The organism is Cellulosimicrobium sp. EB106-03-01-XG111, assembly GCF_058792115.1.
Genome location: NZ_JBYTEQ010000016.1, coordinates 1 through 111,052 on the forward strand (window position 1 = coordinate 1; position 111,052 = coordinate 111,052).

Genomic DNA, 111,052 nt, shown 5'->3' on the forward strand with positions numbered 1-111,052 from the left:
CGGGCTCATCGTCCCCTGACGACCCCCGCCGCACGACACCGGTCGGCGAGCACGACACCGCTCCCCCACCAGAACGACGTTGGTCCCGCTGTCCGGTGGACAGCGGGACCAACCTCGTTCTCAGCGGCCGCCCAGGGCCACAAGCCCGTCAGTCCGCGGTCACGAACAGGTGCCGCGCGACGTCGTCGGGCAGGTCGAGGACGGTCAGGGCGCCCTCGCCCGAGACGGTGACGACGCCGTCGTCCACCGTGACCACGAGGGTCCGGTGCGGCAAGACGCCCGCCTCGGCGAACCGGGCGAGCAGCTCGACGTCGACCTGGATCGGCTCGGCGATGCGCTGGAGCACGACGCGCACCTCCGTGCCGGGCACCGCGCCGCGCGCGACGAGGTGGGCCCGCAGGGACACGACGCCCTGGAGGTAGCCGACCTCGGGCAGGTCCTCGCCCAGCTCGCGCAGGCCCGGGATGGGGTTGCCGTAGGGGTCGTGCGCCGGGTGGTCGAGGAGCCCGACGAGGCGCCGCTCGACGAGGTCGCTCATCACGTGCTCCCAGCGGCAGGCCTCGGTGTGGACGTGCTCCCAGTCGAGCTTGATGACGTCGGTGAGCAGGCGCTCGGCGAGGCGGTGCTTGCGCATGACGCGCACCGCCGTCTGCTGGCCGAGGGCCGTGAGCTCGAGCTGGCGGTCCCCCCCGACGACGACGAGGCCGTCGCGCTCCATGCGCGCCACGGTCTGCGAGACCGTCGGCCCCGAGTGCCCGAGGCGCTCGGCGATCCGCGCGCGCAGCGGGGGGATCCCCTCCTCCTGCAGCTCGTAGATCGACTTCAGGTACATCTCGGTGGTGTCGATCAGGTCGGTCACTCGGCCTCCCGCGGCAGGTACGCACTCTTCTCTGGAACCATTCCAGTCTAGCGCTCTCTCGTCGACACGATGATGTGTCTATTGCTCATACTGTGCGCCACACACTATGGTGTGAGGCATGACCGATCCCGAGATCTACGCCGGGCACAGCCAGGAGGTGCGCCGCGGCTCCGTCGTCGTCGCGAGCCTGCTGCTGCTGCGCACGCCCGGCTACGGCTACGGGCTCCTCGAGGCGCTCGCCGCAGCGGGCGTCCCCGTCGACGCCAACACGCTCTACCCGCTCCTGCGCCGGCTCGAGAAGCAGGGCCTCCTCGTGAGCGAGTGGAACACCGACGAGGCGCGGCCGCGCAAGTTCTACCGCACCTCCCCCGCGGGCGAGCGCTTCGCCCGCGACCTGCTCGACGAGTGGCTCGCGATCGCACGGAGCCTCCAGACCATCGACTCCCAGGAAGGCACGTCATGACGCTCACCGACCGCTACGTCGCCGCCACGCTGCGCCGCGTCCCCGCGAACCAGCACGCCGACCTCGAGCAGGAGCTCCGCACGTCCGTCGCCGACGCGGTCGAGGCCAAGGTCGAGGCCGGCACCGACCCGGCCCGAGCCGAGACCGACGTCCTCAACGACCTCGGCGACCCCGACCGCCTCGCGGCCGACCTCGCCGGTCGCCCGCTGTACCTCATCGGGCCGACGCTCTACCTCGACTGGCTGCGCCTCCTCAAGGTGCTGCTCTGGGTCGCCCTCATCCCCGGGGCGATCGTGCTCACGACGGACCTCGTCGACGGCGGCCCCGTCGGGTCGGCCATCTGGAGCGGCATCTGGACGACCGCCTCGGTCGCCCTCCAGATCGCGTTCTGGACGACCCTCGTCTTCGTCCTGCTGGAGCGCTACGGCGCCCCGCGGAGCCAAGACGAGCTCACCGGCCCCTGGACGGTCGACCGCCTCCCGACCGAGCGCGCGCCCCGCGAGGTCACGCTCGTCGACACGGTCGTGTCGGTCGGCCTGCTCGTCCTGGTCGCCGCCGTGCTGCTCCTCCAGAACGTCGCGACCTACCGGGGCCCCGACGGCACCGCGGTCCCCGTGCTGCACCCCGACCTGTGGCCCGTCTGGACCGGCGTGCTCGTCGCGCTCGTCGCGGCCGAGATCGTCCTCACGATCCTCGTGTACGCGCGCGGCCGGTGGACCCTCGGGCTCGCCGCCGTCAACACGGTCATCGGGGCCCTGTTCGCCGGGGTGGTCGTGTGGCTCGCGAGCGCCGACCGCCTCGTGAACCCCGCGTTCCTCGAGGTCACGGGCGGCGACTCGCTCACGTGGCTCTCGAACGGGATCATCGCGGCGACCGTCGTCATCGCGGCCTGGGACGTCATCGACGTCTGGGTCAAGACCCTGCGTGGTCGCCGCGCCTAGGCTGACCCGGTGACCAGCCGCCGCCTCGACCGCGTCCGACGCGCGGTCGAGGCGGCCGCCGCGCGTGAGGGGTTCGCGCTCGACGCGGACCAGTCCGCGCTCCTCGACCGGCTCGTGCGGCTCGGCGACGAGCTCGCCGGGGCCCGACGGCGGCCCGTCCGCGGGCTGTACGTGTGGGGCCCCGCGGGACGCGGGAAGTCGTGGCTGGCGGGGGCGTTCTACGCGGCCGTCGCGGCCGGGCTCCCCGCCGGCGCGGCCACGCGGGTCCACGTGTACGACCTGTTCCGCGCGCTGCACGCGGCGATCCACGCCCAGCGGGTGAGCGCCCTCGCCGGGCCGCGGCCCGCCGTCGGGCAGGGTGGCCCGACGCGCGGGTGGCGCACCCGGGCGACCGCGCCGGTCGCGGAGCCGACGCCGCCCGGGCCGTCGGAGAGCTCGCCGGAGCCACGCCCCGGCGCCGTCGACTCCGCGATCGACGGCCTCCTGCGCGGGACGACGCTGCTCTACCTCGACGAGCTCCACCTCCACGACACCGGCGACGCGACCCTGCTCACCCGGCTCCTGCGCCGGGCGTTCGCGACGGGCGTCGTCGTGCTCGCGACGTCGAACTACGAGCCCGGCACGCTGCTGCCGAACCCGCTGTGGCACCACGTCGCCGAGCCGGGGATCGCGCTCCTGCGGGCGCACCTCGACGTCGTCGAGCTCGCCGGGCCCACGGACTACCGGACGCTGGGCGGGCGCGGTCGCGCCGGGTTCGCCGCGGGCGCGTGGCTCCGCCCCGGCACGACGGCGCAGCTCGACGCCCGCGGCCTGCGCCGCCCGGGCGCGGACGAGGCGACGGCGGTGCGCACCGGGTCGCGCACGTTCCCCGTGGCGGCGGCGCGCGCGGCCGAGCTGTGGGTGGCGTTCGACGACCTCGCAGGCCGGCCGACGTCGACCCTGGAGTACCTCGACTGGTCCGTGCGCTTCCCCCGGTGGGTCGTCACGGACGTCCCGCTGCTCACGGGCGTCGACCGCGAGGCCCAGCAGCGGTTCGTCGCGGTCGTCGACGTGCTGGTCGACGCGGACGTCGAGCTCGTCGTCACGTCGCCCCACGCGCTCACCACGTTCCGCACCGCGCTCCCCGACCGCCCGGACGCGTTCCGCACCGCGAGCCGGCTCCAGCTCCTCACCGAGGACGCGGACGACACCGTCCCGGCGGACGACGTCCCGCGCGTCTGACCGACGCGCCCGGGCGCGCGCGTGCGGGGGTGTCGTGGGCGACGGTTACGATCGGCCGCAACCGACTCGACTGGAGGCACCTGGTGGCACGCTCCGACGGCACCGACGACGGCGGCGCGCGCGGGCAGCGCGGGCCCCGCGCGGCGGACGCGCTCACGTGCTCGTTCTGCGGCAAGTCGCAGCGGCAGGTGAAGCGGCTCATCGCGGGCCCCGCGGGCGTCTTCATCTGCGACGAGTGCGTGGCCCTCTGCCTCGAGATGGTCGAGGAGGACCGTGAGACGGAGTCCGCCGAGCAGGACATCGTCACCGGCAGCGGCCCGCTCCCCACGCCGCACGAGATCTTCGCGCACCTCAGCCGCTACGTCGTCGGTCAGGACGGCGCCAAGCGGGCGCTGGCCGTCGCGGTGCACAACCACTACAAGCGCGTCCGTGCCGCCGCTGCCGCCGAGGAGGCGGGCGAGGCCCTCGCGACCGACGACCCGGACTTCGTGGAGCTGGCGAAGTCGAACATCTTGTTGATCGGTCCGACGGGGACGGGCAAGACGTATCTGGCGCAGACGTTGGCGCGGATGTTGAACGTGCCTTTTGCGATCGCGGACGCGACGGCGCTCACCGAGGCGGGGTATGTCGGTGAGGACGTGGAGAACATCTTGTTGAAGCTGGTGCAGGCGGCGGACTTCGATGTGAAGAAGGCTGAGACGGGCATCATCTACATCGACGAGATCGACAAGGTGGCGCGCAAGGCGGAGAACCCCTCGATCACGCGGGACGTGTCGGGTGAGGGTGTGCAGCAGGCGTTGTTGAAGATCATCGAGGGTACGAGCGCGTCGGTGCCGCCGCAGGGTGGTCGTAAGCATCCGCACCAGGAGTTCATCCAGGTGGACACCTCGAACGTGCTGTTCATCGTGGCGGGGGCTTTTGCGGGGTTGGACGACATCGTGGCGGCGCGGGCGCGCAAGCGGGGTGTGGGTTTTGGTGCGCCGATCGAGACGGGTGCGGGGGAGGACCTGTTCGCGCAGGTGCGGCCCGAGGATCTGCACCGGTTCGGGTTGATCCCGGAGTTCATCGGGCGCCTGCCGGTGATCGCGTCGGTGGCGGCGTTGGACCGGGAGGCGTTGGTGCGGATCCTGACCCAGCCCAGGAATGCGTTGGTGAAGCAGTATCAGCGGATGTTCGCGATCGACGGGGTGGAGCTGGAGTTCACCGAGGGTGCGGTCGAGGCGGTCGCGGAGCAGGCGTTGTTGCGTGGGACGGGGGCGCGGGGGTTGCGCGCGATCATGGAGGAGGTGTTGCAGCAGGTGATGTTCGACGTGCCGTCGCGCGATGACGTGGAGCGGGTCGTGATCACGCGTGAGGTCGTGCTGGACAACGTCAATCCCACGATCGTGCCGCGCACCACGACCGCGCGCGCGCGCACCCCGCGCGAGAAGTCCGCCTGACCGCACCGACGACGCACCCCCCAGGCCGGCCCGACACAGGACGGGCTCCCCGCCGCACGAGGTAGAGCCCCCCGGTCCGCCGAGGTAGAGCCCGGGTCCTTCCAGGTCGAGCCCGGGTCCATCCCGGTGGAGCCGCGGCCCCGTGGGCGCACACCCCGGTCGCGCGCGACGACGTCACGCGGCGCGCAGGCAGTCGCGCGCCGCGGCGACGAGGAGCGCGACGCCCAGGTCGAGCGTCGGCTCGGGGACGGGCGCGAAGGACGGGGAGTGGTTCGGCGCGACGCCGTCGGGCAGGTTGCCCATGCCCGTCGCGGTGGAGAGGTCGAACGCGGCGAACAGCGCGGGGTCGAACCCGCCGAGGTTCCAGTAGACGAGCGGCACGCCGGCGGCGGTGGCGAGGTCGCCGACGTCCTCGGACCCGGGCAGCGGCGGCAGCGACACGACGGCGGCCCGCCCGCCCGCGGCCGCGATGCGGTCGTGCTGCTCGTCGAGCGCGCGGGCGAGGACGGCCCGGGTGCGCTCGGTGGCGGCGGGGTCGTTGACCATGAGGTCGAACGTCGAGACCTCCTCGTACTCCGGGGCCTGGGGCGCCCCGGACGCCGCGGCCTCGGCGTCGACGATGCGGTGGATCGCGTCGAGCACGCGGCGGCGCACCTGCGGCGTGAAGGACCGGACGTTGACGAGCAGCTCCGCCGACCCCGGGATGATGTTGGCCTGCGTGCCGGCCCGCAGGGCCCCAACGGTCACGACCGCGGACTCCCGGGCCCCGACCTCCCGCGACACCACGCCCTGGAGCCGCATGACCGTCGCGGCCGCCATGACGACCGGGTCGACGGTCGACTCGGGGCTGGAGCCGTGGCCGCCCTTGCCGTGCAGGGTGACGCGGAACGAGTCGGTCGCGGCCATCGCCGGCCCGGCCGTGAGGTTGACGACGCCCACGGGCAGGGGCATGACGTGCTGCCCCAGGACGACGTCGGGCCGCCCGCCGGTCCGGTCGAAGAGGCCGTCCGCGACCATCGCCCGCGCTCCCCCGCCGACCTCTTCGGCGGGCTGGAAGACGACGACGAGCGTGCCCGACCACGTGTCGCGGTGCGCGGCGAGCTCGGCCGCGGCGCCGAGCAGGCACGTCACGTGCACGTCGTGGCCGCACGCGTGCATGGTGCCGGACTCGTGCCCGTCGGGCGTGGTCGCGGTGTCCGTGGAGGCGTACGGGAGGCCGGTGCGCTCGGTGACGGGGAGCCCGTCCATGTCGGCGCGCAGCAGCACGCGCGGCCCGTCGCCGTTCGCGAGGACGCCCGCGACCCCCGTCCCGCCGATCCCTTCGTGCACGTCGTATCCCCAGCCCCGCAGCCGCTCGGCCACGATCCCGGCGGTCCGGTGCTCGGCGAACGCGAGCTCGGGGTGCCGGTGGAGGTCGGTGTAGACGTCGGTGAGCTCGGCGGTGGTGAGCGGGGTCGCGGTCATGCAGGCATGATCCCGTGCCCGGCGACGGACGGCGAGCGCGCGCGTCAGCCCACGAAGAGGCAGAACGGGTGGCCGGACGGGTCGGCGTAGACGCGCAACGGCTCGTCCGGGTCGTCGGACCGGTCGAGCAGCAGACGCGCCCCGAGCGCGAGGGCGCGGTCGTGCTGCCGGTCGAGCTCCGCGACGTCGGGCACGGTGCAGTCGAGGTGGAGCTGCTGCGGCACGCCGTCGTCGGGCCACGTCGAGGGTGGGAGCGTCTCGACCTGCTGGAACGCGAGCTGGACCCCGCCCGGGGCGGCGCGCAGCACGAGCCAGTCCGCGCCGTCGGGGTCGGGCTCGCCCACGGCGGGCGACTCGTCGCCCGCGCGGTACTCGAGCCCGAACAGGCCGCGGTAGAACTCCGCGAGCGCACGGGCGTCGGTCGTGTCGAGCACGACCTGGGCGATCCGGGGGAACACGTCGGCCACGGTGACCACCTCCGCTCGCCACCGTCGCCCGTCGCGCGACCGCTCGCACGGCGGGCCACGTCGTCGGGCCTCCTGCTCCCCGCCCTCGACGGAGAGCGGCACGGCGTCCGGGCTAGGCTCGCCCGCGACGGACCGGCGCGAGAGGAGAGGAACGTGACGGACCAGGAGGCACGTCTCGCGCAGCACGTCGCCGAGGCGGCGGACGCGTGGCTCCGCGACCCGCTCGACGCGGGCGTATACCGGCGCCTCGTCGACGCGACGCTCGCGTGGCGCTCAGGAGGAGGACGCGTGGTCCCGGGGTCGCCGGCACACCCTGCGGCCCCGGCCGATGCGCACCCGGCCTTCCCGGCACCCTCTACGGCGGACGACACGGACGACGACGCGCGCTACCTCCGCCCCGAGCGTGCGCCGCGCGCGGTGGGCAGCACGCTCGCGGACGTCGCGAGCATGCTGCGCGCCCGAGCGAGCGCCGCCGCCCCGGAGAGCAATCTTTCGACAGATATCCCGCAAGAACAGGACGACCAGGCCTGACGGGGCCGTAGGGTGTGGGCATGACGCGCGTCCTCGTCACCGGTGCCGACGGCGGCATCGGCCGTGCGACCGTGCACCACCTGCTCGGCCAGGGCTACGAGGTCACGGCGCTGTCGACCGCCTTCGAGCACCCGTGCCACGCTGACCGCGCGATCGTCGGGGACGCCCGCTCCCCCGAGGACGTGAGCCGCGGGCTCGAGGACGCGGACGCCGTCGTGCACCTCGCCGCGATCCCGCACCCGGACCTGGGCACGCCGCTCGAGGTGTACGCGACCAACACGACGGCAACGTGGGCCGTGCTCTCGCTCGCGGGCGAACGAGGTGTGCCGCGGGCGGTGGTCGCGAGCAGCATCAACGCGTTCGGGGTCCCGATGAACCCGCACGACGTGCGGCCCGCCTACTACCCGCTCGACGAGGACGTCCCGGCCGACGTCGCCGACGCGTACTCGCTCTCGAAGCAGGCGGACGAGGCTGCGGCCCGGGCCGCGTGGCGCCGGTGGGGGATCGACGTCGTGGCGCTGCGCTTCCCGCACGTGCGCGACGCCGCCGGGCTGCGCGAGACCGCGGCGGCCGTCGCCCGCGACCCCCGCGTCGTCGCGCGCGAGGGCTGGGCGTACCTGGACCTGCGCGACGCGGCGCGCGCGGTCGAGGCCGGGCTGAGGGCCGACCTGACGGGCGCCCACGTCGTCGGGCTCGCGGCGGACGACACGCTCCTCGACGTCCCGACGCCCGACCTCCTCGCCCGCTTCGCCCCGGACGTGCCCCTCACGCGCCCGATCGGTCCGCACGACGGCCTCGTCGACACGCGGCGCGCCCGCGAGCTGCTCGGCTTCCGGCCGCGGCACTCGGTCCACCGGCCGGACGACGCCTCGCCCGACCGGCCGGACGCCCACCCCGCCGCGCGGCCCCGCACCGTGCCCGACGCCCGACCTCCCTCGGAGAGCCCGTGACCGACGCCCCGCTCCGCACCGTCCACCCCGTCGACCCCGCGTTCGCGAACCCGTGGCCCGCGCGGGACGGCACGCGCATCACCGGCGTGCGCGCGATCGTCACGGCGCCGGACGGCATCCCGCTCGTCGTCGTGCGTGTCGACACGAACGTGCCCGGCCTCTACGGGCTCGGGTGCGCGACGTACACGCAGCGCTGGCACGCGGTGGCCGCGTACGTCGAGCGGCATCTCGAGCGGCTCGTGGTCGGGCGGTATCCCGGCGACATCGGCGACCTCGTCCGCCTCGCGCGGCTCGCGCCCTACTGGCGCGAGGGGCCCGTGGGGAACAACGCGATCTCGAGCCTCGACATGGCGCTGTGGGACATCGCCGGCAAGCGCGCGGGCATGCCCGTGCACGAGCTGCTGGGCGGCAAGGTGCGCGACGCCGCCGACACGTACCTCCACGCGAGCGGACGCACCGTCGCGGAGACGATCGACGACGCGGCGCGGATCGTCGACGCCGGGTGGCGCCACGTGCGGATCCAGACCGGCCAGCCGGGCGCCGGCCACTACGGCACCGCCGCGGACCCCGAGCCCGGCTACCCCGCCGCACCCCACCCGCACGGCTGGAGCGTCGAGGAGTACCTGCGCCGGACGCCGAGGCTCTTCGCGGCGGCGCGCGAGGCGCTCGGCGATCAGGTCGAGCTCCTGCACGACGTCCACTCGCGCCTCACGCCCAAGCAGGCGGTGATGCTCGCGCGCGCCCTGGAGCCCTACCGACCCTTCTTCCTCGAGGACGTCCTCGCGCCGGAGCACTGGGACCGCCTGCCCGAGGTACGCGCCGCCTCGCCCGTGCCGATCGCGGTGGGCGAGCTCGCGACGTCGTTCCCCGACGCCGCGCGGCTCGTCCTCGGAGGCGGCGTGGACCTGATCCGCTGCCACATCAGCGCGATCGGGGGTCTCAGCGCGGGCCGCGCCCTCGCGACGGCGGCCGAGCTGGTCGGGGTGCGCACGGCCTGGCACGCGCCGGGCGACACGTCGCCGGTCGGCGCCGCGGCGAACGTCGCGCTCGACGTCACCTCGACCGCGTTCGGCATCCAGGAGGGCCACGTCTACTCCGACGCCGTCCACGAGGTGTTCCCCGGGACGCTGCGGATCGTCGACGGCTGGCTGCGCCCGCACGACGCGCCCGGCTTCGGCGTCGACCTCGACGAGCGTGCCGCGGCGCGCTACCCGGCCGACCTCGCGGGGCACGACGCGTGGGCCGCGGGGGTCCGCGCGCCCGACGGCGGCCTGGTCGCCCCCTGAGGGCGCGTCATCCGCCGATGCACGTCGGGGTCGGCGGTTCGCCCGCGAGACGCGCCTCGGTCCATCGGACGAGGTCCGCCGCGGCGGGCGAGCCCGCCTGCACCAGCCCGACGTGGTCCCGCCCCTGGTAGGTGCGGTAGTCGACCGGCTGCCCGGCCGCGCACCGAGCGCCGACGTACGCCTCCTGCGCCGTGGGGAGGATCAACGTGTCCGACGCCCCCTGGGCGACGAGCAACGGGGCGGCGACCGGTCCGGTCGGCACGTTCTCGGCGAGGCGCTCGCCCAGCGGCCCCGTGGTCGGGTCCGTCGTCCACAGGGGCTGGTCCATCGACAGGGCCTCCGCCACCGAGACCAGCGTGCTGGGCTCGGACAGGCAGCGGGACGCCATCTCCCGCACGACGAACCGCGCTCCCGGGCGCACGTACCCCGCAGCGTCGCTGTCGGGATAGATCGCGTCGTAGGCCTCGACCACGAACGACGCGAAGACGCTCCCGCCCGCGACGCTCTCCAGGTGGGCCACGAGGCCCGTGAGGTCGCTCGCCGGCGCGAGGGCGGCGACACCGGCGAGGGGGACGTCGGGCGCGTACCCGGGGGCGACGGCCCCGGTCCACAGCGCGGCGTGGCCACCCTGGGAGTGGCCCCAGACGACGGTCTGCTCGCCGAGCGTCGCACCGTCGAGCTCGCGCGCGGCGCGGACCGCGTCGACCACGGACCGCGCCTCGCCCTGACCGACGAGGTACGGGTGGGGGCCGTCCGTGCCCAGGCCGACGTAGTCGGTGGCGACGAGCGCCCACCCCCGCGCCAGCACGTCGTCGAGCAGGTAGAACGCGCCGGACTCGAACGGCTCGTCGAGGACCGACGGCGCGCACCCCCGCGCGGAGCCCGTCGTGCCGTGCGCCCACGCGATCACCGGCGACGGGCTCGCCGCGGCGTCCGGCACCACGACGAGCCCGCTCGCCACCGCGGGCTGGTCCTCGTCGCGCGTCGTCGTGTAGAGGATGCGCCAGGCCGTCGCCCCGTCAGGGACCTCGCGGGTGAAGGGTTCGGCGCGCAGGAGCCGACCGGGCTCGTCCGGGACGGACGCCGGCGGGTCGTAGAACGCGTCGACCTGCGGCGCCGCGCGGTGCAGCCCGACGCTGACGACGGCGAGCCCGCCCGCCGCGACGACCGCCAGGACCGCGCCGACGAGCGCCGCCCGGCCGTGCGGTCGGGTCGTCGCCGTGCCGGGCGCCTCGACGAGCCCGGTATCGAGGTCCGCGCTCGGTCCCGGAGCGCGGGTGCGGCGGACCCCGGCGACGACCAGGCGGACACCGAGGACCACGAGCCGCACCCCGAGGACGACCGCGACGACGAGGACCGTGACGTCCGGCCACGAGAGGGCGACCAGGCCGAGCACGACCGAGGCCGCGCCGAGGCCGACACGGGTCCAGCGGTCGACCCCCGCGGAGCGCACGCCCTCGAGCGCGTCCAGCAGCCCGGCGACGACGAGACCCGCACCGACGAGGAGCGCGACGACGACGATCGACGGCGCGGGCCACAGGGCGACGGCGACCGCGAGGGCCAGGAACAGTCCTCCCCGCACGAGCCGCAGCCGGCGCGGACGTGCACGCGCTCCGCCGCTCAGGGCGGTGGTGCGCTCGTCGGCCGCGCCACCGACGAGCTCGGCGACGCCCAGGACGAGGGCCCCGGCCACGACCGCGACGACGAGCAGGGCGAGCGACGCGAACGGCCGCAGGACGACGGCCGCGCCGAGCAGGGCGCAGACCGTTCCCACGGTGATGACGGCCCACGGGGGCACCCGGTCCCTCGCGGTGACCGTGGCTCGCGTCCTGGCGACGAGGCGGCTCACGCGGCGACCGTACCGGGCGGGTCCGCGGAGCGCTCGTCGGCCGGGGGCGCGTCCTCGCGAACCCTCCGACGCGGCCGTCTCGACGGGGGCGAGCCGTCCATGCAAGAACCCGACGGCGACACGCAATATCGCTACAGACCCTTGCCACTGTGGAGACTGCGTCCTAGTGTTCAGCACGAACGGCGCTGCCCGGAGGTGCGACCGCGCAGCGGGCCGGAGGGTCAGCACGCCCCCGGCGAGCACGGAGGCCGCTCGCCTCCCGAGAGAAGACGGGTCGACGATGATTCGCAGCACGAACCACCCCGCCGCGCGCCGACGCAGCACCCGCACCGTGATCGTGACGGCGCTCGCCCTCACGCTCCTCGCGGGAGGCACGCCGTCGGCCCTGGCCCACGGGACGCCCCGACCACCCGCACCCGCCGTGGTGACACGGGCCGCCGTCGACCCGGCGCTCGTCGAGGGACGCGGCGCCGCCGTCCCGTTCCTCGAGCAGGAGGCGGAGAACGCCGTGACGACCGGGACCGTGATCGGGCCCGGTCGTGACGCCTACATGATCGAGGCCGAGGCGTCGGGCCGCTCGGCCGTCCGGCTCACGGCGGGGCAGGACGTGGAGTTCACGCTCCCCGCGGACGCGAACGCGATCACGGTCCGGTACTCGATCCCCGACTCCCCCACGGGCGGCGGGATCACGTCGCCGCTCGACGTGTCGGTCCTGCGCCAGGGCAAGAAGGTCGGGCTCGACCGGCGCATGACGCTCACGTCGGCGTACTCCTACCTGTACAACCAGTACCCGTTCACCAACGACCCGACGGCGGACGTCCTCCAGCCCGGCTGGTGGGTCGCCGAGTGCGCGTGCGTCCCCGCGGAGACGACGCCGACCCCGACGTTCGAGAAGCCGTTCCGCCCCATGAAGTTCTACGACGAGCAGCGGCTCCTGCTCGGCCAGACGTACAGGAAGGGCGACGTCGTCCGCCTCACGGTGCCCGCGCGCGGCGCGGCGGAGTGGACCGTGATCGACCTCCTCGACTCCGAGAAGGTCGCGCCGCCGAAGGTGCGCCTGCTCGCGGCGAACGCACTGCTCTTCGGGGCCGACCCCACCGGTCGGCGCGACTCCGCCGACGCGCTCGACAAGGCGATCGCGTTCGCGAGGAAGCACCGGCTCGAGGTGTACGTCCCGCCGGGCGTCTACCAGGTGAACCGGCACGTCGTCGTCGACGACGTGACCATCCAGGGCGCCGGGAGCTGGTACACGATCTTCCGGGGCACGCAGGTCGCGCTGGACGCGCCCGCGCCCGACGGGTCCGTGCACACCGGCGTCGGGTTCTACGGGAGGTACGCCGACGAGGGCGGCAGCCGAGACGTGCACCTGCGCGACTTCGCGATCGTCGGGGACGTCCGCGAGCGCGTCGACACCGACCAGGTCAACGGCGTCGGCGGCGCGCTGAGCGACTCGTCGATCTCCGGCCTGTACCTCCAGCACACCAAGGTCGGACTGTGGTTCGACGGGCCGATGGACAACCTGCGCGTGGAGAGCACCGTGATCGTCGACCAGGTCGCCGACGCGCTGAACTTCCACGGTGGCGTGACGAGCTCGGTCGTCCGGGACGTCTTCGTCCGGAACACCGGCGACGACGGCCTCGCGATGTGGTCGGAGAAGGTCGCCAACGCCGGCAACGTGTTCGAGAACAACACGATCCAGTCGAACACCCTGGCCAACGGCATCGCGGTCTACGGCGGCACGGACAACACGGTGCGTGCGAACCTCGTCGCGGACCCGGTGCGCGAGGGCAGCGGGCTGCACGTCGGGTCGCGGTTCGGCGCCGAGCCGTTCGCGGGCCGCCTCGACCTCACCGACAACACCGCCGTCCGTGCGGGCACGCTCGAGCTCAACTGGGACATCGGGCTCGGCGCGATCTGGTTCTACGCGCTCGACGGCGACATCGACGCCGACGTCCGGGTCACCGGCGACCACTACCTCGACAGCACGTACAACGCGATCATGCTGGTCTCCGACTGGGGCGTGAAGGACCGGGTGAAGACCGAGGGCGTCGCGTTCCGGGACGTGCGGGTCGACGGCACGGGCACGTCCGTGGTCAGCGCGCGGGTCCGCGGCGGCGCGTCGTTCGAGAACGTCGACGCCCGCAACGTCGGCTGGGCGGGGGTGAACAACTGCGGCGCGTTCACCTTCCCCGACGGCGGCACCGAGTTCACGCTCACCGACCTCGGGGGGAACGACGGTACGTCGCTCAGCCCGTGGGAGCCGGGCACCGTGAACTGGCTCGGCCGGTTCGTGCCCAGCGCGCCGAGCTGCACCGACCGGCCGCCGGTCGTCGCTCCCCCGGCCCCGTCGCCCTGGGTCCAGCCGGTCGGCTGAACCCGCTGCACGCGTGGATCGGTCGTGGTCGGATCGTGCCGGCCGCGACCGGTCCGTGCGCTCACGTGGTCCGTGCGCTCACGAGAGGGACGTCGGCGCGACGGTCGACCGCGACGTCAGACCGCCTCGGGCGCCACCTGGCGCGCGAGCTCCTCGACGATGCGCACGTCGGCGTCGAGCCACGGCACGTCGAGCCACCTCCCGGCGTCGAGCCAGGTCAGCTCGTCGTGCTCGACGAGCGGTCGGGGCTCCCCCGCCGTGATCCGCGCGAACCACAGGCGCATCACGTGGCGGTCGGTGATGATCCAGGTCCCGTGGTCGGGGCCCACGATCTCGTCACCGAGCTCCACGGCCACGCCGAGCTCCTCGCGGAGCTCGCGGTGCAGCGCCTCCGTCGGGGTCTCACCGGGGTCGACCTTGCCCCCGGGGAACTCCCAGCGGCCTGCGAGGTGCGACGGACGGGACCGGCGCGCGCTGAGCAGGAGCCGCGGAGCGACGAGATCGTCGACGATCGCCGCGGCCACCACCAGTCTGCGCAGAGTCATACGCGGAGTGTCGCACGGCGTCGTGACGCGCGGGTGACACGACCGCGACCGCAGCCTGGGAGGGCTGCGGGGCCGCTCGTCAGCGCAGGCCGGCCGCCCGCGCCCAGGCCACGGCCTCGGCACGAGTCGAGACGCCGAGCTTGCGGTAGAGGCTGCGGACCTGCGACTTGACCGTGTTGCGCGTGACGAAGAGCTTGGTGGCGATCTGCTCGAGCGTGACGTCCTCAGACAGGTTCGACAGGACGACCCGCTCCCGGCGGGTCAGCGGAGCGATCGGTGTGGCGATCCGCTCCGACGGGGCCGCCACGGGGCGGACCAGCTCGATGGTGCTCATGTTCTCCTCCAGATGCTCTCCGGTCACGTCATCCCCACGTGGCGAGTTCCGGTTGGTGCTACTTGAAGGGATGGGACAGGAGTCGTTTCATGACGCGACTTCTCGCGACGAGTTTCAGGACGTTCGTCCAGGCCCGGACGAAAGTGCCGCCGGAGCGGCGTCGGTGCAGGTCAGACGAGGTGCTGGTACGAGAGCAGCAGCAGCGCGACCGCGGTGTAGTCCTCGAGGGAACCCGTCGAACGGGTCACGACGCTCACGCTCATCTGCTCGACCGTCGGGAGCATTCCCTGGGCGAGGTCCTCCTGCAGCGTGCGCTCGACGGTGTCGCTCAGCGCTGCCATGGCGGCGTCGATGCTCGCCTGCGGGCCCGACGTGAGGTAGGTCGGCGTCGGGACGCGGGGTGCGTGGGTCTCGCCTCGGGTCGGGCGGTCGGGCGACGTCACGGTGTCGATCATGGGAGTACCCCCTGCCAGTCCGGGGGACGGTCCCCTCGGCACCCACCACACTGGTGGTCGGTCCTCGGGGGAATCCCACGTCCGCCGCAGGAGAACCTCAAGATTTGCTCAAGACTCCGGGTTCGAGCCGTCCCGGGCGCCGTCGGTCAGCGCGTGCAGGCTCCGCAGACGTGCCGGGACCGCGGCGAGGTCGCCCGCGCGGAGCGCCGTCTCCAGCGCGCGCGCCGCCGCGGTCGTCTCGTCGTCGCCGAACGTCCCGGCCGACCCGGCGACGGCGTGGCACAGCGCCGCGGCCTCGAGGACGGCCTCGGCCGAGGGAGCCCCCGCCCCCTCCGCCCCGAGGCCCAGAAGGCGGGCCGCCTCGTCGACCCGGGCCGAGTTCCGGGCGCGCGCCCGCCCCCGCAGCACGACGAGCGCGGCGTCGAGCCGGTCCTCGGCGCGACCGTCGGGTCCGGCCGTCACGGCTTCCACCCGAGGAGGGAGCCGAGCCGGGCCGCGAGGTCGAGGGCGTCGAACGGCTTCGTGATGACGCCGGCCGCACCCAGGCCGTCGAGACGCGAGATCTCCCCGGCACCCACCTTGGCGGTGAGGAAGACGACCGGCACGTCCCGCAGCGCGGGGCGGGTCCGCAGACGCGCGAGCACGGTCGGCCCGTCCACGACGGGCATCATCACGTCGAGGACGATCGCGTCGGGCCGCACCCGCTCGGCGAGCGCCGCGCCCTCGTCGCCGTCGGCCGCGACGTGCACCTCGTAGCCACCCACCACGTCGAGCGCGAGCTCGACGACCTCGCGGATCGACGGGTCGTCGTCGATGACGACCACGCGCCGCCTCTTCTGCCCTTCCGCGTCCATCGTCCCGACGCTAGCCGAGAAGCCCGCACCCGGCAGCGCGCACCGACGCGCGCTCCCCTAGGCTCGACGCATGGTGGGGCAGCGGGGACGGACGGAGCGGACGCACGACCCCTTCGTCCTCTGGTGCTGGGTGGTCGGCGCCCTCCTCGTGCTCCTCGTCCTCGTCCTCGCGAGCCCGCTCGACGCCGAGACGCGACGCACGGTCTCGCAAGCCTCGATCGTGAGCGCCGGGGCGATCGCCGCGGCGAGCTGCGGGTGGCGCGCGGCACGCTCGACGGGCCGACGGCGTCGGGCGTGGAGCCTGCTCGCGCTCGGCGGCGTGGTCGGTCTCGTCGGGAACGTCTGGGCGGGCCTGGTCGACAACCCCTCGACGGGCGACTACGCCTACATCGCCGCGCTGCTCCTCGGCATCGTCGGGCTCGCGTTCTTCCCCACCGTGCGCCCGCGCGGCAAGGAGATCGGGCGGATGCTGCTCGACAGCGTCGTCGTCGGCGGCTCGGTGCTGTACATCGCGCTCTACGCGGTGACGCTCCGCTCCGCCGAGGCCCCGCCGACCGGTACGACGGCCGTCACGGCGTACACGCTCCCGGTGGTGGACGCGCTGCTCGCGACCTTCGCCGTCCTCGTGATGACCCGCTCGACCGCCTCCGAGCGGGTGCCCCTCGTGCTCGTGGGCAGCGGGTTCGTGCTCTACGCCGTGGCCGACGTCGCGTTCGCCCTGCTCTCCGCCGACGGCACGTTCACGTTCGGCAGCCCGATCGACGTCGGGTGGGTCGGCGGGTACCTCATGATCGCGCTCGCCGCGCGGCACCGGGCGGCGAGCGGCAGCCCGGTGGCCGACGAGCGCGCGCAGGGGTCCGCGATCCTCGGCACGACCGTGACGTTCTGCCTGTTCCTCGCGGCCGCGCTCATCCGGGTCGTGCAGTCCTCGACGGGCTTCTCGTGGGCCCCGAACGCGCTCTGGGTCGTCGTGCTGCTCGCGGTCGTCGCGCGGCAGATCCTCGTCGTCGCCGACAACGAGTCGCTGCTGCACGGTCTCGAGCGGCGGGTCGAGGAACGCACGTCCCAGCTCCGCGCGCTCGCCGGGGAGCGCGCCCGGACGCTCGAGTCCGTGGCGGACGGCATCTACGGCGTCGACCCCGACGGCCGCGTCACCTTCGTCAACGCGGCGGCGTCCCGCACGCTCGGCGCGAGCCAGGACTCGCTCATCGGCCGGGACGCGCACGCGCTCTTCCACGCGCCGGACGCGGACGGCAACCCCTATCCCCCGGACTCCTGCTACATCCGGGAGGCCGTGCGCGACGGCGTCACCGCGGTCGCCGAGCAGGACGTCTACCTCCGCGAGGACGGCTCCGAGGTGGCCGTCGAGGTGACGGCCAGCCCGCTCAAGGACGACGGCCGCACGCTGGGCGCCGTCGTCGTGTTCCGCGACATCACGGACCGGCGGGAGGTCGAGCGGCTCAAGGACGAGTTCGTGTCCGTCGTGAGCCACGAGCTGCGCACGCCGCTCACCGCGATCCGCGGCGCGCTCGGCCTGCTCGACAGCGGCGCCCTGGGGACGCTCCCCGAGCGCTCGGCGCGCATGGTGCACGTCGCACGGTCGAGCAGCGACCGCCTCAACCGGATCGTGGACGACATCCTCGACATCGAGCGCATGGACTCGGGCACGACGCCGCTCGAGCGGGCCGACCACCGCGTGGCCGACCTCGTCTCGACGGCCGCGGAGCCGGTCGGCCTCCTCGCGCGCGATGCCGGTGTCGAGATCGTGCAGGAGGACACCGACGAGGTCGTCGCCGTCGACGGGGACCGGGTCGTGCAGATGCTGACGAACCTGCTGAGCAACGCCGTGAAGTTCTCCCCGCCCGGCGGGACGGTGCGCATCTCGGCGCGCTCCGCCGGGGAGATGGTCGAGCTCCGCGTCGAGGACGAGGGACGCGGCATCCCCCCGGACAAGCTCGAGGCGGTGTTCCGGCGCTTCGAGCAGGTCGACGCGTCCGACTCGCGCGAGCGCGGGGGCAGCGGGCTCGGGCTCGCGATCTCGCAGAGCATCGTGGAGCGCCACGGGGGCCGCATCTGGGCCGAGAGCCGCGGCGAGGGCACGGGCGCGACCTTCCGTGCGACGCTCCCCCGGCCCGAGCCGGTCCTCGGCACGGCCGACGAGGTGCCCGCGGCGGCGCCCGGCGACCCGCGCCCCCGGGTCGTGGTGGTCGACGACGACGCGTACGTCGTCGACGTGCTGCGCGCGGTCCTGGAGTCGCGCGGGTACGACGTCGTGGGGGTGACCGACGGCACGCTCGCCTTCGCGGCGATCGAGGCCGCCCGGCCCGCCGCCGTCGTGCTCGACCTCGCGATGCCGGGGCGCGACGGGCAGGACGTGCTCGACCGGGTGCGCCGGAGCGCCGCGACGGCGAACGTGCCCGTCGTCATCGTCTCGGGCTCGCAGCCCGCGAAGGCCGTGGCGACGGCGTCCCTCGCCGACCGCTGGCTCGTGAAGCCGGTCGCGCCCGCGGAGCTCGAGCGCACCGTCAGGGAGGCCGTCAGCCTGCGCCCGCACCACGAGCACGTGCTCGTCGTCGAGGACGACCCGGAGGTCGGGGAGGTGGTCCGGACCGTCCTGCAGGGGGCGGGCCTCGTCGTCACGCTGGCGCGCAGCGTCCACGAGGCGCTGGAGGTGCTCGCGGGCGGCGACGACCCGGCGCTCGTCGTGCTCGACCTCACGCTGCCCGACGGCGCGGGGCGCGAGGTCGTCGACGTGCTCCGCCAGGACGGCCGCCTGAGCCGGGTCCCGCTCGTCATCTACAGCGGGGCGCGCCTCGACGCGCACCAGCGTGCGGACCTCCGGCTGGGAGATACCGTCTACCTGCGCAAGGGGAGCACCGCCCCCGAGAAGCTGCTGGAACCCGTGCTCGACCTCCTGGACACGGCCGCGGGCCGCTGGGGCACGGCGCACGACGACGGGGCGAGAGCCTCGAGGACGGAGAACACATGACCGCGGGACCCATCATCTACGTGAGCCACGGGACGGGCACGGGGAGGACCGAGCTGTCCGCGTTCGACGCGGCGCTCACGGACGCCGGCGTCGGCGACTTCAACCTCGTCCGGCTGAGCTCCGTCGTGCCGCCCGGGTCCCGCGTGGTCGAGGTGGACCGTCTCGAGGAGGGGTACGGCGGGCACGGCGACCTCCTCTACTGCGTGTACGCCGAGGCGCACGCCGTGATGCCCGGCCACGAGGCGTGGGCCGGCGTGGCGTGGTCGCTGCGCGACGACGACAGCGGTGCCGGTCTCTTCGTGGAGCACGAGGCGCCGTCGCACGAGCAGCTCGAGCTGGACCTCACGCTCAGCCTGGAGGACCTGGCCGCGACGCGCGGCAACCGGTTCCACCCGGCCGGCCGCCGGGTCGCCGGGGTGCGCTGCGAGTCGCTGCCCGTGTGCTCCGTCGTCGTCGCCGCGTACCGCCGCGAGGGCTGGGACGGGGAGACCCGGTGACGGCGCCGGCGCGTGCGGGCGCGGGGCGCGCCGCGGTGACGTTCGAGCAGACCGTGGACGGCGAGCTCGCCGACCGGTTCTGGGAGCTCTACCTCGAGGCGTTCGAGCCGCTGCGCACGCGTGCGGCGGCCCGGCACGTGCTGCACCGCGAGGAGTTCGACGAGGAGATGAGCGACCCGCGGGTCCTCAAGCTCCTCGCGCACGACGACGACGGCGCGGCCGTCGGGCTGACGACGCTCGCGACCGACCTCGCGGCGGTCCCGTGGGTGAGCCCGGAGTTCTTCGCGGCGCGCTACCCCGAGCACGCCGCGCGCGGCGCCGTCTGGTACATCGGCTTCACGCTCGCCCACCCGGGCCGTCGCGCGAGCCGGACGTTCATGGACATGATCGACGCGCTCGTCGCGCACCTCGCGGAGAACCGCGTGGTGTGCGCCTACGACGTGTCGCGGTTCAACGACGACTCGCTGCGGTTCGCGGACAACCTGCGCCGCCACCTCGAGCGGACGCAGGACGTCGAGGTCGAGACCGTCGACCAGCAGACGTACTACGCGACGACGTTCCGCTGACCGTTCCGCCGACCCTGTGCCGGGGCGGTCCGCGCCGCCCCGGCCCGGTCGTCAGCTGCCGACGTGCGCCGCGTACTGGTCGGCGGTGAGCAGGTCGCCCGTGTCGACGACGTCGACCTTGAACAGCCAGCCGTCGGTGTACGGGTCCGAGTTCACGACGGCCGGGTCGTCGACCGCCGCCTGGTTCACCTCGACGATCGTGCCCGTGACGGGCGAGAAGAGCTCCGACACGGACTTGGTCGACTCGACCTCGCCGATGACGCTCCCGGCCGTCACCTCGGCGCCCACCTCGGGCAGCTCCAGGTAGACGATGTCGCCGAGCGCCTCGGCAGCCGTCGCGGTGATCCCGACGACGGCGGGGGTCGAGCCGTCGATCCACTCGTGCTCGGCCGTGTACTGCAGGTGCGCCGGGAACTGGGCCTCGGTCATGGGGTTCTCCTTCGGGACGACGGGTCGGTCAGGACTGCTGGGGACGACGGTAGAACGGGAGCGGCACGACGACCACGGGCTCGGCCCGTCCGCGCACGTCGACGGCGAGCTCGGTGCCCTCCGCCGACAGCTCGGGCGTGACGTACGCCAGGGCGATCGGGTGGCCGAGCGTCGGCGACGGGGCACCGGACGTCACCGTGCCCACGCGGCGCGCGGACTCCCCCACCGCTCCCCCGGCGTCGACGCCGTCGCCCGGCAGCACGACGGCGTAGCCCGCCCGCGCGGGCCGTCGCCCCAGCCCCTCGAGCCCGACGAGCACGCGCGCGGGCGGGGACTCCCGGCGCGCGGCGAGCGCGGCCCGGCCGACGAACTCGAGCGGGGCGCCGTCGGCGTCGACCTTGTCGAGCCTCACGACGCGCCCGAGCCCCGCCTCGTACGGCGTGGTCGTGGTGTCGAGCTCGTGCCCGTACAGCGGCATCCCCGCCTCCAGGCGCAGCGAGTCGCGCGCGGAGAGGCCCGCCGGGACGAGGCCGAGCGGCCCGCCCGCGGCGAGCACGGTGCGCCACAGGTCGGCGGCGCGGTCCGCGGGCACGAACAGCTCGAAGCCGTCCTCCCCCGTGTACCCGGTGCGGGCCACGAGGGCGTCCACCGCGCCGTCGTCGGTGCGCAGCACGAGCGGTGCCGCCGCGTAGTACCGGAGGTCGCGCACGGTCCCGGCGGCGACCGGGTCGGCCGGGTCCGTGAGGCCCGCGACGATCTCCTCCGCGCGCGGCCCCTGGACCGCGACGAGCGCCGTGGCCGACCCCTGGTCGGTGACGTTCGCGTCGAAGCCCGCGGCCCGCGCGACGAGCTCGCGCGCGACGAGGTCCGCGTTGCCCGCGTTCGCGACCACGAGGAACCGCTCGTCCGCGAGGCGGTACACGACGAGGTCGTCGAGGACCGCGCCGTCCTCCTGGCAGATCATCGTGTAGCGCGCCCGGCCGGGCGCGACCGCCGAGAGGTTCCCGACGAGCGCGTGGTCCAGCGCGGCCGCGGCCTGCGGTCCCGCGACCTCGATCTCGCCCATGTGGGAGAGGTCGAACAGGCCGGCCGCCTCGCGGACGGCGCGGTGCTCCGCGAGGTCGGACGTGTACCGCAGCGGCATCAGCCACCCGCCGAAGCTCGTGAGGTTCGCGCCGAGCGCGACGTGCTCGTCGTGCAGCGGGCTGCGACGCTCCGCGCTCTCGGTCGTCCCGGTCTGCTGCTCGGTCATGCGAGGTCTCCCGTCACGTAGGACTCCAGGGGCGGGCACGAGCACACCAGGTTGCGGTCGCCCCGCGCACCGTCGATGCGGCGCACCGGCGGCCAGTACTTCCCGGCGCGCAGGCTCGCGACCGGGTACGCCGCGAGCTCGCGCGAGTACGGCTTGTCCCAGTCCTCCGCCACGAGCGCCGCCGCGGTGTGCGGGGCGCCGCGCAGCGGCGACTCCTCGACGCTCCAGCGGCCGGAGGCGACGGCGTCGATCTCGCCGCGGATCGCGACGAGCGCGTCGACGAACCGGTCGAGCTCCGCGAGGTCCTCGCTCTCCGTCGGCTCCACCATGAGCGTGCCCGCCACGGGGAACGAGAGCGTCGGGGCGTGGAACCCGTAGTCCATGAGCCGCTTCGCCACGTCCTCCGCCGTCACGCCCGTCTGCGCGGTGATCGGGCGCAGGTCGAGGATGCACTCGTGCGCGACGAGGCCGTTCGGCCCGGTGTACAGCACCGGGTAGTGGTCGGCGAGCCGGTTCGCGACGTAGTTCGCCGTGAGCACGGCCGTCTTCGTCGCCTCCGTCAGACCGTCCGGGCCCATGAGCGCGACGTACGCGTACGAGATCGGCAGGATCCCGGCCGACCCGTACCGCGTCGCCGAGACCGGGGTACCGGTGGCGGGGTCCTGACCGGGAGCCAGCGGGTCGCCCGGGAGGAACGGCACGAGGTGCGCGGCGACCGCGACGGGGCCGACTCCCGGCCCTCCCCCGCCGTGCGGGATGCAGAACGTCTTGTGCAGGTTCAGGTGCGAGACGTCGCCCCCGAACTCCCCCGGGCGCGCGAGCCCGACGAGCGCGTTGAGGTTCGCCCCGTCGATGTACACCTGACCACCCGCCTCATGTACGAGGTCGCAGACCTCGCGGACGTGCTCCTCGAAGACGCCGTGCGTCGACGGGTACGTGATCATGATCGCCGCGACCCGCGGGCCGTGGTCGGCCAGCTTCGCGCGCAGGTCGGCCAGGTCCACCTCGCCGCTCTCCGCGGTGCGCACGACCTCGACCCTCAGCCCCGCCAGCGCCGCCGACGCCGCGTTCGTCCCGTGCGCCGACGCGGGGATCAGGCACACGTCACGCTCCACGTCGCCGCGCGACACGTGGTACTCGCGGATCGCCAGGAGGCCCGCGAGCTCGCCCTGCGACCCCGCGTTCGGCTGCACCGAGACGCCCGCGTAACCCGTGATCTCCGCGAGCGCCGACTCGAGGCCGCCGATCAGCTCCTCGTAGCCGCGCGCCTGGTCGGCCGGCACGAACGGGTGCAGGTCCGCGAACCCCGGCCAGGAGATCGCCTCCATCTCCGCCGTCGCGTTGAGCTTCATCGTGCACGAGCCCAGGGGGATCATCGTGCGGTCCAGCGCGAGGTCCTTGTCCGCGAGACGGCGCAGGTAGCGCAGCATCGACGTCTCGGACCGGTGCAGGCGGAAGATCGGGTGCCGGAGGTACGCCGTCGTCCGGGTCGCCCAGGTCGGGAGGTCGTGGCCGGACCCGGCCACGGGGGCGCCCTCGGCGCTCGGGCCTCCAGCGGCGTCCACGCCGAACGACCTCAGCACGGTGTCGACGGTCGCGGGGGTGGTGGTCTCGTCGCAGGCGATCTGTACATGATCTGCATCGGGGTTGTACAGGTTGATGCCGGCGGTGGCGGCGGCCTCGACGACGGCGGTGGCGCGGCCCGGGACGACGGCGCGGACGGTGTCGAAGAAGGTGTCGTGCTCGACGGCGACGCCCGCGGCCCGGAGGCGCTCCGCGAGGGTCACGGCGTGCGCGTGCGTGCGCTCGGCGATGGCGCGGAGGCCGTCGGGCCCGTGGTAGACCGCGTACATCGAGGCGACGATCGCGAGGAGGGCCTGCGCCGTGCAGATGTTGCTCGTCGCCTTCTCGCGCCGGATGTGCTGCTCGCGCGTCTGGAGCGCGAGGCGGTAGGCGGTGGCGCCGTCGGCGTCGATCGAGACGCCCACGAGACGGCCGGGGAGCGAGCGCTCCAGACCCTTGCGCACGGCCATGAACGCCGCGTGCGGGCCCCCGTAGAACAACGGGACGCCGAACCGCTGGGCCGAGCCCACCGCCACGTCGGCGCCGAGCTCGCCGGGGGAGACGAGCAGCGTCAGCGCGAGCAGGTCGCTCGCCACGGTGACGAGCGCGCCCGCGTCCTTGGCCTCCGCGACCACGGGCCGCCAGTCCACGACGCGGCCCGACGCGCCCGACTGCTGGACGACGACGCCCACGAGGTGCGCGTCGTCGTCCAGCCCGGTCGGGAACGCGCCCGCCGCGCGGGCGGCGGCGAGCCCGGCCTCCAGGCCGTCCGACAGGTCCGCGACGACGACGGGCAGGCCGACCGCCCGGGCCCGGCCCTGGGTGACGGCGAGCGTCTGCGGGAAGAGGTCGGCGTCGAGCACCACGTAGCCGCCCTTCGCGCGCGACGCCCGCCACATGAGGGCGACGGCCTCCGCGACCGCGGTCGCCTCGTCGAGCAGCGACGCGTTCGCGACGTCGAGACCCGTGAGGTCCTCGACGACCTGCTGGAAGTTGAGCAGCGCCTCCAGGCGGCCCTGCGAGATCTCGGGCTGGTACGGCGTGTACGCCGTGTACCAGGCGGGGGACTCGAGGACGTTGCGACGGATCACCGGGGGAGTGACGGTGCCGTAGTAGCCGAGCCCGATCATCTGCGTCTTCACGACGTTCTTCGCGGCGAGCGCGCGCAGGTGGTCGAGCACCTCCGTCTCGGTGCGCGCCGCAGGCAGGTCGAGCGGGCGCTCGGTGCGGATCGCCGCGGGCACGGCGGCGTCGACCAGCGCGTCGAGCGAGGCGTGGCCGAGCTGGTCGAGCATGACCTGCACCTCGCGGCCGCGCGGGCCGAGGTGGCGCGGCGCGAACGCGCCGGAGGCGGCGTCGAGCGGGGAGGTGCGGTCGAGGGACGGCTGGGTCACGGGGACCTCCGGGGGAGGGGACGACGGCGGGTCCCTCCCCGCTCTGTCATCGGACGCACGCGTCGACCTGAGAGTTTTGCCGGTCCGCCGTGCCACGAGGGCCGGGGCGCGCCGACTTGCACCGTCGGTGGGCCGCGCGCGACGCCTCGAGGGCGCCCCAGCACGGCCGCTTTCCAGAGTTGCCTCGCCTCGACGGTACGTGGGCCTGAGAGATTCCCGGGGAGGACTTGCTCCTTCGGCGCCGTCGCCGCGGTCCGGGGACCGGGGCGACGGACTCTCCCGTCGCGGTTCTGGCGGCCCGGCCGGCACCGCGCCCGAAGGACGGCACCGCCGGTCAAGCATGGAGTTGTGGCCTCATCGTAGCGGGCACACCGCCCTCGCTCCCGCGTACCCGGTGCCCCCGGCCCTGCGGACCCCAGGAGGCCGCCGTACATTCGGACGATGGGGGACACGCGCACGATCATCGTCACCGGGGCCGCAGGGCCGGCCGGGCGGGCGCTCGGGGCTCAGCTCGCGCGACGACCGGAGGTGCACGCCGTCGGGGTGGACCTGGCGCCACGTGCCGTCCCGGGGTTCGCGACCGTGGAGGCCGTCCCGGCGGCGGGAGACCCCGCCTACGACGGCGCGACCCTGGCGCTCGTGCGCCGGTACGGAGACGTCCTCGTCGTCCCGTCCGTCTCCGAGGAGCTGGCGCACCTCGCCGTCCTCGCCGGTGCCGCGGGCCTGACCCGCGACGTCGTGGTGTCGCCGCCCGGCCCGACGGCCGTCGCCGGCGACAAGCTCCTCACGATGCTCGCGCTCGACCGCCAGGGCGTCGGCGTCCCGCCGCACGCCGGGGCCGACGCCCTGCCCTCCGCGGCGGACGCGCTCGACTGGGCGGCGGGTCCGGTCGTCGTCAAGCCGCGTGTCGCGCGGGGCGGGCGTGGCGTCCACGTCGTGGAGACCGCGGACGACCCGGCATGGGCCGCTCTCGACGCGTCGTGGATCGTCCAGGGGTTCGCGCCGGGGCGGGAGTACTGCCCGCAGGTGTTCCGGTCGCCGTCGACCGGGGAGACGCAGGTCGTCGTCCTGGAGAAGACCGGCCGCAAGGAGGGACGCGTCGGCAACGCCACGACGGTGACGCGCCTCGAGGAGAGCGCGGCCGCGGACGTCGCCGCCGTGGCACGGGCCACGACCCTGGCGCTCGGGCTCGTCGGTCCTCTCGACATGGACGTCCGGCGGCTCGCGGACGGGACACCGGTCGTCCTGGAGGTCAACGCGCGCTTCGGGGCGGTGTCCGAGTCCGCACCGGAGCTGCTCGACGCCGTGCTCCGCGAGTGGCCGGTCTGAAGGCATGCCGGCCGCCCTGACCGGAGTCCTCACCGCGCTCGCGCTCGTGGTCGGATCGACGCTCCTCGTCGTGGGGCTCGTCCGCCTCGCCCTCGTGCCGTTCGCGCTCGCCTTCGAGCACCGCCACCGACGCGCGGCACCCGGCCCCGCCGGGCTCGGCCCGTCCTGGGCGGAGCCTCCTCTGGTCTCCGTCGTGGTCCCCGCCTTCGACGAGGCGGTCGTCATCGACAACTGCGTGCGGTCGCTCCTGCGCAGCGACTACCCGCGCTTCGAGATCCTGTGCGTCGACGACGGGTCCCGCGACGACACCTTCGACAGGATGCTCAGGCTGTCCGAGCGGCACGCGCGCGTGCACGCGGTGCGGCAGGAGAACGCCGGCAAGGGCGCCGCCCTCAACCGTGGCATCGCCCTCGCGCGGGGCGAGGTCGTCCTCCTGGTCGACGCCGACGGCGTCTTCCGGCACGACACGATCACCCGGCTGCTGCGCGGGTTCCGCGACGCCCGCGTCGGCGCGGTGTGCGGGAACGACCGCCCGGTGAACCTCGATCGGGTGCTGACGCGGTTCCTCGCCCTCGTCAGCCACGTCGGCACCGGGCTCATGCGCCGCGCGCTCGACGTGCTCGGCTGCCTCCCCGTCGTGTCGGGGAACGTGGGCGCGTTCCGGCGCGAGGTGCTCGAACGCACGGGGCCCCTCCGGACGGACACCCTGGCAGAGGACCTCGAGCTCACCTGGCGGGTGCACGCCGCCGGCTACGGGGTGACGTTCGCGCCGGACGCCGTGGTCTACGCCGAGTCGCCCTCGACGGTCCGCGGCCTCTGGCGACAGCGGGTGCGGTGGGCGCGCGGCCTGCTCCAGGTGTCGGCGCTGCACCGGCGGATGATCGGCAACCTCCGGTACGGGCGCTTCGGGGCGTACCTGCTCTACAACACCGTGTCGCAGGTGGCGGGACCGTTCCTCCAGGTGCTCGCGTTCCTCGCCCTCTCCGTCCTCGTCGCCGTCGAGGGCACGGGCTGGCTGCCTCCGTCGTGGTGGGAGTGGGCGCTGTTCCTCGGGCTGCCCCTGTCCCTGGGGCTGCTGCTCCTCGCGGTCGTGCTCGACCACGCACCCGGCGATCTTCGATATCTGTGGACGGTCCCGCTGTGGCCCGTCTACTCCTCGCTCATGACACTGGTCATGCTGGAGGCGGCACGCCGGGAGACGACGGACGCGGAGGGACGATGGGACAAGCTCGAGAGGACCGGCACGGTGTCGGTGCGCGGGCTCGGCGCGGTCGACGACCCTGGGTCGCGCTGATCGTCGTGCCCCTCGTCGCCGTCGTCGTCGCGGCGGTGCTCCTCGCAAGCCCGTGGAAGGAGTCCCTGCCGCCCATGCGGTCCACGCCCCCGCCCGACGACGTACGGTCCGTCAGCATCGACTTCGGTGTGGTGACCGACCCGGGCACCGACTGGGGAGCGGTCGACCAGCACCTCGACTCCGCCGGGGCGAACGCCGTGGAGCTCAACGCCGGACGGGTGGAGTTCACCGCGTTCGACTGGGCCGCCTACCCGGAGGCCGCCGCCGAGCCGGGTACCGACCACCTCTCGACGGCGGCGCGCGCCCTGGCCCGGACCTCCGACGGCGCGCAGCGCGAGTTCGGCCTGATCGTGGACGCGTTCGTCCCGCGGTGGCTCGAGCAGGACCCCTCCCTCGCCGGCCGGAGCACGAGCGGTGAGACGGCGACCTACCAGGCCTCCGCGAGCGCTCTCGCGACCGGGCCCGTCGGTGACCGCCTGGTCGCCTACGTCGTCGCGCTGGGCGAGCGGTACGAGCCCGCGTACATCTCCGTGACCGAGCTCTTCCTCGACGGCTACACGTTCGGCGAGGACGATCTCGCGCTCTACCGCGAGATGACCGGCGCGGAGGACTGGCCGCGCGACGAGTCCGGCGCGGTCCAGGAGGACGCGCCGGAGCTGGGGTCCTGGCGGTCCGACGTGCTCGCCGGGCTCCTCGCGCGGATGCGGGCCGGCCTCGACGAGGTCGGGGACGGCGACGGCGCGTCGATCGCCCTCTCCATGGAGGTACGCGTGGACTGGGACGACCTCGCGCAGGGCGTCCCGTCCAGCGGCCACGACTACGGCGTCCTGCTGTCCGCCGTCGACCGGCTGACCGTCTGGGCCTACTTCCAGAACTCGGGACACGAGGCCGACAGCGTCGAGGCGCTCACCGCAGCGCTCGCTGCGGCGGGATACGACACGTCGCGCATCACGATCTCCGTCGGCCTCTGGGCGGGGCGCGGCCGCAACATCGAGCCGGAGACGATGGCGGAGGGCGTCTCCTTCGCCGCGACGAACGGGGTGCGCTCGGTCAACGTGACCCCGTACTCCCTCATGGGCGACGCGTACTGGACCGCGCTCGCGTCCGTGTGGCGCCCCGACGCGAGCGAAGAACCGGCCTAGGGCTCGTCCTGGTCCGGTGAGAGGTCGGGCAGGAGCACGTCCACCTCGGTCCCGACCCCCGGTTCGCTGGCGATGGACAGGCTCCCCCCGTGCGCGTCGACGATCGTCTGCACGAGCGACAGGCCGAGACCGACGCCCCGGACCCGCCGACGGACGGTCTCCCGGGTCCGGTAGAAGCGCTCGGTCAGGCGCGCGAGCTCATCCGCCGGGATGCCGGTGCCGTGGTCAACGACCCGGACGCGGACGCACCGGGCGGCATCCTGCGCGGGCTCGGCGGTGACGCTCACCCGCACCTGGCCGCCCCGCGTGCTGTGCTTCACGGCGTTCGTGAGCAGGTTCTCGACCACCTGGCCCAGCCGCTGCGCGTCGGAGAGCAGGCGGACCTCGGCGTCCCCGTCCTCGACGATCGCGACCCCGGCACGGGCCGCGACCGGTGCGGTGGACGCCACGGCCTCCCGGACCACCTCCACCACGTCCAGCTCCATCGGTACCAGGGCGAACGTCCCGGAGACCACCTGGGCGCTGGTGAGCAGGTCCTCCACCAGGGCCTGGAGCTGGTGCGCGTTGCGCTCCACGACCTGGAGATAGCGCTGCTGCTCGTCGTCCAGGCTCTCGGGCCGCATCCGGAGCAGGTCGACGTACCCGAGGATCGAGGCGAGCGGCGTGCGCAGCTCGTGGCTGACGAGGCCGATGAACGCGTCCTGCTCCTGCTCGTCCTCGTGGCGGCGCGTCACGTCGGTCGCCACGAACAGGTAGCCCGGCGGGAGCTCCGGCGCCGGCCCCGAGAGGGCGGGCCTGCGGGTCACGACCACCTCGAGCCGACGACTCGTACCGTCCGGCAGGGTGTGGTCGCGCTCGTGCACCTCGGTGCCGCCGTGCGCGGCGGCCCCGACGATCTCCGCGAGCGCCGACGGCGTGCCCCCCTCCTGGTCGCCCGCCTCGCCCGCCGCGGCCGATCCTCCGCCGAGGAGGCGGACGACGTCCGTCCCCACGAGCGTGCTCGCCGCCGTCCCGAGGAGACGTTCGGCGCCGGTGTTGGCGGAGACCACCGTGCCCGCGTCGTCGGTGGCCAGGAAGGCCTGCTCGGTAGCGGCGGCGAGGATGCTCGCGAGCGTGTCCCGCGAGTCGCGCAGACGTCCTGACGACGCGTCGAGGGCGTCGCGGGCGGCGGCCAGCTGGACGGCCTGGCCGCGCGCGAGCGTCACCATGCCGTGGATGCCGAGCGCGAGCGTCGCGAGGATCGAGAAGGTGACGACCGCGTGCAGGACGGGCTGGATCCGGCCGGTGTCCACGACGACCGGCACGAGGAGGACCAGACCCGCGCCCGCGAGCCCGACCGCGGGACCGGCCGAGCCCGGACGGAGCGCCAGGCTCGCGAGGGGGAGGACGAGGAGGATGTCGAGGGTCACCGCCTGGAGGCCCGCCCCGACGTCGAGCAGGCCGATCGCGAGCATCTGCGCGAGCGAGCAGGCGAAGCGCCATGAGACGGGCCACGTGTCCCACCGGCCGAGCGCGGCGACCACGAGGACGCCGACGGAGAGCACGACCGCCGCGACCAGCAGACCCGGACGGGCGGGCTCCACCATCCACCACAGCGAGGCCGCGGCGACCACCACGGAGAGCGTGATGGGCACCTGGCGCAGCGCGACGGCGTCCTCGTCCGCCCAGCCCAGGCGGAGGACCGGGTACCTCTCACCGAGCTCGGTCGGTCTGCTCACCGCCCGCCGGAGCCGTGCCCGGCGTCCGCCCCCTGCCCGTCGACCGCGGGAGCCGCCTGGACGACCTCCCCGCGGACGAGGGTCTCGCTGGCCCGGACCGTCTCCAACGGCTCGGCGTCGCGGGCGGGGCTGAACCTGGCCCAGTACCGCGCGGTCGCACGCACCACGTCGGGCTGCATGTACTCCCGGTGGCTCTGGGACGCGAAGGCGGCGAGCATGCTCAGCTTGGTGTCGACGAACCCGTCGACGTCGACGAAGCGGTTCGGCGCGAACTCGACGGTCGAGGACGGGCTCTGGAAGCACCAGAGCCCCGGGACCTCCCGCGCAGCGACCTGGACCGCCTCGTGCACGGCGCGGTGGTCCTGGTGGCGGTCGTGGATCCCGTGGGTGTAGATCCGCGTCGGGCGGACCTCCCGGACGACCTCCTCGATCGCGGTGATCATCCCCGCGGCGGGGTCCAGCCGCGTGTCGGGGAAGTCGAGGTGCACGAGGCGCGCACCGACGACCGCGGCCGCGGCGGCCGCCTCCGAGCGGCGGGCCGAGGTCTCGCCGCCGACCGCACCGCCGGAGAGGACGAGCGTCACGATCTCGTCCCCGGCGGCGGCGTGCGCGGCGAGCGTGGCACCCACCCCGATCTCGACGTCGTCCGGGTGCGCTCCGACGGCGAGCACCCGCTGCCGGGAGGAGGTGCGGGCCGCCCGGGTCCGCTGCGCGAGCTCGGTGGCGCGGCGGACGACCTCGGCGGCTGTCACCGGCTTGACGAGGAAGTCGTCCGCCGACTCGCGCAGCGCACCGATCGCGTGGTCCACGGTCGGGTACGCGGTGACGATCATGACGCGCACCGCCGGGTCGATCGCCCGGAGCTCGGGCAGGACCTCGAGCCCGGAACGGCCGGGCAGCTGGATGTCGCTGACGAGGACGTCGTACGACTGCCGTCGCAGCGCCTCGACGGCTCCCTCGGCGGTCTCGACCGTGTCGACGTGCATGCCGCCGTGACGCTCGAGCGCGATCCTCAGGAACTCGGCGGCGTCGAGGTCGTCCTCGATCACGAGCACCTGGTACTGGGATTCGGGCACGGTCCCCCCTGACTGCGGACTCGGTCCCATCGACGGTACGCGCCCCGGGACGACACCGCTCGTCACGGTCCCGGCGTGCGCGGCACGGGCACCCCGGGGCGCGGTCAGGGACGCCCGGCGTCGCCTCCCGCGGGCTCGACGACGACGGAGCGCACCGTCGCGAGACGCCGGACCGCGCGCTCCAGGGCCCGCGTGCGGCGGGGCGTCGCGCGGAACGACACGACGATCCGCCCCGCCCGGCCGTCGCCGTCCACCGGCCCGGTGGCGAGCGAGTCGAAGCTCACGCCGCGCGTCGAGAACACCCCGGTGAGCGCGGTGAGCGTGCCCGGCTGGTCCAGACCGTGCACGGTCGCGACCCAGTCGCGCTCCGCACCGGCCGGGGTCGGCACGCGCTCCGCGACCGTCGTCCCGGTCGTGCCCGGGACGCCAGCCGTCCCGACCTGCGTGCCCGCCGCGCCCGACGAACCCTCCGCACCCGCCGCCGCGCTCGCCGTACCGCCCGCGGGCGACCCCGCGCTCGCCGACGCCGCGCTCGCCGACACCAGGCGATCGATCCCCCCGGCCGCCTGCACGAGCCGGCGCGCTTCGTCGTCGGGCAGCTCGTCGAGCAGGACGCGCGTCCACCCGCCCGGGCCGAGCACGACCGGGACGCCGAGGACGCCGCGCGACGGCACGCCGTCGTCCGAGGGAAGCCGTCCGTCGAGCTCGCCGTCGAGCGCGACCTGCCCCGCGACGACGATCTCGCGGCCGTCGAGGATCACCTCGAGGAGGTCGACGGTCGCGCTCGCGGTGCCCGCGGGGGTCTTCGCGCCGGACTGGTGGGTCATCCAGGGTCGCGTGACGAGCCGCAGGTCGGCGGGCCAGGTGTCGATGAGCTCGAACGCGGCGCCCATGTCCTGGCTCGCGACGCGCGCGAGCTCGTCCTTCGCCGCGGCGATCTCGCCGGGCAGGGCGCCGAGCGTGCGGCCGCGGCGTAGCGCGGCGACGGCGCGGGCCCGCTCGTCGGCGTCGAGCCCGCTCACCCGGACGGTCGACCACAGCGGGACGGCGTCCTCGCCGTGCTGGCCCCCCACGAACCCGCCGACCCGGTGCCGCCGCACGCCCAGCTCGACCGCGATCTCGCGCCGGAACCGCAGCGTGTCGAGCCAGGCCCCCATGCCGAGCACGCGGTGCCGCCCGAGCCGTTCCGCCATGACCGCGACCCCGAGCTCCACGGGGTTCGTCACGACGATCACGACCTCGTGGCCCGAGCCGTGCCGCGCGATCGCGTCCGCGTACTCGGCGAGCACCGCGCCGTTCGTCGCGGCGAGCACGCGCCGGTCGGGGTCGGCGCCCGTGCGGGCCGGGGGAGTGAGGCCGGCGGCGACGACGATGACGTCGGCGGTCACGTCGTCGGGCGAGTGCGCGACGTCGAGGAGCGGCGCGTGCTCGTCGTACGCGTCGACGAGGTCGGCGCGCAGCCCGTGCACGGCGCGCCCCGACGCGCCCCCGGCCCGGCCGACGAGCTGGAGCCGCGCCGTCGGCGGGAGCACCCGCCGCTCGACGATCTGCGTGCACACCTGCCGGCCGACGTCGCCCGTCGCCCCCACCACCGCTACGTCCACCCTCGCAGGCTACGACGCCCCGGAGTCAGGCGAACGCGATCCCGCCCGCGGCGGCGACCATCTCGTCGAGCACGGCGGAGACCACGGGGCGGGGCTCGTGCCGGGTCGCGCGGTGGCGCGCGACGAGGCGGCGCGAGCCGAGCCCGGGCAGCCCGACGACCGTGACGCCGTCGGGCACCTCGTCCGACGCGCCACCCTCCACGGCGAGCGCCGGGAGCATCGCGACGCCGAGCCCGGCCGCGACGAGCGAGAGCGCGACGTCGAAGTCGTAGTAGTTGTGCCGCGTGCGCAGGGTCCCGCCGAGCCCGCGCGACAGCCGCCGGAGCGCACGGGCCGCGGCGGTGCCGGGCTCGGGTCCCAGCCACACGGCGTCGCGCACGTCGTCGAGACGCGTGGGCGTCGGCATGCCGGCGGGGACGACGAGCCGCCACGGCTCGTCGAGCAGGACGATCTCGCGCGTGCCGCGCGGGGCGGGGGAGTCGGCCTCGTAGTCGCGCTCGAGGAGGACGACGTCGAGCTCGCCCGCGCGCAGGAGGCGCAGGGCCTCGGTGGGCTCGCGCTCCTGCACGTCGAGCTCGATCCCGGGGGCGGTCTCGGCGAGCCGCCCGGCGACGGGCGCGACGACGGCGCGGATCGCCGTCTGGAAGGAACCGACGGCGACGCGCCCGCTCACCTCGTCGCCGAGCGCGGCGAGCGCCTTGCGGGCCTCGACGAGCTCGGTCTCGATGCGCTCGGCGGTCTCGGCGAGCACGCGACCGGCGGGCGTGAGGGTCACGCCGCGCGGTCCGCGGTCGAGCACGACGACCCCCTCCTCGGCCTCGAGCCGCTGGATCTGCTGCGAGACCGCGGACGGGGTGACGTGCAGGAGATCCGCTGCCGCGAGGATGCCTCCACCACGGTGCACGGCAAGGAGGAAACCAAGTCTGCGTGGGTCCGTCGCCATGTAGAGATGCTAAACGCCCGGTGCAGAATCCTTCGATTGTGCTGAACCGCGGAAGGCCTCATACTTGTCGTGGCGCCGGTCGGTTACCTCCTCCTCCTTACGGGTCGGCGCCCGAGCTTCGCACCACCCGCGCCACCAGCCATCGGCCCGGAGCGCACAGCCACCGCAGCGTCGCGGTACCCCCCTCCACCCCTTCTTCGTCACCGGAGTACCGCTGTGCCTGTCACCCTCGACGCGATCGTCATGTTCCTCGGCTGGATCGGTGCCGCCGCCGGCGTCGTCGCCTACGCGATGGTCAGCCGTGGCCGCTGGGCGCCGTCGTCCGCCCCGTTCCAGCTCACCAACCTCACCGCCGCGGGCCTCATGGGCATGGTCGCCGCGGCCAACGGCGTGTGGCCGTCCGTCGCCGCGAACCTCGTGTGGGTGCTCATCGGCGCCCAGGCGATCGTCGTCATCGTGCGGGCGCGGCGTGCGCGCCGTCGCGCGCTCGACGAGGCCGCCGCCCTCACCGCGTCCGCCCCTGCGGCGGTCGCCGTGCGCGCCGACGGCGAGCCCGCGCCCCAGGAGGTCGGGCTCGCCGCCTGACGGCCGCCCGCCCCGCCCGGCACGGCTGCCCGACCCCGCTCGGCGCGGCCGCCCGACCCCGCTCAGCGCGGAGCGCCGGGCGCCGGCTCCAGGACGACGTCCACCACGACCGCACGGTGGTCGGACAGCCCTGTGTCGACGGCCGTCGCGGGCCCGAGGGCCCGGACGGTCGGGCCGCCGGGCAGGCCGTCGGCGAGCACGTGGTCGACCTGCCGCACGGGCCGGTCGACGGGGTGCGTGAGCACGTCGGCGAGCGACGTGAACCCGGTGATCTCCGCGGGCTCCGGCGCGCGCAGGTTGAGGTCGCCCAGCAGCACGAGCGGGCGCGGGAGCGGCGCGCAGGCTCCCGTGAAGGCCCGGAGCTGGTCCGCGGTGAACTCGGGGCGCGACGTCGTGTGCGCGGTCACGACGGTGAGCGGCCCCCACGGCGTGCGGACGGCCGCGGCGAGCGCAGCGCGCGGCTCGTCGGGCACCACCCGGAAGGGCAGCAGGCGCGCGGCCCCCGTCGCGGTCCCCGGCCGGCGCCGCCGCACGCGCGACCGCCACGGCATCCGGTCGAGCTCGAGGCGCGACCACCGCTCGACGGGGAACCTGCTGACGAGACCGATGCCGTAGGACGCGACGCCCGGGACGCGCCGCACGCCCGACCCCGGCCGCCCCGCGCGCACCCACGCACCGGAGACGCCACGGAGCGTGGGGGACAGGTGCCGGTGCTCGGCGCGCAGCGCCTCCGCCGCGACGGCGACGAGGTCGGCGCGGTGCGAGCGGGGCGAGTCGCGCTCGACCTCCTGGAGCGCGAGCACGTCGGCGTCGAGGTACGCGACGGCGCGCGCGAACCGCTCGACGTCGACCGTGCCGTCGAGCGCGGCGCCGTGCAGCGTGTTGAAGGTCGCGAGGCGGAGGGCGCCGTCCGGGCGCGGGGGCAGCGGTCCGTCGTTCAGGTCACGGGAGTCGTGGGGCACCGGACGATCCTCGCGCGGGCCGCGGACCGTCGCGACCAGGGCGGGGTCCCCGGGCGCGGGGGACGTCGTCGGGCCGCGCGCCGCCCGGGCCGCGTCAGAGGGTGCGGCGCCAGGCGGCGATGCGCTCGACCGCCTCGGCGACCGTGCTCGGGGCCGCGGCGAACGACAGCCGGACCCAGTCCCCGCCGCGGACGCCGTCGAAGTCGGTGCCGGGGGTGAGCGCGACGCCCGCCTCGGCGAGCAGGCGCGCGCACCACGTCACGGAGTCCAGACCGTCCCCGGAGACGTCGGCGTAGACGTAGAACGCGCCGTCGGCGGGCGCGACGCGCGACCACCCGAGGTCGTCGAGCCGGGAGAGCACGAGCTCGCGCGACGCCGCGTACCGCGCGACGTTCTCGGCCGCGGCGGCGTACCCCTGGGGGGAGAACGCGGCGACGCCCGCGTGCTGCGCGAGCGCAGGCGGCGACAGCGCGACGTTCCCGGCGAGGGCGTCGACCGGCCCCACGAGCTCGTCGGGCAGCACGAGCCACCCGAGGCGCCACCCCGTCATCGCCCAGTACTTCGAGAACGAGTTGACGACGACGGCGCCGTCGGGCACGTACCGCGCCGCCGTCGGCAGCGCGGCGGCCGGGCCGTCCGCGCCGTCACCGTAGACGATGCCGTGGTAGATCTCGTCGCTCACGAGGCGCACCTCGTGGTCGGTGCACCACGCCGCGACGGCGTCGAGCTCGGCGGGCAGGATCATCGTCCCCGTCGGGTTCGCGGGGCTCGCGACGACGAGCCCGTCGAGGCCGCCGTCGTAGTACGCCTCCATGAGCTGCGACACCGTGGGCTGGTAGCGCGTCTCCGGGCCGCAGTCGAGCTCGACGACCTCGCAGCCCAGCGCGCGCAGGATGTTCTTGTACGCGGGGTAGCCGGGGCGTGCGAGCGCGACGCGGTCGCCGACGTCGAAGGCCGCGAGGAACGCGAGGAGGAACCCGCCGGACGACCCGGTCGTCACCGCGACGCGCGCCGGGTCGATCTCGACGCCGTACCAGCGGTCGTAGTGCTCGGCGATCGCGCGCCGCAGCGTGGGCACCCCGAGCGACTCGGTGTAGCCGAGGTCGCCGTGCTCGAGCAGCTCGATCGCACGCCGCCGCACGACGTCCGACGCCCCGGTCGACGGCTCGCCCGCGCAGAGGTTGAGCACGGACGCGCCCGCGTCGCGCAACCGGTTCGCCTCGGCGAGAACCTCCATCACGGCGAACGGCGGCACGTGGGAGCGGCGTGAGACCTTCATCGACCCGGGCATGAGCCCATCATGCCCGCGTCATCCGTTCGGCGGACGTCGGTCGGCCGCGCGCGGAGGTGTCGGTCGTCCGGGCGACGCGCCGCACCGCGCGCCCGGGGTCGGATGAGGCCATGACGACCGACGACGCCTGGCGCGACGGCCCCGACGACCGGGAGGACGACGACCACGGCGGGGGGCGGGACCGTGCCGCGACCTTCCGCCCCGTCCGCGGGTGGGCGGTGCTGTGGCGCAGCGCGTTCGGGCTCCGGCACGGCGGTCACGAGTACGTCGTGGCCGTGGACTTCCTCGACTGGGACGAGCGCATCCGCCTGTACCGGGACGGCCGCCTCGTCGACGAGCAGCGCTCGCGCGCCCGGTTCGACCTCGGGGGCGCGACGCTGGAGGCGAGGATGAGCACCTACGGGATGCGGTACGTGCGCGTCGTGGACGCGGTCGGCACCGTGCACGACGTCCCGCCGCTGCCCGGGACCGCCGAGGCCTGGCGCGACCGCATGGACCGCGAGCGCCCGACGGCGAGCCGCGCCGTGGGCGTGACGGCGTGGGTCGTGCTCGCGGTCGCGCTCGTCACGCAGGTGCCGCAGCTGCTCGCGCTGGCGTCGGAGATCACGGGGTGGACCCCGCCCTTCGTGCCGGACCTCCCGGGCCCGGTGAACACGATCCTCACCGTGGGCGGCGTGCTCGCCGCGCTCGACCGGGCCCTGCGCCGCCGGTACCACCCGCTCCTCGACGGCTGATCCCCCCGCTCGTCCCGCGGGGCGGCGGCTGCCTACGCTGACAGGGACGACGAGGGAGGTTCTCGTGTTCCGACGACGTTCCCGCACCCCGGACGACGATCCGGTCCGGCGGGCCGCGCAGTACCGGGTCGACCGGGAGGCGGCACGCGAGGCCGCGCAGCAGGAGGGGTCTGCCGACGAGCCCGCCATCCCGGACCCGGCGCGCGCACCGGGCGGGGCGCGCACGACGGGCGAGCCGGCCGGGGCGCGCGACGACGACCTCCCGGCCGGCGGTCCGCGTCGTGTACGACCCGAGGACCGCGCGATGTACGTCGACACGGTGATCGACCAGGCCGTCCGGCGCGGAGAGTTCGACGACCTCCCGCTCGCGGGCAAGCCGATCCCCGGGCTCACGGGCACGCACGACCCGGACTGGTGGCTCAAGGCGGTGATCGAGCGCGAGCAGCTCACCGGGCTCGGGCCCCCGGCCATGCTCCTCAAGCGCGAGGACCGCGAGCTCGACGACCGCCTCGACCGCGAGCTCGACGAGACGGCGGTCCGCGAGATCCTCGCGGACTTCAACGCGCGCGTCGTCGACGCCCGCCGCCAGCTGCTCGGCGGGCCGCCCGTCGTGACGCCGACGCGCGACGTCGAGCACGAGGTCGCGCGCTGGCGCGCCCGCCGCGCCGCCCGCTGACCACCGGACCCACCGGAGCCACCGGCCCTGCCGGACCTGCCGGACCTGCCGGACCGCACTCCACCCGACCGGGCCTTCGCCCAGCCGGTCAGCGGCCCACCGGGCGGGCGGCCGTCGTCGGGCCCGCCTAGGGTCGGCGGCATGGCCGACTGGCAGCCCGACGTCCTGGGCGACGACTACGAGCAGCTCACGCTCCCGCTCGCGCCCGACGAGGAGGGCGACGTCGTCGCGACGCTCGTGCGGCGCCGACGCCCGGGCCCCGACCCGTACCTCGACGTGCTGTACGTGCACGGCTGGTCCGACTACTTCTTCCAGACCGAGCTCGCCGACTTCTGGGAGGCGCACGGCGCGCGGTTCCACGCGCTCGACCTGCGCAAGTACGGCCGCAGCCTGCGGCCCGGCCAGACGCCCGGGTACGTCGCCGACCTCGCCGCGTACGACGAGGACATCGAGGCCGCGCTCGGGGCGATGGGCCACCGGGGCGACGGGCGCTCCCCGCGCGAGGTCGTGCTCATGGGCCACTCGACCGGCGGCCTGACGCTGAGCCTGTGGCTCGCGCGCCACCCGGGGCGCGCGGCGGCGCTCGTCCTCAACAGCCCGTGGCTGGAGTTCCAGACGCGCGAGGTCGGCCGCCTCCTGCTCGAGCCCGTGATCGGGGCGCGCGCCCGGCTCACGCCCACCCGCCCGCTGCCCAACGTCGACCTCGGCTTCTACACGCGCTCCGTGAGCAAGGAGTTCGACGGCGAGTGGTCCTACAACCTCACGTGGCGTCCCCAGCACGGCTTCCGGACGACGCCCGCGTGGCTGTCCGCCGTCTTCCGCGGGCAGCAGACCGTCGCGCGCGGCCTCGGGATCGGCGCGCCGGTGCTCGTCCTGCTCTCGGCCCGGAGCACGCTGCTGCCGCGGTGGTCGCCGGAGATGATGCACACCGACACGGCGATCGACGTGGACGGCGTCGCGCAGCGTTCGGTCCAGCTCGGCGACCTCGTCACGGTCGCGCGCCTCGACGGCGCCCTGCACGACGTCGTCCTCTCCTCCCGGCCCGTGCGCGCGCTCGCGTACGGACGCATGGCGCAGTGGGTCGGCGCGTACCTGCCGCGACCCGCGCCCGTCACCCCGCCCGTGCCCGACGCCGCCGCCCCCTCTCGCCGCGACGCGCCGCGCGCGACGGAGGGAGTGGCGCGCGCGCTCGGCCGGCTCGGTGCCGGGGTGCGCCGCGCCGGACGGTCCGTCGCGCGGTCCGTGGGGACCGCCGTCGGGACGCTGCGCGGGCGGACCCGCCGCCGATGACGCCGGATGACGCCAGACGACATCTCACCCTCGACGACCGCACGACACCCAGGAGACACCGATGACGCTGCCCACCGGCCCGTACACGACCCCGGGCGGCCCGGCCCCCGCCGAGCGCCCCGCCCGTCGTCGACCGCGGTGGCTGGTCCCGCTCGTCGTCGTGCTCGCGCTGGTCCTCGTCGCCGCGGTCGCGCTCCTCGCCTACCTCGCGCTCCGCCCCCGCCTCGAGCGCCAGGCCAACATCGACGCCGTCGCGACGGCGTTCGACGAGTGCGACCTCGGCGGCACGGGGGCGACCGTCGACCGCGAGAACGGCTCCGTCGACCTCCGCCGCGTGGGGTCGCCGTACGGCCCGAGCTGGGCGGAGGTCGAGTGCCTCACGGACGCGCTCGCGATGCCGCCGGAGCACCTCGCGGCGCTGCAGGAGCCCGGGGGCATGGATGCCGAGGAGGTGCGCTGGGACGCCTACATGGCGCAGCGGCTGGAGGGCGACGGCCAGACGCACGTCTTCCTGTACCACGACTGGTGGGCGCCGATCTACGAGGACTGAGCGCCTCCACCGACCCGGGAAGCGTCGCGGACCGCAGGTCGTGCGCGGACCGGTCCCCCCGCAGGGGGAGGGCGCCGGGGCAGGTGTCGCACCGTCGGGGGATCTGCCGGACGACGCGACGGCGCTACCGTCGGCGACGTCGTGCGTGGCGTCCAGCTGAAGGAGCGGTTCGAGTGTTTCGCGAGGTCCCCGTCCTCCCCGTCGTGATCCCGCTGGGAGCGGTGGTCCTCGCGCTCCTGCTGTGGCGTCTGCACCGGACCGGCCGGCTGACCGTGCCCCGCGCCGCCGTCGCGCTCGCGCTCGCCGTCTACGCGGCCGGGGTCGTGGCGAACACGGTGTTCCCGATCTTCCTCGACAAGCCGGTGACCAGCGCCGCGTGGGACGCCCACCTGGTCCTCGTGCCCCTCGTGGACTACGAGGTCGCCGATGCCCTGATGAACGTCCTCGTGTTCGCGCCGCTGGGCATGCTCCTGCCGCTCCTCCTGGCGCGGACGTCGTGGTGGCGCGTCGTGCTCGCGGCGGCCGCCTTCAGCCTCGCGATCGAGGTCACCCAGTACGTCACCTCGCACCTGCTGGGCGGCGGCCACATCGCGGACGCCAGCGACCTGCTCTTCAACGTCGTCGGCGGCGTGCTCGGCTTCGGGCTGTTCACCCTGCTGTCCCGCGTCCCCGCGCTCGACGCGTTCTTCGACCGCTTCCGCTGGTCCCCGGCGCCGCGGCCTCGCGGGTCCCGCGCGGACGGGACGGACGCCCGTCGCGCGCGCTCAGCCGTCGAGCGCTGAGCGCACGAGGTCGACGATCCCGTCGGCCGCGGCCTCGACCTCGGCGAGGCAGTCCTCGAAGTCCTGCTGCCCGCCGTACCAGGGGTCGGCGATGTCGAGCACGTGCTCGGAGCCGCCCGGCTCGACGCGCGGCGCGGCCGGGTCGAACGAGCGGTACAGGCGCACCGGCGCCGACGCGTCGAGCCGCCGCAGGGCCCGCGCGTGCTGGGCGGTCATCGCGAGCACGAGGTCGCGCGCGGCGAGGTCGCCCGCGCGCACCTGCCGCGCCCGGTGCGTCCCGTCGACGACGTACCCGTGCTCGGCCAGGACGGCCCGGGCGCGGCGGTCGATCGGGTTCCCTCGCTCCTCGTCGCTGATCCCGGTCGAGTCCACGACGACGCGGTCGCCGAGCCCGGCCGCCTCGAAGCGGTCGCGCAGCACCACCTCGGCCATGGGGGAGCGGCAGATGTTGCCGGTGCAGACGGTCATGACGCGGTAGGGCCCGGGGCGGGTCTCGGCACTGGACATGGCCCCATTCTGCGCGAGTCGTGACCTTTCCTCCCGTCCGGGTCGGGCGTCCTGCGTGGCCCGACGTCCCGCTCGGACCGTCGTCGGGCGGCCGGTGACCTGGGCGCCTACCGTGAGGAGATGATGATCGGGGCGGGGTCGGGGCGGGTCGCCGTGACGGGCGCGGGCGGGCTCCTGGGGTCGAAGCTCGCGTTCCGGCTCGCCGCCGAGGGTGCGCCGCAGCGCCTGGTGGTGCGCGACGCCGCCCGCGCGCCCAGCCTGGGCGACGACCCGCTGCCGGAGTCGGACGTCGCCGTCGTCTCCGGGTACACGGACACGCGGGGCATGGTCGAGGCGTTCACCGGGGTGGACACGGTGCTGCTCGTGTCCGCGCGCGAGGACGTCGACCGCGTCGCGCAGCACCGCGCGGCCGTGGACGCGGCCGTCGCGGCGGGTGTCCACCGCATCGTCTACGTGTCGTTCGTGGGCGCCGCCCCGGACGCCGTGTTCACGTTCGCGCGCGACCACTGGCGCACCGAGGAGTACATCCGCGCGACGGGCGTACGGCACACGTTCCTGCGCGACAACCTCTACCACCGCGGGCTCGCGCTCATGGTGGGCGACGACGGCGTGATCCGCGGCCCCGCGGGCGACGGGCGCGTCGCGTCGGTGTCGCACGACGACATCGCCGACGTCGCGACCGTCGTGCTGCTCGACGCCGACGCGCACCGTCACGACGGCGTCACCTACGACGTCACGGGCCCCGAGGCGCTCACGCTCGCCGAGGTCGCGGCCGAGCTGTCGGCGGCCACCGGGCGCGAGATCACGTACCACCCGGAGACCGTCGACGAGGCGTACGCCTCGCGCGACCGGTACGGGGCGCCGCGGTTCGAGGTGGACGGCTGGGTGTCGTCGTACACGGCGATCGCCGCGGGCGAGCTCGCGCACGTGAGCGACACGGTCCCGCGGCTCGTCGAGCGGCCCGCGCAGTCGTTCGCCGCGTGGCTCGACGACTACCCCGAGGAGTGGGCGCACCTGCGCCCCGCCTGACCTGCGTCGAGCGCACGACGACGGCCCGCGCGTCGCCTGGTCGACCCTCGCAGGACCGACCGGGCGACCCGGCGGGACGTTCCCCGGCGGTTCCACGCCGTGGGCGAAAACCCCTGGCGTGGCCGCGGGAGGCGGACGTACCGTCGTCGTACACGCGAAAGGAGGTGGTCCTGGAAGTGAAGATTCTTCGGACTCGTGAGGTGGTTGCGCGCTAGTCGTCGCGCAACCGATCCAGCAACGGACCGGATGCGGTGAGCCCGTGAACCGGGCGGGGTCTCCCGAGGGGAGCCCCCGGCGGCGAGCGAGTACCACGCAACCACCGGAGCCCGCGGGTGTCGTGCCCTCGTCCAGCACGACAGGAGGAACCCTCCAGCCCGCGGGCTTCTTGCTGTCCACCCCCCGCCGCTGAGTACAGGAAACAGTCGCGTCCGGGACGCCAGGACGCGACTGTTTCCTGCACTCAGCGGGTGGCGGGGGCCGGTCGTGCGGTCTCCGTGGTCGAGGACTCGACGGCGGGACCGGCCGGCCCGACGACGGCCCGACGGCGCGGCGCCCCCATCGTCACGGCCGCGAGGGCGAACGCCGTGACGGGCACCCACAGCGCGGTGTGGAAGGCGGCGAGACCCGCCTCCGGGCCCGTCGCGTCCCCGAGGGCGAGGACGCTGACCGCCGTCGCGGCCGAGATGCCGATCGCCGCACCGAGCTGGAACGACGTGTTGAGCACGCCGCCCGCGACGCCCTGCTCGGCGTCGGTCACGCCCGTCGTCGCGGCGATCGCGATCGGCCCGTAGACCAGCGCGAACGCCACCCCGACGAGCGCCAACGACGGGACCATGACGGCGTACGCCCAGTCGAGCCCCGACCCGAGGAACCACGCCGCGGCGAGCGTGCCGGCGACCAGGCCCCCGACGATGACGCGCGGCACCCCGAACCGCTCCACGAGGCGCGGCGTGAGGACCGGGGCGAGCACGACGTCGATCGCCATGAGGAGCATCGCGAGCCCGGTCTCGAGCGGCGTCCACCCGCGGAGCTCCTGGAGGTAGAGCGTGAGGAGCACCTGGAAGCCGTAGAACCCGCCCGCGAAGAGCACGGCCGTGAGGTTCGCCCGGACGAGCTCGACCGACCGGAAGAGCCGCAGCGGCAGCAGCGGGTGCGGGGCTCGGCGCTGTCGGGCGACGAACCCCGCCAGCAGCGCCGCGCCGCCCCCGAGCGCCGCGACCGTCCACGCGAGCCCGTCACCCGGGTGCTCGAGGCGCACGATGCCGACGGCGAGCAGGACCATGGCGGTCGTCGCCAGGACGGCACCGAGGACGTCGAGCGCGCCGCGGACGCGCGTCGTCGTGTCGCGCGGGACGGTGACCAGGGCGAGCGCGAGCAGCACGACGGCGACGAGCACCGGGGCGAAGAAGACCCACCGCCAGTGGACGGCCGCCAGGAGACCGCCCACGACGAGCCCGAGCGAGAAGCCCGCCGCCCCCGCGGCCCCGTAGACGACGAGCGCGCGGTTGCGGCGCGGCCCCTCGGCGAACGACGTCGTGATGAGCGACATCCCGGCCGGCGTGAGGAAGCCGGCCGCCACGCCCGTGACGAAGCGGGACAGGAGGAGCATCCAGCCGTCGGTCGCGAACCCGCCGAGCCCGGAGAACACGAGGAAGACGAGCAGCCAGAGGACGAACATGCGGCGTCGGCCGTAGAGGTCGGCCGCGCGCCCGCCGAGGAGCATGAACCCGCCGTACCCGACGACGTAGGCCGTCACGACCCCGCCGAGCTCGCCGGTCGCGAGCCCGAGGTCGGCGCGGATGCCCGGCAGCGCGACGGAGAGCATGGCGATGTCGCTGCCCTCGAGGAAGATCGCCCCGCACAGCACGAGGAGAAGACCCCAGTCCCGCAGGCTGAACCGTGCTGCCTCGCGCGCGGCCCCGCGCGCGGACTCGCGGCCGCGGCTCGTCGTCCCGTCGCCCATGGACGTCCCCTCGTCGTGAGCACCCTTCGGCACCCGGTTACCTCTTGATACCGAACCCATCGTGGGTCAGGATCAGGAGGCATGGAAGACGGCACATCGCGCCCACCTGGTATCACCGCGGATACCGTGGCGGCGCGCCCTCGGCCTCGAGCGTGCCCGACGACGCCGTGACGGAGCAGGCGTGCGACCCGCGACCGCCGTCGCGGTGGGAGAGCGACGCCGACGTCTGGCAGTGGGACGCGCGCGAGGACTGCGAGGTGCGGCAGATCCTCGACCGCATCGCCGACAAGTGGTCGCTGCTCGCCATCGCGCTGCTCGACCGGCGCGTCATGCGCTTCACCGAGCTGAAGCGCGAGATCGACGGCATCAGCCAGCGCATGCTGTCGCGCACGCTGCGCCAGCTCGAGCGCGACGGCATCGTCGAGCGCACCGTCTACCCGACCGTCCCGCCACGGGTCGACTACGCCCTCACGGAGATGGGCCGGTCGCTCCACGCGACGACGAAGGCGCTCGTCGTCTGGACGGAGGCGCACCAGGAGCGCATCGCCGCGGCCCGCAGCGCCTACGACGAGCGTGAGGCGGAGCTCCGGGACCTCTGACGCACCCCGCGGCGCCCCCACCGCCCTGAGTGCATGAAACAGTCGCGTCCGGACGTGCCGGACGCGACTGTTTCATGCACTCACGGGGTGGCGAGGTGGGGTTCCACGAGCTCGACGTAGCGGCGGGCGAGGGTCGCGACGACGTCGGCGCCGGGCGCGGCCCAGACGTCGGCGTGGAAGATCTCGACCTCCACGTCGCCCGTGTAGCCCGCGGCCGCGACCGACCGCGTGAACGCCGCGAAGTCGACGTGGCCGTCGCCCATCATGCCGCGGCCCAGCAGCGTGTCCGCGGGCAGCGGCGTGATCCAGTCGCACACCTGGTAGCTGACGATCCGCCCGGCCGCACCGGCGCGCGCGACCTGGTCGTGCACCTTCGGCTCCCACCACAGGTGGTACGTGTCGACGACGACGCCCACCTCCTCGGGCGCGAACGGCTCGGCCAGGTCGAGGGCCTGCTCGAGCGTCGACACGACGCCGCGGTCGGCGGCGAAGATCGGGTTCATGGGCTCGATCCCCAGCGTCACGCCCGCGTCACGCGCGGCCGGGACGAGGGCCGCGATCGCGTCCGCCGCCCGGGCGCGCGCCCCGACGAGGTCGCGGTCGCCCGCGGGCAGGCCGCCGGGCACGAGGACGAGCGTGCGCGCCCCGAGCGCAGCCGTCTCCGCGATCGCGGCGAGGTTGCTCGCGTGGGCGGCGGCGCGCGCGTCGGGGTCGCTCGCGGTGAAGAACCCGCCGCGGCACACGGACGAGACGCGCAGCCCGGCGTTGCGCACCCACCGCACGGCGGTGTCGAGCCCGACCTCGGCGACGGGCTCGCGCCACACCCCGATCGCCGGGAGCCCGGCCGCGACGCAGCCGTCGATCGCCTCGCGCAGCGACCAGGCCGCCGTCGTGCGCTGGTTGAGCGAGAGCCGCGCGAGCCGCGGGTCGCCGGCGAGCGGCGTCCCGACCCGAGCCGGCGCTCCGCTCGGCACGTCGACGACCCCCCGCTCCGCGCCGAGCAGGTGGTCGTGGTCCGTCCCGCCACCGGGACGAGCCGAGACGGCCTGCTCGTCCGGCAGGACGGCCTGGTCGGCCGGCGAGGTCGCCCGCGACGCCCCGGACGGGAACTCCGAGATCTCGGTGCTCATGCGACACCTTGCCCGACGACGGCCGGCTCGTTCGCGCCCGCACCGGACCCCTCGACTCCCGCCGCCGCGAGCACGAGGCCGAGGCGGTGCGCCGCGAGGTCCGGGTCCGGCAGGAGACGCGCCTCGTTGGCGAGCTCGAACGCGCGCGCGAGGTGCACGACGCTCCGGGCCGACTGCAGGCCGCCGACCATCGTGAAGCCCGGCTGGTGGCCTGCGAGCCAGGCGAGGAACGCGATGCCGGTCTTGTAGTAGTAGGTCGGGGCCTCGAACACGTGCCGCGAGAGCGCGAGCGTCGGCGCCATCTCGGCGTCGTAGCGGTCGAGGTCGCCGTCGTCGAGCGCGGCGAGCGCGGCCGAGGCGGCGGGCGCGACGGCTGCGAACGCGCCGAGCAGCGCGTCGGAGTGTCGCTCGCCGTCGCCCCGGATCAGCTCGGGGTAGTGGAAGTCGTCGCCCGTGTACAACCGCACACCCTCAGGAAGTACAGCGCGCAGGCCCACCTCGTGCGCCGCCGAGAGCAACGACACCTTGACCCCGTCGACCTTCGCGGCGTGCGCGCGCACGAGGTCGACGAAGGTCGACGTCGCGACGTCGACGTCGCCCGACCCCCAGTAGCCCCGGAGGTTCGGGTCGAACGCCTCGCCGAGCCAGTGCAGCACGACCGGCTCGCGCACCTGGGACAGGATCGCGTCGTAGACGCGCACGTAGTCGTCGGTGGACGTCGCGACGCGCGCGAGGTGCCGCGACGCCATGAGGATCACCTGCGACCCCGTACCCTCGACGAACTCGACCTGCTCCGCGTACGCCCCGATCACGTCGTCGACGGTGCGCAGCTCGTCGGGTGCGCGGTGGTCCGTGCCCGCTCCGGACGCGATGCGCGCGCCCAGCTCGTGGGCCTGCGCGGCGCTGCGCGACACGAGCTCCTGCACCGCCGGCCAGTCGAGCCCCATGTTGCGCTGTGCGGTGTCCATCGCCTCGGCGACCCCCAGCCCGTACCGGAACAGGTGCCGCCGGAAGGCGAGCGTCGAGTCCCAGTCGACGACGGCCGGGGCGCCCGGGACGTTCTCGCCCCGCGGGTCCGCCACGACGTGCGCCGCCGCGAACGCGACGCGCGAGCGGTACGGGCCGGGGTGGTCGGCCCATTCCCGGGGCGCGCGGAGCTCGACGCGGCGCGTGCCGCCGTCGGCCAGCGGGACCCGGACCGCGTCCCCGGCCGTCACGCGCCCGCCTCGACGGCAGGCGCGGCGAGGCCCGACGGCGCGGAGCCCACCCCGAGCTCGACCCGACGTCCCTCGCGCGACGACGCGTAGCCGGCGTCGACCAGGCGCAGCCCGCGGACCCCGGCGTCGAAGTCGTACGGGTGCGGCCGGCCGGCGTGGACGTCGCGGAGGAACTCCTCCCACTGGGCGCGGAACCCGTTGACGAACTCCTGGTTGTCCGGGACCTGCTCCCACTGGGCGCGGAAGTCCTGGTCGGTCGGCAGGTCGGGGTTCCACACGGGCTTGGGCGTGCGGGCCCGCGGCTGGACCCGGCACCCGAACAGGCCGGCCACCGCCGACCCGTGCGTGCCGTCCACCTGGAACTCGACGAGCTCGCCCCGGTCGACGCGCACGGCCCACGACGAGTTCACCTGGGCCACGACCGGGCCGTCCGGCCCGGCGAGCTCGAAGATCCCGTACGCCGCGTCGTCGGCTGTGGCCCGGTAGGGCTCGCCGCGCTCGTCCCAGCGCTCCGGGATGTGGGTCACGGCCTTCGCCATGACCGCCTCGACCGGGCCGAACAGGTTCTCGAGCACGTAGTTCCAGTGGCAGAACATGTCGAGGACCATCCCGCCGCCGTCCTCGGCGCGGTAGTTCCAGCTCGGGCGCTGCGCGGGCTGCCAGTCGCCCTCGAACACCCAGTACCCGAACTCGCCGCGCACCGACAGGATGCGGCCGAAGAACCCGCCGTCGATGAGGCGCTTGAGCTTGATCAGGCCCGGCAGGTACAGCTTGTCGTGCACGACGCCGTGGATCACCCCCGCGGCGCGCGCCGCGTCCGCGAGCTCCTCGCCGTCGGCGACGGACTCCGCGATGGGCTTCTCCGTGTACACGTGCTTGCCGGCCGCGAGCGCCGACAGCAGCGCCTTCTTGCGCTCGGACGTCACCTGGGCGTCGAAGTAGACGGTGGCCGTCGGGTCCGCGAGCGCCGCGTCGAGGTCGGTCGTGAACTCGGCGACCCCGTGCCGCTCGGCGAGCTCCGCGAGCTTCGTGCGGTTGCGGCCCACGAGGACGGGCTCCACCTGGAGGCGCGTGCCGTCGTCGAGCTCGACGCCGCCGTCGTCGCGGATCGCGAGGATCGAGCGGACGAGGTGCTGGCGGTATCCCATGCGGCCCGTGACGCCGTTCATGACGATGCGGACGGTGCGGTCGGGCGTCGTCGCGCCCGTGGTCTGGCTGGTCATCCTGCGGGTCATCCGTTCTGCGAGAGCGAGCGCTCGGCGGGGCGTCCGCCGAGGTAGAGCTCGGAGAGCTGGGGGTCGGCGAGGAGCTCGGGCGCGGGGCCGGTGATGTGGACGCGGCCCAGGTCGAGCACGCACCCGATGTCGGCGGTCTCGAGCGCGCGGCGCGCGTTCTGCTCGACGAGCAGCACCGCGACCCCGGCGTCGCGCATGCGCACGACCTGCTCGAACACCGTCGACGTGGTCTTGGGGTCGAGGCCCATCGAGGGCTCGTCGAGGAGCACGACCTGCGGGCTCACCATGAGCGAGCGCGCGAACTCGACCTGCTTCTGCTGCCCTCCGGACAGCAGGCCGGCGAGCTGCTTCCAGCGCTCGCCCACGATGGGGAAGAGGTTCTGCACGAACGCCACGCGCTCCGCGACCTTCTCCTTGTCGCGCAGCGTGTACGCGCCGAGGAGGACGTTCTCCGCGACGGTCATCTCGCGGAACACGCTGTGCCCCTGGAGCACGTGGGCCAGCCCGGAGGAGAGCATCTCCTGCGGTCCCTGCCCGGTGACGTCGCGCCCGCCGACGAGGATGCGGCCCGCGCGCGGCTTGAGCAGCCCGCTCGCGACCTTGAGCACCGTCGACTTGCCCGCGCCGTTCGGTCCGACGAGGCACACGACCGTCGACGCGGGGACCTTGATGGTCAGCCCGCGCAGCACCATCGCGGCGCGGCCGTACCCGGCCTGGACGTCGTCCAGCTCGAGGAGGTACTCCTGCTTCGCCCCCGTCCCGGGGGTCGGGTCAGACACCAAGGTAGGCCTCCAGCACTCGCGGGTCGGCTTGCACGACGGCGGGGGTCCCCTCGGCGATGGGCCGTCCCCGGTCGAACACGATGACGTGGTGGGACAGGCTCATGACCATGTCCATGTTGTGCTCGACGACGAGGAACGTCTTGCCCTCGGCGTTGAGCTCCTGCACGAGCGTCCCGATGCGCCCGATGAGCGCCGGGTTCACGCCGCCCGCCGGCTCGTCGAGCATGATCGTGTCCGGGTCGCCCATGAGCACGCCCGCGAGCTCGAGGAGCTTCTGCTGCCCGTAGGACAGGTTGCGCGCCTCCGCGTTCTCCAGGTGGTCGATCCCGACCCGCACGAGCAGCGCGCGGGCCTTGTCGATCTCCTCCGGGTTGCGCGCCCCGGCGAGCAGCTCGCGCACCCGGGTGCGCCGGACCGCGACGAGCATGTTCTCGAGGACCGTCATGCGGGGGAACACGCGGCAGAGCTGGAAGCTGCGCCCGATCCCGGCGCGCGCGATCTTGTGCGGCGCGCGCCGCGTGATGTCCTCGCCGCGGAACGTGACCGTGCCCGAGTCGGGCTTGATCATGCCCGTCACGCAGTTGAAGAACGTCGTCTTGCCCGAGCCGTTGGGCCCGATGAGCGCGTTGATCTTCCCGTGCTGGAACGTGACCGTCGCGTCGCGCACGGCGTGGACGCCGCCGAACGACTTGGTGAGGCCGACGGTCTCGAGGTTGCGGGTCGTCGGCGGGGTGATGGTCGTCGTCATCGGTCCTTCTCCTCTCCCGTGCCCTCTGCCCTCGGCTCGCCGTCCTCGCGCCGCCCGTCCTGCCCGACGGCGGTGGCCGGCCCGGCGGTCGCGGCGCCCGCCGTCGGGGCGGGGCCGGCCGCGGCGCGGTTGCGCTCGAGGAGCTCGGCGGCCGTCATCTCGCGGATCGAGGAGTCCTGCGGGCCGAAGCGCTTCACGAGCGCCTGGGCGGCGGGGATGATCCCGTCGGGCATGAAGAGCACGACGACGCCGAGCAGCAGGGCCGTGGCGACGAGGTGGAACTGGGTGTCGCCGAACTCGAGCTTGAAGTACTCCAGGCCGGTGCCCACGACGACGGCGCCGAGGAGCGGGCCGAAGAGGTGCCGGACGCCCCCGAAGAGGGCCATGAGCACCATGTAGGAGCCGAGCATGATGGAGAACTGGAAGATCGGGTCGAGGTCGCCGAACCACAGGGCGTACATGCCGCCCGCGAGGCCGGTGAACGTCGCCGACACGACGTACGCGACGAGCTTGTAGTTGCGCGTCGGGACGCCGAGCGCCTGGGCCTTGTCCTCGTCCTCGCGGATGGCCTTGAGCCCGGTGCCGAAGCGCGAGCGGTCGATCGCCCACCACGCGACGAGCATGACGGCGAGCAGCGCCGCGAACAGGTAGAAGAACGTGCGGTGGTGCTCGGGCCGCAGCAGGTCCGGGAACGGGCGGGGGACGACGAGGCCGTCGGACCCGCCGGTGAAGGAGCCCCACGCCTGGAAGACGAGCAGCAGGATGAGCACGAACGAGATCGACACGATGACGAACGACGCGCCGCGCACGCGCAGCGCCGCGATCCCCACCGGGATGGTGACGAGCAGGACGAGCACGCCCGCGACGAGCCAGGCGACGAAGCTCGGGAGGCCGACGTCGCGGATGAGCAGGCCGGTCCCGTAGGCGCCGAGCCCGAAGAACGCGGCGTGACCGAGCGAGACGTAGCCGGTGAACCCGCCCATGAAGTTCCAGGCGGTGGCGGTGCACGCGTAGCTCGCGACGACGATGCCGGCCGAGAGGATGTACGCGTTGGGGGCCATCGCCGGGAAGGCGAGGACCAGCACGACGCCGACGACGAGCGCGGCGAGGCGGACCACGCGGACCCACGGGCGACGAGCGGGAGGTGCGCCGGGAGCGGAGGACGCGGCCGCGCCGTCGGGCACCGGGCTGGCGGCCGCGGCGCTGCGGCGGCTCGCGGGACGGGTGTCAGAAGCGTTGGGCAAGGCGACCTCCGAAGAATCCCTGGGGCCGCAGCATCAGCGTCGCGAAGAGCGCGACGTAGAAGATGGTCTGCGCCCACGTGGTGCCGAGCGGCACCTGGAGCAGGCTCTGGCCGATGCCGAGGACCATGGCGGCGATCGCGGCACCCGGGATGGATCCCAGGCCGCCGACGACGATGATCGCCATGAGCGGGCCGATCCAGTGCCAGTGCAGCGACGGGTAGATCGTCGCGTCGAGCGACAGCGCGGTCCCGCCGATCGCGGCGGTCGCGAGGCCGAGGCCGAAGCCGTAGCCGGCGACGCGGTCGGTCTTGATGCCGACGAGCTGCGCGGCCTCGCGGTGCTGGATCGTCGCGCGCAGCGCCTGGCCGAACCGGCTGTGCTTCATGAGCACGTAGAGCAGCGCGAGGGACAGCGCCGCGAGCGCGAACGCCACGAGCTTCACGACGGCGATCCGCGCGCCGAAGAACTCGATGCTCGCGCCCGAGTACGGGAGCTGGATGCGCCGCTGCGTGCCGCTCCAGACGAAGCCGATCATGCCCTCGATGAAGAGCGCGACGGCGAACGTGAGGAGGACGGACATCATCGTGAGCGTCGCGGGCCGCAGGCGCGTGATGAGCAGGCGCTGCATCCCGACGCCGACGAGGAAGAACAGCGGCACCGTGACGACGAGCGACAGCAGCGGGTCCATGCCGGTCTGCTGGTTGAAGAACCAGGCGAGGTACGCGGCGAGGATGAGGAACGCCGAGTGGGCGATCATCACGACGCGCATCACGCCGAAGTACAGGGTGAGGCCTGCTGCCAGGAGGGCGTAGAGCCCTCCCAGCAGCACGCCGAGCACGAGGCTCTGGAAGAGCAGGGTTCCCGTCACGAGGCGATCACCAGGCCGGCTTGGGGAAGACGAAGTCGGCTTCCTTCGCGTCCTGCGGGAGCACGATCTGGATCTCGCCGCCCACGTACTGCTGGATGAGGTGGGCGCCCTGCGGCTTGCCCGTCTCGTCCCACGTCAGCGGCCCGACGACGGTCTCGACCTCGTTGTCCCGCAGCCACGAGATGAGCTCCTGCTGGCACTCGCCCTGCTCGGCGCACCCGACGGCCTCGACCGCGGCGGCGACGACCTGGCCGGTCGTGTACGCGTTGGCCTCGTCCTCGCCGGGCGGGTTGCCGTGCAGCTCCGTGTACCTCTCGACGAAGTCGACGTTCGACGGCCAGCTCGCGGTCTCCGTGTAGCCCGTGGGGGAGAGGATGCCCTCGGTCTTCGCGCCGATCGCGGCGGAGAACTCGGGGTTGGTGGGCGCGGTCGAGAACGCGGCGAGCATCGGCTGGTAGTCGAGCTGCTGCAGCGCGACGATGAGGTTCACCGCGTCCTGGTACTGCGTGCCGCCGATGACCATGTCCGCGCCGGAGTCGTTGATCTTCGCGGCGACCGAGGAGAAGTCGGTCGTGTTGGGCGGGTAGACCTCGTCGACCACGACGTCGAGGCCGGCGTCGGCGAGCTTGTCGCGCAGGCCGTAGGCGGTGCCCTGGGCGAACGGGTCGTCCATCGCGGCGACGGCGACCGTCTGCGGGCGCTCCGCCTCGGGCATGTCGAGGATGTGGTCGGCGAGGTAGTTGTAGTGGTCGTCGGCGACGGCCGGGGCGGCGTAGAAGAGGTTCTCGAAGCCCTGCTCGAACACCTCGTTCGCGGCGCCGGCCGGCTCGACGAAGAGCATCCCGTACTCCTCGGCGACACGGGCGCTCGGCACCACGAGGCGCGTCGAGAACGGGCCGAAGACGAGGTCGACCTCGTCCTGCGCGATGAGCGCCTCGTAGTCCTGCACGACGCGGTCCGCGTTGGACTGGTCGTCGAGGATCTTCAGCTCGACCTGGCGACCGAGGAGGCCGCCGTCCTCGTTGACGAACTGGGCCCAGGCCTCGTAGCCGCGCTGGACCCCCTTGCCGGGCTCGGAGAAGTCGCCGGTGAGGGGGAGGGAGATGCCGACGACGATCGGGTCGTCCGCGCCACCGCCTCCGCCCTCGCCGTCGGACCCGCCGGAGCACGCCGTGAGGACGAGCGCCGCTGCGGACGCCCCGGCCACGAGGGCGAACGCACGGCGTGCGCGGGGGCGGGTGGACATCCGTGGAGTCGACCGAGAATGCATGGACGTGACTCTCCCTACTTCGTCGTAGTGAAGACCTGAGGCCGTACTGCTCCGTACGAGACCGCTGCATTGCGAAAGCGCTTTCGTAAGCGCTTCCGCTAGAGTACGGTGCGGACAGCGGATGTGGCAAGCGTCACGTCGGGGAGGGCCCTCGGGTCGCCGACCGGGCGACGCACGGACGAGCGGAGCAGGGGTGCGTCGAGAGGGTCGGGCCACGAAGGGCCGGAGCGCGCTGCGGCTGGTGGACGTCGCCGAGCGGGCGGGCGTGTCGCTCGCGACCGCGTCGCGCGCGCTGTCCGGCAGCGACGGGGTCTCGGAGGTCCTCGCCGAGCACGTGCGCGACGTCGCCACGCAGATGGGCTACATCGCCAACCCGCACGCCCGCACGCTCGCGGGCGGCACGACGTCGGTCGCGGGCCTGCTGGTCTACGAGATCGGCGACCCCTACTTCTCCGAGATCGCGAGCGGCGTCGTGCGCGTCGCGACCGAGCACGGCTGGAGCGTGCAGATCAGCCACACGGAGCGCGAGCCCAGCGCCGAGGTCACGCAGATCCGCCTCATGCGCGCGCACCGCGTGGGGGCGATCCTCGTCGCCGGGTCCGGGTACGTCGAGCCCGCGATGGAGGCCGACGCCGCGCGCGAGCTCGAGGCGTTCGAGGAGGCCGGGGGGCGCGTCGTCGTCATCGGGCGGCACCACCTGCCCAGCGACGCCGTGCTGCCCGACAGCGAGGCGGCCGCCGCGACCCTCACCGAGCACGTGCTCGGCCTGGGCCACCGGCGGCTCGCGATCGCCGCCGGCCCGGAGCGCCTGACGACCGTCGCCGACCGCACCGCGGGCATCCGGGCCGCCGTCGCGGCGCACGGCCTCGACCCGGACGACCTGGTCGTCGTGCACGCGCCGTTCACGCGCGAGGGCGGCCGGGACGCCACGGCGCGCATCCTCGAGGAGGCACCCGGCACGACGGCGATCCTCGCGCTCAACGACGCGATGGCCACAGGGGTGCTGTCGCTCCTGCGCGAGCGCGGCGTCGTCGTGCCGCGCGACATGTCCGTCACGGGGTTCGACGACATCCAGGTCGCGCAGGACCTCGCGCCCGCGCTGACGACCGTGCGCCTGCCCATGAGCGAGATGGGCGCCGCCGCGTTCGAGATGGCGCTGCGGCCGCCGTCGGCCCGGCCCCGCCGCAAGCGCACCGACCACGTGCTCGTCGTGCGCGACTCCACCGCCCCACCCCGCCATCCCTGAGTGGGTGGGGCGGACGATGGGGGGTAGGGCCCGGGGTCAGAAGGGCTTGCGCGCGACGACGAGGAACCGCGGCGCCTCGTCGACGAACTCGTGGCCCGCGGCGAGGTGCAGGTGCAGGGCGCGCAGGGGTGCCTCGTAGCGCGCGACCGCCTCGGGCGAGAGCGACGCGAGCCCCGGCACCTGCCAGGCCATGAGCCGCAGGTACCAGAGCAGGGCGGACAGGTCGCGGAACCGGCGCAGGCCCTCGTGCTCGCGCGCGGCGTCGACCACGAACCCGGCCTCGCGGAGCACCTCGACCGCGGCGTCGAGCGTGACCGAGTCCGGGTCCCACGCCGGCTCGGCGCCGAGCGCGGTGCTCAGGCGCACGCCGTCGCGCGAGTCGGCCTGCTGCGTGAGGAACACGCCGCCCGGCTCCAGCACGCGGAGCACCTCGTCCGGGTCGAACTCCTCGTGCCGGTCGAGGACGACCGCGAACTGGCCGTCGAAGAACGGCAGGAGCTGCTCGTCGTCGCCCTCCACGGGCCGCACCTCGACCCCGAGGGGCTCGAGCCGCCGTCGGGCCACCGGCAGGTTCGGGGCCCAGCCCTCGGTCGCCGCGGAGCCCGCGGGGAACGGGCCGAGCGTCGAGAGGAGCTCGCCGCCGCCCGTGCCGAGGTCGAGCACGGGCCCGCGCCCGCTCGCGACGAGCTCGCGCGCGAGCGCGACGTAGTCCCACGGCAGGGGGTCCTCGACGACGCGGCCCGCCACGGGGGAGAGGTCGAACCCGACGACCGGGACCGCGCGGGCCCAGGCGACGTGCTCCTCGAACGAGGCGTCCCGGGCGGGCACCGGCACCTCGCTCGCCCGGTCGGGGGTGTCGGGGGTGTCGGGTACCGCGTCAGGCATGGGTCGATTGTCACCCGCCCGGGCGCCGGAGCCGAACGCGCGAGCGGTGCGCGCGCGTGCCCGCCACGACCCGACGGGGAGGACTCCCCATCGCCCGCACGCAAGCGCGCGCGGTAGCCTCCCCGGTGCCCGCCTCGCGCGTCCCGGACACCGGGTGCCGGCGGGCCGGACGACCGACGAGGGGACGAGGACGACGTGAGCGGTATGTGGGGCGCGGACGTCAACGAGCTGCGGAGGCTCGCGCAGTCGCTGCGGTCCGCCTCCGACCAGCTCGTGAGCACGACGTCCGAGGTCAGCGGCCTCGTGGAGGCGGCGGGCCGCTGGCAGGGCGGCGACGCCGACCAGTTCCGCAGCGAGTGGACCGGCACGTCCGTCGCGCTGCTGCGCGGCGTGAGCCAGACGCTCTCCGAGGCGTCGCAGGCCGTCCTGCGCCACGCGGACCAGCAGTTCGCGACGAGCACCGAGGGCGGGTCCATCCCCTCCCCGGGCGTCCCCGGGCCCGGCGTGCCGACCGGCCCCGGCGGCGGCCCTCCCGGCGCGGGCGACCCGCTCGACGGCTCGATCTGGGACGTCGGCGACACCGCCCTGTCCGCGTGGGGCGCCGGCAGCGGCGCGTGGATCGCGTACCGCACGTTCCTCGCCGCGCGCGGCTTCCTCGACGCGAGCCGGCTCGCGGCGCTCTCGCCCGCGGCCGCGAGCGCCCTGCAGCTCACGCGCGGCATGGCGGTCGGGGACGCCCTGAGCGTGCTCGGGCGGGCCACGACGTTCTCCCGGTTCATGGGCTTCGCGGGCGGTGCGGCCGGCGTGGTCGGCGGCATCAACCAGATCGTCAACACCCAGTACGACGGCGTGCGCGGCGGCGTCGACCGCGGCATGGGCGTCCTGTCCGTGATCGGCGGCGCCGGGACCATGGCGATCGCCGCGGGGCTCCTCACCAACCCGGTCGGCATCGCGGTCGTCGCGGGCGCGGCGGCGGTCGCGGGCGTCTGGGCGCTCGGCAACCTCGTCTACGACAACTGGGACTCGATCACCGGGTTCTTCTCCGACCCGGGCCCGTACCTCGCGGACGGCTGGAACGACGTCACGAGCTTCGTCGGGGACGCGGCCGATACCATCGGCGACGTCGCGTCCGACGTCGGTGACGCGATCGGCGACGGGCTCTCCGCCGCCGGCGACTTCATCGGAGGCCTCTTCTCGTGACCCAGCAGCCGACCATGCAGTGGTCCGCGGCCGACATCGCGGCCGCCGAGCAGACGCTCGCGCGCACGGCGCCCGGCGGGGTGACGCACGTCGTCACGCTCACGGACGAGGAGGTCGCGATCCTCGACGGGCTGCAGAACCCGCAGCTCGTCCCGCTGCCCTGGCTCGACGCGCAGGAGGGCGCGGACCGCACGCTCGTCGGGCGCGTGGCCCTGCGGTCGCTGCTCGCGCGGGGTCTCGTGGTGCCGTCGGACGAGGAGCGCCCGCCCGGGCCGGGCGGCGAGCCGCAGGTCGGGATCGAGGCGGTCACCGAGGTGACGGGCCCGCTCGTGCTGCGCCGCACGGCGTCGGCCATCCTGTCCGCGGACCGCACGACGGCGCTCGGCAAGCACTGGGTGTACGTCTACCTGCACGACGAGGACCGGGTGCTCGAGGAGGAGGTCGGGCCGAGCGGCCACCACTCCTTCAGCGTGTACCCGCTCGCCGAGCTCGCGGGCCGCCTCGCCGTGTTCCTCGACCCCGCGGCGAAGGCCGTGCTCGACGGCCGCGCCCGCACCTTCACGACCGAGCAGTTCGCCGCGGAGGCGCGCACGTCCCCCGAGCTCTCCGGAGCGGTCGCCGTCACGGTGCTCGGCGCGGTGCGCGCGGGCTCGGACTCCCTCGTGCGGGTGAGCATCTACACGACGCCGGACGGCGTGTACGTCGTGCGCGGCGGCGAGCACGGAGCCGACGGCGCGCCCGTCACGCTCGAGATGTCGGAGGTCGGGCCGGCGACGCTGCGCCGCCTGCCCGCCGAGCTGCTCGGCCGATGACGGCCCCGACCGGAGACCGCGCGACGCGCAAGGTGCGCCACTGGGCCGACGCGTCGCGCCTCGGCCGCCTCCGGCACGTCGAGGCCGCGACGCCGAACGGCCCCGCGTGGGCGGTGGTCCTCGTGCTCGTGCTCATCGCGCCAGTCGCCAGCCTGGCCGACGGCGAGGTCGTCGCCGCGGGCGTCCTGCTCGTGGCCGTCGCCGCGGTGCTCGGCCTGCTGCTGTGGTTCCTCGGCTCCGAGAAGCTGCTCGTGCTCGACGGCGGGATCGTCGTGGGCTCGTTCGCGCCGTTCCTGCGCCCGACGGTGATCCCGTGGTCGGGGATCGACCCGCGCACGGTGTCCGCGGTCGTGGGCAACCAGCGCACGATCGGGCTCCTCATGGCCGACCGCGGCGTGAGCGGCGCGTCGCGCACGGTGCTGTGGTCGCGCCGTCCGATCACGTTCCTCGCCGTGTCGCCGGTCGTCGCGCGGCACGCGTGGGCGCAGGGGCAGCCCGTCGACCTCGCGACCGCCCCCGGCTTCGACCTGTGGGTCTTCTCGACGCGGCGTCCGTCCCGGCAGGCACCCCTGGTGCACGCTCTCGCCGCCGCGATGCACGACGCGCGGGTCCCCGGCGCCGACGCGGTCGTCCCGCACGCGCTCCCGCCGCGGCGGCTGCGCTCGACCGCCGAGGACGCCGACCACCTGGGCATCCCCGAGCGGTTCCGCCGCGCGCAGCTCCGGCGCGTCTGACTCCCCGGGCACTGCACGGTCACGGCCGCGTCCGACGCCTCGCCGCGGCCGGGTCACGCCCCAGGCGCGGTCAGGCGGAGGCGGAGCCGAAGGCCGCAGCGAGGGGCGCCGTCGGGCCGTCGTCGGCCGTGCTCGCGCCGCCGAGCGCCGCGACCTGGAGCACCATCCACGGGCTGAACGCCCACGGCGTGGCGGCGACGCCGCGCGCGACGTCCCGCGGGTCCGCCCAGGCGAGCTCCATCACCTCGTCGGGGTTCGCCTCGACCGAGCCCGCCGCCCGGGCGGCGTAGACGGGGCAGATCTCGTTCTCCACGACGCCCGACGCGTCGACGGCCCGGTAGCGGAAGCCGGGGACCGCGACCTCCAGGTCCGCGATCTCGAGCCCGAGCTCGTGCCGAGCGTGGCGGACGATCGACTCCTCGGTCGACTCCGTCCAGCGCGGGTGCCCGCAGAACGAGTTGGTCCACACGCCGGGCCACGTGCGCTTCGCGAGCGCGCGCCGCGTGAGGAGCAGGCGGCCCGCGTCGTCGAGCACGTAGCAGGAGAAGGCGAGGTGCAGGGGCGTCTCGGTCGTGTGGACCGCGGCGCGCTCGAAGGTGCCGGTCCGGCGGCCCTGGTCGTCGACGGTGACGACGTGGTCGGCGGCGACGGGGACGTGCGAGGTCATGCGGCCACTCTCGCACACGCCGCTCGCGGACCGGCAACCTCCTCCGGCGCCGGCGGTGAGCGGGGTCACTCCGCCGGGTTCGCGGACGACCTTGCCGGACCCTCCGGGGCGTGAATTAAGGTGAGGGTAACCTCACTCGTCACGACCCGCCGGGCCGAGCGCCCCCGAGCAGATCCGAGCACCATGACCTCGCCCGCGACCGCCGCCACGACGGCCGGCGTCCCCGGCGGCACGGCACCGGCCGCGTCCGACCGCGCTGACCGCCCGGCCGGGGTCGCTCGGACCAACGCGGGGCGCAGCCTGGGGCTCCTCGTCGCCCTCGCGGTCCTCGTGCTCGCGATCGTGCTGAGCCTCGTCGTCGGGTCGAAGCCGGTCCCGCTCGGCACGGTCTGGGACGCCCTCACCGGGTACGACGGCTCGGGCGACCACGTGATCATCCGCGACCTGCGCCTCCCGCGGACGGTCGTCGGGCTGCTCGTCGGCACCGCGCTCGGCGTCTCGGGCGCCCTCATCCAGGCCATGACGCGCAACCCCCTGGCCGACCCGGGCATCCTCGGGGTCAACGCGGGCGCCGCGTTCGCCGTCGTGCTCGCCGTCGCGTTCCTCGGGCTCACCGACATCGGGTCGTTCATCTGGTTCGCGTTCGCCGGGGCGGTCGTGGCGACGATCGCCGTCTACGCGATCGGCTCGCAGGGGCGCGGGGGAGCGACGCCGGTGCGCCTGACCCTCGCGGGCGTCGCGCTCGGGGCGGTCCTGGGCGGGATCTCCCAGGGCATCACGCTGCTCGACCCGGCGGCGTTCGACCGCATGCGCTTCTGGGGCGCCGGCTCGCTCGCGGGCCGCACCATGGAGATGGCGGGGACGATCGCGCCGTTCGTCGTGGTCGGGCTCGTCATCGCGCTCGTCGTCGCGCGCCCGCTCAACACCATCGCGCTCGGCGACGACCTCGCGAGCTCGCTCGGCGCGCACGTCGGGCGCACGCGCGTCCTCGTCGGCGTCGCGGTCATGCTCCTGTGCGGTGCCGCGACGGCGGCTGCCGGGCCGATCGGGTTCGTCGGGCTCATGGTCCCGCACGTCGCGCGCTGGACGGTCGGCCCGGACCAGCGCTGGATCCTCCCGTACTCGGCGGTGCTCGCGCCCGTCCTGCTCCTCGTCTCCGACGTCGTCGGCCGCGTCGTCGTCATGCCGGGCGAGCTCCAGGTCGGGATCGTCACGGCGTTCGTCGGGGCACCCGTCCTCATCGCGCTCGTGCGCCGCTCGAAGGCGAGCGGGCTGTGAGCGCCCCGGTGCAGGACCGTCTCCCCGCCGGGGCGCCCGGCCCGGACCGGCGCGTCGACTTCGGCCGCCCGACGCGCGTCGTGCGCGGCCGAGGCGTGAGCCTGCGGCTCGACCTGCGCACGCTCGCGGTGTGCGGGGCGCTCCTGCTCGTCGCGCTGGCCGTCGGCGTGGTCGCGCTCACCACCGGCGACTACCCGCTCACCGTGCCGCAGGTGCTCCAGGCGCTCGTCGGTGCCGCCGACGGACCGGTGCACATGGTCGTCGTCGAGTGGCGCCTCCCGCGCGCCCTCATGGCGCTCGTGCTCGGCGCGGCGCTCGGCGCGAGCGGCGCCATCTTCCAGTCGCTCACGCGCAACCCGCTCGGCAGCCCCGACGTCATCGGCTTCAACACGGGCGCGTACACCGGGGCGCTCGTCGTCATCATGCTGCTCGGCGGCGGGTACGTCGGCGTGGCGGCGGGCGCGCTCGTCGGCGGGATCGTCACCGCGGGGGTCGTGTACGTCCTCGCCTACCGGCGCGGCGTGCAGGGGTTCCGCCTCATCATCGTCGGCATCGCGGTGTCCGCGATGCTCGCGTCCGCCAACCAGTGGCTCATCGTCAAGGCCGACCTCGAGACGGCGATGGCCGCGGCCGTGTGGGGTGCCGGGTCGCTCAACGGCATGACGTGGGCGCAGGCGGTCCCCGCGTGCGTGCTCGCCGCGCTCCTCGCCCTGCCGCTCGTGTGGCTCGCCCCGCGCATGGGCCTGCTCGAGCTCGGGGACGACGCCGCGGCGGCCCTGGGCCTGCGCAGCGAGCGGGTGCGGCTCGCGCTCGTCGTCCTCGGCGTCGCGCTCACCGCGCTCGTCACCGCGGCGGCCGGGCCGATCGCGTTCGTCGCGCTCGCCGCGCCCCAGCTCGCACGCCGCCTCACGGGCAGCGCGGGCGTGCGCATCCTGCCCGCCGCGTGCATGGGCGCGGTGCTCCTCGCCGCGAGCGACCTCGTGGCGCAGCGCGCGTTCGCCCCGACCCAGCTCCCCGTCGGCGTCGTCACCGTGAGCGTCGGCGGCGCCTACCTCGTCTGGCTCCTCGTCCGCGAGGCCCGCAAGTGACCCCGACCCCGCAGACCGGAAGGACCCCGGTGGCACCCACCCAGCTCGCGGACGCCCCGCACGACGCGGCCGCACCCGCCGCGCCCGGCTCCGCCGACCGCCCCGCGGCCCCCTCCGCCGACCGCCTGCACGCGGACGGCATCACCGTCGGCTACGACGACCGCGTCATCTCCTCGGGGCTCGACGTGACGATCCCCGACGGCTCGTTCACGGTGATCGTCGGGCCGAACGCGTGCGGGAAGTCGACGCTGCTGCGGGCGCTGTCGCGCCTGCTCAAGCCGTCGCAGGGCGAGGTCGTGCTCGACGGCCGCTCCATCTCGTCCATCCCCGCGAAGGAGGTCGCGCGCCGCCTCGGCCTCCTGCCGCAGTCGTCGATCGCGCCCGAGGGGATCACCGTCGCGGATCTCGTCGCGCGCGGGCGCTACCCCCACCAGAAGCTGCTGCGCCAGTGGTCGCGGGAGGACGAGGCGGCCGTGGTCGCCGCGCTCGCCGCGACCGGCACCACCGACCTCTCGGGCCGCCTCGTCGACGAGCTGTCCGGCGGCCAGCGCCAGCGCGTGTGGGTCGCGATGGTCCTCGCGCAGGAGACGCCCCTCCTCCTGCTCGACGAGCCGACGACGTTCCTCGACATCGCGCACCAGATCGAGCTGCTCGAGCTGTGCGCCGACCTCAACCGGGACCGCGGGCACACGCTCGTCGCCGTCCTGCACGACCTCAACCACGCGTGCCGCTACGCGACGCACCTCATCGCCATGAAGGACGGCGCGATCGTCGCCGAGGGCGCCCCGGCGGAGGTCGTGACGGCCGAGCTCGTCGAGGACGTGTTCGGCCTCCCGTGCCGCATCATCGCCGACCCCGTGACGGGCACCCCGCTCGTCGTGCCCGAGGGCCGGCCCCGCCGCGCCTGACGCGGCCTCGTCTCCCGGTCGGACCACCCCGCCCGACCGGCCCCCCACCGTCCTGCGCTCGCCCGCACCGCCTCGTCGGAGGAGCACCGCATGACCCGCACGACCCGTCCCTCGTCCACCCTGCCCGGCGCGCGCCGTCCGCGGCGTCGGCCCGCGCGCTCGGCACGCTCGGTCGCGGCGGCCACGCTCGCGCTCGGTCTCGCGGCCGTCGCCGCGGCGTGCTCCCCGAGCACCGACGCGGGCTCCGACGGCACGGGGGACGGCGGGCAGTCCGCGAGCGCCGACGGCTGGTCGTGGACGTCCTCGGGCCACGGCACGACGTACGAGCTCGACGAGGCGCCGGACCGCCTCGTCGTCGACGGCTACTCGGCCGCCGCGCTGTGGGACTACGGCGTGCGGCCCGACGGGGTGTTCGGGTACGGCTTCTCGGACACCGGGGCGCTGTCGATCGGCAACGCGCGGGTCGACGAGATGGAGGTCGTCGGCACCGACGCCGAGCTCAACCTGGAGAAGCTGCTCGCGCTCGACCCCGACCTCGTGATCGGGTTCGGGACGGAGGACGGCACGGCGTGGCGGTGGTGGGACGAGAAGATCACCGAGGAGGCGACCGCCGTCGCGCCGTTCGTCGGGATGAAGTTCTCCGGCCGCCCCGTCGTCGAGGTGATCGAGGACTACGCGTCGCTCGCGGAGGCGCTCGGCGGCGACGCGGACACCCCGGAGGTCGCCGAGGCGCGCGCCGCGTTCGACGAGCGCCTCGACACCCTGCGGGCGATCGCGGCGGAGAAGCCGCTGACGATCCTGCCGCTCAACGGGGCCGAGGAGCTGTGGGTCGGGCAGCGGACCCTGGGCCAGCTCGCGCTGCTGGAGGAGCTGGGCTTCACGATCGGCGGCCCGCAGGACCAGGAGGCCTGGGCGGAGCTCAGCTGGGAGCGCGTGCCGGACTACCCGGCGGACGTCGTGCTCAGCTACACCGGCTCCGACGAGGCCATGGCGGCGAACCCCGTGTACGCGGGCCTGCCCGCGGTCCAGGCGGGGCAGGTCGTGGGCTGGGACGACAAGCGCCCGTTCACGTGGGCGAGCTACGTCGAGTGGTTCGACGAGCTCATCGCGGTGCTCGACGGCGCCGCGGTCGTCTCGGGGCCGCCCGCGTCCTGACCGTCCCACCAGTCGAGGACGACGGTCGCGTGGTACGTGAGCCAGCGCGACGGCTCGCCCGCGGGGGCGTCGACCTCGAACCACACGCGGCCCGGGTGGCGCCGGCCCTGGAGCCAGGTGCCGTCCGGGCGCCGCGCGCGGCGGACGTGCTCGACCTGTGTCTTCTCCCCCCCCCCCCCCTCCCCCCCCTCCCCCCCCCCCCCCCCCCCCCCCCGGGTCCGGCGGCGTGCCGTCGAGCAGCGATGCCGCGCGCAGGTAGACCAGCGCGTTGAGCATGCTGTAGTACCAGCGGAACGGGTAGGCGAGGCGGAACGCCCAGTCCCCGACGGGCTCGCCGGTGCCGAGCCGCCGGAACAGGCCGCGGCGGAGCAGGTATTCCTCGCCGGTGCGCCGCGCGGCGCGCAGCTCGTCGGTCGCCCCGGCGTGCTCCTGGTAGGCGAGGAGACCCTTGAGCGCGTTGAGCGTCGAGTGGTACGACGACACGGTCGCGCCCTCGACCCACGCGCAGTTCCACCCGCCGTCGGGCAGCCGCCCGTCGAGGACGGTGCGGAGCAGCCCGGACACGTCGACGCCGAGCCACGCGCCCGCGGCGAGCGTGTACCCGTTGATGCACCAGTCGACCTCGCCGCCCCAGTAGGGCAGGTCGTCGTACTCCCAGCGGCAGTGCTCGGCGAGCAGCTCGGGCGTGCGACGCGCGCGGAGCACCTCGGGGTCGAGCCCCCACTCGCGCAGCGCGACGAGCGACCAGGTGGTCGCGGTCCAGGGCTGGCCCTCCTCGGGCCTGCCCTCGGCGTCCGGCGCGGCCGCGCCGTCCCCGCCGACGTCTGCGGGGAAGTACGCGCCGCCCGCCCACTGCCCGTCGGGGTCCTGGAGCGCGAGGAGCCGGGCGCCGAAGCCCTCGGTCGCGACGCGCGCCCGCGTCGCCCGCCACACGGACGGCGGGGCGTGCACGACGTCGCGCTCCACCTGCCAGCGCAGCGCCGGGTCGGCGTCGAGGAGCCAGCCGACGACATCGCCGTCGACGGGGCCTCCTGGCGTTCGGTCGGCCATCCCGTCACGCTACGCCGGGGGACGGCCGACCGCCGTCCGTCAGACGAAGCCGAACACGGGCGGGAACACGAGGGCGACGACCGCCGCCCACGCCGCGTAGACGGGGAGGAAGCGCGTCTGCCACGCGACGAGGTCGGCGAAGGGCCGGCGCCCGCGGAGGAACGCCGTCGCGAGGACGGCCGACCACACGAGGTGGACGAGCAGCAGCAGGTTGAGCCCGAGCGCCGCGGCCTTGTTGGGGCTCACACCGAACTCGGCGATGCGCGTGAGCATCGCGGTCAGCGCGACCGCGTCGACGGCGAGCGCCGCCACGACGAGGACCACCTGCAGCCCGTCGAAGAGCGACCGCGGCGCGAGCGGGTCGCGCGCCGACACGGAGTAGAGGAGCAGGCAGAGGACGAGCACGAGGATCGCGTCCATGAGGATGAGCAGCTCGCGGTCGACGGCCGCGAGGTTCCCCGCGGTCGCGAGCACGACGAACACGGCGACCAGCATGACGAGCGTGAGCGGCGTGAAGACGCGCGTCAGCACGGGAGCGATGTTCTCGACGACGTTCTGCTTCGCCTCGACGAGCCACGCGGCGACGACGAGCGCGCCCGGGACGCACAGCGGCAGGATCCAGTCGCCGAGGTAGGGCTCGAGGTCCACGCCCGCGAGGGAGAAGACGCCCGCCGTCAGGCCGAGCAGCACGCCGCCGCCGAGCGCGATGAGCGTGTAGTAGACGGCGAGCTCGCCCGTGAACCGTGCGAAGTCCATGCGGCGCGCGTCCGAGCGCCACCGCCCGCCCACGTACGCGATCCCGACGACCGCCCACAGGGTGGCGGGCGCGGCGAGCGCCGCGAGGACCAGGGTCGAGCCCGTGGGCTCGAACGGGTACACGTTGAGGACGACGCCCAGCACGACGAACGGGACGACGAGCGCGCCGACGACGCGCAGCGTGACCTGGCGCTTCCACGCGAGGTAGGCCGTGAGGAACGGGAGCACGAGGAGGCCGGCGTTGAGGGCGACCGCCTCCTCGTCGAGCAGCGTCGTCGCGACCTTGACCGCGACACCTGCGGCGACCGCAAGACCCAGCACGACCGCGAGCTCGCGCCACGAGCGGGTACGGCCAGGTTGCTCTCCCACGAGGACGAGCTGCTTCCACAGGCGCTCGGAGTGCTCCTGCGCGAACTCGCGCGACAGGTCGTCGAGCGTGCCCATGCGCTTCACGGCGACGAGGAACGCCTCGTCGTCGTCCAGACCCGTGGCACGGAGGTCCTCGACCCGCTCGCGCAGGTGGTCCTCCATCTCGTCGACGTCCGCGGCGGAGATCGCCTCCCGGCGCCGGACGTACCCGCGCCACTGGTCGATCTGCGCCTCGAGCGCGGCGTGCGGGCCAGGGCTCGCCCCGTCGGTCGGTGCGGTCGCGGCGCCCATCAGGCCCACCCCTCCGCGACGCGCGGCGAGCTCTGGAGCCCGTCCTGGGCGGAGCGCCACACCTGCTGGAGCGCGTGCGCGACGACGTCCCACTGGGCCTGCCGCTCGACGAGCGCCTCGCGCCCCGCGGCGGTGATCGCGTAGTGCTTGCGGCGCCGGCCGACGTCGGACGTGCCCCACGACGCCTCGACGAGGCCGAGGCGCTCCAGCCGGTGCAGCAGCGGGTAGAGCATGCCGTCGGTCCACTGCATCCGCCCGCCCGAGAGCTCGTCCACGCGCTTGAGGATCGCGTAGCCGTAGGACTCGCCGTCGGCGAGGATCCCGAGCACGAGCGGGGTGGCCGAGGCGGCCACGAGGTCCTTGTCGATACGCATAGCGCTCCTATGCCTAGTTGTTCTAGGGGTTACTACCCTAGCAGTTCTAGGGTCGGACTCGGCGGCGCGACCCGGCGCTACGGTGGCGCGATGGACGCCGCGACCCACGCCCGCCTCGTGCGAGGCCACCTCGACGCCGGGACACCGGAGGCCGTGCGCCGCCTGCGCGCCGTCGTCGACACGCTCCCGGACCGCGCGGAGGAGATCGTCGTCACCGTCTTCCCCGACCAGGACGGCGAGGGCACGTTCGACGTCGTCGTGTCGCTCGACGGCCCCGACGCCGCCGTGCTCGACCGGGTGATCGCGCCGCAACGCACGCTGTTCGAGGTCGTGCACGGCGAGGACGGCCCCGTCCCGGACGTACCCCTCGTCGCACCCGGCCGGGCCCCGTACGACGCGCGCGACGTCGTCGTCGACACCGCCGCCGACTGGGTCGTGGAGGTGTGGGACGCCGCAGCGCGCGGCAGGTCGCGCGTGCCGGGCATGGTGGACGGGCACGACGGCCACGGCACCTCCGTGCCGCGCGCGCTGGCGCCGTGAGCGGTGGCGCCCCAGCCGAGCGAGGCCGCCGGAAGCGCCGCCCGGAGGAAGAGCAAAGGCCCGGGAATGAGGAAGAGCACGGGCCCGGAAACGCGAAAGTCACGGTCAGGGACGTCCTGACCGCGACCTCGCCACGTCGGGAGGTTCACGGCGGATGGCCGGTCTGCCCGGGCAAGTCGTGTCTGTGATGTTACTCCGCCGCGTTCGGGATAGCCGGATTTGCGATGCGCTGTTGCCGAATCGCTAATTGCGCAGTGGTGTGCAAGTGATGGGATAGGTGGTGGCTGCTCGGCCGGCCCGGCTACTGCATGAGGAGTTCGCGCCCTTCGCGCCCGGCACGGCGAGCGGACCGCACCGGCGTGCCGGGAAGGACCACGAGGCTCTCACGGTCGCCGTCGTGGCGAGCGCGGGTAGCTCCTGCCGCGCCACCCGAGAACGAACTCCGCCACCGATCGCGCCACTCTCGAGCGTCAGGCCCTCCGCGAGCGCCGCGACGCGCAGTTGCGCGCTGCGACACGCAGTGGGTCTATGCCGCGCTGGGCGAGTCCCCCGCGCAGCAGCGATCTTGCTGATAGACAAGCTCTGCACGTTCGTCGAGGCAACCAAAGGAGCAGTCTTGAACAACATGCGAAGGTGTCTGATGGCCGCGCTCGCGGCCGGTTCGCTCGTGGCGACAGGTATCACGCCGGCCACGGCAAATCAAGAGAATGCGGATCGGGTGGCCCAGCCGGCTGGCCGCGACGTGGCCGACTACCCGACCACCGTGCGTCTCGAGCACCCGGTGAGCATCGACGCGATCGTCGAGGCGGCGGCTCAACTGCCAGTTGCGCCAATGGGCTACCGATTCGAGCAGGATGGCGTGGAAGGGGAGTTCTACCCCAATGGCGCCGAGGACGTCGCGCAGTTCAAGGATGACTTCCTGGGAGACTACGGAACAGAGGCCGAGATCGTGGGCGTGGTCCTGGCGCCGCAGGCCGCGAGCGCCGAGGTGAGTCGAGTGGCGGTGGGTGTCGAGATCGTCGATCTCGCGGCAGGTCTGGCCCCGTTCGACGCGCCTCCGGTCAACGAGGACGGCGAGGTCGTCGAGCGCGCGGAGAGTGAACCTCCCGCGAACGGAGGGCCGCAGCTGCGAGCGGCAGGGTCGTGGGTCCCGACCTACATGGAGGTCGGGGCGATGAACCAGATGAACAACCAGGCGGTGATCTCGACGTACAACTTCTGGGAGTACGGAACGCCGACCGCGTTCCCTAGCGGGTGGGGAATGGAGATCAACACATATATGCTCAACTCGGCCATGGGCTCGTCGCTACGCCCGCTCTGCCCAAGCGGGTATCAGCGCGCGTTCTGGGCAGGGCGCTCGACATCGAGCAACGACGGGATCATCTCCTGGTCGATCTTTAATTCCCAGGCGGCACTCAACAAGGCATCGATCGGTGCGTATTGGGACTGGGTTGATACTTTCGACGAGTGTGACACGCAGAGTATGACGATTGGCATCGGCTACCCGCGGAACATATCCCTCGACCCGAATGGGTACTACGTTATTCAGACCGTCATCCGGACGAACAAGGGTAGTGTTGCACGAAATCCTGCGGGCGGGTATTACCAGGGCATCACGGACGACTGTGGTCTCATGTCGCCCGCGAGCCACTGCATGGGGCTGAACACTGGGGCGGGCTGGCCTTATCCAGGGTATGGCGACCAGGTCTCGGCGTTCCTGCTGCCGCAGGCTTCGACGGGCCTGATCGGGCAGTTCCCAGGGTGCTACAACTGGGCTAAGGGCTCGCGCACGCAGGTCGGGGCCCCTTGGCTGTGCGGAGATGGCTCGGGGACGACGTGACGCCTAGCGGATAGCGCGCTTGTGGCGGGCTCGGCGTGTTTCCGCGACGGTCAGGCCGGCGATCCCGAGTCCGCCACAAGTGATCGTGAGCACGGTGCTGGCAGTGCTGATGGTGCGTGATGTGCGCAGCTCGCTGCCGTCGGGCATCCGCCACTGGCAATTGACGCGCGCCGGAAAGAGCGAGTAGGTCCCACTCACCGGGTCGACATCGGCGTCGAAGCCGGGCGGGATCGCCTGCCCCATGACGCACGGGAGTGTGCCCGAGCCGCCGTACCGAAATTGCTCGATTGCCACGGGCGAAACGGCTGCGAAGAACCCGAGGAACAGCGCGAGGATTGACAGGAGCGCGAGCGCACCGTTCCCTCGTGGTCCAGGAGTGATCGCACCGGTTGAATTCCCCTGCGGCTGAGCCATGGCCCCGATGCTACGCGACGGGTGACGGGCTGAGGGCGCTTCACCCGCGGTTTCCGCGGGGGCCCCGGCGCACCCTCGACCGCTTGCGCTCGGCACGGCGCCCAAGCGGGTGGCACGCAAGGCGGTCGGTCTTCGCCAGTCCTTGACGTTGCCGACGAGCGGCGGGGCGCCTCGTGGCTTTCACCGTCGAGAGACCGGACTCGACGGTGCACCTCGAAGCCACCGGGCCAAGCCGCAGTGGATGGTCGACGGGTAGCCCTCATCTCGGACCCACGGATGCAGGATGTCGCCCGACCTGTGAGTGGACGCTAAGCGTGGCCAGTCGAGGCGTCCAGCGCAGTTCGTGGCAGACATGCGTTCACACGTCCGCCACGATGCATACGTGATCCGTACGTCCTCGATCCTGCCGATCCGCCGACGCCGCAGCTCGTACCTTGATCGGCGCGTCCGACGTCTCACCGGCGGACCGCACCGAAGACCATGACAGCTTCGTGGTCACGCGGCAACAGCACCAGGCACCGAACCACAGCCCGCGCGACGCCCGATGCGCCCTCAGACGCCTCCACACACCGCTCGACTCACCCAAGCACCGCCAGGGCCCTGGTCGGCCACGCCCAGAACCGGCGAACGCCGTCGTCCACCGCTCCGCACTGACCCGGAACGCAGAAGTCCCGGCCAGGATCACCTGACCGGGACTTTCCGAAGGTCCTCCGACTGAGAAGTCGAAACCCTCGTTCACGTGCGCGAGGGGGGAGTTGAACCCCCACGCCCTTTCGGGCACACGGACCTGAACCGTGCGCGTCTGCCTATTCCGCCACTCGCGCGTGCCGCAGAAGACTAGCACGACGCGAGGGACCGACCGGCACCGCGCCGTCGTGCGTGACGCCCGCCACCCGGACGCACCGCGGCGCGGGCCCGTCGTCGACCACGACCTTCATCGCCCTCGAGCATGCCGTTCTTCCTGGGAAGAGCGGCGAGACGACAGCAACCTCGTGCTCGGCGGGGGAGCGGACGCCCGACGTTCACACGCTCCGCCACGAAAGCGCCACATCCGTCCGGTAATCGTCCGGCGAAACGGGCCTGCTGGTCCGACGCGATCGATACGATCTAGGTAGTCTGCCCGGACGCGGGTGCGCGCGGGGGGCCACCGGAGAGGGCGCCGGCAGAGCAGACGAGATCCGCGCGGCGCGAGCCGCGGCACGAGCGAGCACGAGGGAGGAGGTGGCATGGGAGTCCTGGACCGCTTCGAGAAGGGCGTCGAGCGCGTCGTGAACAACGCCTTCGCCAAGGTGGGACGCAGCGAGGTCAAGCCCGTCGAGCTCGCGAGCGCGCTGCGGCGCGAGGTCGACGACCGCGCCGCCGTCGTCGACCGCGAGCGCACGGTCGTGCCCAACGAGTTCACCATCGAGCTGTCGGTGGACGACTTCGGCCAGGTCGAGGGGTGGGGCGCGGAGACGCTCGCCGACGAGCTGGCGTCGAACGTCACCCAGTACGCCGCGTCGCAGCACTACGCGTTCGTCGGCCCCGTGAGCGTGAGCTTCGAGCAGAACGACACGCTCGACGTGGGCCGCTTCCAGCTCCGCTCGGCGAGCGTGCGCGGCAACGTCGCACCCGCCACGACGGCGTCCCCGAGCACGCGCCACCCGCTCGTCGACATCGACGGGCAGCGCTACCTGCTCACCGGCCCGGTCACGGTGATCGGCCGCGGCTCGGAGGCCGACATCGTCGTCGACGACCCGGGCGTCTCGCGGCGCCACCTCGAGATCCGCGTGACCCCGGAGGGCGTGATCGCGACGGACCTCGGCTCCACGAACGGGCTGTTCGTCGAGGGCCACCAGGTGCCGGCCGCGACGCTGCTCGACGGGAACTCCCTGACGATCGGCCGGACCCGCATCATGTTCTGGACCGGCGCGTCCGACAACGAGGAGTGGTGATCCGGCCCGCATGACCGATCTCACGTTCACCCTGCTCCGGCTGGGCTACCTGGTGCTGCTCTGGGTGTTCGTGCTCTCCGCGATCGGTGTGCTGCGTCGGGACCTGTACGGCACGAAGATCACGCCGCGCCGCGGCAAGAAGGGCGGTCCCGCACCCGCCGCCCGCCCGACGTCGGGCCCCACCCCGGCCGCGCCGGAGCCCTCGCGGCCCGCCACGCCCGCGGGCCCGTCGCGGCTCGTCGTCACCGCCGGCCCGCTGACCGGCACGACGATCCCGCTCACGACGTCGTCGATCCTCATCGGCCGCGCGCCGAGCTGCACGCTCGTCCTCGACGACGACTACTCGTCGTCGCGCCACGCCCGCATCTTCCCGCAGCACGGGTCCTGGTTCGTCGAGGACCTCGGCTCCACGAACGGCACCTACGTCGAGGACCAGCGGATCGCCCAGGTCACCCCCCTGGGCCCGGGGACGCGGGTGCGGATCGGTCAGTCCGTCGTCGAGCTGCAGAGGTAGCCCGCAGTGAACATCGCCCTGCGCTACGCCGCGCGCTCCGACGTCGGGCTCGTGCGCTCCAACAACCAGGACTCCGGCTACGCGGGCCCGCACCTGCTCGTCGTCGCGGACGGCATGGGCGGCCACGCGGGGGGCGACGTCGCGTCGTCCATCGCGATCGCCGCGCTCGCCCCGCTCGACGGCGAGTCGCACGGCCCGGACGACGCGCTGGCCGAGCTCGAGCGCTCGATCGACCACGCCCGTCAGGACCTCGTGGACCGCAGCGTGACCGACCCGGAGCTGGTCGGCATGGGCACGACCGTCACCGCGATCCTGCGCGCGGGCAACAAGCTCGCCATGGCGCACCTCGGCGACTCGCGCGCCTACCTGCTGCGCGACGGCGAGCTGAACCAGGTCACGACGGACCACACGTTCGTCCAGCACCTCGTCGACACGGGGCGCATCTCGGCGGACGAGGCGGAGACCCACCCGCAGCGCAACGTCGTCATGCGCGTGCTGGGCGACTTCGACATCGACCTCACGCCGGACATGTCCGTGCGCGAGGCGAAGCCGGGCGACCGGTGGCTCCTGTGCTCGGACGGCCTCTCGGGCTTCGTCAGCCAGGAGACCATCGCGCAGACGCTCACCGAGACGGACGACGTCGACGCGTGCGCCGACCACCTGCTCCAGCTCGCGCTGCGCGCGGGCAGCACGGACAACGTGACGGTCGTCGTCGCGGACGTCGTGGACGTCGACGCCCTGCCCGACGGCGGGGCGCCCGGCACGGGCGCGCAGGTCGTGGGGTCCGCGGCGATCGACCGCGACGCCCCGACGTCGGCCGCGGACGGCCCGGCGGCCCGCGCCGCCGCGCTCATGGCGAGCACGAAGGCGACCGCACCGACCGAGGAACCGGACGCCGACGCGCCGGACGAGGACGGTGCGGAGGCCCGGACCGCCGTCGAGGGCTCCGGCGACGACGAGGACGACGTGCGCCCCGGTCGCGCCCCCCGGCGCTGGATCACCGTGGTCGCGATCCTGCTCGTGGTCGCGGGCCTGGGCGCCGCCGGCTGGGCGGGCTACCGCTGGACGCAGTCGCAGTACTACGTGGGCGTCGCCGACGGCCAGGTCGCGGTGTTCCGGGGCATCCCCGAGAACGCGGGCCCGGTCACGCTGTCGACCCCGATCGAGCTCACGGGCACGCGCGTCGACGACCTGCCGGGCTACGTCGTCGACCGCCTGGAGACCACGATCCCCGCGGAGTCGCTCGAGGACGCCCGCGCCCGCGCGGAGCGGCTGGTCGCCGAGGCCGCGGAGGACACCACCGAGACCCCCGCGACCGACGGCTCGACCGACACGCCGGACGGGACCACGGACGGCGCGGCGACGGGGACCCCGGAAGCCGACGCGCCGAGCGTGACCCCGGCGCCCGCCGACGGCGCCGGCTCGGGGGCCTGATGGCCACGGTGGAGACCACCGAGGTGCGCCCCGGCCGGGGTGCGGAGCTCGGTCTGCTCGTCCTCGCGCTCGCGCTGGGCATCGGGGCGTACGCGCTCGTGGGTCTGCAGCTCACGGGCGAGCTCCCGGGCCGCTTCTACGTGTACAGCGTCGGGACGGTGGTGCTCGCGGGCGCCGCGCACGTGCTGCTGCGCTTCAAGGCGCCGTACGCGGACCCGGTGATCCTGCCGATCGCCGTCGCGCTCAACGGCATCGGCCTCGCCATGATCTTCCGCCTCGACCTGGGCTCGCAGGTCACGGGCGGCACCCAGGACCTCGCGCCGCGCCAGCTCCAGTGGACAGCGCTCGGCATCCTCTGCGCGTTCGCCCTCGTCTGGTTCCTGCGCGACCACCGCACCCTGCGCCGCTACACGTACACCGCGATGATCGCGGGCATCGTGCTCGTCGCGCTGCCGCTCGTCCCGGGTCTGGGCACCCGCATCAACGGCGCCCAGATCTGGATCAACCTGTTCGGCTTCTCGCTCCAGCCGGCCGAGTTCGCCAAGGTCGCGTTCGCGATCTTCTTCGCGGGGTACCTCGTGACGAACCGCGACACGCTCGCGCTCGCCGGCCCCCGTGTGCTCGGCCTCCAGCTCCCGCGCCTGCGCGACCTCGGGCCGATCATCATCGTCTGGCTCGTCTCGCTCGCGATCCTCGTGTTCGAGCGCGACCTCGGGACCTCGCTCCTGTTCTTCGGCCTGTTCGTCGCGATGCTCTACATCGCGACCGAGCGCGTGAGCTGGGTCGTCATCGGTCTGCTCCTCATCGCGGTCGGCGCGGTGCTCGCGGCATCGACTTTCGGGCACGTGCAGGCGCGCGTCGACGTGTGGCTGCACCCGTTCGACCCGGAGATCTTCGGCCGCAGCCCGGGTGGCTCGGGCCAGCTCGTGGGCGGCCTGTTCTCGCTCGGCAACGGCGGCCTCTTCGGCACGGGGTGGGGCGCGGGCTACCCGCGCACGGTCCCGTACGCGTTCTCGGACTTCATCTACGCGTCGCTCGGCGAGGAGCTCGGGCTCACGGGCCTCATCGGCATCCTGCTCGCCTACCTCGTGCTCGTGGAGCGTGGCCTGCGCACCGCGATCGGCGTGCGCGACGGGTTCGGCAAGCTGCTCGCGGGCGGCCTCGCGTTCGTCATGGCGTGGCAGCTCTTCGTCGTGGTCGGCGGGATCACGCGGATCATCCCGCTCACCGGCCTGACCATGCCGTTCGTCGCCCAGGGCGGGTCGTCGCTCCTCGCGAACTGGCTCGTCGTGGGGCTGCTGCTGCGCATCTCGGACGACGCGCGCCGCCCCTCCTCCCTGCCCGTGCGCGGGCAGGTCGCGCCCGGCGGGGCGCGCAGCCGCACCGACTCGGACCCGGTCGCGGTCGTGGGCGGCGGCGCGGCCGTGGGCGCCCTGCCCGACGACGCACCCACCACGGTCGGCGCGCCCACCGTCCCCGGTCCCGCCACCGGCCCCACGCGCGCGACGACGGGCGTCCAGCCCGCGGTCGGCCGCACCGGGGAGGTCCCCGACCACCCCGACGACCTGCGCACGGAGGTCGTCCGCCGACCGGACGCCGCCACCGAGACCGACCGCGACCCCTGGGGAGGAGCCCGGTGAACGTCCCCCTGCGTCGCGTCGCGACCGTCGTCCTCGTGATGTTCCTCGCGCTCATGGTGTCGACGACGTACATCCAGTTCGTCCAGGCCGACTCGCTCAACAACGACTCGCGCAACGCCCGCACCATCTACCGCGAGTACAACAAGTTCCGCGGCCCGATCGTCGTCGCGGGCGACGCCATCGCGTCCTCGACCCCGGTGGACGACGCGTTCGGCTTCCAGCGCCAGTACTCGAACGGCCCGCTCTACGCGCCGGTCTCCGGCTTCCTGTCGCTCACCAACGGGCGCACGGAGATCGAGGACAAGGAGAACGACTACCTCAACGGCGAGGCGAGCTCGCTGTGGCTCGACCGCCTGAGCGCGCTCTTCACCGGGCAGCAGCCGCAGGGCGCGTCCGTCGAGCTGACGATCGACCCGGCCGCCCAGCAGGCCGCCTGGGACGCGCTGGGCGACCAGCGCGGCGCCGTCGTCGCGATCGAGCCGAAGACGGGCCGCGTCCTCGCGCTCGTGTCCAAGCCCAGCTACGACCCGAACGAGCTCGCGACGCACGACACCGCCCTCGCGCGCCAGCGCTACCAGGAGCTGCTCAACGCCGAGGGCAACCCGATGTCGAACCGGGCCATCCGCGGCAACACGTACCCGCCGGGCTCGACGTTCAAGATCGTCACCTCGGCCGCGGCGCTCGAGAGCGGGCAGTACACGGCCGAGACCGTGATCCCGGCGCCGGACGAGCTGCCGTACCCCCAGTCGACGCAGACGATGAAGAACTTCGGCGGCACGCGCTGCTCGCCCACGGGCGAGATGACCCTCGCGGACGCGCTGCGCATCTCGTGCAACACCGCGTTCGGCGACCTCGCCATGACCCTCGGCGAGGACGCGATGCGCGACCAGGCCGAGGACTTCGGCTTCGACGCCTCGCTCGAGATCCCCATGGACGTCACGCCGAGCCGCTTCCCCGCCGAGGGCACGCCGGGCGCGGACGCCGCCGGGATCGCGCGCGCCGGCATCGGCCAGGGCGAGGTCAAGGTCACGCCGCTCCAGATGGCGATGGTCGCCGCCGCGATCGCGAACGACGGCGTGCAGATGGCCCCGTACACGGTGGAGACGATCCGCAACCCCGACCTCGACGTCGTCCGGCAGTCGGAGCCGCGCCGTCTGCGCACCTCGGTCTCCCCGTCGACGGCGGAGCAGCTCACCCAGATGATGCTGGGCGTCGTGCAGAACGGCTCCGGCAAGTCGGCGCAGATCCCGGGCGTGCAGGTCGCGGGCAAGACGGGCACCGCCGAGACGGGTGGCGAGGCCGCTCCGCACGCGTGGTTCACGAGCTTCGCCCCCGCCGACGACCCCCAGGTCGCGGTCGCGGTCATCGTCGAGAACGGCGGCTCGATGGGCAACGAGGCGACGGGCGGCGCGATCGCCGCGCCGATCGCCCGCGCCGTCATGGAGGCGGTGTTGAACGGATGAAGCCGGTCCGGGGGCTGACGCTCGGCAACCGCTACCGCCTGGTGCGGCGCATCGCCGTCGGCGGCATGGGCGAGGTGTGGGTCGCGGCCGACGACGCGCTCGGCCGCGAGGTCGCGGTCAAGGTCCTGCGGAGCGAGTACGCGGGGAACGAGGACTTCCTCAACCGCCTGCGCACCGAGGCCCGCAACAGCGCGGCCCTCTCGCACCCCAACATCGCGCAGATGTACGACTACGGCGAGACCAACGGCTCCGGGTACCTCGTCATGGAGCTCGTCGTGGGCGAGCCCATGGCGGACCTGCTGGAGCGCGAGCCGGTGCTCCCGCCCGCGCGGCTCCTCCCGATCCTCGCGCAGACCGCCCGCGCGCTGCACGCCGCCCACCTGTCCGGCGTCGTGCACCGGGACGTCAAGCCGGGCAACATCCTCATCGACCGCTCCGGCACGGTGAAGATCACCGACTTCGGGGTCTCGCTCGCGGCCAACCAGGTCCCGATGACCGCGACGGGCATGGTCATGGGCACGGCCCAGTACCTCTCGCCCGAGCAGGCGGTCGGCCAGGCCGCGACCGGCGCCTCGGACATCTACGCGCTCGGCATCGTCGCGTACGAGTCGATCGCGGGGAACCGGCCGTTCACGGGGTCCACGCCGGTCGACATCGCGGTCGCGCACGTCAACGAGCCGGTGCCGCCGCTGCCCACGTCGGTCGACCCGGAGCTCGGCGAGCTCGTCATGGTCATGCTCGCCAAGGACCCGCTGGCGCGGCCTCACCCGGCCGACGCGCTCGCGCGCGTCTTCGAGGGCATCGGCGCGCGCCTCGCGAGCGACCCCTGGTCCGCCCGCACGGGGGCGCCAGCCCCCACGCGCCGCGCGCGCCGGGCCCGCACCACCGCCGACGACGTCCCCGCGCTCGAGCCGGACCCGGCACCCGTCATCACCCCGCTCGTCATCCCGGCCGCGGTGCGCGACCCGCACGCGCCCGACCCGACGAGCCCGTGGGTCGCCCCCGAGCCGCGCCGTGCCGCGCACGCCGCGTCGGCGGGGGAGACGGCGGACGCGCCGCCGCCGTCGGCCGGCACCCCGCCCGGGCCGCCCGACGACGACGCGACCCACGTCCGGCCGCTCGGCCGGCACGGCGGGACGGTCCCGGCGACCGCCGAGCCCGTCCCCCCGGCACCGCCCGCCCCGGACGACGCCGCGCCCGGCCCCGCCCTCCCGTGGGAACGCCCCGTCCCCGCCGCCCCGGCGGACGACCCGGCCGCCCCGCGCTCGTACCCGCCGCGACGCGAGATGCACGGTCCGACGCGCTCCTCACGACGGCCGCAGCCCACCCGCGCGGGCACGCGCCCGGCCGGCGCCCCCGGGCGTCCGGCGAGCCCGACGCGCGTCGAGCCCGTCGCCCCCGCGACCCGCGCCGAGGCGCGCCGTCAGTCGCAGTCGGCACCGGTACCCTCACGCTCCGCGGGGCGCCGCACGTCGACCACGACGGGCCGCCGCCTGGGTGGCCTGCCCAACGGCCTGACGTGGCCCCTCGTCGCCCTCCTGGGTCTCCTGCTCGTGCTGGTGATCGCGACGATCGCCACGCTCGGGGACCGGGACGGCGACGGCGGCGACGCCGCCCCCGTGCGGGGCGCCGAGACCTCCGTCGAGGTCGCCGTGCCCGACGCCGAGACGCTCCCCGGACGGGTGACATCGTGACGACATCGTGCTGTTCCCCGCGTGACCGCAGGGCTCCGGGTGGGATGATTGCGCCAGCTGTGCCACGGGCGGACGCGCCCGCGGCTCCGACGACACCGAAGGACGAATGAGTGGTGGACAACGCTCCCCGAGTGCTTGCCGGGCGCTACCAGGTCGGTGAGCTCATCGGCCGTGGTGGCATGGCCGAGGTGCACATCGGCCACGACAACCGCCTCGGTCGTACCGTCGCGATCAAGATCCTGCGCTCCGACCTCGCACGCGACCCGTCGTTCCTCGCACGCTTCCGGCGCGAGGCGCAGGCGGCGGCGTCGCTGAACCACCCGGCCATCGTCGCGGTCTACGACACGGGCGAGGACGTGCACGAGGACGCCACCGGGAACTCGGTGCACGTGCCGTTCATCGTCATGGAGTACGTCGAGGGCCACACCGTGCGGGACATCCTGCGCGACGGCCAGGCCGTGCCCATCGACGAGGCCGTCGAGATCACCGCGGGCGTCCTGGCGGCGCTCGAGTACTCGCACCACGCCGGGATCGTCCACCGCGACATCAAGCCCGCCAACGTCATGATCACGCCGACCGGCGCCGTGAAGGTCATGGACTTCGGCATCGCCCGCGCGGTCGCCGACTCCGCGGCCACCATGACGCAGACGCAGGCCGTCATCGGCACCGCCCAGTACCTCTCCCCGGAGCAGGCGCGCGGCGAGACGGTCGACGCGCGCTCCGACCTGTACTCGACCGGCTGCCTGCTCTACGAGCTGCTCACGGGGCGCCCGCCGTTCATCGGTGACTCGCCCGTCGCGGTCGCCTACCAGCACGTGCGCGAGGCGCCCGCCACGCCGAGCGCGATCGCTCCAGACGTGCCCGAGGTGCTCGACCGCATCACGCTCAAGGCGCTCGCCAAGGACCGCACCGCGCGGTACTCGAGCGCGGCCGAGTTCCGGGCCGACCTCGAGAACGCGGTGCGCGGAGGGTCCATCACGGCCCCGGCCCTCGGCGTCGCGGCCGCCGCCGCGGGGCTCGGTGCCGCCGCCGCGGCCGCCGACCTCCAGCCGACGATGGTCGAGTCCGCGACGCAGGTCATGACCCCGGCCGCCGCCGCCGCGAACCCTTGGGCGACCAGCGCGGCGCCCGCCGTCCCGCCCGGGGAGCAGCCCCCGGGCGAAGACGAGGAGGAGCCCAAGAGCCGCAAGGGCCTCATGTGGACGCTCATCGCGATCGGCGTGCTCGCGCTCGCCGCGATCATCACGATGATCGTCATCAACAGCCAGGGCGAGGACGAGCCGACGACCGGCACCGTCCCGACCCTGTCGGCAGGCGTCACGCCCGCGGAGGCCGAGCAGAGGATCACCGAGGCGGGCTTCGAGTACGCACAGGCGATCGACCAGGACTCCACGGAGCCCGAGGGCACGTTCACCCGGACGGACCCTGCCGGCGGCACCACCCAGGAGCTGGGGGTGACCGTCACCGCCTTCTTCTCGGCCGGTCCCGACGCCGTCACCATCCAGGATCTCAAGGGCAAGACGCAGGAGGAGGCCCGGCAGTACCTCTCCGACGCCGGGCTCAACGTCGGCGACGTCAACACCGAGGACTCCCCGGACGTCCCCAAGGGCGCGGTGACGAAGACCGACCCCGGCGCCGGACAGTCCGTGCCCGCGGGCTCGACGGTCAACCTCTACGTGTCGAGCGGCCTGGTGGCCCTGCCGGACGTCACGGGCCAGCAGTTCGACGCCGCGAAGTCGACCGTCGAGGCGCTCGGCCTGAAGGTCGACCGCAGCGACGAGGAGTCCGACGAGCCGGAGAACCAGGTGCTCTCGCAGCAGCCCAACGCGGGCAGCGTCCCGCAGGGGTCGAGCGTGACCCTCAATGTGGCCGTCCCGCGCGCAGCGGAGACGACGACGGTGCCGACGAACCTGGCCGGCATGACCGAGGAGCAGGCCATCGAGGCGCTGGGCGGGGCCGGGCTCGTCCCCGGGGCACGGCAGACCCAGGAGTCCGAGCAGTGGCCGGCCGGGACGGTCATCGGGTCCGACCCGCGGGGCGGGACCGAGCTCGAGGTCGGCTCAGAGGTACGGCTCATCGTCTCGACCGGGCCTGGACCGTCGAACGGGGGCGGCGGGAACAACGGCGGGGGCAACGGGAACGGCGGGGGCAACGGCGGAGACGGCGAGGGCTGACCCTCCGCCCCCCGGGCCATCGACGACGACGGGTCCTCACCTCCACGGAGGTGAGGGCCCGTCGTCGTGCGGGGGAGCCGCGGGGTGGCGGCCGGGGTCGGCGCCGCGCGGTGCTCCCTACTGGCGCACGAGCGGCGCCATGCCCGCGGAGCGCTCGACGGCGCCCTCGAGGCCGCACGCCTCGAGCCAGTTCGCGAGCAGGCGGTGGCCGCCCTCGGTGAGCACCGACTCCGGGTGGAACTGGACGCCGTGCAGCGGCAGCTCCTTGTGCTGGAGGCCCATGATGACGCCCCCGGCGGTCGTCGCCGTCACCTCGAGCTCGGCGGGCACGGTGTCGGTCACGACGGCGAGCGAGTGGTACCGCGTCGCGGTGAACGGGAGGGGGAGGCCCGCGAGCACGCCCTCGCCCTCGTGCTCCACGAGGCTCGTCTTGCCGTGCATGAGCTCGGGCGCGTGCGTGACCGTCGCGCCGTACACCTCGGCGAGGGCCTGGTGGCCGAGGCACACGCCGAGCATCGGCGTGCGCGACGCGGCGCACGTGCGGATGACGTGCTCGCTCTGCCCCGCCTCCTTCGGCGTGCCGGGCCCGGGGGAGACCAGGACGCCGTCGAACACGGTGCCGTCGGCGTCGCGGAAGCGGCCGTCGGCGTCGGGCTCCGGCACCGCGTCGTTGCGCACGACGACGGTCTCGGCGCCCAGCTGGTCGAGGTAGCCGACGATCGTGTAGACGAACGAGTCGTAGTTGTCCACGACGAGGATGCGGGTCTGGTGGGTCATCGCGGGGCCTCCACGGACGCTGCGCCGGCGGCGTCGGTCTGGATGTTGGGGTCGTTGAACGGCATGTACTCGGACACGAGCGGGAACAGCCACTCGAAGCACGCGAGCACGACGGCGGCCGCGAGGACGAGCAGGATCAGCACCCGCAGCCACGCCGGGCCGGGCAGCACGCGCCACAGCGCCCCGTACATCACGAGCCTCCTTCGGCGGCGGGAGCGGTCTGGCCGACGAGCTCCGGCGGCGTGCCGTCCTCGACGGGCATCCAGTAGTCGAACTTCGCGTTGACGATGTACCGCGCGACGAGGGAGTTGAGGCCGATCGGGTGGCACGTCGTCAGCGTGAGGTACCGCTCGGTGGGCTCGACGCCGGGCTGCCACGGGACGGGAGCGATCGCCTCGACCTGGTCGGGCTTCACGGCCTGCATGTGGTCGACGCGGTAGACGTACCAGGTGCCGCCGGCCTCGACGACGATCGGGTCGCCGATCTCGAGCTCCTCGACGTCGTGGAAGATCTTGCCGTACGTCTGCCGGTGCCCGGCCAGGGAGAAGTTCCCGACGGCGCCCGGCATGACGGTCTCGGGGTAGTGCCCGGCCATGGCCCGGTCGAGGATCGACCGCTTGTCGGTACCCTCCGCGATCGGCATCATCTTGCCGTCCCAGCGCGGCACGTAGAGCGTGCCCCACACCTCGCCGAGCGCCGGCGCGGCGGGCACGGGCGGGTCGTCGCGCAGGATCGTCGTGCCGACGTCCGCGGCGTCCGGGGTCGGCGCCTGGATCTCCTCGAGCACCTGCGCCTGGACCCGGTCGGCCTGGACGTCGGTCCACCAGAGCTGCCAGACGACGTACAGGCCGAGCAGGATCCCCAGCGTGATGAGCAGCTCGCCGAGCACCCCCACGACGGCGGACACGGGCCCGCGCCCCGTGCCGCGGTGCCCCGCGTGCCGGGCCGGTGCGGGGCTCGTCGCGGTCACGACGCCACCGCGTCGGACGGGCGCGCGTAGCGGAGCTCGAGCGCCCCCTGGTAACCCGGCATCTCGATGTCGCTCTCGTCCTCGACGGACCAGCCGAGGTTCACCGCGTCGACGTACTCCTTGTACACCTGGACGCCCGGCGAGCGGTCGAGCGCGTCGCGCAGCGCCCCGGGGTCGCCCACGGCCTCGACGACGTAGGGCGGGGAGTAGACGCGGCCGTGCAGGAGCAGGATGTTGCCCGCGCAGCGGAACGCCGACGTCGCCGTGACGCGCTGCCCCTGGAGCGTCATCGCCTCGGCACCGCCCGCCCACAGCGCGTTGACGACCGACTGGATGTCCTGCTGGTGCACCACGAGGTCGTCGGGACGGATCCCCGCGGGGTAGCTGCCGTCCGGGGGCGCGTCGTCGAGCGAGACGGACACGCCGGCGCCGCGGACGGGCGTCGTCCCGGCGGAGACGGCGGTCCGCGCCGCGAGGTCGGGGTCGACGCCGGTGGGCGCGCCCTCCGTCCGCGACAGGTCCGCGACCTCCGCCGTCAGGGCGTCGACCTGCGTCGCGAGGTCGGCGACGCGGTCGGACTCGCGGTCGACGAGCTGCGCGAGGTTCTCCGGGTGGCGCGACTCGTCGCCGCGCGCGAGGCGCGCGTTGGCCGTGAACATGAGCCCGGCGAGCGCGAGGACGAGCGCGACGGTCACGGCGGACCGCACCCGGCGCGCGCGCGGCGTACCGCCCGGGACGGACGACGGCGCGTCGGCGGGATCGTCCGGGCCCGTGGCGGCGGGGTCCGTGGTGCTCACGCGACCGTCTCCTTCCTGGGGCGGACGCGGTCGTCGACCGGTCTGCGTCGTGCGTCTGCGTCGTGGGATGTGTCGTGCTGGAGGTCGTGCGCCGCACACCTCGCGGCACGTCCTCCGCGCGCGGTGTCCGTGCCTATTGTGTGCGCCCACTACGCTAGTCGACGAACGTCGTCCACGATCGTGACGGACCCGTGCTCCGGCAGAGTCTCGCGGCGCGTCGACGACCTTCGCCCGACCCATGCACGGTTCCTGCACGACGACGGCAGGCGTCCGCTCCCGCGGTGCGTCCCGGCGCCGGCGCAGCGAGCCCCACCAGGACAGGAGCCCACCCTCGTGCCCGAGTCGAAGTCGCGCAAGAAGCCCAAGCCGCAGCGTCCGCCGAGCGTGCCGAAGCCCGAGTCGGGCAACCCGCGCTGGCTCGTGCCCACGATGCTCGGGCTCATGCTCGTCGGGCTCGCCTGGATCGTGCTGTTCTACCTCAGCGGTCCGAAGCAGCTCCCCGTCCCGCCCCTCGGCGCGTGGAACCTCGGGGTGGGCTTCGCCTTCATCATCGCGGGGTTCGCGCTCACGACGCGCTGGAAGTAGCCGCGCGCCGGGCGGGGCCCTGGGTCCCGCCCGGCGACGTCGGGCCTCACACCGGTGTAGTTCCACACCTGTGAGTAACCCTGGGGATAACTTTCGCGGCGGCCTCGGTCAGGCGACGTGGCCGAACTGGTCCGCCGCCGCGTAGGTGAGCCAGGAGGCGGCGACCAGCGCCACGACGACCAGGACGGTCGCGCCCACGGACACGAGGGTGCGGCGTTCCCGCGGCGCGTACGCGTAGGCCGCGCCGAGCGCGAGGCCCACCACGAGACCGCCCAGGTGCGCCTGCCACGCGATGCCGGGGAAGAACAGCCCGATCGCGAAGTTGATGCCGATGAGCACGACGATCTGCATCGCGTTCCGGCCCGTCCGGCGCAGGACGAGCAGGATCGCCCCGAACAGGCCGAACACCGCGCCCGAGGCGCCGACGACGGGCTGGTACCAGGCCTCCGACGTCGGGCCCCCCGCGAGGAGCAGGTAGCCGACGGAGCCGCCGAGCGCGGAGAGGAGGTAGAGCGCCGTGAAGCGCAGCCGGCCGAGCTGCTGCTCGAGGAACGGGCCCGTGATCCACAGGGCGTACATGTTGAAGAGGATGTGGACGGGGCTCGTCGAGTGCAGGAACGCCGCCGTGAGGAATCGGTAGGGCTGCAGCTCGCCGACCCAGGGCGCGAACGCGAGCATGTTCGTCCACGTGCCGCCCGTGACGAGCTGGAGGAGCCAGCTCACGACGCACAGGCCGATGATCGTGAACGTCACGACGGGCGGGCCGCCCCGCACCTTCCCGCCCAGCGCGGTGCGCGCCGTGGGCGCCTGGCGGGCGGCGTCGCGCACGCAGTCCACGCACTGGACGCCGACCGCCGCGGGGCGCTGGCACTCGGGGCACGCCGGGCGCCCGCAGCGCTGACAGCGCACGTACGACACGCGGTCGGGGTGCCGCGGGCACACCGGCGGGACGGCGGGACCGTCGTGCGGTCCGGCCGTCCCGTACGCCGGCGGGCCGGGTGGCCCGGGAGGTGTCGTCGAGATGGTCAGTCCTCGATGGTGACGGACGTGATGACGATGTCCTCCTGCGGGCGGTCGCCCGGACGCGTGGGCGTCGCGTTGATCGCGTCGACGACGGCGCGGGACTCGTCGTCCGCGACCTCGCCGAAGATCGTGTGCTTGCCGTTGAGCCACGGCGTGGGGACCGTCGAGATGAAGAACTGCGACCCGTTGGTGCCCTCGGCCTCGCCCGTCACCGGGTTGCGGCGCACGCCCGCGTTCGCCATCGCCAGCAGGTACGGGCGGTCGAACTGGAGCTCGGGGTGGATCTCGTCGTTGAACGTGTAGCCGGGGCCGCCGGTGCCGGTCCCGAGCGGGCAGCCGCCCTGGATCATGAAGTCCTGGATCACGCGGTGGAAGATCAGGCCGTCGTAGAAGGGCTCGGTGCGCTCGGCGCCGGTGCGGGGGTCGGACCACGTCGTGGTGCCCTGGGCAAGCCCGACGAAGTTCGCCACCGTCTTCGGGGCGTGGTTCGGCAGGAGCTCGATCCGGATGTCACCTGCGGTCGTGTGGAGGGTTGCGAACATGGGCACCATCTTCCCACGAGACCCGCGCCCGACCCGTCCGGGGCGATGTCTCGCGGCGTGGCCGGGGTGGTGGCAGAGTGGGCGGAAACGCATCGCATCCGCACATTCGTCCCGTCGGACGACGACCCCGGGGAGCACGCATGACCCGTACTCGCTCAGCGAGCGACTCCGTCAAGGACACGCTCGAGTCGATCGACACCGAGAAGCTGAAGGAACAGGCCGCGCAGGCCGCCGCGACGGCGCAGAGCGCCGCGACCCAGCTCGCGGACCAGGCCAAGGACGCCGCGGTGCACGCCAAGGAGTGGGGCACGCCCAAGGTGGAGGCGTTCCTCGAGTGGCTCCAGCCGCGCGTCGAGAAGGCGTGGCAGGACAGCATCCAGGCCGCCGCGCCGCGCGTCGAGAAGGCCGCGACCAAGGCCGCGCCCGCGATCGACACCGCGCACGACCGCCTCGTGGAGGACGTGCTGCCGAAGATCGTCGCGAGCTTCAACGCCGCCGCCGCCAGCGCGGCCGACTCCGCCCAGCGCGCCGCGGACAACGCGGCCGAGGCGACCGCCGCCGCCACGGCCGCAGCAGCCGCCGCGTCGGGCACGAAGGCGCGCAAGCTCGCGAAGCAGGCCAAGAAGGCGACGGCGGAGGCCGCGAAGCAGGCGCAGAAGTCCGCGGGCAAGGCCGGCAAGAAGGCCGCCAAGCACGCCGACAAGACCGCGGAGAAGGCGGCCGCCAAGCTCGCCGCGGCCGCGGACAAGGCGGCTGCGAAGGCCGCCGAGGCGGACTCCTCGAAGGGCAAGGGCCGCACGCTCTGGTGGATCGCCGGTGGCGTGACCGCCGCGGGCGTCGGCTACGTGCTCTACCGCCGCGCGCAGCCCACGACCGACCCCTGGGCCGAGCCGTGGGAGCAGGAGCAGCAGCAGGTCCACTTCGACGACGTCGTCGGCGACGCCAAGCACGCCGTCGGGGACGCCGCCGAGTCGATCGGCGAGGCCGCGGGCGCCGCCGTCGCGAAGGGCCGCGAGGCGACGGACAAGCTGGCCGAGCGCGCCGCCGAGGTCCGTGACGACGTGACCGACCGCGTGACCGAGGCCGTCTCCGACGCGAAGGACGCGGCGAAGAAGGCGACGAGCCGGGCACGCAGCACCACCCGCGGCGGCGCTGCCGGCGCGAAGGACGCGGTGCAGGACACGGCGGAGGACGTCAAGGACGCCGCCGCGGACGCCAAGGACGACCTGGGCGACGCGGGCAAGAAGGCCCGCGAGGCCGCCGAGTCCGCGGCCGAGGACGCCGCCAAGAAGGCCGACGACGCCTGACGCTCCGCGCGCCGTCCCCCGACGGTGACCGACGACCGAGGGGCCCGTCCCAGCAGGGACGGGCCCCTCGTCGTCCCCGGGGGCGGAGGTCTCGCGAGCACGCGGACGCGGCGGTGGGACGCGGCCGCGGCGCCGAGCACGCCGAGGCCGGACGCACGAAGACCCCGTCCGCAGCCGGACGGGGTCTTCGTGGTCGTGACGATGGTGGAGCCAGGGGGACTCGAACCCCCAACCCCCTGCTTGCAAAGCAGGTGCGCTACCAATTGCGCCATGGCCCCGGGTGACGCGGCCGGGGCCGGTCAGCAGCGAGAGGTGCTCACTCGAAGGTGTCGGTGACCTCTGCCCAGAGGTCGCGCTCGGCGTTGTCCTCCGTGTACTTGCGCCACACGAGGTACCCGGCGCCGGCGGCGAGGAGCAGGAGCAGAAGCTTCTTCATGGTGTTCCCCCTCGAGTGGGTTGGCAGTGGGCCTAAGAGGACTTGAACCTCTGACCTCTTCCTTATCAGGGAAGCGCTCTAACCGTCTGAGCTATAGGCCCGAACGCGCCTCGCCGGACAGCCCCAGGAGGGCTGCTCCGCTCGCAGGCAGCGATTGAGGTTACCCCACCGGGAGCCGCAGACCCAAACCGAGGGCCCGTGCCTCCCGGTCGGGGAGCCGGTGCGCGGTCAGTCGTCGGTGAGCGTGAGGTGCACGCCGCCCACGAGCGCCGCGACGATGTTGTACAGGAACGCCATGATCGTCGAGAGCGCCGTGATGATCACGACGTTCACGACGCCGAGCAGCGTGGCGATCGAGATCACGCGGCCGAACGCGACGTACTGGCGGATGTCGACGTCCGTCTCCGTGCCGACGATCTGCGTGAACAACTCCTCGATCTTGAAGAAGACCTGCATGCCGTCGAGCACGTACCAGACGACGGCGGTCGCGACGACGGTCATGATCCCGATGGCGACCGCGAGGAGGAAGCCGAGCTTCATCGCGGACCACGGGTCGATGCGCGAGACCGCGAGCCGGACACGGCGCGGGCCGCCGTCGGGCCGGACGGCCGGGGTCGCGCCCGTCGCGGTCCCCACGGCCGGCGTGGCGCCGGTGAGCGGGCTCGCCGTGCCCGTCACCCCGGCGGCGGAGTAGTGCATGGAGGCCCCGGCGGGAGCGCCGGCGGTCGCCGCGCTCGTGGGGGCCGAGGTGGTCGTGGGCACGCGCCTCACCGTCTCGTCGTCGATCTCGTCGTGCCCGCGCTCGGGCTCCGTCTCTGCGGGCGCGGCGGGGACCGCCGCCGACACCTTCTTCGCGGCCGTCTTCGCCGCCGCGATCGCCGCGGCCGCCGCCTTCACGGCCCCGGCCCGGGCGACCGCGACACGGCTCTCGCCCGACGCGCGCTCCATGCCGTCGTCGTCCACCGTGCCCTGCGCGGGCGCGGCCTGGGCCGACGGGCCCGGCGGGGGCGGGGGAGGCGGCGGGACCGCGGCCGCGCCCCCGTCACGCGGGGTCGCCGGGGCCGAGGAGCCCTGGGACGCACCCTTCGACGAACCCTGGGACGAGCCGTTCGACGACGTGCCGTCTGCCTCGCCGTGCCGGCTCGGGGACGTGCCCCCGGAGCGGGCCGCGTCCGTGTCCGGTCGCGGGACGGTCAGCCGCGGCGTGATGGTCGGCGGTGCGTTGTTCTCGCTGCTCATCTGGTTTCCTCGGTGGTTCCGGGGGCCGGCTCGGTCCCGCCCGCCCCGTCGGACGAGGCGGTCGCGTCGGTGGTCGGTGCGCTGCTCGTGTCGGTGACGCCCGGGGCCGTGCCGGTCCCGTCCTCGCCCTCCACGGTATCCCGATCCTCTCCGAGGCGACGCTCGACGTTCCGCGCGACCGCGATGATGCGGTCGCCCTTGTCGGGCTTCGCGAACGTCACCCCCTGCGTGTTCCGACCGGTGAGGTTCACCTCGCCGACCGCGGACCGCACGATCTTCCCGCGTTCCATGATGACCAGCACCTCGTCGTCGGCCTCCGTCACCAGAGCCCCCACGAGATCTCCACGAGCCTCGACCAGGTTGGCGACCTTGATGCCCAGACCGCCGCGACCCTGGACGCGGTACTCGTCGATCCGCGTGCGCTTCGCGAACCCACCCTCCGTGACCACGAAGAGGTCGGAGCCCTCCTCGACCACGTCGGCCGAGAGCAGCTCGTCGCCGTCGCGGAACTTCATGCCCGTGACGCCCGACGTCGCGCGGCCCAGCGGCCGCATCGTGTCGTCGTCGGCGGGGAAGCGGATGGACTGGCCCTTGCGCGACACGAGGATGAGGTCGTCGTCGGCGTCCACGAGGAGCGCCGCGACGAGCTCGTCGGGCGTGCCGGACTCGTCCTCGCGCAGGTTGATCGCGATGAGGCCGCCCGATCGCGGCGAGTCGTACTCCGACAGCCGCGTCTTCTTCACGAGGCCGCGACGCGTCGCGAGCACCAGGTACTCCGCCGCGTCGTAGTCGCGCAGGTCGAGCACCTGGGCGATCTTCTCGCCCGGCTGGAACGCGAGCAGGTTCGCCACGTGCTGACCCTTGGCGTCGCGCCCGCCCTCGGGGAGCTCGTACGCCTTCGCGCGGTAGACGCGGCCGAGGTTCGTGAAGAACAGCAGCCAGTGGTGCGTCGTCGTCACGAAGAAGTGGTCGACGATGTCGTCCTCGCGCAGCTGGGTGCCGCGCACGCCCTTGCCGCCGCGCTTCTGGGCGCGGTAGCTGTCGCTGCGCGTCCGCTTCACGTACCCGCCGCGCGTGATGGTGACGACCATCTCCTCCTCGGCGATGAGGTCCTCGATGGAGACCTCGCCGTCGAACGGGAGGATCGTCGTCCGACGCTCGTCGCCGTACTTCGCGACGATCTCGCCCATCTCGTCGCCGACGATCGACCGCTGCCGCTCCGGCTTGGCCAGGATGTCCTGGTAGTCGAGGATCTGGCGCTCGAGCGCGTCGTGGTCGTCGAGGATCTTCTGCCGCTCCAGGGCCGCCAGACGGCGCAGCTGGAGGTTGAGGATCGCGGTCGCCTGGACCTCGTCGACGCCCAGCAGCTCCATGAGGCCCGTGCGGGCCTCCTCGACGTCGGGCGAGCGCCGGATCAGCGCGATGACCTCGTCGAGCGCGTCGAGCGCCTTGAGGTACCCGCGCAGGATGTGGATGCTGCGCTCGGCCTCCGCCAGGAGGTACCGCGTGCGGCGCACGACGACGTCGAGCTGGTGCGTCGTCCAGTGCCGGACGAACGCGTCGAGGCTCAGCGTGCGCGGCACGCCGTCGACGAGCGCCAGCATGTTCGCGCCGAACGTGTCCTGGAGCTGGGTGTGCTTGTACAGGTTGTTGAGCACGACCTTCGCCACGGCGTCGCGCTTGAGCACGACGACGAGGCGCTGGCCCGTGCGGCCCGACGTCTCGTCGCGGATGTCCGCGATCCCCTGGACGCGGCCCTCCTTGACGAGGTCCGCGATCTTCGCGGCCAGGTTGTCCGGGTTCACCTGGTAGGGGAGCTCCGTGACGACCAGGCACACGCGGCCCTGGATCTCCTCCACGTTCACCACGGCGCGCATGGTGATCGAGCCGCGACCCGTGCGGTACGCCTCCTCGATGCCCTTGTGGCCGAGGATCGTGGCGCCCGTGGGGAAGTCCGGGCCCTTGATGCGCTGCAGCAGCGCGGCGAGGAGCTCCTCGCGCGAGGCGTCCGGGTGGTCGAGGTGCCACTGCACGCCCGCCGCGACCTCGCGGAGGTTGTGCGGCGGGATGTTGGTCGCCATGCCGACGGCGATACCCGCCGAGCCGTTGACCAGCAGGTTCGGGAACCGCGCCGGGAGGACCGACGGCTCCTGGGTGCGGCCGTCGTAGTTGTCCTGGAAGTCGACGGTGTCCTTGTCGATGTCCCGGACCATCTCCATGGCGATCGGCGCCATGCGGCACTCGGTGTACCGCGGGGCGGCCGCCGGGTCGTTGCCGGGGGAGCCGAAGTTCCCCTGGCCGGCGACGAGCGGGTAGCGCAGCGACCAGTCCTGCACGAGGCGCACGAGCGCGTCGTAGATCGCGCTGTCGCCGTGCGGGTGGAACTTGCCCATGACGTCGCCGACGACGCGCGAGCACTTCGAGTACGAGCGGTCGGGTCGGTACCCGCCGTCGTACATCGCGTACAGCACGCGCCGGTGCACCGGCTTGAGGCCGTCGCGCACGTCGGGGAGCGCACGGCCCACGATGACGCTCATCGCGTAGTCGAGGTACGACCGCTGCATCTCGAGCTGCAGGTCCACCTGCTCGATGCGCCCGTGGTGCACCGCGACCGTCCCGTCGGCGTGCACGGTCTCCTCGGACCCGTCGCCGGGAGCCGTGGGCTCGTTCTCGGGGTTCTGCTCGTCGGTCACGGTCTACCTCGTTCGTTCGTCTCTGCGTGCGTCGTCGACCTGGAAGCCCTCCGGACCCGCCCGGGAGGGCGGGCCGCGCCGGGGCGTACGGTCCTGCCGCCCCCCGGCTCCGCGAGGAGCGGCTCAGATGTCAAGGAACCGCACGTCCTTCGCGTTGCGCTGGATGAAGCTGCGGCGGGACTCGACGTCCTCGCCCATGAGGACGGAGAAGATCTCGTCCGCCGCCGCGGCGTCGTCCAGGGTCACCTGGTTGAGCGTGCGGTGCTCGGGGTCCATCGTCGTGTCCCACAGCTCCGAGTAGTCCATCTCGCCCAGACCCTTGTAGCGCTGGATCCCGTTCTCCTTGGGGATCCGCTTGCCGGCGGCCTGGCCGGCGGCGAGGAACGCGTCGCGCTCCTTGTCGGAGTACACGTAGTCGTGCGGGGAGTTCGACCACTTGAGCCGGTAGAGCGGCGGCTGCGCGAGGTAGACGTGCCCGTTCTCGATGAGCGGGCGCATGTACCGGAACAGCAGCGTGAGCAGGAGCGTCGCGATGTGCTGGCCGTCGACGTCGGCGTCGGCCATGAGGACGATCTTGTGGTACCGGAGCTTGGTGAGGTCGAAGTCCTCGCCGATGCCGGTGCCGAACGCCGTGATGATCGACTGGACCTCCTGGTTGGACAGGGCCCGGTCGAGGCGCGCGCGCTCGACGTTGAGGATCTTCCCGCGGATCGGGAGGATCGCCTGCGTCCGGGGGTTGCGCCCGCGCACGGCAGAGCCACCCGCGGAGTCACCCTCGACGATGAAGATCTCGCACTCCTCCGCGCGGTTCGACTGGCAGTCGCGCAGCTTGCCCGGCATGCCGCCCGACTCGAGCAGGCCCTTGCGGCGGGTGGCCTCGCGCGCCTTGCGGGCGGCGAGGCGCGCCTGCGACGCCTGGATCGCCTTGCGCAGGACGTCGCGGGCCTCGTTCGGGTGCGAGTCGAACCAGTCGTTGAGCCGCTCGTTGACGACGCGCTGGACGAACGTCTTCGCCTCGGTGTTGCCGAGCTTCGTCTTCGTCTGGCCCTCGAACTGCGGCTCGCCCAGCTTGACGGAGATGACCGCCGTCAGGCCCTCGCGGATGTCGTCGCCCGTGAGGTTCTCGTCCTTGTCCTTGAGGATGCCCTTGTCGCGCGCGTAGCGGTTGACCAGCGAGGTCATCGCCGCGCGGAAGCCCTCCTCGTGCGTGCCGCCCTCGGTCGTGGAGATCGTGTTGGCGAACGTGTGGACGGACTCCGAGTAGGCGCTGGTCCACTGCATCGCGATCTCGACGGAGATGCGCCGCTCGGTGTCCTCCGACTCGATGTCGATGACGTCGGGGTGGACGAGCTCGACCTTCTTGGCGCCGTTGAGGTGCTTCACGTAGTCGATGAGGCCGCCGTCGTACTTGTAGCTCACCGTGCGCGCCGCGGTCGACGCGCCCGACGACGTCCCGTCGCCGCTCGCGGGCGTGCCGTCCTCGGCCTCGCCCGTGACCTCGTCCCCGGTGTCGAGGTGCGCAGGGCGCTCGTCGGTGAGCGTGATCCGCAGCCCCTTGTTGAGGAACGCGTACTGCTGGAACCGTGCGCGCAGGGTCTCGAAGTCGTACTCGGTGGTCTCGAAGATGGTCGGGTCGGCCCAGAACGTCTGCGTCGTGCCCGTCGCCTCGGTCGCCTCGCCGCGGTGCAGCTCGCCCACGGGCTTGCCGCCGTCGGCGAACTCCTGGCGCCAGGCGTAGCCGTCGCGCTGGACCTCGGTGACGACGCGGGACGAGAGCGCGTTGACGACCGAGATGCCGACGCCGTGCAGACCGCCGGAGACGGCGTACCCGCCGCCGCCGAACTTGCCGCCCGCGTGGAGGATCGTCATGACGACCTCGACGGTGGGCCGGCCCTCGGTGGGGTGGATCGCGACGGGGATGCCACGCCCGTTGTCGACGACGCGCACCCCACCGTCGGCGAGGAGCGTCACGTCGATCGTGTCCGCGTGGCCGGCGAGAGCCTCGTCCACAGAGTTATCCACAACCTCGTACACAAGGTGGTGGAGGCCTCGCTCACCGGTGGAGCCGATGTACATGCCCGGACGCTTGCGGACCGCCTCGAGGCCCTCGAGGACGGTGATGTTGCTCGCGTCGTAGCCGCCGCCCGCCGAGGGTGCCGCCTCCGCGGACGCCGTCGGGTCGGGGATGGCGGTGTCGGTGTGCTCTGCCACGGGCAGGACTGCTCCTCGTCGTCGTGCGCGCGACCGCCGTGTCCGTGCCGGACCGGCCGCCGCTGCTCAAAGGTTCCGGGCCCGCACCGCCACCTGCGTCGGCTCCGTGGGGGGAGCGTCCGACCTGCCGCGGACGGCTGGTGGAGGCGCCCCGGACAGGCTGCGCGGGCGGGGGGTGACAAGACCCGGAATGACCTCCCCAGTCTACCCGCCACGAGCCGAATTCCGCGGATCTCGGCCGTCCTGAGGTCATCTCGCGAGACATTCGCGACGCGATCCGCGCCGCCCCGCCGAAAGTTCTCCACACGGTTGTCCACAGGCTCTGCGCGCGCCGCTCGGACGCCCCTCCGTCGTCGTCGAAAAAGTGCCCGCAGCAACCGTCCTGACATCCGGGTGGGAGCGCTACCGCAACCGACAAGTCGGGAATCGGTGTTTGACGCGGAAAGTGGTCTAATACCACACACCATCCTGATTCGCGCGTCGTCCGCGCAGCAGCGATCGCCACGCGGGCGGCTCGACCCCGAAGGGACCCCACTCAGTGAAGAGACTCCTCGCGAGTGCTGCGACGACAGCGCTCGCACTCGGTGGCCTGCTCGTGGCCACCGCGGCACCCGCCTCCGCCCACACGCCCATCGTCACCGCCGACTGCTCGACGCTCTCGGTGAAGCTCTGGGCCTACTCGAAGAAGAGCAACGACCTCACCGTCACCGTGGACGGGAAGGAGGTCGAGTCCACGACCTTCCAGCGCGAGCTCACCCGGACGTACGACCTCGACCCCACGCAGGACCACACCTGGACCGTCTCCGTCGACGCGTCCGACGGGTCGCAGTACGACTACGAGCAGTCCGGCTCCACCCGGGCCTGCGAGACGCCGGACGCCCCGGTCCAGGTCGGCGTCTACGTCTACCCCAAGATCGACCCCGCGCGACCGGCGGCCTGGGAGAACTCCGGCCCGCAGAAGCTCGTCACGAGCGCGGAGGTCCCCCTGCCGGAGAAGCCGTGGGACAAGGCCTGGGTCGTGCAGCCCCTCGACCTGGAGGACGTGCGCGAGGTCGCCCGGGCGATTCAGCCGGACGTCGACACGGCCGGGCTGTGCACCGCCTGGGCCGTCCAGCAGGACCTCGTGGACCTGCCCGACGGCCTCGACGGTCTTCCGACCGACATCCGCTACTCGCCCGACGGGAAGCACCTCGGCGAGTTCCCCGAGGGCACGCTCATCGCGTGGGACCACCAGGACCTCGCAGACCTCCTCCCCGAGGGCGCGTGCGAGACGCCGGAGCCCGTCGAGGAAGAGGTCGACGCCGTCGTCACGCCGGCCGTGCCGACCGCCGTCGAGGTCTGCGGCACCGAGCTCACGGAGCAGAACCTCCCCGCCGAGTCGGAGGACGTCCGGTACACCCTCACGGACGAGGGCGTCGTCGCCGAGCCGAAGGACGCCGCGGCGACCTTCTCCCCCCAGACCGAGGAGCTGGGCTACCTCGTGACCGAGGACGGCCGGTTCGCGCTCTTCCCGCTCGAGGACCTCGTGCCCGCCGACGAGGCGTGCGCGCTCGTGCCCGGCGAGATCGGCGCCGTCTGCCAGGGCGACGTCCCCTACCTCGGCTACGAGGTCGCCCTGCCCGAGGGCGTCACGGTCGACTCGACGACGCCGCTGACGATCACCTTCCTGCACCCGAACGGCGGCGAGGACTACGTCGTGACGGACCAGCCCCTCAGCGGGACCCTCCTGTGGCCGGGAGCCTCTGCCGAGGAGCCGAAGCAGTGGCCCGGGTTCGTCCGCAACGAGGACGGCTCGTACACGGAGACCGACGGCAACTACGCCTGGACCCGTGACGGCGCCACGGTGCTGTTCGAGGTCAACCCCTCGTACTCGACGGTCGTCGAGTACCCGCCGACCACGAGCGCGTGCGCGAACCCGCCCGTCGCGCCCGTGGCCGTCGAGGACGTCGCCGGGCCGGCGGAGCCGAGCGGTCCGGCGCTCGCCACGACCGGTGCGACGGTCGCCGGTGCGGCTGCGTTCGCCGCGCTGCTCGTCGGCGGCGGTGCCGTGGTGCTCTGGCTGCGTCGTCGAGCGCAGGCATGACCCCCTGACGACCCCATGACGTGGTGACCAACGCCCCGGTCACCACCCGCGCGAGGCCCGCCGTGCCCCCTTCACGGCGGGCCTCGTCGTCGGTCCGGGCGGGCTCAGCCCCAGGTGTCGCGGGGGCCCGGGCCGCGCACGGACTTCTTCCCCCGGCGAAAGCTCGGCCCCGCCGGCCCGAGGACGGTCACCGTCTCGACGACCCCCTCGCCCACCTCGCGCGCGAGCCGCTCGAGCAGCTGCGGCGTGAGGAGCCGCACCTGCGTCGCCCACGCCGTCGAGTCGGCCCGCACGACGAGCACCTTGTCCTCGAACGTCTCGGGCTCGCAGTGGTCGGCGACCTGGTCGCCGACGACCTCGCGCCACCGCCCGACGACGCCCCCCACCGACACGTCCGCGACCCAGTCCCGCTCGCGCAGCAGGCGCGCGACGACGTCGCCCAGGAGCTGCGGGTCGCGTCCGCCCGGGCGCGCGCCCGACGTCGGCGGGTCCGCGAGGATGCGCCGACGAGGCTCCTGCCCCGGCCGCAGCCCCTTCGCCCGTGCCGCCGCCTTGGCCCGGTTCAGCGCCTGCCGCGCCACCTCCGCGGGCGGTGTCAGGTCCACGACGTGCCCCACGGGCAGCCCCGTGGGGCGTCGCTCCGGGACGTCGTCGGCCGTGTCGGGGCGCGCGTCGTCGCCCTGGCCTCGAGACCCGTCCCGGTCCGCGGGCTCAGTCCTCGACACGGTGCACCGTCCCGTCGTGCACGGCGAACCGCGCGCCGTCGAGCCGGCTCGGGACGTCGTCGGGCACGGCCGCGGTGATGATCACCTGGCCCGCGTCGGCCACGAGCTCCGCGAGCCGCTCGCGCCGCCGGACGTCGAGCTCGGCGAACACGTCGTCGAGCACGAGGATCGGCTCGCCGTCGGGGCCCCACTGGTCGGCCCACAGGAGCGAGTCGAGGCCGGCAGGGGCGCCGTCGCGCAGCAGGCGGTACGAGGCGAGCCGCAGCGCGAGCGCGAACGACCACGACTCGCCGTGGCTCGCGTAGCCCTTCGCCGGGAGGCCGCCCAGGGTGAGGACGAGGTCGTCGCGATGGGGACCGACGAGGTTCACCCCGCGGTCGACCTCCTTCGCGCGCACGGCCTCCATGGCCTCCAGCATGCGCCTCTCGAGCGTCCCCGCGTCGGGGATGCCCGACGCCGGCGCCTCGCCCGGGCCCGCGGCGTCGCCCGTGGCGGACCCACCCGCCGGGCCGTCGTCCGCGTCGAGCGCCTCGTCCACGGACGAGCGGTACGCGATGCGTGCCTCGCCCTGTCCCGCGCTGACCTGCTCGTACGCCTCCGCGACGTAGGGCGTGAGCGCCGCGACGAGCTGCAGGCGCAGCGCCGTGATCTCCGCGCCGAGGCTCGCCAGGCGCGCGTCCCACACCTCGAGCGTCGCCAGCGGCGAGGCGGCGGGCTCGGGTGCGTCGTCGTCGGGCGGCGGCTCGACGGCGGACGGCCTGCGCCGGCCGCGGCCGCGCAGCGCCGTCGCCGACTTGAGCAGCGCGCCGCGCTGGCGCAGCACCCGGTCGTAGTCCGCGAGCAGCGCCGCCACGCGCGGCACCAGGAGCACCGCGAGCTGGTCGAGGAAGCGGCGCCGCCCGTCCGGGTCGCCCTTGACGAGCGCCAGGTCCTCCGGCGCGAAGAGCACCGTCCGGACGATGCCGAGGACGTCGCGCGGCCGCTGGGCCGGGGAGCGGTTGATCCGCGCCCGGTTGGCCCGGCCCGACGCGATCTCGAGCTCCACGGTGCTCGCCCGGTCCCCTCGCACGACGCGCGTGCGCACGACGGCGCGCGCGGCTCCCGCGCGGACGAGCGCCGCGTCGCCCGCGACGCGGTGGCTCGCGAGCGTCGCGACGTACCCGATCGCCTCGACGAGGTTCGTCTTGCCCTGCCCGTTCTGTCCGACGAGCGCGTTCACGCCCGGGACGAGCTCGACGTCGACGGACTCGTACGAGCGGAAGTCGACCAGGGAGAGGTGCGAGACGTACATCGGTGCGGCGCGGGTCGAGGAGGTCGGACGGGACCGGTCAGGCCGGGGGTTCGAGCGGCCCGGCTCCCGGGGAGGCCGGCCCGGCCGCCTTGACCGCGTGCCCGCCGAACTGCTGGCGCAGCGCGGCGACGGCCTTGAGCGCGGGCGACTGCTCCTGGCGCGACGCGAAGCGCGCGAACAGGGCAGCGGAGATGACGGGCAGCGGGACGGCGTTGTCGATCGCCTCGTCGACCGTCCAGCGGCCCTCGCCGGAGTCGTCGACCCAGTCGTCGATCGCGGCGAGCTGCGGGTCCTCCTCGAGCGCCTTGACGAAGAGGTCGAGGAGCCAGGAGCGCACGACCGTGCCGCGGGTCCACGCCTTCATCGTGCCGTGCACGTCCTTGACGAGCCCGCTCTTGGCGGCGAGGAGCTCGTAGCCCTCGGCGTAGGCCTGCATGAGCCCGTACTCGATGCCGTTGTGGACCATCTTCGCGAAGTGCCCGGCGCCGACCTCGCCCGCGTGGACGAAGCCCTCCTCGCGCGGGCCGTCGGGGCGCAGGGCGTCGAAGACCGGCATGGCCGCCTCGACGTACGTCCGGTCCCCGCCGACCATGAGGCCGTAGCCGTTCTCGAGGCCCCAGACGCCGCCCGAGACGCCGACGTCGAGGTAGCCCACGCCCTTCTCGGCCAGCTCCGCGGCCCGCGCCTGGTCCTCGGCGTAGTACGAGTTCCCGCCCTCGATCACGAAGTCACCCTCGGCGAGCAGGCCGCCGAGCTCGGTGACCACGCCGCGGGTCGCGTCGCCCGCCGGGACCATGACCCACACGATGCGCGGGCCGTCGTCGGGCAGCGCCGCGACGAGGTCGGCGAGCGTCGCGACGTCCGACACCTCGGGACGAGGGTCGTACCCGACGACCTCGATGCCGGCGGCGCGGACGCGCGCCCGCATGTTGTTGCCCATCTTGCCGAGGCCGACGAGGCCGATGCGCGTGACCATACGAGTCCTCCGGGGTGCGGTGGTGCGGTGCGAGCCGTCCGGCTCCGTCGGGATCAGCCGGCGAAGCGGATCGGCACCAGCAGGTAGCGGTAGTGGGACGAGTCCTCGCCGTCCAGCGAGTCCTGACCCGTGAACTCCACCGGCTTGTTCGGGTGGGTGAAGCTCAGGCGCACGAAGTCGGTACCGAGCGCGCCCAGGCCGTCGAGCAGGAACTGCGGGTTGAACGCCACCGAGATGTCCTCGCCGACGAGCACCGCCTCCAGCGCCTCGGACGCCTGCGCGTCGTCGCCCTGACCCGCGTCCAGGACGACCTGGCCGTCCGTGAACGACAGACGGATCGGCGTGTTGCGCTCGGCCACCAGCGACACGCGCTTGGCGGCGTCGATGAGCGGGGCGGTGGGGACGACCGCGTGGATCGGCGTCTCGTCCGGGAAGAGCCGGCGGACGGCGGGGTAGTCCCCGTCGACGAGCTGCGACGTCGTGTGACGACCCCCGGCCTCGAAGCCGATGAGGTCGACGCCGGCGCCCGTGTTGAGCCCGATGTTGACGAGGCCCGAGCCGCCGAGGGACTTCGCCACGTCGTTGAGGGTGCGCGCGCGCACGAGCGCGACCGCCGAGTAGCTCGGGGTCACGGGCGTCCAGGTGAGCTCGCGCAGGGCGAGGCGGTACCGGTCCGTCGCGAGGAGCGTGATCTTCTCGCCCTCGATCTCGACGCGCACGCCCGTGAGGAGGGGCAGCGTGTCGTCGCGGCTCGCCGCCACCGTGACCTGCGCGACGGCGTTCGTCAGCTCGTCGCCCGAGACGGTGCCGGAGAGCTCCGGCATCGCGGGCAGCGCCGGGTACTCGTCCACCGGCATGGTGAGGAGCGTGAACCGGCTCGCGCCGCACGTCACGGTGACCTTGTTGCCCTCGAGGACGACGTCCACGGGCTTCGCGGGCAGCGCCCGGGAGATCTCGGCGAGCAGCCGGCCGGAGACGAGCACCGTGCCGGGCTCGCTGACCTCGGCCGGGATCTCGGAGCGCGCGGAGACCTCGTAGTCGAAGCTCGACAGGCCGATGGTCCCGGACGCGTCGGCCTCGAGCCGGACCCCGGCGAGGACGGGCGCCGGCGGGCGGGTCGGCAGGGTCCGCGCCGTCCAGGTCACCGCGTCGGCCAGGACATCACGCTCAACCCGGAACTTCATCCCACACCCTCTCGTCCCCACGTCTCGATCGGACCCGATCTTCACATGTGCCGTCCTGCGTCGCCGCGACGCCGGGCTCGCCGTCGGGGCCGCTCGTCCTCCGTCGTCCACGGGGAGGTCTGCCGCTGTGGACGTGAGGAGCCGGGTCGCAGGTCCGCGCACACGTGTCGTGCATGAACCCTACGCGAGGAGGCGGGTGGGAGGAACTGGAACGACAGGCCTGGGGACAGGAGCCGGGCGGTGGACCGCGGCGACGTCGCGCTCTCGGCGTGGGTCGGTGAGGATCGGAGCGAGGCTCGTCGGGGCACAGGTCGCACCGTCGGCCGCCGGAGCCTGATGAAGGCGTGTGGAATTTCCCCTCTGAGAACACTTTCGTCGTCGTCATAGGGGTTGTGGATCTCGTGGAAAACCGGTGTCTGCGCAGGTCAGCCGGCACAAATGCGTGTGGACGAACCGGTGCGTCCAGTGTGGGAAAGTCGCAGCCCCTGTGGGCGGACGATCTGTCCCCACACGTCGTCCACCGATCGAGGGTGCCCCGTCCACACCGAGAGCACCTTCATCCACAGCTGTCCACAGAACTGTGCACAGACCGGGCGTGGTGGTGCCGTCCACAGGGTGTGTACGAACCGGCCCGTCCACAGGTTTCGGGGGGAAAACCCCGATCTTGTCGGGATTTGTCCCGACAGGTAGGCACCTGTGGTCCACCGCGGGCGCACGCATTCCGCGGATGTGAATACCCACAGGAACCCTGTGGATGACTGTGGACAACTCCACCCACATGCTGTGTACGAGTGCGGGTTGGCGCGACGATGTGCGCAGTCGGTCGCCCGCTGAGGGCGATATCCACAGACAAGAGCACCGCAGTGGGGAAACGTGTGGACAGTGCGCGGGAGGGGCGCGGACGGGGCATCCGGGTCGACGACGGGGCTCCAAGACCGCTCGAAGACGCACGGAGGCCCGACGACGGCTCGCGGTCGTGGGTGTGTGCACGAGCTCGTCCGGGCACGGCAGAGGTCGGGTGAGAGGACGTCGCCGACCCGAGACGGCCCGACGCCGCGACGGACGATCCGTTGCCTCTCGGGTACCGCTCCGTCTGGGGTTCGTCTGGGGGTCGTCCGGGGATCGAGGTCGAGGTCGAGGTCGAGGTAGGTGGTCGACGTGGGTCGACGCAGAGCGTGAGCGATCGCGGGGACGGGGCGCTCGGGTGTCGCGGGTGGCCTGCACGCCTCGGCTGGAGCCGGGCGGCGGAGGTGTCCACCGGTGGCGACGCGGCCGAGTCGTCGGGAGGCAGCACCGTACGGACCACGGCGGCGCCGCCTCAGCCGCGGTGCTGCTGCTTGATCCGGCTCGTGAGCTCCGTGACCTGGTTATACGTGGAGCGTCGCTCCGCCATCTGCTCGGTGATCTTGCGGTTCGCGTGCATGACCGTCGTGTGGTCGCGGCCGCCGAACTGCTGGCCGATCTTCGGGAGCGACAGGTCGGTCAGCTCGCGGCACAGGTACATGGCGATCTGCCGTGCGGTGACGAGGACGCGCGAGCGGGAGCTGCCGCAGAGGTCGTCGATCGTCAGGCCGAAGTACGCGGCCGTCTGCGCGATGATCGCAGCGGGCGTGATCTCCGCGCTGTCCTCGTCGGTGATGAGATCCTTGAGCACGATCTCCGCGAGCGGGAGGTCGACCTGCTGGCGGTTCAGGTTCGCGAACGCGGTGACCCGGATCAGCGCGCCCTCGAGCTCGCGGATGTTCGTCGAGATGCGCGACCCGATGTAGGACAGCACGTCGTCCGGAGCCGCGAGCCGTTCGCTCGACGCCTTCTTGCGGAGGATCGCGATGCGCGTCTCGAGGTCCGGCGGCTGGACGTCGGTGATGAGTCCCCACTCGAACCGCGACCGCAGGCGGTCCTCGAACCCGTTGAGCTGCTTCGGAGGCAGGTCGGACGTGATGACGACCTGCTTGTTGGCGTTGTGCAGCGCGTTGAAGGTGTGGAAGAACTCCTCCATCGTCTGCTCCTTGCCCTGCAGGAACTGGATGTCGTCGATGAGGAGGACGTCGACGTCGCGGTAGCGCCGCTGGAACGCCCCGGCCTTCCCCTCACCGATGGAGTTGATGAAGTCGTTGGTGAACTCCTCGGAGTTCACGTAGCGCACCCGCACGTTCGGGTAGAGGTTGTGCGCGTAGTGCCCGATCGCGTGCAGCAGGTGCGTCTTGCCGAGCCCGGAGTCGCCGTAGATGAACAGCGGGTTGTAGGCCTTGGCCGGCGCCTCCGCCACCGCGACGGCGGCGGCGTGCGCGAACCGGTTCGACGAGCCGATGACGAACGTCTCGAAGACGTACTTGGGGTTCAGCCTGCTGGGCTCGGCCTGGGGACGCGGCGGGGGAGGCGGCGGCAGGTCGGGGAGGAGCACGTCGTCGGGCTCGATGTAGGGACGCTCGACCGCCGGACGTGACGCGGGTGCGAGGACCGGGTCGGAGCTGAGCTCCGGGTCGACGGTGATGCCGAAGCGGACGTCGCGCCCCAGGCACGAGGACATGGCGGTCACCAGCTCGTCGCGGACGCGCGTCTCGAGGTACGTGCGGGTCTGCTCGTGCGGTACCGCGATGAAGACGGTGTCGTCGAGGATCGCCAGCGGCTTGGCCAGCCGGATGAACGCGATCTGCCGCGGGGTGATGTCCGGGCTCGCCTCGAGGATGCTCAGGGTCTGTGCCCAGACGTCGGCGATGTTCTCGTCCGGGTTGGCCACGGGCAGTTCCTCACGGGGGTCGACGACGTGCGCCGGGCACAGCTCCGGCCGTCGAGCGCGCTGACGGGCCGGGCGGGGTGCGCCGACGAGAGAAGGTCATAGATGGGGTGATGCTGGGGTCGATCGTGCCACGGGAACCCCTCATCCACATAGTTGTCCACAGGCTGTGGGTTGTAGGGTGAGGATGCTCTCACCGGCAGGATGCCGGGACTCGGGACGACGACGCGCCATCGTCGCACGCGGCGGACGTCACCCGTCGCGGTTTGACCCGGAAGGGTCGCGCAGCGTAACGTCAGACAGCCGTTCCAGGTGTTCTTGGCGCGCCCGCGTGGAGGAAACTCGACACGAGGCCTCACGCCACGGGCTGCCTGCGAGGACCCGATGCCCCCAGCAATGGCCATCCGGTCCGCGCGCCTGAGCGGCGACCGGGCGGGGAACCGTCCGGCGCACGACCTGAACCACCGGCAGGAGCCAACCGGATCCTGTCACTGCATCGTCGAGGACATAGACGGTGTACCTCCCCGACGTTCTTGGAGTACCTCGTGAGCAAGCGGACCTTCCAGCCGAACAACCGGCGCCGGGCGAAGACCCACGGCTTCCGGCTGCGCATGCGGACCCGCGCCGGCCGCGCCATCCTGGCTGCCCGCCGCCGCAAGGGCCGCACCGAGCTCTCTGCCTGATCGCACGTGCTCCCCGCGGCGCACCGACTGCGCCGTTCCGTCGATTTCGAGCGGGCGGTGCGTCGCGGCGTGCGTGCTGGTAGGTCGACCGTGGTCGTGCACCTCTCGGAGGATCCCGAGGGTGCTGCGCAGCCGCAGGTCGGCTTCGTCGTCTCCAAGGCAGTGGGGAACGCGGTGCACCGCAACCTCGTGAAGCGCCGACTGCGCGCCGCCACGGCGTCGCGTCTCTCCGTGCTGCCCGCGCACGGGCGCGCCGTCGTCCGCGCTCTCCCCGGCGCTGCGCTCGCCTCCTTCGAGGAGCTGAGCGCCGACCTCGACAGCGGTCTCGTGCGTGCGACCCGTCGGCTCGACGAGCGAGCGGGCGAGCGTCGATGACGACGACCCATCCGCCGCGCATCCCGGCGTCGTCCTCGCCCGAGGAGCCGGGAACCGACGAGCGCGGCGTCGTGCGCCGGGTCGTCGACCTGCTGCGCAGGGTCCCCGCCCTCACGCTCATCGGCATGATCAGGGCCTACCAGTCGGTGATCTCCCCGATGACGGGCCCCACCTGCAAGTACTACCCGTCCTGCTCCCAGTACGCCCTCACGGCGGTGCGTCGGCACGGCGCCCTGCGCGGAACGGGCCTCGCCCTCTGGCGGCTGCTGCGCTGCAACCCCTGGAGCCTCGGTGGGGTCGACGACGTTCCGCCGGCACGACACACGCACTAGTCCGCAGCCCGATCCCGGGCGATTCACACGCTTTGTCTGAAGTTGAGGGAGCAGTCACCGATGGACTTCTTCGCGTTCCTCGCCCCGATCGAGTGGGTCGTGGCGTGGATCATGTACCTCTGCCACCAGGGTCTCGTGTTCCTCGGATTCTCCGACGGCCCCGGCCCGGCGTGGGTCCTGTCGATCGTCGGCCTCGTCATCATCATCCGCATCCTGCTGATCCCGCTGTTCTTCAAGCAGATCAAGGCGTCGCGGGGCATGCAGATGCTGCAGCCGGAGATGCAGGCGATCCAGAAGAAGTACAAGGGCAAGACGGACCCGGCGTCCCGCGAGGCGATGAGCCGCGAGACGATGGACCTGTACAAGAAGCACGGGACGAACCCCTTTGCCTCCTGCATGCCGATCCTGCTCCAGTCCCCGATCTTCTTCGCGCTCTTCCGGGTGCTGAACGGTCTCGTGCCGATCTCCGACGGCTCCTCGAAGCCGATCGGTCCCATCGATGCGTCCGTGGCGTCGGACATCGAGAGCTCGTCGGTGTTCGGTGCGCAGCTTTCTGATGTGTTCCTCCGCACCGACGACCTGCAGACCAAGATCGTCATTGCGGTGCTCATCGTCGCGATGTGCGCGACGACCTTCTTCACACAGCGACAGCTCACGATGAAGAACATGCCGAAGGCCGCGCTCGAGGGCCCGATGGCGTCGACGCAGAAGATGATGCTCTACGTCTTCCCCTTCATCTTCGCTGTCTCCGGCGTGAACTTCCCAGTCGGTGTTCTCGTCTACTGGACCACGACGAACCTCTGGTCGATGGGGCAGCAGTTCTACACGATCCGGCGTATGCCGGCTCCGGGTTCGGAGGCAGAGCGCCTCCTCAAGGAGCGCCAGGCGCGCAAGCGTGCCGCCAAGGGCGTGGTCGAGGACGCGACGCCGGTCATCGAGCAGCCTCGAGGCCAGCGCCAGCAGCCCAAGCGCAAGGACCGCCAGAAGAGCGCCCCTCGTCCCGCCGGGACGGTGGCATCGACCACTCCGGAGGATGCCCCGGTGGAAGATGCCCCAGCGGACAAGCCCTCCCCCGGTGGCACCGATCGCGCCACGGGTGGACCGGGTTCCGGGACCGGGTCGTCGAAGCCCGCGCCCAAGAAGAAGAAGCAGAAGTAGACCTGCGCCCGAGCGCGCACGTGCCGTGAGGAGCAACGCATGACGCCTACCGAGACGCCCGCGCCCGACGCGACGTCCACCGAGGAATCCGCCCCGGAGACCACCCGGCTCGAGGAAGAAGGGGAGATCGCGGCGGACTACCTCGAAGAGCTCCTCGACATCGCGGACCTCGACGGCGACATCGACATCGACGTCGAGCACGACCGGGCCGCTGTCGAGATCGTCGCGGACGACCCCGCCGCTCTGAGCTCTCTCGTGGGCGACGACGGCGAGGTGCTCGACGCGCTGCAGGAGCTGACGCGCCTTGCCGTGCAGGCCAGGACGGGGGAGCGGAGCCGACTCATGCTCGACGTCGCCGGCTTCCGGGCCGGCCGTCGTCGCGAGCTGACGGCGCAGGCCGCGGATGCGATCGAGCGCGTGCGTGCTGAGGGCACCAAGGTCTCGCTCGAACCGCTCAACGCGTTCGAGCGCAAGGTCATCCACGACGCCGTGGCCGCCGCTGGACTACGCAGCGACTCGGAGGGCGTCGAGCCTCAGCGCTACGTCGTCATCTACCCGACGGACTGACACCGACGACTGCACCACCATGTCGCCCCGCGTTTCACGTGAAACGCGGGGCGACGTGCATGAGGAGAGGGCTCGTGGGGAGTCCCGGCCTCGGTCGGCCGGGATGCGCTGGGAGGGCGGGGCCGACGGTCGCGCCCACGGCGTGTCAGCGCAGGAATCGTCATGAGGTCTGCGCGACAGACGCTGCCGTCCCGGGCCCTGGTGGAACCCCGACGGCCAGGGTCGATCCTTCGTCTCACCTCTTCGGTGGGCCGCGCACGCTCGCCGTCGTTTCACGTGAAACGATGAGGCGTTCGCACACAAGGAGGCAGACGACCCGATGCAGCACGAGGCCGCAGGCAACGAGGAGCCGGAGATCCCCCGGGAGGCGCTGATCGAGTACTTCGGTGACTCGTTCCCCGCCGTCGAGAAGTTCGCCGAACGGCTGCGCGACGAAGGCGAGCTGCGTGGCCTCATCGGTCCGCGGGAGGTTCCCCGCATCTGGGATCGTCACATCCTGAACTCGGCTGCTGTCGTGCCCTTTCTTCCCCGGACGGGTCTTGTGGCAGATGTGGGATCGGGTGCCGGCCTGCCGGGCGTCGTGGTCGCCGCGATGCGGCCGGAGGCGACGGTCTACCTCATCGAACCGATGGAGCGCCGGTGTGCCTGGCTCACGGAGATCGCCGAGGATCTCTCCCTGCCGAACATCGAGGTGAAGCGAGGGCGAGCCGAGGAGTTTCACGGCGCGTTCGAGTGCGACGCGGTGACGTCTCGGGCCGTCGCGGCACTCGACAAGCTTGCGCGGCTGTCGCTCCCGCTGCTTCGGCCTGGCGGAGAGATGATCGTGCTCAAGGGTCGCAACGTGAGCCGCGAGGTCGATCCGGCACGGAAGGTTCTGCGGAAGCTCAAGGCATCGGAGCCGGAGATCCTCGAGGCGCCGACGCTCCCTGATGTGGAGACCACGACCGTCGTTCGTATCGTGCGGCAGACTGGTTCACGCTGATCCTGGGAAGAGGTGGCCGAGCACGTGCGCGACACGCGAGATCTCGGCCCCGACATCCGTCGCATGCCATGGCGTACGGCGGATGCTGAGAGGCGACGACGGAGAGGATGAGACGCGTGACGCAGAGCCCTGTGGGTCCCGACGGATCCGAGGAGCGAGCGGCGCTCTCCCACGACGGGGAGGGTGCACAGAGCATGGGAACCGAGGACGACCGCCGAGCTGCACTGATGGCCAGTCTTCCCGTTGCTGACGACTCGACGCCGCTCGCCGCCCAGCTCGCGGAGGACGCTCGCCGCCGGATCGACCTTCACGGCCGACGCTTCCCTCGTCCCGTGACGACTCGGATCATCACCGTCGCCAACCAGAAGGGCGGCGTAGGGAAGACCACGACGACGGTGAACCTCGCCGCGGGGCTGGCCATGGCCGGGCTCAACGTCCTGGTGATCGACAACGACCCCCAGGGGAACGCCTCGACGGCTCTCGGGGTCGAGCATCGGGCAGGGACGCCGTCGGTCTACGAGGTTCTCGTCGATGGCGACCCGTTGGCGAGCGCGGTCCAGCAGTGTCCTGACATCCCCACACTGTGGTGCGTGCCGGCGACCATCGACCTCTCTGGCGCGGAGATCGAGCTCGTCTCACTGGTTTCACGTGAAACACGCCTTCGCCGCGCGCTCGACGAGTATCTCGCTCAGCGTGAGCGAGACGGTCTGGAACCGATCGACTACGTCTTGGTGGACTGCCCTCCGAGCCTCGGCCTCCTGACGGTGAATGCCTTCGTGGTCGGCCGTGAAGTGCTCATCCCGATCCAGTGCGAGTACTACGCCCTGGAAGGCTTGAGCCAGCTCCTCAAGACGATCGAGCTGATCAAGGCGCACCTCAATCCGGGACTCCATGTCTCGACGATCCTGCTCACGATGTACGACGGCAGGACGAATCTCGCGCAGCAGGTCGCTTCCGAAGTCCGAGAGCACTTCCCGGAGCAGACGTTGCGGACGACCGTCCCACGATCTGTCCGGATCTCGGAGGCCCCGAGTCATGGTCAGACGGTCATGACCTACGACCCGGGGTCGACCGGTGCTCTCGCCTACCTGGAAGCGGCTCGCGAGCTCACCCAACGCGCGGAGAACCGTAGCGAGGAGGGGACGGGCGAAGAGGGTCAGAGGAATGCTGGTTCGCCGGCGCCTCAGGACCCTCCGCCGTCAGCACGCACCGGATCCACGTCTCACCACGATCATGAGTTCGCCGGCACCATCGGTGGTCCCGGCCTGCGGCAGGAGGAACAGCGATGAGCGAGAAGCGCCGAGGGCTCGGGCGAGGACTGGGCGCCCTGATCCCGACGAGCTCTGAGGGCAGGCGGCCCGTCGACGTCTTCTTTCCGAGCCCCGCCACGGAGGAGCCGACGAGCGAGGAGAAGCACCGCGAGTCGGGTGGGTCGGCAGACGTATCAGTCGACAAGGTGTCCGACGGAGCCGAGACCACGACGAGCGTGACGACCCTCGTGGCCGACGCGGACTCCGGACCTGCCGACCTTGCCTCGCTGACGTCGCTCTCGGAGGCTGACCTCGCCGAGCTGGATGCTGTGGTTGCGGGCGACTCTGCGGACGCGAGTGCGGTGCCCGTGACCGCGCCCGACGAATCGGCGATCGATAGGCCGACGACGGACGCTGTTTCACGTGAAACGGGATCCGACTCGAGCCCGGGTGCGGGGGAGGAGCAGGCTCCCACTCAGGATCTCGACACGTCCTCGTCCGCCGAGTCGACGACTGTCGAGGAGTGGGCAGGTGGGGCGGCCGACGACCTGGTTCCCGTCCCGGGGGCGCGGTTCGCCGAGCTTGCGACGTCCTCGATCCGTCCCAACCCGCGGCAGCCGCGCACCGTCTTCGACGAAGGCGAGCTCGACGAGCTCATCGGTTCCATCCGCGAGATCGGCGTGCTCCAGCCCATCGTCGTGCGCCCGGTGCCGGGGGAGTCCGGTGCCTATGAACTGATCATGGGCGAGCGCCGTTGGCGCGCGACGCAGGCCGCGGGTCTCGACGTCATCCCGGCGATCGTCAGAGAGACGGACGACGGCGATCTGTTGCGCGACGCGCTCCTGGAGAACCTGCACCGCAGCGCTCTCAACCCCCTCGAAGAGGCGGCCGCCTACCGCCAGTTGCTCGACGATTTCGGCTGCACCCACGAGGAGCTGGCGGACCGCATCTCGCGAAGCCGCCCGCAGATCTCGAACACCCTGCGTCTGCTGCGCCTGCCTCCCCTCGTCCAGCGTCGGGTTGCTGCCGGAGTGCTCTCCGCAGGGCACGCGCGCGCGCTTCTCGGGCTCACGGACGGCGCGGAGATCGAACGACTCGCGCAGCGCATCGTCGCCGAAGGCCTCTCCGTGCGGGCGACAGAGGAGATCGTCGCTATGGGCGGTCTCGACGGGGAGCGCCGCGCGCCGCGGACACCTCGCGCTGGACAGCGGTCGGCGGCGATCGACGAACTCGCGCATCGGTTGTCCGATCGATTCGAGACGCGCGTCAAGGTCGACCTGGGCAAGAACAAGGGGCGACTCACGGTCGAGTTCGCCTCCGTCGAGGACCTCAACCGGATCCTCGACGTCATGGCGCCCGACGATCCCGGTCTGTTGCGCAAGTAGAGGCGGAGCAAGACGGTGCTTGCGACGTGACCTCGCGGGCCAGCGCCATTCCGAGGGGCGGCATCGCGGGGCGAGTGCACTCATCACACGGCGAGTGCACTTGCCCCGCCGCTCTATCTAGGGACATACCGTTGCCCTGTTCGGCGTTCGCTCCGTGGAGCGCCCGCGCGTTCTCCCACGGGCGCGCGAGAGTCGATACCAACTCACCGTCTCGGCCCGTCGCCACGATGTGATGCCGTTCGTGGGACGTGGTTGCGGAGCGACCACGCAGCATCGGGGACCGATGGGTGTCCGGTCAGGGATGGTGGGGACGCGCTCCCGCTCGTTCTCCCCCGAACGGCGACCGGCCCATCAATGCGGTCCCCGGGCTCTCCTCGGTCGTTTCACGTGAGACGGCACAAAGGAGTTTCCGTAGTGCGAAGGGTGGCTCCTGGGGGCACGTTTCACGTGGAACATGCGCCTCGTCGCTGTGGTCTGAGTTCGATACCTCGGCACAGTCAGGTACACAGGGAACGGCCCCAAAAGGCTCAACTGCCCCAGCCAGGATTGCACTCCACCTCAGGACGTGCGGTGCGATGAGAGTCGGTGGCCCGGACGACACGCCCCGGGGCCCGCAGAGCGCGGACGACGCGGTCTTCCCGGAGGCAATCCCATCCGCCAGGTTCTTGCCGAGTCCGGTGTTCGTCGGCTTTTACCGGGAAATCGGGGTTCAGCGCGCGGAGGTCCACTCGGCGGGAGAGTGCGATCCCGGTCGGCCACATGGACTCCGACGCGTCGAGCGCGTCGGCGGACCACCCGGGCTGCTCCGCCAGTCCTACGGGGGATGCGAGCATGATCGCGGTCGGCTAGGGCGTGTCTCCCTAGTGCCTTGATCATGGTGGTGCAGAGTGCGGGCGTGTGTCCTAACTCAGAGTCACCAGAGGGATTAACCGGTGCCGGCGAGCGACCTCTAGCCGGGTTGTCAGAGAGGGAGTTCCTTGCCCTGTTCGCGAGGCGACCAGGCATGTATGTCGGTCGGGCCACATGGGTTCGCGTCGTCGCATGGCTCGAGGGATACGACATGCACGGGGATCGCTATACAGGTGGCGTACTCGATGGTTTTAAGGAGTGGCTCCTGACCCGACCTGGCGCACGGGGACCCAACCTGGTCTGGTCCGCGATCGTCTGGGGACTGGCTTTTCCGGGCCCCGATTCGCCGGGGCCCGCCGATCTGACCGACGACGACGACCGTCACGCCCTCGCGGTGCTGTTCGAACTCGTCGATACGTTCCTGGCCGAGAAGGAACCCCGCTAGCGGTGCGGCAGCGAGGCATCCGGCGTCCCCTGACATGCTGTCGCGCATGCCCTTGAGTCCGACGCCATCTGGGAATCAGGGCGCGGGCACCCAGATCAGGATCGCTGCGACGATGACGGCGCCGCGGAAGATCACGGTGTGCTTGTCGTAGCGGGTCGCGAGTGCTCGCCATCGCTTGATGCGGTTCAAGAACCGCTCGACCGCGTTACGACCCTTGTAGGTAACCGGGTCATATTCGCCCGGACGTCCGCTTCGTGATCCGCGCCTGCGACGGTGCGCCTGCTGGTCGCGCGGCTCGGGTGTGACCGCAACGATGCCGCGCCGGCGCAGCTTGGCACGGATCGCGCGCGAGGAGTGGGCCCTGTCGCCCATCACGGCGTCGGGCGTGGTGCGCGGGCGCCCGTCGTCCGACAACTCCCGTCCACGACCCACGACCGCACTCTGCAACATCGCGGCCGTGCGACTAAGGAGACACGACCTAGGCAGGGGGCGTGCGAAGCCATGTCGCGTCGAGCCTCCGAGCGTGAGCGAGCACCGATCGCTTACCAGCGCCAGCCGCTTGAGGATGCGCCAGGAAGTCGCTGCCTCAAGAGGCGATGGACACAGCCGCGGTACCGTCGCAAGAATGCGCCGCAAGTGCGCGGACCGCGGTAGATGTCCAGCCGGAGGTTCACTCCGGCTACGTCGCGCGGTCGCGTCTTCATCTGTCCCACTCCCGACGAGCCTGGCTGTTTCACGTGGAACATCGCGGTGCCACCGCCCCGTCGGGCAGGGCTTCGCGGTCCGCGCAGGGCAGCAGCCCGTGTCCGGGACGGTCGAGAAGCGAGCGGAGAGCGCATGTGCCCGCGCCGGGGGAGGGGAGGGGGTCGGTCACAGTGGGTCACGGATCGACTGGCGGCGATGGGGACGCGAGCGTCAGAAGTGCCACGGGGGAGACCGCTGCGATCACCACCCTTCTTCACTTCCCTTTCCTCTATTCGCGGCATCCTATGAATGAGGAAGAGTATCGGAGCCTCCAAGAACCCTTCCGGGCCTGGCGGCTCCGGTCGGATGGGCCTTGCGCCCTTGGGCCTCGCATCTTCTTGGTCGGCAGACGCCTCATTCCTCGCGTGAAGCGGAGGCAGTCCCGGCCTCTCCAGGACGCGCGCTCTTCCGGAGCTTGGCTCCACGCCCCGTGTACCCGGTTGGCCTCCCTCCGGGGTGTTTCACGTGAAACGGCGTCCGAGATGCCGTCTCCGCTCAGCCTGCTGAGAGAGGGGGAGAGTCGCCTCAGGGCGCGGGATCGCGACGACTGCCCCGATGTACGGGCCTCAGAGACGGGTACGGCGGCCGCTCCACCACGCTGAGACGCGCATGCGCAACGACCCCCGCGGCGAGCGATCGGATCGAGGCACGTCAGCTCGGTGCGGTGGCGGTGACGAAGGGGAGCGGTGCCAGGGCGCCGCCACGGTGGCACGAACGATTCGCCAGGTCTCGTGCCACACAGCCCACGGCGGCGTCTCCGTATCGGCCGAGGTTCGGTGTCGCGCACGGTGAGTGGGCGACGCGCGGCGAAGAACCGACCGGCGCCCGACTCACCTGGTGTAGCTCGCTATCGCGGAAGGAGAATCCGTCGCGAGACGCGAGACGCGAGACGCGAGACGCGAGACGCGAGACGCGAGACGCGAGACGCGAGACGCGAGACGCGAGACGCGAGACGC

At 73.3% G+C, this 111,052-nt stretch carries 101 protein-coding genes, 3 tRNA genes and 1 riboswitch; of the genes, 52 read left to right on the plus strand and 52 right to left on the minus strand.

All coding sequences use genetic code 11. The features are described from left to right. Positions 1–148 precede the first annotated feature (148 nt). Positions 149–859, minus strand: a complete 711-nt coding sequence (locus AC3WT4_RS13115; protein ID WP_492315636.1) for an iron-dependent transcriptional repressor DtxR — start codon at positions 857–859, stop codon at positions 149–151. A 118-nt stretch (positions 860–977) separates the two neighbouring features. Between AC3WT4_RS13115 and AC3WT4_RS13120 the strand changes: the two genes are divergently transcribed. The 4 genes from AC3WT4_RS13120 (at position 978) to clpX (ending at position 4,923) form a co-directional block, all read left to right on the plus strand. Beyond that, positions 978–1,322, plus strand: coding sequence for a PadR family transcriptional regulator (locus AC3WT4_RS13120; RefSeq protein ID WP_043659819.1), 345 nt, complete (start codon positions 978–980; stop codon positions 1,320–1,322). Next, positions 1,319–2,263 (plus strand): permease prefix domain 1-containing protein, encoded by a 945-nt coding sequence (locus AC3WT4_RS13125; RefSeq protein ID WP_257418657.1) that lies wholly within the window; start codon positions 1,319–1,321, stop codon positions 2,261–2,263. Before AC3WT4_RS13120 ends, AC3WT4_RS13125 begins: the two co-directional genes overlap by 4 nt. Before the next feature lie 9 nt (positions 2,264–2,272). Continuing rightward, positions 2,273–3,484 carry a cell division protein ZapE gene (gene zapE, locus AC3WT4_RS13130; RefSeq protein ID WP_492315637.1) on the plus strand — a complete coding sequence of 404 codons (1,212 nt, stop codon included), beginning with the start codon at positions 2,273–2,275 and terminating at the stop codon, positions 3,482–3,484. Positions 3,485–3,567: 83 nt separating this feature from the next. Next, positions 3,568–4,923 carry an ATP-dependent Clp protease ATP-binding subunit ClpX gene (clpX, locus tag AC3WT4_RS13135; RefSeq protein WP_194226624.1) on the plus strand — a complete coding sequence of 452 codons (1,356 nt, stop codon included), beginning with the start codon at positions 3,568–3,570 and terminating at the stop codon, positions 4,921–4,923. A 174-nt stretch (positions 4,924–5,097) separates the two neighbouring features. Here the strand turns inward: clpX and AC3WT4_RS13140 are convergent, their stop codons facing one another. After that, positions 5,098–6,387 (minus strand): amidohydrolase, encoded by a 1,290-nt coding sequence (locus tag AC3WT4_RS13140; protein ID WP_492315638.1) that lies wholly within the window; start codon positions 6,385–6,387, stop codon positions 5,098–5,100. A 44-nt stretch (positions 6,388–6,431) separates the two neighbouring features. After that, a complete protein-coding gene (locus tag AC3WT4_RS13145) occupies positions 6,432–6,854 on the minus strand; it encodes a VOC family protein (RefSeq protein WP_492315639.1) in 423 nt (140 codons plus the stop codon). 153 nt (positions 6,855–7,007) lie between these two features. On the opposite strand from AC3WT4_RS13145, the gene AC3WT4_RS13150 reads away from it, so the two are divergent. Genes AC3WT4_RS13150 through AC3WT4_RS13160 form a run of 3 tightly spaced genes read left to right on the plus strand, consistent with a single transcriptional unit; the run spans position 7,008 to position 9,621 of the window. Next, the gene (locus AC3WT4_RS13150) at positions 7,008–7,385 is read left to right on the plus strand and encodes a hypothetical protein (protein ID WP_492315640.1); all 378 of its coding nucleotides are present in this window, start codon (positions 7,008–7,010) and stop codon (positions 7,383–7,385) included. Between the two features lie 20 nt (positions 7,386–7,405). Then, positions 7,406–8,335 carry an NAD-dependent epimerase/dehydratase family protein gene (locus AC3WT4_RS13155; RefSeq protein WP_492315641.1) on the plus strand — a complete coding sequence of 310 codons (930 nt, stop codon included), beginning with the start codon at positions 7,406–7,408 and terminating at the stop codon, positions 8,333–8,335. Further along, complete coding sequence (locus AC3WT4_RS13160; RefSeq protein WP_492315642.1) at positions 8,332–9,621, plus strand: enolase C-terminal domain-like protein; 1,290 nt, start codon at positions 8,332–8,334, stop codon at positions 9,619–9,621. Before AC3WT4_RS13155 ends, AC3WT4_RS13160 begins: the two co-directional genes overlap by 4 nt. 7 nt (positions 9,622–9,628) lie before the next feature. On the opposite strand, the gene AC3WT4_RS13165 is transcribed toward AC3WT4_RS13160, so the two are convergent. Continuing rightward, positions 9,629–11,470: a lipase family protein gene (locus tag AC3WT4_RS13165; RefSeq protein ID WP_492315643.1), complete on the minus strand. Its 1,842-nt coding sequence runs from the start codon at positions 11,468–11,470 to the stop codon at positions 9,629–9,631. A 280-nt stretch (positions 11,471–11,750) separates the two neighbouring features. Here AC3WT4_RS13165 and AC3WT4_RS13170 point away from each other — a divergent pair, with 280 nt between their 5' ends. Continuing rightward, on the plus strand, positions 11,751–13,844 hold the full coding sequence (locus AC3WT4_RS13170) for a glycosyl hydrolase family 28-related protein (RefSeq protein WP_492315644.1): 2,094 nt from the start codon (positions 11,751–11,753) through the stop codon (positions 13,842–13,844). Between the two features lie 116 nt (positions 13,845–13,960). On the opposite strand, the gene AC3WT4_RS13175 is transcribed toward AC3WT4_RS13170, so the two are convergent. The 5 genes from AC3WT4_RS13175 to AC3WT4_RS13195 all read right to left on the minus strand — a co-directional run bounded on the left by AC3WT4_RS13175 (position 13,961) and on the right by AC3WT4_RS13195 (position 16,032). Further along, the gene (locus AC3WT4_RS13175; protein ID WP_074804141.1) at positions 13,961–14,389 is read right to left on the minus strand and encodes a (deoxy)nucleoside triphosphate pyrophosphohydrolase; all 429 of its coding nucleotides are present in this window, start codon (positions 14,387–14,389) and stop codon (positions 13,961–13,963) included. 79 nt (positions 14,390–14,468) lie between these two features. Then, positions 14,469–14,723, minus strand: coding sequence for a helix-turn-helix domain-containing protein (locus tag AC3WT4_RS13180; protein WP_043653127.1), 255 nt, complete (start codon positions 14,721–14,723; stop codon positions 14,469–14,471). 170 nt (positions 14,724–14,893) lie between these two features. Beyond that, positions 14,894–15,178, minus strand: a complete 285-nt coding sequence (locus tag AC3WT4_RS13185) for a hypothetical protein (RefSeq protein WP_074804139.1) — start codon at positions 15,176–15,178, stop codon at positions 14,894–14,896. A 108-nt stretch (positions 15,179–15,286) separates the two neighbouring features. Then, positions 15,287–15,640: an Hpt domain-containing protein gene (locus tag AC3WT4_RS13190; RefSeq protein ID WP_492315645.1), complete on the minus strand. Its 354-nt coding sequence runs from the start codon at positions 15,638–15,640 to the stop codon at positions 15,287–15,289. After that, positions 15,637–16,032 (minus strand): response regulator, encoded by a 396-nt coding sequence (locus AC3WT4_RS13195; RefSeq protein WP_257418666.1) that lies wholly within the window; start codon positions 16,030–16,032, stop codon positions 15,637–15,639. Before AC3WT4_RS13195 ends, AC3WT4_RS13190 begins: the two co-directional genes overlap by 4 nt. A 70-nt stretch (positions 16,033–16,102) precedes the next feature. On the opposite strand from AC3WT4_RS13195, the gene AC3WT4_RS13200 reads away from it, so the two are divergent. From AC3WT4_RS13200 to AC3WT4_RS13210, 3 genes are read left to right on the plus strand one after another with little or no spacing between them, the layout of a single operon-like run. Beyond that, the gene (locus tag AC3WT4_RS13200) at positions 16,103–19,021 is read left to right on the plus strand and encodes a hybrid sensor histidine kinase/response regulator (RefSeq protein ID WP_492315646.1); all 2,919 of its coding nucleotides are present in this window, start codon (positions 16,103–16,105) and stop codon (positions 19,019–19,021) included. Further along, positions 19,018–19,518, plus strand: coding sequence for a pyruvoyl-dependent arginine decarboxylase (locus AC3WT4_RS13205; RefSeq protein WP_043653117.1), 501 nt, complete (start codon positions 19,018–19,020; stop codon positions 19,516–19,518). Before AC3WT4_RS13200 ends, AC3WT4_RS13205 begins: the two co-directional genes overlap by 4 nt. After that, complete coding sequence (locus AC3WT4_RS13210; RefSeq protein ID WP_086150167.1) at positions 19,515–20,084, plus strand: hypothetical protein; 570 nt, start codon at positions 19,515–19,517, stop codon at positions 20,082–20,084. The genes AC3WT4_RS13205 and AC3WT4_RS13210 overlap by 4 nt, the downstream gene beginning before the upstream one ends. A gap of 51 nt (positions 20,085–20,135) precedes the next feature. Here AC3WT4_RS13210 and gcvH read toward each other — a convergent pair whose 3' ends face one another. Genes gcvH through gcvP form a run of 3 tightly spaced genes read right to left on the minus strand, consistent with a single transcriptional unit; the run spans position 20,136 to position 24,623 of the window. Continuing rightward, positions 20,136–20,513: a glycine cleavage system protein GcvH gene (gene gcvH, locus AC3WT4_RS13215; RefSeq protein WP_021483687.1), complete on the minus strand. Its 378-nt coding sequence runs from the start codon at positions 20,511–20,513 to the stop codon at positions 20,136–20,138. 28 nt (positions 20,514–20,541) lie between these two features. Continuing rightward, positions 20,542–21,765 carry a glycine cleavage system aminomethyltransferase GcvT gene (gene gcvT, locus AC3WT4_RS13220; protein ID WP_354053013.1) on the minus strand — a complete coding sequence of 408 codons (1,224 nt, stop codon included), beginning with the start codon at positions 21,763–21,765 and terminating at the stop codon, positions 20,542–20,544. Beyond that, positions 21,762–24,623, minus strand: coding sequence for an aminomethyl-transferring glycine dehydrogenase (gene gcvP / locus AC3WT4_RS13225; protein WP_492315695.1), 2,862 nt, complete (start codon positions 24,621–24,623; stop codon positions 21,762–21,764). The genes gcvT and gcvP overlap by 4 nt, the downstream gene beginning before the upstream one ends. A 282-nt stretch (positions 24,624–24,905) precedes the next feature. Then, a riboswitch (glycine riboswitch) is annotated at positions 24,906–25,014 on the minus strand. 149 nt (positions 25,015–25,163) lie between these two features. Between gcvP and AC3WT4_RS13230 the strand changes: the two genes are divergently transcribed. The 3 genes from AC3WT4_RS13230 to AC3WT4_RS13240 are packed head-to-tail and all read left to right on the plus strand — an operon-like array spanning position 25,164 to position 28,487. After that, complete coding sequence (locus tag AC3WT4_RS13230) at positions 25,164–26,051, plus strand: ATP-grasp domain-containing protein (protein WP_074804121.1); 888 nt, start codon at positions 25,164–25,166, stop codon at positions 26,049–26,051. Positions 26,052–26,055: 4 nt separating this feature from the next. Further along, positions 26,056–27,345 (plus strand): glycosyltransferase family 2 protein, encoded by a 1,290-nt coding sequence (locus tag AC3WT4_RS13235; protein ID WP_492315647.1) that lies wholly within the window; start codon positions 26,056–26,058, stop codon positions 27,343–27,345. 5 nt (positions 27,346–27,350) lie between these two features. Then, positions 27,351–28,487 carry a hypothetical protein gene (locus AC3WT4_RS13240; RefSeq protein ID WP_175009387.1) on the plus strand — a complete coding sequence of 379 codons (1,137 nt, stop codon included), beginning with the start codon at positions 27,351–27,353 and terminating at the stop codon, positions 28,485–28,487. Here AC3WT4_RS13240 and AC3WT4_RS13245 read toward each other — a convergent pair. The 4 genes from AC3WT4_RS13245 to AC3WT4_RS13260 all read right to left on the minus strand — a co-directional run bounded on the left by AC3WT4_RS13245 (position 28,484) and on the right by AC3WT4_RS13260 (position 33,828). Continuing rightward, positions 28,484–30,205: a sensor histidine kinase gene (locus AC3WT4_RS13245; protein ID WP_492315648.1), complete on the minus strand. Its 1,722-nt coding sequence runs from the start codon at positions 30,203–30,205 to the stop codon at positions 28,484–28,486. The genes AC3WT4_RS13240 and AC3WT4_RS13245 overlap by 4 nt on opposite strands. Next, positions 30,202–31,281, minus strand: a complete 1,080-nt coding sequence (locus AC3WT4_RS13250) for a PIG-L family deacetylase (protein ID WP_074804112.1) — start codon at positions 31,279–31,281, stop codon at positions 30,202–30,204. The genes AC3WT4_RS13245 and AC3WT4_RS13250 overlap by 4 nt, the downstream gene beginning before the upstream one ends. A 104-nt stretch (positions 31,282–31,385) precedes the next feature. Then, positions 31,386–32,885: a lactate/malate family dehydrogenase gene (locus AC3WT4_RS13255; RefSeq protein WP_074804108.1), complete on the minus strand. Its 1,500-nt coding sequence runs from the start codon at positions 32,883–32,885 to the stop codon at positions 31,386–31,388. Positions 32,886–32,910: 25 nt separating this feature from the next. After that, positions 32,911–33,828 carry a LysR family transcriptional regulator gene (locus AC3WT4_RS13260; protein ID WP_074804106.1) on the minus strand — a complete coding sequence of 306 codons (918 nt, stop codon included), beginning with the start codon at positions 33,826–33,828 and terminating at the stop codon, positions 32,911–32,913. A 216-nt stretch (positions 33,829–34,044) separates the two neighbouring features. Between AC3WT4_RS13260 and AC3WT4_RS13265 the strand changes: the two genes are divergently transcribed. Beyond that, positions 34,045–34,413, plus strand: coding sequence for a CBU_0592 family membrane protein (locus AC3WT4_RS13265; RefSeq protein WP_074804104.1), 369 nt, complete (start codon positions 34,045–34,047; stop codon positions 34,411–34,413). A gap of 62 nt (positions 34,414–34,475) precedes the next feature. Here the strand turns inward: AC3WT4_RS13265 and AC3WT4_RS13270 are convergent, their stop codons facing one another. Then, positions 34,476–35,375, minus strand: coding sequence for an endonuclease/exonuclease/phosphatase family protein (locus tag AC3WT4_RS13270; protein ID WP_492315649.1), 900 nt, complete (start codon positions 35,373–35,375; stop codon positions 34,476–34,478). 94 nt (positions 35,376–35,469) lie between these two features. Next, complete coding sequence (locus AC3WT4_RS13275; RefSeq protein ID WP_492315696.1) at positions 35,470–36,654, minus strand: pyridoxal phosphate-dependent aminotransferase; 1,185 nt, start codon at positions 36,652–36,654, stop codon at positions 35,470–35,472. 122 nt (positions 36,655–36,776) lie between these two features. On the opposite strand from AC3WT4_RS13275, the gene AC3WT4_RS13280 reads away from it, so the two are divergent. The 5 genes from AC3WT4_RS13280 to AC3WT4_RS13300 all read left to right on the plus strand — a co-directional run bounded on the left by AC3WT4_RS13280 (position 36,777) and on the right by AC3WT4_RS13300 (position 40,698). Beyond that, positions 36,777–37,400, plus strand: coding sequence for a hypothetical protein (locus tag AC3WT4_RS13280; RefSeq protein ID WP_146177765.1), 624 nt, complete (start codon positions 36,777–36,779; stop codon positions 37,398–37,400). A gap of 64 nt (positions 37,401–37,464) precedes the next feature. Next, positions 37,465–38,076, plus strand: coding sequence for a DnaJ family domain-containing protein (locus AC3WT4_RS13285; protein ID WP_492315650.1), 612 nt, complete (start codon positions 37,465–37,467; stop codon positions 38,074–38,076). 141 nt (positions 38,077–38,217) lie between these two features. Next, the gene (locus AC3WT4_RS13290; RefSeq protein ID WP_492315651.1) at positions 38,218–39,366 is read left to right on the plus strand and encodes an alpha/beta hydrolase; all 1,149 of its coding nucleotides are present in this window, start codon (positions 38,218–38,220) and stop codon (positions 39,364–39,366) included. 61 nt (positions 39,367–39,427) lie between these two features. Then, positions 39,428–39,916: a hypothetical protein gene (locus AC3WT4_RS13295; protein ID WP_492315652.1), complete on the plus strand. Its 489-nt coding sequence runs from the start codon at positions 39,428–39,430 to the stop codon at positions 39,914–39,916. Positions 39,917–40,089: 173 nt separating this feature from the next. After that, on the plus strand, positions 40,090–40,698 hold the full coding sequence (locus tag AC3WT4_RS13300) for a VanZ family protein (protein ID WP_492315653.1): 609 nt from the start codon (positions 40,090–40,092) through the stop codon (positions 40,696–40,698). Here the strand turns inward: AC3WT4_RS13300 and AC3WT4_RS13305 are convergent. Then, positions 40,681–41,205, minus strand: coding sequence for a low molecular weight protein-tyrosine-phosphatase (locus tag AC3WT4_RS13305; protein ID WP_257416640.1), 525 nt, complete (start codon positions 41,203–41,205; stop codon positions 40,681–40,683). The genes AC3WT4_RS13300 and AC3WT4_RS13305 overlap by 18 nt on opposite strands. Before the next feature lie 120 nt (positions 41,206–41,325). On the opposite strand from AC3WT4_RS13305, the gene AC3WT4_RS13310 reads away from it, so the two are divergent. Beyond that, a complete protein-coding gene (locus tag AC3WT4_RS13310; protein ID WP_492315654.1) occupies positions 41,326–42,234 on the plus strand; it encodes an SDR family oxidoreductase in 909 nt (302 codons plus the stop codon). A gap of 460 nt (positions 42,235–42,694) precedes the next feature. On the opposite strand, the gene AC3WT4_RS13315 is transcribed toward AC3WT4_RS13310, so the two are convergent. After that, complete coding sequence (locus AC3WT4_RS13315) at positions 42,695–44,197, minus strand: MFS transporter (protein WP_492315655.1); 1,503 nt, start codon at positions 44,195–44,197, stop codon at positions 42,695–42,697. Between the two features lie 152 nt (positions 44,198–44,349). Here AC3WT4_RS13315 and AC3WT4_RS13320 point away from each other — a divergent pair, with 152 nt between their 5' ends. Beyond that, a complete protein-coding gene (locus tag AC3WT4_RS13320; RefSeq protein ID WP_074804091.1) occupies positions 44,350–44,796 on the plus strand; it encodes a winged helix-turn-helix transcriptional regulator in 447 nt (148 codons plus the stop codon). 80 nt (positions 44,797–44,876) lie between these two features. Here AC3WT4_RS13320 and AC3WT4_RS13325 read toward each other — a convergent pair whose 3' ends face one another. The 8 genes from AC3WT4_RS13325 to AC3WT4_RS13360 are packed head-to-tail and all read right to left on the minus strand — an operon-like array spanning position 44,877 to position 53,266. After that, positions 44,877–45,926 carry a sugar phosphate isomerase/epimerase family protein gene (locus tag AC3WT4_RS13325; protein ID WP_492315656.1) on the minus strand — a complete coding sequence of 350 codons (1,050 nt, stop codon included), beginning with the start codon at positions 45,924–45,926 and terminating at the stop codon, positions 44,877–44,879. After that, on the minus strand, positions 45,923–47,143 hold the full coding sequence (locus AC3WT4_RS13330) for a dihydrodipicolinate synthase family protein (RefSeq protein ID WP_492315657.1): 1,221 nt from the start codon (positions 47,141–47,143) through the stop codon (positions 45,923–45,925). Before AC3WT4_RS13330 ends, AC3WT4_RS13325 begins: the two co-directional genes overlap by 4 nt. Continuing rightward, positions 47,140–48,366 carry a Gfo/Idh/MocA family protein gene (locus tag AC3WT4_RS13335; protein WP_492315658.1) on the minus strand — a complete coding sequence of 409 codons (1,227 nt, stop codon included), beginning with the start codon at positions 48,364–48,366 and terminating at the stop codon, positions 47,140–47,142. Before AC3WT4_RS13335 ends, AC3WT4_RS13330 begins: the two co-directional genes overlap by 4 nt. 8 nt (positions 48,367–48,374) lie before the next feature. Further along, a complete protein-coding gene (locus tag AC3WT4_RS13340; protein WP_286186226.1) occupies positions 48,375–49,157 on the minus strand; it encodes an ABC transporter ATP-binding protein in 783 nt (260 codons plus the stop codon). Further along, complete coding sequence (locus AC3WT4_RS13345) at positions 49,150–49,908, minus strand: ABC transporter ATP-binding protein (RefSeq protein WP_492315659.1); 759 nt, start codon at positions 49,906–49,908, stop codon at positions 49,150–49,152. Before AC3WT4_RS13345 ends, AC3WT4_RS13340 begins: the two co-directional genes overlap by 8 nt. Continuing rightward, complete coding sequence (locus AC3WT4_RS13350; RefSeq protein ID WP_492315660.1) at positions 49,905–51,152, minus strand: branched-chain amino acid ABC transporter permease; 1,248 nt, start codon at positions 51,150–51,152, stop codon at positions 49,905–49,907. The genes AC3WT4_RS13345 and AC3WT4_RS13350 overlap by 4 nt, the downstream gene beginning before the upstream one ends. Then, positions 51,136–52,020, minus strand: a complete 885-nt coding sequence (locus AC3WT4_RS13355; protein WP_074804082.1) for a branched-chain amino acid ABC transporter permease — start codon at positions 52,018–52,020, stop codon at positions 51,136–51,138. The genes AC3WT4_RS13350 and AC3WT4_RS13355 overlap by 17 nt, the downstream gene beginning before the upstream one ends. Before the next feature lie 7 nt (positions 52,021–52,027). Then, complete coding sequence (locus AC3WT4_RS13360; RefSeq protein ID WP_492315661.1) at positions 52,028–53,266, minus strand: amino acid ABC transporter substrate-binding protein; 1,239 nt, start codon at positions 53,264–53,266, stop codon at positions 52,028–52,030. A 217-nt stretch (positions 53,267–53,483) separates the two neighbouring features. On the opposite strand from AC3WT4_RS13360, the gene AC3WT4_RS13365 reads away from it, so the two are divergent. Beyond that, entirely contained in the window at positions 53,484–54,536 is a 1,053-nt protein-coding gene (locus tag AC3WT4_RS13365; RefSeq protein ID WP_074804079.1) for a LacI family DNA-binding transcriptional regulator, read from the plus strand. Between the two features lie 36 nt (positions 54,537–54,572). Here AC3WT4_RS13365 and AC3WT4_RS13370 read toward each other — a convergent pair whose 3' ends face one another. Further along, positions 54,573–55,421, minus strand: coding sequence for a class I SAM-dependent methyltransferase (locus AC3WT4_RS13370; protein ID WP_400113248.1), 849 nt, complete (start codon positions 55,419–55,421; stop codon positions 54,573–54,575). 195 nt (positions 55,422–55,616) lie between these two features. On the opposite strand from AC3WT4_RS13370, the gene AC3WT4_RS13375 reads away from it, so the two are divergent. The 3 genes from AC3WT4_RS13375 to AC3WT4_RS13385 are packed head-to-tail and all read left to right on the plus strand — an operon-like array spanning position 55,617 to position 58,167. Beyond that, the gene (locus AC3WT4_RS13375; protein ID WP_137281383.1) at positions 55,617–56,621 is read left to right on the plus strand and encodes a WXG100 family type VII secretion target; all 1,005 of its coding nucleotides are present in this window, start codon (positions 55,617–55,619) and stop codon (positions 56,619–56,621) included. Beyond that, positions 56,618–57,433 carry a hypothetical protein gene (locus AC3WT4_RS13380; RefSeq protein ID WP_492315662.1) on the plus strand — a complete coding sequence of 272 codons (816 nt, stop codon included), beginning with the start codon at positions 56,618–56,620 and terminating at the stop codon, positions 57,431–57,433. Before AC3WT4_RS13375 ends, AC3WT4_RS13380 begins: the two co-directional genes overlap by 4 nt. Then, entirely contained in the window at positions 57,430–58,167 is a 738-nt protein-coding gene (locus AC3WT4_RS13385; protein ID WP_492315663.1) for a hypothetical protein, read from the plus strand. Before AC3WT4_RS13380 ends, AC3WT4_RS13385 begins: the two co-directional genes overlap by 4 nt. A 70-nt stretch (positions 58,168–58,237) precedes the next feature. Here AC3WT4_RS13385 and idi read toward each other — a convergent pair whose 3' ends face one another. Next, entirely contained in the window at positions 58,238–58,834 is a 597-nt protein-coding gene (gene idi, locus AC3WT4_RS13390) for an isopentenyl-diphosphate Delta-isomerase (protein WP_492315664.1), read from the minus strand. Positions 58,835–59,017: 183 nt separating this feature from the next. On the opposite strand from idi, the gene AC3WT4_RS13395 reads away from it, so the two are divergent. The 5 genes from AC3WT4_RS13395 (at position 59,018) to AC3WT4_RS13415 (ending at position 63,900) form a co-directional block, all read left to right on the plus strand. Further along, positions 59,018–60,112 (plus strand): iron chelate uptake ABC transporter family permease subunit, encoded by a 1,095-nt coding sequence (locus AC3WT4_RS13395; RefSeq protein ID WP_492315665.1) that lies wholly within the window; start codon positions 59,018–59,020, stop codon positions 60,110–60,112. Beyond that, entirely contained in the window at positions 60,109–61,200 is a 1,092-nt protein-coding gene (gene fepG, locus AC3WT4_RS13400; RefSeq protein WP_228485153.1) for an iron-enterobactin ABC transporter permease, read from the plus strand. Before AC3WT4_RS13395 ends, fepG begins: the two co-directional genes overlap by 4 nt. A 125-nt stretch (positions 61,201–61,325) precedes the next feature. Further along, entirely contained in the window at positions 61,326–62,108 is a 783-nt protein-coding gene (locus AC3WT4_RS13405; protein WP_074804392.1) for an ATP-binding cassette domain-containing protein, read from the plus strand. Positions 62,109–62,198: 90 nt separating this feature from the next. Then, the gene (locus tag AC3WT4_RS13410) at positions 62,199–63,263 is read left to right on the plus strand and encodes an ABC transporter substrate-binding protein (RefSeq protein WP_492315666.1); all 1,065 of its coding nucleotides are present in this window, start codon (positions 62,199–62,201) and stop codon (positions 63,261–63,263) included. A gap of 448 nt (positions 63,264–63,711) precedes the next feature. Further along, positions 63,712–63,900, plus strand: coding sequence for a hypothetical protein (locus AC3WT4_RS13415; RefSeq protein ID WP_492315667.1), 189 nt, complete (start codon positions 63,712–63,714; stop codon positions 63,898–63,900). 452 nt (positions 63,901–64,352) lie between these two features. On the opposite strand, the gene AC3WT4_RS13420 is transcribed toward AC3WT4_RS13415, so the two are convergent. Both AC3WT4_RS13420 and AC3WT4_RS13425 read right to left on the minus strand, forming a co-directional pair. After that, positions 64,353–65,729: a permease prefix domain 1-containing protein gene (locus tag AC3WT4_RS13420; protein WP_492315668.1), complete on the minus strand. Its 1,377-nt coding sequence runs from the start codon at positions 65,727–65,729 to the stop codon at positions 64,353–64,355. After that, positions 65,729–66,103 (minus strand): PadR family transcriptional regulator, encoded by a 375-nt coding sequence (locus tag AC3WT4_RS13425; protein ID WP_492315669.1) that lies wholly within the window; start codon positions 66,101–66,103, stop codon positions 65,729–65,731. The genes AC3WT4_RS13420 and AC3WT4_RS13425 overlap by 1 nt, the downstream gene beginning before the upstream one ends. Before the next feature lie 90 nt (positions 66,104–66,193). Between AC3WT4_RS13425 and AC3WT4_RS13430 the strand changes: the two genes are divergently transcribed. Together AC3WT4_RS13430 and AC3WT4_RS13435 are read left to right on the plus strand one after the other, a co-directional pair. Further along, a complete protein-coding gene (locus AC3WT4_RS13430) occupies positions 66,194–66,643 on the plus strand; it encodes a DUF6389 family protein (protein ID WP_492315670.1) in 450 nt (149 codons plus the stop codon). 640 nt (positions 66,644–67,283) lie between these two features. Next, complete coding sequence (locus tag AC3WT4_RS13435) at positions 67,284–68,483, plus strand: hypothetical protein (protein WP_492315671.1); 1,200 nt, start codon at positions 67,284–67,286, stop codon at positions 68,481–68,483. 3 nt (positions 68,484–68,486) lie between these two features. On the opposite strand, the gene AC3WT4_RS13440 is transcribed toward AC3WT4_RS13435, so the two are convergent. Together AC3WT4_RS13440 and AC3WT4_RS13445 are read right to left on the minus strand one after the other, a co-directional pair. After that, entirely contained in the window at positions 68,487–68,897 is a 411-nt protein-coding gene (locus AC3WT4_RS13440) for a hypothetical protein (RefSeq protein WP_146177766.1), read from the minus strand. A gap of 740 nt (positions 68,898–69,637) precedes the next feature. Then, a tRNA-Leu gene (locus AC3WT4_RS13445) sits at positions 69,638–69,721 on the minus strand. A gap of 402 nt (positions 69,722–70,123) precedes the next feature. Between AC3WT4_RS13445 and AC3WT4_RS13450 the strand changes: the two genes are divergently transcribed. From AC3WT4_RS13450 to pknB, 7 genes are all read left to right on the plus strand, one after another. Further along, complete coding sequence (locus AC3WT4_RS13450) at positions 70,124–70,831, plus strand: FHA domain-containing protein (RefSeq protein WP_021480387.1); 708 nt, start codon at positions 70,124–70,126, stop codon at positions 70,829–70,831. A 10-nt stretch (positions 70,832–70,841) separates the two neighbouring features. After that, positions 70,842–71,345, plus strand: coding sequence for an FHA domain-containing protein FhaB/FipA (locus tag AC3WT4_RS13455; protein ID WP_108050898.1), 504 nt, complete (start codon positions 70,842–70,844; stop codon positions 71,343–71,345). 6 nt (positions 71,346–71,351) lie between these two features. Next, positions 71,352–72,779 (plus strand): Stp1/IreP family PP2C-type Ser/Thr phosphatase, encoded by a 1,428-nt coding sequence (locus AC3WT4_RS13460; RefSeq protein ID WP_108050900.1) that lies wholly within the window; start codon positions 71,352–71,354, stop codon positions 72,777–72,779. Then, positions 72,779–74,419, plus strand: a complete 1,641-nt coding sequence (locus AC3WT4_RS13465) for an FtsW/RodA/SpoVE family cell cycle protein (RefSeq protein WP_492315672.1) — start codon at positions 72,779–72,781, stop codon at positions 74,417–74,419. The genes AC3WT4_RS13460 and AC3WT4_RS13465 overlap by 1 nt, the downstream gene beginning before the upstream one ends. Continuing rightward, positions 74,416–75,882 carry a peptidoglycan D,D-transpeptidase FtsI family protein gene (locus tag AC3WT4_RS13470; RefSeq protein ID WP_492315673.1) on the plus strand — a complete coding sequence of 489 codons (1,467 nt, stop codon included), beginning with the start codon at positions 74,416–74,418 and terminating at the stop codon, positions 75,880–75,882. The genes AC3WT4_RS13465 and AC3WT4_RS13470 overlap by 4 nt, the downstream gene beginning before the upstream one ends. Then, a complete protein-coding gene (locus AC3WT4_RS13475; RefSeq protein ID WP_492315674.1) occupies positions 75,879–77,576 on the plus strand; it encodes a serine/threonine-protein kinase in 1,698 nt (565 codons plus the stop codon). Before AC3WT4_RS13470 ends, AC3WT4_RS13475 begins: the two co-directional genes overlap by 4 nt. A gap of 110 nt (positions 77,577–77,686) precedes the next feature. After that, entirely contained in the window at positions 77,687–79,750 is a 2,064-nt protein-coding gene (gene pknB / locus AC3WT4_RS13480) for a Stk1 family PASTA domain-containing Ser/Thr kinase (RefSeq protein ID WP_492315675.1), read from the plus strand. Between the two features lie 117 nt (positions 79,751–79,867). On the opposite strand, the gene AC3WT4_RS13485 is transcribed toward pknB, so the two are convergent. Genes AC3WT4_RS13485 through AC3WT4_RS13500 form a run of 4 tightly spaced genes read right to left on the minus strand, consistent with a single transcriptional unit; the run spans position 79,868 to position 82,294 of the window. Then, positions 79,868–80,527: an aminodeoxychorismate/anthranilate synthase component II gene (locus AC3WT4_RS13485; RefSeq protein ID WP_492315676.1), complete on the minus strand. Its 660-nt coding sequence runs from the start codon at positions 80,525–80,527 to the stop codon at positions 79,868–79,870. Continuing rightward, entirely contained in the window at positions 80,524–80,718 is a 195-nt protein-coding gene (locus AC3WT4_RS13490; protein WP_034650515.1) for a hypothetical protein, read from the minus strand. Before AC3WT4_RS13490 ends, AC3WT4_RS13485 begins: the two co-directional genes overlap by 4 nt. Next, positions 80,718–81,497 (minus strand): class E sortase, encoded by a 780-nt coding sequence (locus AC3WT4_RS13495; protein WP_492315677.1) that lies wholly within the window; start codon positions 81,495–81,497, stop codon positions 80,718–80,720. Before AC3WT4_RS13495 ends, AC3WT4_RS13490 begins: the two co-directional genes overlap by 1 nt. Then, positions 81,494–82,294 carry a DUF881 domain-containing protein gene (locus AC3WT4_RS13500; RefSeq protein ID WP_257418722.1) on the minus strand — a complete coding sequence of 267 codons (801 nt, stop codon included), beginning with the start codon at positions 82,292–82,294 and terminating at the stop codon, positions 81,494–81,496. The genes AC3WT4_RS13495 and AC3WT4_RS13500 overlap by 4 nt, the downstream gene beginning before the upstream one ends. A 333-nt stretch (positions 82,295–82,627) precedes the next feature. Between AC3WT4_RS13500 and AC3WT4_RS13505 the strand changes: the two genes are divergently transcribed. Next, entirely contained in the window at positions 82,628–82,879 is a 252-nt protein-coding gene (locus AC3WT4_RS13505; RefSeq protein WP_074804014.1) for a cell division protein CrgA, read from the plus strand. A gap of 108 nt (positions 82,880–82,987) precedes the next feature. Here AC3WT4_RS13505 and AC3WT4_RS13510 read toward each other — a convergent pair whose 3' ends face one another. Together AC3WT4_RS13510 and AC3WT4_RS13515 are read right to left on the minus strand one after the other, a co-directional pair. Continuing rightward, the gene (locus AC3WT4_RS13510; RefSeq protein WP_492315678.1) at positions 82,988–83,707 is read right to left on the minus strand and encodes a rhomboid family intramembrane serine protease; all 720 of its coding nucleotides are present in this window, start codon (positions 83,705–83,707) and stop codon (positions 82,988–82,990) included. Between the two features lie 197 nt (positions 83,708–83,904). After that, positions 83,905–84,444, minus strand: a complete 540-nt coding sequence (locus AC3WT4_RS13515) for a peptidylprolyl isomerase (protein ID WP_021483785.1) — start codon at positions 84,442–84,444, stop codon at positions 83,905–83,907. A 140-nt stretch (positions 84,445–84,584) separates the two neighbouring features. Here AC3WT4_RS13515 and AC3WT4_RS13520 point away from each other — a divergent pair, with 140 nt between their 5' ends. Then, positions 84,585–85,751, plus strand: a complete 1,167-nt coding sequence (locus AC3WT4_RS13520) for a hypothetical protein (RefSeq protein ID WP_492315679.1) — start codon at positions 84,585–84,587, stop codon at positions 85,749–85,751. Positions 85,752–85,953: 202 nt separating this feature from the next. Here AC3WT4_RS13520 and AC3WT4_RS13525 read toward each other — a convergent pair. From AC3WT4_RS13525 to gyrB, 6 genes are all read right to left on the minus strand, one after another. Next, positions 85,954–86,029, minus strand: a tRNA-Ala gene (locus AC3WT4_RS13525). Between the two features lie 38 nt (positions 86,030–86,067). Beyond that, a complete protein-coding gene (locus tag AC3WT4_RS13530; RefSeq protein ID WP_021483216.1) occupies positions 86,068–86,187 on the minus strand; it encodes a DLW-39 family protein in 120 nt (39 codons plus the stop codon). A gap of 27 nt (positions 86,188–86,214) precedes the next feature. Beyond that, positions 86,215–86,288 (minus strand) — tRNA-Ile (locus tag AC3WT4_RS13535). A gap of 127 nt (positions 86,289–86,415) precedes the next feature. After that, positions 86,416–87,426 carry a DUF3566 domain-containing protein gene (locus tag AC3WT4_RS13540; RefSeq protein WP_074804008.1) on the minus strand — a complete coding sequence of 337 codons (1,011 nt, stop codon included), beginning with the start codon at positions 87,424–87,426 and terminating at the stop codon, positions 86,416–86,418. Then, on the minus strand, positions 87,423–90,119 hold the full coding sequence (gene gyrA, locus AC3WT4_RS13545; RefSeq protein WP_074804007.1) for a DNA gyrase subunit A: 2,697 nt from the start codon (positions 90,117–90,119) through the stop codon (positions 87,423–87,425). Before gyrA ends, AC3WT4_RS13540 begins: the two co-directional genes overlap by 4 nt. A gap of 123 nt (positions 90,120–90,242) precedes the next feature. Beyond that, positions 90,243–92,306 (minus strand): DNA topoisomerase (ATP-hydrolyzing) subunit B, encoded by a 2,064-nt coding sequence (gene gyrB, locus AC3WT4_RS13550; protein WP_286186194.1) that lies wholly within the window; start codon positions 92,304–92,306, stop codon positions 90,243–90,245. A gap of 619 nt (positions 92,307–92,925) precedes the next feature. Between gyrB and AC3WT4_RS13555 the strand changes: the two genes are divergently transcribed. Next, positions 92,926–94,413: a hypothetical protein gene (locus tag AC3WT4_RS13555; protein ID WP_492315680.1), complete on the plus strand. Its 1,488-nt coding sequence runs from the start codon at positions 92,926–92,928 to the stop codon at positions 94,411–94,413. A 104-nt stretch (positions 94,414–94,517) separates the two neighbouring features. On the opposite strand, the gene AC3WT4_RS13560 is transcribed toward AC3WT4_RS13555, so the two are convergent. From AC3WT4_RS13560 to dnaA, 5 genes are all read right to left on the minus strand, one after another. Beyond that, positions 94,518–95,018, minus strand: a complete 501-nt coding sequence (locus AC3WT4_RS13560; protein ID WP_074804375.1) for a DciA family protein — start codon at positions 95,016–95,018, stop codon at positions 94,518–94,520. A 106-nt stretch (positions 95,019–95,124) separates the two neighbouring features. Next, positions 95,125–96,429 carry a DNA replication/repair protein RecF gene (gene recF, locus AC3WT4_RS13565; protein ID WP_492315681.1) on the minus strand — a complete coding sequence of 435 codons (1,305 nt, stop codon included), beginning with the start codon at positions 96,427–96,429 and terminating at the stop codon, positions 95,125–95,127. Positions 96,430–96,466: 37 nt separating this feature from the next. Then, a complete protein-coding gene (gnd, locus tag AC3WT4_RS13570; RefSeq protein ID WP_108050560.1) occupies positions 96,467–97,405 on the minus strand; it encodes a phosphogluconate dehydrogenase (NAD(+)-dependent, decarboxylating) in 939 nt (312 codons plus the stop codon). Between the two features lie 53 nt (positions 97,406–97,458). Beyond that, on the minus strand, positions 97,459–98,589 hold the full coding sequence (gene dnaN, locus AC3WT4_RS13575; RefSeq protein ID WP_034651929.1) for a DNA polymerase III subunit beta: 1,131 nt from the start codon (positions 98,587–98,589) through the stop codon (positions 97,459–97,461). 1,318 nt (positions 98,590–99,907) lie between these two features. Continuing rightward, positions 99,908–101,329 (minus strand): chromosomal replication initiator protein DnaA, encoded by a 1,422-nt coding sequence (dnaA, locus tag AC3WT4_RS13580; RefSeq protein WP_074803999.1) that lies wholly within the window; start codon positions 101,327–101,329, stop codon positions 99,908–99,910. A 542-nt stretch (positions 101,330–101,871) separates the two neighbouring features. On the opposite strand from dnaA, the gene rpmH reads away from it, so the two are divergent. From rpmH to AC3WT4_RS13625, 9 genes are all read left to right on the plus strand, one after another. After that, positions 101,872–102,009: a 50S ribosomal protein L34 gene (rpmH, locus tag AC3WT4_RS13585; RefSeq protein ID WP_034225701.1), complete on the plus strand. Its 138-nt coding sequence runs from the start codon at positions 101,872–101,874 to the stop codon at positions 102,007–102,009. Positions 102,010–102,015: 6 nt separating this feature from the next. Beyond that, the gene (gene rnpA, locus AC3WT4_RS13590) at positions 102,016–102,384 is read left to right on the plus strand and encodes a ribonuclease P protein component (RefSeq protein ID WP_031315171.1); all 369 of its coding nucleotides are present in this window, start codon (positions 102,016–102,018) and stop codon (positions 102,382–102,384) included. Further along, complete coding sequence (yidD, locus tag AC3WT4_RS13595; RefSeq protein ID WP_108050562.1) at positions 102,381–102,716, plus strand: membrane protein insertion efficiency factor YidD; 336 nt, start codon at positions 102,381–102,383, stop codon at positions 102,714–102,716. Before rnpA ends, yidD begins: the two co-directional genes overlap by 4 nt. A gap of 60 nt (positions 102,717–102,776) precedes the next feature. Continuing rightward, positions 102,777–103,874 (plus strand): membrane protein insertase YidC, encoded by a 1,098-nt coding sequence (gene yidC, locus AC3WT4_RS13600; protein ID WP_108050564.1) that lies wholly within the window; start codon positions 102,777–102,779, stop codon positions 103,872–103,874. Between the two features lie 39 nt (positions 103,875–103,913). Continuing rightward, positions 103,914–104,441 (plus strand): Jag family protein, encoded by a 528-nt coding sequence (locus AC3WT4_RS13605; RefSeq protein ID WP_492315682.1) that lies wholly within the window; start codon positions 103,914–103,916, stop codon positions 104,439–104,441. A gap of 319 nt (positions 104,442–104,760) precedes the next feature. Next, positions 104,761–105,423 carry a 16S rRNA (guanine(527)-N(7))-methyltransferase RsmG gene (gene rsmG / locus AC3WT4_RS13610; protein ID WP_492315683.1) on the plus strand — a complete coding sequence of 221 codons (663 nt, stop codon included), beginning with the start codon at positions 104,761–104,763 and terminating at the stop codon, positions 105,421–105,423. Positions 105,424–105,617: 194 nt separating this feature from the next. Continuing rightward, on the plus strand, positions 105,618–106,712 hold the full coding sequence (locus AC3WT4_RS13615; RefSeq protein ID WP_492315697.1) for a ParA family protein: 1,095 nt from the start codon (positions 105,618–105,620) through the stop codon (positions 106,710–106,712). Then, positions 106,709–108,058: a ParB/RepB/Spo0J family partition protein gene (locus AC3WT4_RS13620; protein WP_492315684.1), complete on the plus strand. Its 1,350-nt coding sequence runs from the start codon at positions 106,709–106,711 to the stop codon at positions 108,056–108,058. The genes AC3WT4_RS13615 and AC3WT4_RS13620 overlap by 4 nt, the downstream gene beginning before the upstream one ends. Positions 108,059–109,061: 1,003 nt before the next feature. Continuing rightward, the gene (locus AC3WT4_RS13625) at positions 109,062–109,352 is read left to right on the plus strand and encodes a hypothetical protein (RefSeq protein ID WP_492315685.1); all 291 of its coding nucleotides are present in this window, start codon (positions 109,062–109,064) and stop codon (positions 109,350–109,352) included. Between the two features lie 75 nt (positions 109,353–109,427). Here AC3WT4_RS13625 and AC3WT4_RS13630 read toward each other — a convergent pair whose 3' ends face one another. Continuing rightward, the gene (locus tag AC3WT4_RS13630) at positions 109,428–109,784 is read right to left on the minus strand and encodes a transposase (RefSeq protein ID WP_492315686.1); all 357 of its coding nucleotides are present in this window, start codon (positions 109,782–109,784) and stop codon (positions 109,428–109,430) included. Positions 109,785–111,052: the final 1,268 nt, after the last annotated feature.

Bases quoted from the DNA above. Each gene is read 5' to 3' on its own strand.
- AC3WT4_RS13120 (WP_043659819.1), top strand. From the start codon at position 978: ATGACCGATCCCGAGATCTACGCCGGGCACAGCCAGGAGGTGCGCCGC.
- AC3WT4_RS13125 (WP_257418657.1), top strand. From the start codon at position 1,319: ATGACGCTCACCGACCGCTACGTCGCCGCCACGCTGCGCCGCGTCCCC.
- AC3WT4_RS13140 (WP_492315638.1), bottom strand. From the start codon at position 6,387: ATGACCGCGACCCCGCTCACCACCGCCGAGCTCACCGACGTCTACACC.
- AC3WT4_RS13155 (WP_492315641.1), top strand. From the start codon at position 7,406: ATGACGCGCGTCCTCGTCACCGGTGCCGACGGCGGCATCGGCCGTGCG.
- AC3WT4_RS13170 (WP_492315644.1), top strand. From the start codon at position 11,751: ATGATTCGCAGCACGAACCACCCCGCCGCGCGCCGACGCAGCACCCGC.
- AC3WT4_RS13175 (WP_074804141.1), bottom strand. From the start codon at position 14,389: ATGACTCTGCGCAGACTGGTGGTGGCCGCGGCGATCGTCGACGATCTC.
- AC3WT4_RS13180 (WP_043653127.1), bottom strand. From the start codon at position 14,723: ATGAGCACCATCGAGCTGGTCCGCCCCGTGGCGGCCCCGTCGGAGCGG.
- AC3WT4_RS13185 (WP_074804139.1), bottom strand. From the start codon at position 15,178: ATGATCGACACCGTGACGTCGCCCGACCGCCCGACCCGAGGCGAGACC.
- AC3WT4_RS13195 (WP_257418666.1), bottom strand. From the start codon at position 16,032: ATGGACGCGGAAGGGCAGAAGAGGCGGCGCGTGGTCGTCATCGACGAC.
- AC3WT4_RS13200 (WP_492315646.1), top strand. From the start codon at position 16,103: ATGGTGGGGCAGCGGGGACGGACGGAGCGGACGCACGACCCCTTCGTC.
- AC3WT4_RS13205 (WP_043653117.1), top strand. From the start codon at position 19,018: ATGACCGCGGGACCCATCATCTACGTGAGCCACGGGACGGGCACGGGG.
- gcvH (WP_021483687.1), bottom strand. From the start codon at position 20,513: ATGACCGAGGCCCAGTTCCCGGCGCACCTGCAGTACACGGCCGAGCAC.
- gcvT (WP_354053013.1), bottom strand. From the start codon at position 21,765: ATGACCGAGCAGCAGACCGGGACGACCGAGAGCGCGGAGCGTCGCAGC.
- gcvP (WP_492315695.1), bottom strand. From the start codon at position 24,623: ATGCTCGACCAGCTCGGCCACGCCTCGCTCGACGCGCTGGTCGACGCC.
- AC3WT4_RS13230 (WP_074804121.1), top strand. From the start codon at position 25,164: ATGGGGGACACGCGCACGATCATCGTCACCGGGGCCGCAGGGCCGGCC.
- AC3WT4_RS13235 (WP_492315647.1), top strand. From the start codon at position 26,056: ATGCCGGCCGCCCTGACCGGAGTCCTCACCGCGCTCGCGCTCGTGGTC.
- AC3WT4_RS13260 (WP_074804106.1), bottom strand. From the start codon at position 33,828: ATGGCGACGGACCCACGCAGACTTGGTTTCCTCCTTGCCGTGCACCGT.
- AC3WT4_RS13275 (WP_492315696.1), bottom strand. From the start codon at position 36,654: ATGAAGGTCTCACGCCGCTCCCACGTGCCGCCGTTCGCCGTGATGGAG.
- AC3WT4_RS13280 (WP_146177765.1), top strand. From the start codon at position 36,777: ATGACGACCGACGACGCCTGGCGCGACGGCCCCGACGACCGGGAGGAC.
- AC3WT4_RS13290 (WP_492315651.1), top strand. From the start codon at position 38,218: ATGGCCGACTGGCAGCCCGACGTCCTGGGCGACGACTACGAGCAGCTC.
- AC3WT4_RS13295 (WP_492315652.1), top strand. From the start codon at position 39,428: ATGACGCTGCCCACCGGCCCGTACACGACCCCGGGCGGCCCGGCCCCC.
- AC3WT4_RS13305 (WP_257416640.1), bottom strand. From the start codon at position 41,205: ATGTCCAGTGCCGAGACCCGCCCCGGGCCCTACCGCGTCATGACCGTC.
- AC3WT4_RS13310 (WP_492315654.1), top strand. From the start codon at position 41,326: ATGATGATCGGGGCGGGGTCGGGGCGGGTCGCCGTGACGGGCGCGGGC.
- AC3WT4_RS13315 (WP_492315655.1), bottom strand. From the start codon at position 44,197: ATGGGCGACGGGACGACGAGCCGCGGCCGCGAGTCCGCGCGCGGGGCC.
- AC3WT4_RS13325 (WP_492315656.1), bottom strand. From the start codon at position 45,926: ATGAGCACCGAGATCTCGGAGTTCCCGTCCGGGGCGTCGCGGGCGACC.
- AC3WT4_RS13335 (WP_492315658.1), bottom strand. From the start codon at position 48,366: ATGACCAGCCAGACCACGGGCGCGACGACGCCCGACCGCACCGTCCGC.
- AC3WT4_RS13345 (WP_492315659.1), bottom strand. From the start codon at position 49,908: ATGACGACGACCATCACCCCGCCGACGACCCGCAACCTCGAGACCGTC.
- AC3WT4_RS13360 (WP_492315661.1), bottom strand. From the start codon at position 53,266: ATGTCCACCCGCCCCCGCGCACGCCGTGCGTTCGCCCTCGTGGCCGGG.
- AC3WT4_RS13370 (WP_400113248.1), bottom strand. From the start codon at position 55,421: ATGCCTGACGCGGTACCCGACACCCCCGACACCCCCGACCGGGCGAGC.
- AC3WT4_RS13385 (WP_492315663.1), top strand. From the start codon at position 57,430: ATGACGGCCCCGACCGGAGACCGCGCGACGCGCAAGGTGCGCCACTGG.
- idi (WP_492315664.1), bottom strand. From the start codon at position 58,834: ATGACCTCGCACGTCCCCGTCGCCGCCGACCACGTCGTCACCGTCGAC.
- AC3WT4_RS13395 (WP_492315665.1), top strand. From the start codon at position 59,018: ATGACCTCGCCCGCGACCGCCGCCACGACGGCCGGCGTCCCCGGCGGC.
- AC3WT4_RS13410 (WP_492315666.1), top strand. From the start codon at position 62,199: ATGACCCGCACGACCCGTCCCTCGTCCACCCTGCCCGGCGCGCGCCGT.
- AC3WT4_RS13420 (WP_492315668.1), bottom strand. From the start codon at position 65,729: ATGGGCGCCGCGACCGCACCGACCGACGGGGCGAGCCCTGGCCCGCAC.
- AC3WT4_RS13425 (WP_492315669.1), bottom strand. From the start codon at position 66,103: ATGCGTATCGACAAGGACCTCGTGGCCGCCTCGGCCACCCCGCTCGTG.
- AC3WT4_RS13430 (WP_492315670.1), top strand. From the start codon at position 66,194: ATGGACGCCGCGACCCACGCCCGCCTCGTGCGAGGCCACCTCGACGCC.
- AC3WT4_RS13435 (WP_492315671.1), top strand. From the start codon at position 67,284: ATGGCCGCGCTCGCGGCCGGTTCGCTCGTGGCGACAGGTATCACGCCG.
- AC3WT4_RS13440 (WP_146177766.1), bottom strand. From the start codon at position 68,897: ATGGCTCAGCCGCAGGGGAATTCAACCGGTGCGATCACTCCTGGACCA.
- AC3WT4_RS13450 (WP_021480387.1), top strand. From the start codon at position 70,124: ATGGGAGTCCTGGACCGCTTCGAGAAGGGCGTCGAGCGCGTCGTGAAC.
- AC3WT4_RS13455 (WP_108050898.1), top strand. From the start codon at position 70,842: ATGACCGATCTCACGTTCACCCTGCTCCGGCTGGGCTACCTGGTGCTG.
- AC3WT4_RS13465 (WP_492315672.1), top strand. From the start codon at position 72,779: ATGGCCACGGTGGAGACCACCGAGGTGCGCCCCGGCCGGGGTGCGGAG.
- AC3WT4_RS13475 (WP_492315674.1), top strand. From the start codon at position 75,879: ATGAAGCCGGTCCGGGGGCTGACGCTCGGCAACCGCTACCGCCTGGTG.
- AC3WT4_RS13485 (WP_492315676.1), bottom strand. From the start codon at position 80,527: ATGACCCACCAGACCCGCATCCTCGTCGTGGACAACTACGACTCGTTC.
- AC3WT4_RS13490 (WP_034650515.1), bottom strand. From the start codon at position 80,718: ATGTACGGGGCGCTGTGGCGCGTGCTGCCCGGCCCGGCGTGGCTGCGG.
- AC3WT4_RS13515 (WP_021483785.1), bottom strand. From the start codon at position 84,444: ATGTTCGCAACCCTCCACACGACCGCAGGTGACATCCGGATCGAGCTC.
- AC3WT4_RS13520 (WP_492315679.1), top strand. From the start codon at position 84,585: ATGACCCGTACTCGCTCAGCGAGCGACTCCGTCAAGGACACGCTCGAG.
- AC3WT4_RS13530 (WP_021483216.1), bottom strand. From the start codon at position 86,187: ATGAAGAAGCTTCTGCTCCTGCTCCTCGCCGCCGGCGCCGGGTACCTC.
- AC3WT4_RS13540 (WP_074804008.1), bottom strand. From the start codon at position 87,426: ATGAGCAGCGAGAACAACGCACCGCCGACCATCACGCCGCGGCTGACC.
- recF (WP_492315681.1), bottom strand. From the start codon at position 96,429: ATGTACGTCTCGCACCTCTCCCTGGTCGACTTCCGCTCGTACGAGTCC.
- gnd (WP_108050560.1), bottom strand. From the start codon at position 97,405: ATGGTCACGCGCATCGGCCTCGTCGGCCTCGGCAAGATGGGCAACAAC.
- dnaN (WP_034651929.1), bottom strand. From the start codon at position 98,589: ATGAAGTTCCGGGTTGAGCGTGATGTCCTGGCCGACGCGGTGACCTGG.
- yidD (WP_108050562.1), top strand. From the start codon at position 102,381: ATGACGACGACCCATCCGCCGCGCATCCCGGCGTCGTCCTCGCCCGAG.
- yidC (WP_108050564.1), top strand. From the start codon at position 102,777: ATGGACTTCTTCGCGTTCCTCGCCCCGATCGAGTGGGTCGTGGCGTGG.
- AC3WT4_RS13605 (WP_492315682.1), top strand. From the start codon at position 103,914: ATGACGCCTACCGAGACGCCCGCGCCCGACGCGACGTCCACCGAGGAA.
- rsmG (WP_492315683.1), top strand. From the start codon at position 104,761: ATGCAGCACGAGGCCGCAGGCAACGAGGAGCCGGAGATCCCCCGGGAG.
- AC3WT4_RS13615 (WP_492315697.1), top strand. From the start codon at position 105,618: ATGGGAACCGAGGACGACCGCCGAGCTGCACTGATGGCCAGTCTTCCC.
- AC3WT4_RS13620 (WP_492315684.1), top strand. From the start codon at position 106,709: ATGAGCGAGAAGCGCCGAGGGCTCGGGCGAGGACTGGGCGCCCTGATC.
- AC3WT4_RS13625 (WP_492315685.1), top strand. From the start codon at position 109,062: ATGTATGTCGGTCGGGCCACATGGGTTCGCGTCGTCGCATGGCTCGAG.